Origin of the sequence: Sodalis sp. dw_96 (genome assembly GCF_018449575.1) — a bacterium.
Lineage (GTDB): Bacteria > Pseudomonadota > Gammaproteobacteria > Enterobacterales > Enterobacteriaceae > Acerihabitans.
The window spans coordinates 1-115,343 of the sequence record NZ_JAAVUT010000009.1; the positions used below are offsets into that span (position 1 = coordinate 1).

The window sequence follows — 115,343 nt, forward strand, 5'->3', positions numbered from 1 at the left end:
ACGTTCATAAAGCGGGCCGGAACGCTGGCGGATAAAATTAAAACCAGCATGGGCGGAGTATTTTCATGATAAACCCCTCCTCTATTTTCACCGGCAGCACACTGCTGTCAAATTCTTTCTCCACTGCTCCAGCTTATTCCGCCGGACATACGCGGGCTCCTGATTTTCGACTGACAATAGACGAAAAGGACATTAGCCATAATGTGCGGCCCCGGTTGTTATCAATGATGCTCACCGATAATCGAGGGCTAGAGGCGGATCAACTGGATATTGAGCTGGACGACGCCGACGGTCAAATTCAGCTTCCGGGACGCGGCGCGATTATAAAGGTGTTTTTAGGCTGGCAGGGTGAAGCGCTGATCGGCAAAGGCAGTTTTACCGTGGATGAAATAGAGCACCGCGGGGCACCGGATATTTTGACTATCCGCGGTCGCAGCGCGGATTTTCGCGGCTCGCTGAATTCCCGCCGAGAGGCCTCTTATCATGAAACTACCCTCGGGGAGATTATCAACCAAATCGCCGCCAGAAATAATTTGGACCCCGTGGTGTCCGACGCACTGGCGGCGATCCCTATCCCACACATCGACCAGACGCAGGAAAGCGACGCGGCGTTTATCACCCGCTTGGCCGAAAGAAATGGCGCTGTGGCGGCAATCAAAATGGGGCGTTTAATGCTGCTTAAGCCCGGCGGCGGAAGGACCGTATCCGGTCGCTCTATCCCGCCAATGCTGATAATGCGCCGGGATGGTGACCGTCATTGCTTCAGTATTGCCGACCGAGAGGCCTATACCGGTGTGGCGGCGAAATGGCTGCACATCGGTAGCGCAAAACTCCATGAGGTGAAGGTGGAGAGAAAAACCAAACCAAAACATTTACGCGCGCTGCAACATCCTAAGCAAAAAAAAGTGAAATCAAAAAAAGAAGCTGAGGCGCGGGAAGGCGAATATTTAACCGGAGGTACGGAGAATATTTACGTGATGAATCAAACGTATGCTAATCAAAGCGCGGCTAAGCGTGCGGCACTCAGTAAGTGGGAACAGTTACAAAGAGGAGTAGCGGAATTCTCGCTTTGTCTGGCGCTGGGTCGTCCGGATCTCTATCCCGAAACGCCGGTTCAGGTCACCGGTTTTAAAAGTATTATCGACCGACAAGGCTGGCTCATCAGAAAAGTGGAACATAACCTCAATAATAACGGATACACAACGAATATTAGCATGGAAGTTCTAATCACTGATTTGAAATATAAAATAGACTAAACTTTTTCATATGACAATATAGAATGGCGAGAAAAATTGCATTTGAATCATTGTCTTATTTTAACCAGCTCAAACCAGTGAGAAGTCCCAACATGATGAAATGCCCCCTTTGCGGCCAGTCCGCACATGCCCGCTCAAGTCGTGAGCTATCCATAGAGACCAAGGAAAGATATAACCAGTGTACTAATTTGCATTGTGGTCATACTTTCATCACCATGGAGACCTATATTCGCTCCATTATGACGCCGGGCAAAGTTGAAAAAGCTCAACCCCATAGATCAAATAATTCTCAACCCACATTGAATTTCTAATACATTATTTCATCTAAAGGTAAAAATCGCTCACAATATAAGCGGCAGTATAGATGATTAAAAAATACGCATAGGGTAAAATATGTGCTACTTCATATATGCAGACATACTGTCGCCATTACGTTTTATTAGTAGTTATTTTAACAGGAAGGAGTATTACAGAATAAGGCATGGAAAGGGATTGTTGGTGGGTCGTGCAGGGTTCGAACCTGCGACCAATTGATTAAGAGTCAACTGCTCTACCAACTGAGCTAACGACCCAACGCCGTGAATTATTCTCTACTTGACCCCTTCTGTCAAATACTTCCTGATCTTTTTACCAAAAAAATAAGTTCATACCCTGTAGATTTTATATTTGATTGAATATTAACCAGCTTTAACTTCTCGTTAACATTCATGATTACAGCTTAGGCTAGGTTAAGGCAAAGGTCTTTTTTAGCTACGTTTTGCAGCAGCGCGGAATAGCGACGGGCAAATCTGAAATCGGCGGCGAAATAAGGCGGTGAAATGCGCATGGTTACTAAAACCACATTCAAGGGCAATATCTGCGACCCGCATTGTGGTGGTTAACAGCAACTCGCCACCCTTTTTAAGACGCTTCTCCATGAGCCATTGTTTAACCGGCATACCGTATTTTTGATAGAAGATCACATTCAGCTTGTGAGTGGATATCCCAAGCTCCTTGGCATAACGAGATACCGCCCACTGATTGGTGTAATTTTGCTCAAAAAACTCAAGCAGTGTATTGTTTATATTAACACCAACAAACTGGCACAATAGGCTAGCGAAGTAATATTTGTCTATGCCTAAGCAATAAAGATATAAAAAACAGATGGGTAAGCTTTTTTCCATGGTCATCAGTTTTTCAGTGCTTTCAATGACCGAATTATCAACAGGCACTGTTTTGTAAATATCTTTTTTAAAAGGCTTGCAACATGACAATATAGCAGCTTGGGAAATAAGATCTTGATGCAATGGTAAAAGATTAACGGGGTAACAGGTTATAAAGACAAAGTCATCATTATTTTTTTTGACGGGTATCGCATTTTCATCTGCAACAACAATATGATTTTGTGGTATAGCATGGATTTTACCATCAAGGCTCAATGTGCCATTTTTTTTAAAGAGGATAAATTGTAAGATATTCATTATTATTCCCATATCCCTAAATTTTTATCACATGATATTTTACTCATTAATACCTTAGATCAATTCAACCGCAGCATAATCAAACCGACTTGTAATTAAGATTCCTAAACATAAGCTATAAATTAATCCGCCATGACCATTTTTTATCCGAACCCGGTTTCATGCGGATATGTTATGTCACTTCACCCAAAAGCAAATCAAGCCATGGGCATGAAAATTTCTGATACGTGTCCAGACATACTGATTGCCATACGCACCCAACTGGTATTGTACTTTGCTGGCGTTTGACCAGAAGTCCAACAGGAATTCCCGCCGACTCGCCGATAAATTACAGAAGGATAACGGCGGTCTTTACCTGCCTGGTGGATACTGTGAGGGAGCCTTAGCAGCCAATCGCGAAAGAAACCTGGAAGATATAGTTATTTCAGATGGTTACAGGAGCTTTACACAAGACAGAAAGCAAGAGATATGTTGAGATGTTCAACTATTTTTTTTAAACTCAATAAAATTTGATTAAAGTCATAAATCTATACGCCCCTCAATGATTGTATAGCAGTAGACATTCTTTCGAACTGTCAGTGATGTGCTTCACGTTCATGCTGTCATTCTAAAGAAAATTCATCATCGATATTGGGGAGTTAGTACCATGTCCGTTATTCGCACCCGACTGAAGTTGTTCGGCGGTGACACCGTTGTCGTCCATTGTTCGGAAAAATGCAATATACACTTGCTGTCTGAAAATCAGCAACAAGATAACCAGCCATCGTTGGGATTTGGCGATGTGATGGGTGTCAGTGGACGGGCGACCGCTTACCTGGGCGTTCCGTACAGTGGATTATGGAGCGTGGTGATCGATGCTAAAAGTGAGAGCCCGGAACATTCCGTAAGCTACTTACCCGCATAATTGAAGTCCGTTGTTTGGAGCGAAATAAAAGCAATAAACGATTACCGCTATGATGAGGCCGCCGGATTTCACGCCGGCGGCCAGGTGGTAAAGATGTGACAAGATGATTATTCAAACGCTAGGCGAAATCGCTAACTGTTGATATCCGTTAACAATCGCCAGAGAGCCACAATTAAATCGCCTCTCAAACGCGAATAATCATTAGTCTGAACGATTAGTCTGAACGCAAAAACAAATAATTGGTGCAGAAGTTATATAAACTATTCGCCTGGCCAGACCCTTCCAGTCACATCACTTTCCAGCGTTAAGAAAAGCTTCTTCGCCCGCTATTGCTGCTGCGGCCTCCTTTCTCCCCCGCTTTGGACGCACGTTGGGGATCATTTTTGAAGTTACCCCCGCTGTGCTGCCCACCTTTTCTACCTGCTTCTGATGCTCTTTCACGATCTTCCGCAAAGTTACCTGAACCGCCACGATGTTCGGCCATTGTTAACCTCCGAGTAAGGTTTAAGAGATCATCACTTTAACATCCTGCTGAAACTAGCCAGGATTACACAATGACGTCAGCATTAAAAATCATCGGCAAACGCCGTTACCAACGTCATGTTTACAATTATAACGTACTGGCCGGAAACCGGGGAAAATATTAATATTATGATACAAATTCAAAGCATAAAAATAGGATTATATCATTCACATTCATAAAACATATTGTTTTATATTAGAAAATATAAATCCTACATTCGTCGATAAATATTCATTTAGAAATATTTTTAATCATTTTGCCCTTAGCGTTTACAGCAGTCTGCGACGAAGTGCCCTACTTCAGCTTAAAATTTTTGATTACAATAATTTTGCATAGCCATTATTACATATTATGGTTAATACATCCCGACTTCGAATTACGGTAATTCATTCCGCTCTGTTTAGATTACTCACAATGAGGAACACCATTATGGCAAAGGTTCTTATCCTGTATTATTCAATGTATGGTCATATCGCCACCATGGCTAAAGCGGTAGCAGAGGGGGCACGCAAAGTCAGCGGTGCCGAAGTGACCGTCAAACGCGTGCCTGAAACAATGTCGCCGGCGCTATTTGCGCAGGCCGGCGGCAAAACCGACCCGTCTGTTCCGGAAGCGAAACCCCAGGAATTGGCAGATTATGACGCTATTATTCTGGGAACCCCAACCCGTTTCGGTAACATGAGCGGACAGATGAGAACCTTTCTGGATCAAACCGGAGCCTTATGGGCTTCAGGGGCATTATACGGTAAAATCGGCAGCGTATTTACATCCACCGGAACAGGCGGTGGGCAGGAACATACCATTACCTCAACCTGGACGACTCTGGCTCATCATGGCTTGATCCTTGTCCCCATAGGTTATGGGAACAAGCAGTTATTTGATATCTCACAGGTACGGGGAGGTACACCTTATGGCGCCTCTACGTTAGCCGGGGGAGATGGATCACGCCAACCTTCGGAGCAGGAATTGGATATCGCACGCTATCAAGGCGAATATGTCGCCGGTGTAACGTTAAAAATGCACCGTTAACCATGATAAAGGGCGACGGTGGTGGCTTACCGCCGACGCCTTTATACCCAGGGGTGACGTTTGGCAGATCACATTTCTCAAAGATGGTCTAAAATAACATTCAGATTATTGAATAAACCTATGACAAGGTTTATTCGAAAGCTATTGGCTAGGAGATATTTATGTCAAAAGACATACAGTCTTGGGCCGAGATTCGCGAAACATCTTTAGAAATTGTCGAAGCCATTTTGAAATTGCCAACAATGATGAAGCCATGGCACAAAAAATTTGGGAGGAAGGTAGCGATGAAGCACTGAAGATCGCATTTGCCAAGACAGATCAAAATAAATTTTTTTGGGGCGAGGAGATGGTGGAACGGAAAAATGTCTAGTATCACACGCATCCCATAAATCATGCATTGATCATAAATACCCGGTCGCGGGTCCAACCGGCATTATGAAGACACCTTGAGGTTATAGATTTCATACTTTATTTGATAGAGGGTGTAATGAGCGTCTTCATGGATAAATCAGACTTTCAAAAAAAATCTATCGCTATAAGCCAAGTAATTCTGTAAGTTTAGTGAAGAAAATTCAGCTATATCATAAACGTTAACTATGTTAGTAAATCAAATTATACCTTTCTTTCAAACTAAGCCTGCTAATCAAATTATGTCAGTACATCAGCCCATATCCATAAATCAAATTACGTCAGTGAATCAAGTTATGTACCTAAATCAAACTAACACCTAAACCAAACCATGTCCGAAAATCAAAAACATTTTAGCAAATCAAGCGCTGTCAGTGAATCAAACTAAGTCCCTAACCAAAGTGAGTCCCGAAACCAAACTGTGCCTCTAAACCTAACTATGTCCCGAAACCAAACTGTGACGCTAAACCAAACTGTGTCCTAAACCAAATTATGCCCCTAAATCAATTTATGCCGGCAAATCAAATGATGTCAGTAAATCACACTTTTTCAATCACACAATGTTAAACAATCATGGCAAATCACTCCTTACAAATCAAACATTTAATTATCTATTAACAATAATTATAACCGTACTATCTTCGTTTATGATTTTTTATGGTATATGGCTTTTATACAAACAACTAAGGGAATTAATACAACTTCCCTACCGGCCTCGCAAAATTGAAATTATGGCATTAAGCATTTTCATATGTGTCGCCTAAATGATATGATATCTACCTCTGGTATCGGTGTGTCAAGTCATTGAACATACGCATAAGATCATTTGTAATGGCGTGTAATTGATATTTGTTTGTACTGAACGTTGGAAACCCATACTTTGCCCGGGTGTTAGAAAAAACGTGAACTGATTCTTTAATACAATCGGTTTAGTTGAGTGACTCTGTTTTCTTATTTCGCCTAACATCGTAAATATTTCAAAAGATGAGTTTCCCCCGATATTGAGGCAATTATAACCAATTGATAATGGTTTTTATTACTTTAAAGCGGATGAATGTGAGTGTATGGGTAAAGTAGATTTCCTAATGAGATTAAGACGATGCAGTACAATCGAAACTCTGGAGAAGGTGATTGAGCATATGAGAGATAGATTGCCGGCTGCGGAGTTAGTTGACTTTTATGGTGCGGCAGACCACCGACTGGCAGAACTCACCATGGGTAAGCTTTATGACAAAGTGCCTTCCACAGTGTGGCAATTTGTCAAATAGAAATAGCATACCGACGCAAAGGTAGCCAAGAAAAAAACATGGGTTGATAGCGAGGAAACAATGGTACGGCTGATTTTTTATTCATGACCGTATACGCTCAGTGCGCCTCTACCCCAAGAGTCGGCGGCTATAATTATTCGTGGAGATGACTTTTTCTAACCCACTTTTTGCTGGTGGTCAGAAAATCGCAGTCGTAAAAACTCATGACCCTTTTCTGTCACACCTCCGGTCACTAAAACGCGAGAAAAAGTCAGTCTCTCTGTAAAATCCGCAATACCGAATTGGCAGTGTTCCAACAGCCCTTCGCTGTCAGCATAGCTGATAGCCTTTGCTACCTTTTGAAATTTTTCCATTGCTTCTTGAGTGCCTGCTTCAGGAGTAAACAGTTTTTTCCCCGTGCAGATCTCTTCCAAAATACTTTCAAGGATTAACCCTAGTGTTTTCATGATGGTTAGCCTACTAATGAAAAACCACAGCTGTCATTTGGCCTAAAAATAATTATGCTCAAAATCAGTATATTCATTAGAGCCAGGAATGCTCGCCTAACCAAGCAATTAATGACATCTCTCTAAAAAAAATCCGATCTTTAGTCATAAATATTTAATACTGCACTTAGCCCAATGCATTATAGTCTTAGCACCATAGCTATAAGCGGAAACAAACGGGAGCCCTTTTATCGTTACTTTATAAAATTTATTGCATTAAATATCGCTTAAAAATTATTCATTCAACTAGGACAGGCTCCTAAATATGAATCAACAATGCTTTGATTAATTAACTAAGCTTAACAGTTGAAGACACTTAGAAAAGTTAAAAAATACATGTTAAAAAAGTCAATTTAAAATCAACGGATTACAGCTAAAGTAAAAATTTTCTCAACACGAAAGTGGATAAATCAGCGTCTTTTTGCCACGGCGGTAATACGTGCGATGTTACTGCTCAGCAAATCTATATCAGATTTAAACTCAATTTCGTTCCGGTCGCGCATTTCCATTAAAGCACGTTCAATGCTTTTGATAAGCTCATCGGATTTTTTATGGCCTAAGGACGCAATTAACGCAGCCACGAGAAGTTCCAACGACTCAACCGTTGCATGAAGCTCCTTTTCCGCAGCCTCTTTTTGCGCCAGATTGATTAATAATTGTGAGAGTAAGCTGTTCATTATGGCTCCATAGGTCAAAAATTCGATACCCAACGATCTAGCGATGCCAGAATCCAGTCTGTTCAACCTGCATCATAATTGATAAGTATAATTAATATCAAGATAAAAACATTTCTAACTCAATGGAAATAAATAGTTTCAGATCCATGATTTGTATCAAAAAAAACGGCCCCCTGGTTATCTGGGTGCCGTATTATTGATAATGATCAGATGCGGAGAGCTTAGCTTGCCAACAACAACGCCTGTTTTTCCTGCGCCGGTCTTGCAGACGTTGCCAGTGTCGTCAACACATTTTTGACCGCTGTCGCGGAGGGAGACAAAGGCAGCCGAGAGGACATATTCAGCGTTAAGGGCAGAGGAAGACCGGGACTGATAATGCGGGACATCCAGGCATTGGCGGAACTCACCACGGCAGAAGCGGTGGATTCCGGTAATACCGCTGCTCCCATACCGCTGGCGACCGCGGCTGTCAATGTAGCAAGGGAGTCGATTTCTCCAATGATTTTTGCGCTAAGACGACGTAAGGAAAAAGCTTCATCCACTCTCTTGCGGATAGCGGAAAAATCACAGGGCAAAAACAGTTGTCTGGAAGCGACATCGTTTAATTCTATATTTTTACCGGGATTATTCTCGGTCCCGACGAGATACAAATCCTCTTTCAACAGCGGCAGGCTATTGATACCCGCATAGATGGTCGGATCATAATGTATAGCCATATCCAGATGACCGCTGCTCACTTTTTCGTTCAGTACGACGGAACTGTTTTCATGAAGATAGACCGTTAATTGAGGATACTGATCCCGCACGGATTGTAATAACGGCATAATCAACGGACAGGAAGAGGTTCCCGGTGCCAGGCCAATCGAAACTTGCCCTTCCAGGGTTTGATCTACATTGCAGACGGCTTTTTGCGCAAGTTCGCATTGTTGCAGGATTGCACGGGCATGAGAATATAGAATCTTGCCTGCTTCAGTAGGCGTCACGCCGCGTTTGGTTCTAACCAGTAATTTTTGGTCGAGTTCACTTTCCAGAGTAGCAACCTGCTGACTTAGCGCGGGTTGCGCAATATGCAGAACTTCCGCCGCCTGTGTCAGGCTACCGATATCGACGATTTTTACAAAGTATTTGAGACGTCTTAAATTCATTTCTGCCTCCGTCGCAGCTTCACCATTATCATTGCTGGGAATAATGCAAAAAGCAGACCAAAAACATAACGACGTTGCCTAATGATGACAATTTATGGATTTTATAGTTAAATAAGAATAAGTTATGACTTATTTCCTCGTCTCGCTCATATGGTATATACAAAAGGTATGCAATACCATGAGCCACAACTGCACCATAAAGACGCATGCTGATGAGCATAGTGCCGAAACGATCCCAACGAATCAAAAAGAAGCGGCCGAAACCGGCCTATGCCTGGATCTTGGGTGTTTCTCCTTAGACGATCATTCAAAACATCTCTAGACGTTAAATTATAAGTAGATGTTATCACCTGCCGCCTGGTTTTTTATGAGGCCATGTATTCTTCCTGGCAGCGGGCAAAACGGTTGCACTATGAGAGTGCCAAGCCTGTTGGCTTTCGAACTGAACATCGCTCCGGCGCCGGGCGACACTCCCCTTCACGTCACTCTATTCATTGCTAACGGGCTAAAAAATCAGTTTTCTGACAGCGGTACGTTACTAACAGCCGGTGCGCCAATTTAGACTCGCTCTTTCGCCTGGCCCGTAATTGCCTGCGGGCTATATCCGATAGAATATTTCCTATTTTTAATTGGGAAATCTGATGACGAAAGAACTTCTCGGGACAAGCAGCGTTTTAGCTGTATACAAACTGAGGGGCAAGTCATTGCCTATGATCGGAAAACCAAGATTAGCCCAATGCCGGATACGTGAAAAATCAGTCATTGAGTGACTTGAAGAGCTCCAACCCGATACTCAAAGTCACGGATCAAACCGCATTTGCTACATGGGATTGTGTGAGTAACTTATTGAAATAAGTGGCGGAGGAGGTGAGATTCGAACTCACGAACGCTTTCGCGTCGCCGGTTTTCAAGACCGGTGCCTTCAACCGCTCGGCCACTCCTCCGCAACGAGGCGAACTATAAACAGAGTCGTTTCTCTTGTAAAGGGAGAAATGTTCTAATCGCTTGAATTTTCACCGCTAGTCCAGAGGATGGATGATCACTGTACATAGCAGGCCTATAAATAGGCCATTTTATGCGTAAAGAAGGGTAAAACGATTAGGAGGGGCGTAACCAAACCATTAATCTGACAGCCAAATACCGATGAATATTTTTCACCAGGAGATTGACCCATGGATCGTTTGGCTACGACATCATCCACCCGCGAGCGCTCATTGCTAAGTACCCATAAGGTGCTGCGCAACACTTATTTCCTGCTGTCGCTGACCCTGGGGTTTTCCGCTCTGACGGCCACCGCCAGCACCCTGCTGCAGTTGCCCGCGCCAGGGCTGATCCTCATGATGGTCGGTTTTTACGGTTTGATGTTCCTGACATACCGTTTGGCCGATAAGCCGGCGGGCATTCTGGCGGCCTTCGCGTTTACCGGCTTTCTGGGATACTGCCTGGGGCCGCTACTGAGCATGTTGCTCGCCTCAGGGGCCGGTGACATCATTATGCTGGCGCTGGGCGGTACCGCGCTGGTGTTTTTCTGCTGTTCCGCCTATGTTCTCACCACCCGTAAAGACATGTCATTCCTGTCGGGCATGATGATGGCGGGATTTGTGGTTTTACTGGTGGCGGTCATCGCCAATCTGTTCCTGCATATACCGGCTCTGTCAATGGCGATAAGCGTCCTGTTTATTCTGTTTTCATCGGGCGCCATTTTATGGGAAACCAGCAATATCATCCATGGCGGGGAAACCAATTATATCCGCGCTACCGTAGGTCTTTACGTCTCCCTCTATAATATATTCGTCAGCCTGCTGAGCATACTGGGCTTTATGCGCAACAATTAATTGCCGACCTTTCAGACTGCTGACAAACGTACTCGACGCCAATAAGGCGGTACAGGCACTTTATCAACGCACACAAAAAGGGCCTTCAGATTTGAAGGCCCTTTTTGTAGGATGCCGTTTATCGGTACATTTGCTAACATACCCCGCCAGGTTGATGGGTCATGGGGAGCAGGATGGAATTTAACGGCAAAGACATCGAAACCGATGCGCAGGGTTATCTGAAAAACAGCGGGGATTGGCATGAAGCGCTGGCGGAAGCCATTGCCAAACAAGAACAGATTGCATTGACGGAGGCACATTGGCAGGTGATTCATTTTGTCCGTGATTTCTACCTGCAGTTTAATACCTCCCCCGCTATCCGCATGCTGGTAAAAGCCATGAAACAAAAATACGGCGAGGAGAAAGGCAACAGTCGTTACCTCTACCGGTTGTTTCCCCAGGGGCCGGCAAAACAGGCCACTAAAATCGCTGGTTTACCAAAACCTGTCAAATGCATTTAGTGTGAAGAGCTAATGGTTAATAGCGAACCTGGAAGCCGTTAAATTCGAATTCGTCAACCGATTTCGGTTCGCTCAGGATCTTCTCGATACGAGCGCTGCGGGGTCCGCCTTGCTTCAGCCAGTCTTGGAACTTGTCTAGCTGTTTCCCGTCGCCGCAGGCCACCACCTCAACGCCGCCATCCTCAAGATTACGCACATAGCCCACTAACCCCAGCTCTTGAGCCCGATGCTGAGCGTGGTAACGAAACCCCACCCCTTGCACCACGCCGTAGATATAGATTGAGGTGCATACTTTGCTCATGATTCCCCCTGGAAAACGGCTAATGTTTGCAATTGTCCGCGCTTATTCGCAGAATGGCGCTCTTTATCTCACTCAGTATAATTCAAGATGACAAAACGTTTATTTCTTGCCAAGGGCCGGGAAAAATCCTTGCTTCGTCGCCATCCGTGGATCTTTTCCGGCGCCGTGCAGCGGGTGGAAGGCAAAACGCAATCCGGTGAGACTATCGACATTTGCGACGATAAGGGCAATTGGTTAGCCCGCGGCGCCTATTCTCCCCAATCGCAAATCCGTGCCCGCGTCTGGACTTTTCAAGCCGATGAATCCATTGACGTGGACTTTTTTATTCGTCGGCTGACCACCGCACAACGTTTACGGGATCTGTTGGCAACACGCGATAATCTGGACGCCTACCGATTAATTGCCGGCGAATCAGACGGCTTGCCGGGCATCACCATCGATCGCTACGGCGCTTTCCTGGTATTGCAACTGCTCTCCGCAGGGGCGGAATACCATCGCGCCACGCTGATACTGGCTTTGCAGCAATGCTATCCGACTTGTTCCATTTACGATCGCTCAGACGTAGCGGTACGTAAAAAGGAAGGGTTGGAGCTGACCAGCGGGATAATAACCGGCGAAGCGCCACCCGATTTATTGGCGATACGCGAGCACGATATGTCCCTGCTGGTGGATATTACCCAGGGCCATAAGACCGGTTTTTATCTGGACCAGCGAGACAGCCGTCTGGCCGCGCGTAGATATGCCGCCGGACGCCGGGTCTTGAACTGTTTTTCCTACACCGGGGCATTTAGCGTCGCAACCTTATTGGGCGACTGCCTGCAGGTAACCAATGTGGATACCTCACAGCATGTGCTGGATATCGCGAGGCAAAACGTCGAACGCAATCATCTGGACTTAGGTAAAGCCGAATTTGTACGGGAAGACGTTTTTCAATTGTTGCGGCAATATCGGGAACAGGGCCGGATGTTCGACATGGTAGTCATGGATCCGCCGAAATTCGTGGAAAACAAAAACCAGCTGGCCAGTGCCTGTCGCGGTTATAAAGATATTAATATGCTGGCACTTCAACTGCTGGCGCCCGAAGGTATTTTGTTGACTTTCTCGTGCTCCGGGCTGATGACCACCGATCTTTTTCAAAAGATCGTCGCCGATGCCGCCCTGGATGCTCATAGGGATATACAATTTATCGAACAATTCCGTCAGGCAGCGGATCATCCTGTGCTGTCCCCTTACCCGGAAGGCCTCTATCTTAAAGGTTTCGCTTGCCGGGTAATTTAAAAAAGACCGCCCTCACTTGATATTGTCCGCTTATCCCCCATATTTAGGATAAGGCACTATTACGCGGGAGCTCTTTATGATTGCCAGCAAATTTGGAATCGGGCAGCAGGTCCGTCACAAGCTACTGGGTTATTTGGGTGTGGTTATTGATGTTGATCCTGAATACTCCCTGGAAAAACCCTCACTGGACGAAATTGCAGCCGACGACAAGCTGCGCGCCGCTCCTTGGTATCATGTTGTGATGGAAGACGATGATGGCAAGCCGGTGCATACCTATCTGGCCGAGGTCCAGCTTAATTATGAAATGGCGCCGGTTCATCCTGAGCAACCGACTCTGGACGATTTGGCTGAGTCGATTCGCCAGCAGCTGCAAGCACCTCGCTTGAGAAACTGATTGAAAATTACGCGGACAGAACGTCCGCGTAATTGTTTCATTTTGCCAGACCCAAGCGTCTGATCTCGATTTTCGGACAGCGATCCATTACGACCTTCATACCGACATTTTTCGCCAACACCGCCGCCTGTTCATTTACCACGCCCAGCTGCGTCCATAATACCTTGGCATCTATCGCAATGGCTTCCTGGGTCAGGTCATACACCGCTTCTGAACGCCGGAAGATATCCACCATATCCACCTTGACCGGAATACCCGCCAGGTCGGCGTAAACGCGTTGACCCAAAATCTCACGCCCCGCCAGAATTGGGTTAACAGGGAAGACCTGATAGCCCTGTTCAAGTAAATACGCCATGACATCGTGGCTGGCGCGTGAAGGTTTTTCACTGGCCCCCACCAGGGCAATGGTTTTCACGGACGTCAAAATGTCGCTAATGTCGGTATCGGTCATGACGTATCTCCGGTTTGATACTTGAATGTTAAGTGTATACCAGCGTGTAAGAAAACAAGGTAATTAGTACAAATCAAATAATTTCAAAATAAAAATATTTGTGAATAAATGCTACAAAAACATTATTATGCGCTCAATAACGATGGTAAAAAGCCGATAATGTCCGGCAAGGGGAACATAATGAATTTTTTGCGCGTCTCTATTATCTGGGTAAGTCTGTTTATTGCGTTGCCCGCGTCAGCGATTAGCCTGCAATTGCCCCCGTCCATGGAATTACTGATAGTCGACGGTACGCCCGTGAATAGCATACTATTACGAGGTGCCGACAGCCTTGAACTCACTCAGGGGCAACACCAACTGGTATTGACCTTGAGCAAAAAAACTTACGACAGCCATGATAGGCTGGGGAGCTTTCGTCCGTTCTACCTGATTGTGCTGTTCGATACCTGGAACGCACGACGTTTGCGCTTTCAGCTGCCGACGCTCACCACCCGGGATGAGATTGACCATTTTATCAGCCTGCCGGTACTGGCACTTGTGGATGAACATGACGCGCCGATGAATGCGGCTTTTAGCCGTTTACCGGTGGGGAGCGAAGGGGTAATGGCGGCTCTGCGTTACCATGATGGCGAGTATGGCGCAACGCTGCCGGTACCGACGGAGTAATCGAGCGCGTTAATGGTAGGCCCGCGATCACCGATCGTGCAACGAATCTGTTAAAGGGAGAGCGTGCCAATGAGGTCGAAGCGGGCATGTTTTTTCTGCCCGACCGAGTGCCTCATGGCACGGTAGGGCGCGGCGTCATTATCAAGCTAAGCATTTTATGGTTTGCAGTGAAATGGGGTTTCAGTAGTCTATAGACAGCTTATATTTCATTAAAGGAAAGTATATGGAGTCAATCACCCGTACCATCGCCATACGCAAACATATTGCCCTGGTCGCTCACGATCATTGCAAGCAATCGTTGCTGAACTGGGTCGAGATCAATAAGGCTGTACTGGCGGAGCATACCCTTTATGCCACCGGGACTACCGGGAATCTGGTGCAAAGAAGCACCGGGCTGCCGGTGCACAGTATGTTAAGCGGACCGATGGGCGGCGATCAGCAGGTAGGAGCGCTGATTTCGGAAGGTAAAATCGATGTGTTGATTTTCTTCTGGGACCCATTGAACGCCGTGCCGCACGATCCCGATGTTAAAGCGTTGCTACGGCTGGCAACCGTCTGGAATATCCCTGTGGCAACAAATCGTTCAACCGCGGATTTATTGATAAGCTCTGCATTGTTCAGCGGCGAGATTGAAATCGAAATCCCCGATTACCAGCGCTACCTCACCGAACGTTTGCAATAAACGACCTCGGGTGGTGAAAAACACCGCCCGAATCTAAATCGCATTTAGGGTTTGCGCGCCTCCGGTACGCCAAGTTGCGCCAATGCCTCGATAAATACCGAAGGCCGCTCAGGATCGTGCAGCAGCCAGACCTGCTGTTTGGCCCTGGTAAGCGCGACATACAATAGACGCCGCTCCTCGGCATCAGGGAAATCCTCCGGCTGCGGCAGCAAAACCTGTTCAAACACCGTTTCACGCGCCGCTGCCGGGAACCCGTCCTTACCCTCGTTCATGCCGACAATGATGACATAATCCGCCTGTTGCCCTTTGCTGCCGTGCATGGTCATAAAATCGATATTCAAGGTCGGCCAGCGGGTGGCCGCTTTATCCAGCGGGGACGGACGCAGATAATGGTAACGGGCCAATATCAGAATCCGTTCTTCGGGCAGGGCGAACCCGCTGAGTTTATTCAGCAGCGCCTCCAACTGGTGGTCGGGCAGGATCAAAACGGATTTTTTGCTGCCCTTGACCAGGCTGTTGAGGTTTTTTTTGAGCTGATAGGGATTTTGCAGCACAAACGCCGTGGCGATTTCACCGATGCGCTGATTGAATCGATAAGTGGTGTCCAGGGCACACTGTGCTCCGGCATCGAAACGTTCGGTAAAGCCGGTGGTCAGGGAAAGCTCGGCGCCGCTGAAACGATAAATCGCCTGCCAGTCGTCACCGACGGCAAACAGCGAGGTCCGTCGATTTTGTTGAATCAGCGCTTCCAATAACCTCATGCGCTGGGGGGAGATATCCTGATATTCGTCCACCAGGATATGTTTCCACGGGCTGATAAATCGCCCTTTTTGCAGAATATCCACCGCCTGGTGCATCAGTCCGGCAAAATCTACCGCACCTTCCTCTTTCAGGGCCTGCTTCCAGACTTTTAACAGCGGCGACAGCAGACGGATACGTTTTTGGAACACGTCGTGTAAATCATCGGGGGCCTGGTGGATCATTTCCGCCTGGGTGCCGCCATGCATGCGCATCAAGCCGATCCAGCGCTCGATACGCGGCGCCAGGCGTTGCGCCAGCCCCTCATCCTGCCAGTAATCCCCTTCGGGGACTTCCCATCCCAACTCCTCGACCATCAATTGCCGCCAGCCTTTTGCCTGGGGCTTTTTCTCCGCGCATTGCTGACGCCATTGCGTTATCAATAATTCGCGCCGCGCCGGACCGTCACTCTCAAGAGCGCTTATGGCGGGGGCCTTTTTACTGCCTTGCCGGATAATAAACAGGGCCAGGGCATGAAAAGTCCAGGATCGAATCCCCTCTACCTGCAACCGCAGCCGGATGCGTTCGTCCATTTCCGCCGCCGCCTGCCGACCGAAGGCCAACATCAGGATTTGCTCCGGTTCGGCCTCCCTGCGTCTTATCAGCCAGCCGGCACGGGCCACCAGTACCGAGGTCTTACCGCTGCCGGCACCCGCCAGCACCAACAGGGCGTTTTCGCCGTTCACCACCGCACGGCTTTGGGAAGGATTAAGGGGCGAACTCTCGACGGTGCTGAAATAGTCTTGATGCTGTTCCAGCATTTTATCCGTCCATAGCCGATTGCATTGCTCCGTCATTGCCGCGCCCTGCTCCAGCCACCGCAGGCAAAAGCGATAATTATCGCGGCAGTGATCAAACTCGGGCAGGCGCGCCAGCGGCAGCGGCAGCGCCGCAAACGCCTCGCGGATACTCCCCTGCAGCGCCGCCAGCCGGCTCGCCTGGAACCATTGATCCCGGGCCGCGGCCTGTTCAATAGCGGTCACCTGTTGGCCGAGCACATCGGCGCACACATCGCTCATATCCCGGCTCCAATCCTGCCAGATTTTTTCCAGATGATGATAAAACCGCTGTGTTTCCTGCCACTCCGTACCGTGGAGGCGGACCACCCGCGCCCCCGGCAATTCAAACTCCAGTTCGCCCCAGACAATCCCCCGCTTGCAACGAATGGCCAGGATTTCATTGAAGGGGATAATATAGTGATGTTTGTCGCCGCTGACCTCGACGCCGGCATGTAACAATTGCACCCGATTATACGGATGTTGTGCCAGATGCTTGCCGAGGGAAGTCGATTTCAGTTCCATAGGGTTGCCGCGATTCCTGATGGTTAAGGCGCAAGGGGGTCTGCTACAGAGTAACTTGTTCTGCTCCAGCCTGGAAATCAGGGTAGAATAGCCCTCATTCTACTGAGGTAACCTATCAAATCAACCTCAACACCTGCAAAATCAGACCATGGGAACAATGCGTACATTACTTAATTTTCTCAATTTTATTTTAGGTGGCTTTTTTACCACCCTTGCCTGGCTGCTGGCGACTCTCGTGAGCGTGATATTGATCATCACCTGGCCTTTCACCCGTTCGTGCTGGGAAATAACCAAATACTCCCTGGTACCGTTCGGCAATACCACCGTCCATGTGGATATACTCTATCCCGAGGACCACAATGCGGTATTGTCATCCGGCGGCACGTTGCTGAATCTGTTATGGCTGGTGCTCTTCGGCTGGTGGCTGTGTTTATCGCATATTCTCACCGGCATCGGCCAATGTCTGACCCTTATCGGTATTCCCCCGGGCATCGCCCATTTCAAACTGGCGGCCATCGCCCTTTGGCCGGTGGGCCAGCGTGTGGTGCCTGTGGAGCTGGCGGAAGAGTTGCACATCAATCCGGACAGACGCCGTTATCGGTAAAGCCAAAATAAGGACATTCTGTGGTAAGTATGGCACCCGGATTTCGTCGCCTGGCTTTTGACAGCCGCTGGCGCTATAACGTACGGATTTTTATCGCCTTGGCGGGCGCGGCGGCCCTGCCCTGGTGGTTCAACATGGCAACCCTCACCATTCCGCTGACGCTGGGAGTCGTTGCCGCGGCGTTAACGGATTTGGACGATCGGCTGAGCGGCAGATTGCGCAATTTGCTGATCACCCTGGTGAGCTTTTTCATTGCTGCGGTATCTATCGAGTTGTTGTTTCCCTACCCATGGCTGTTCGGTATCGGCCTGGCGGCATCCACATGCGGTTTTATCTTGCTTGGGGCTCTGGGCCAGCGATACGCCACCATCGCTTTCGGCGCATTGCTGATAGCGGTGTACACCATGCTGGGCGCCGCCATGTACCAAACCTGGTATTTGCAACCGGCGTTGTTGTTGGCGGGAGCTATCTGGTACAACATACTTACCCTGCTGGGGCATATGCTGTTTCCCATCCGCCCGCTGCAGGATAACCTCGCCCATGGTTTCCACACGCTGGCCCGATATCTTGATGCCAAGGCCAATCTGTTCGATCCGGATTTGGAGGATGCCGACGACCGCGCCCTGATAGACGTCGCCATGGCAAACAGCGCGTTGGTGGAGGCGCTGAACCAGACCAAAGCGTCGTTATTGACCCGTTTGCGCGGCGATCGCGGGCAACGCGGCACCCGCCGCGCGCTGCATTATTATTTTGTCGCGCAGGATATTCACGAACGCGCCAGCTCATCCCATGTGCAATATCAACAGTTGAGGGAACATCTGCGCTATAGCGACGTTTTGTTTCGTTTCCAACGGCTGCTGGTTATGCAGGCCCACGCCTGCGATGTCCTTTCGCAATCTATATTGCTGCATCAGAAATATGAGCATGACCAGCGTTTCGAACGCGCCTTCAGCCATCTGGACGCGGCAATCAATCGCGTGGCCGGACCAGGGCAGGTCAAGGGACTTAAAAGCCTGTTGAATAATCTGCGCGCCATTGACGCTCAATTGTCCACCATCGAATCTGAACAGGCCATCGCCCGCAACAGTCCGGAGGAAAATAATCTCGCAGATGACAAGCTGACCGGATTAAGTGATATCCGGTCGCGCATCGGCAGTCATCTCAGTCCGGAATCGGCGCTGTTCCGCCATGCGGTGCGAATGTCCGTGGTGTTATGTATCGGTTATGCCTTTATTCAGCTGAGCGGGTTACATTATGGGTATTGGATCATGTTGACCAGCCTGTTTGTCTGCCAGCCCAATTACCAGGCCACCAGGCGACGATTGGCGCTGAGAATTATCGGCACTCTGGGCGGCATTCTGCTCAGCCTGCCCATTCTCTATTTTGTCCCTTCAACCGAAGGAGAAATGGTGCTCATTGTGGTCAGCGGCACACTGTTCTTTGCTTTCCGCAATAGGCAATATGCCCAGGCAACCATGTTCATTACCCTGCTGGTCATGTTATGTTTCAATTTGCTGGGAGAAGGGTTCGATGTGGCGTTGCCCAGGGTATTTGATACCTTTGTCGGCTGCGCCATCGCCTGGGCGGCGGTGAGTTTTATCTGGCCGGACTGGCGTTTTCGCCGCCTGCCCGCGGTGATGAATAACAGCCTTTGCGCCAATTGCCGTTATCTGGATGCCATCCTGGTACAGTATCATCAGGGCAAGGATAATCGCCTGGACTACCGTATCGCACGACGTGACGCCCATAACAAGGACGCTGAACTGGCTTCGGTGGTGTCAAATATGGCGGCGGAATCCAGGACCCATGGCGAAGTAATGGATTTGGCGTTCCGGCTGCTTTGCCTGAATCACACCTTCCTCAGTTATATTTCCACCCTTGGCGCCCATCGAGAAAAGATGTCATCGGAGGCGCTGCTGAAGGTGCTGGACGATGCCGCCTGTTATGTGGACGATGCCTTGCAATATCAGGATAAACTGACCTTGCGAGTGAACCAGGAACGAGATCAATTGATCGAGCGTATCCAGCATATCGCACCGGAACCGGAAGCCAGGGAACAGCTGGTGTTGCAACAAATCGGCCTGTTGCTTGAGCTGTTGCCTGAACTTATCGCGCGCAAACAGGAGATCGAAACCCGGTTTACATCGGCTCAGCTACCGTCGCGGCCCCCGGACGTCGTTAGCTGAGCGCGGTGGCGCTAGCGGCAGGACTGCCGCTCGAACCACTCAAGCAATTCACTGCGCTGCATCTGGGGCAGCGCGGCGGAATGGTGGCCGGACAGGGCCCCCTCCAGGGCGAACAGCACTTTGACGCTCAGATTTTGTTTAATCTCCCGCAGTTTCAGGTAGCTGCTCTTCGCACCGTAATAGCGCAAGGACTCGATATCCTGTATGCCGGCTTTCCATAACAATCGCTCGATACCCTGACCGATATTGGGTAAATCCTTCAACCTTGGGCTGGACGTCCTTTCGCACCGATCGTGTTTTGACTCATCAAGGGCCTGAGCCGCCAGGGCCAGCAAACGATCGCCCTTCAGCCACAATTTTTCGTTCACATGATAATAATTCAACGTTACCGGAACACCCCGCTTGGTATAGATAAGTTTTTGCATACCCTCGGAGCGATAGACATGTTCGCTTTGCCGGGTACCGCGAAGATAAAGCTCGCCATCAAGTATCAGCCCGAACATCACCTGGTCGGCGCAGATACTGTAGCCGCCGAATTGCGACCGGGTGGTAATAATCCCCAGCGGCGCGAAGAAAGGTACTGTCTGTGAAATCCGCTGCTTATATGCCGTTTCCATCAATTTCTCCATGTTATTGTGTTGAGAGTCCCTACTCTTTTTCCATCCAACCTATTAAAAATACTGTATTTTCCATGTGGTTTTCAACTTAATCCGCACTGAGCGCCGGATCAACAGGATTTTTGCGAAGCCGCTTAAATTTCTGGTTGATTTTCACCCTGAACCCATATACTGTATTTATATACAGTTAACCAGGGGCGTACAGACTATGCACACTCAACTTCAAGCCGCACCTCATTTCGGCCAAACGATCCATGAGGAAAACCCATCGGAGAATACTTCCGGTTCCATGGCCCGCGGGATTATCAGCGAAGTGGTTTATTTTGAAGATCAACCCATGGTGGGACACATTCTCCTGCCGTTGTTGCGGCAATTGGGTACCCAATCGCGCTGGCTGCTGTGGTTGACGTCGTCACGCAAATTGAGTCGCCCCTGGCTGATGCAGTCGGGCCTGCCGTTGGAAAAGATGGTCCAATTACGTCAACCTACTGCTTTCGATACCGTTGCAGCGATGGAGAAAGCGTTATTGACGGGAAATTACAGCGTTATACTGGGCTGGTTTCCTGAAGAATTGACGGAAAATGAGAAGCGCCGACTGCGCGATGCCGCGCAACTAGGGGGGTCTTACGGGTTCATTATGTATCCTCAAAACGAGACTAGCCGGTCCTCTGGACAGTTTTCAGGCCTAAAAATTCATTCTTCCCGCTATCATTGAGGAATTTTAAGATTTATCTCAATCGGGGCGTCGGCACCGAAGACTAAACACCTTAAAATTTGCCTCAATCCAGTAGATATGCGGGTCGCCAGCCTTTTCACCGTTGTGAGCGGCTATCACTTTGTCACGCTTTCGGTCAATGAAACATACACGAAACGCTGTTTTTTATTAGCGGCTTACTACATCTTACTTGTAAGTTTCCCACTTCGTTGTAGACTTTAATTCGCCAGGGTTGCTCTATAACGCCTGTTGAATGGCGGTGTACAAACGCGGAGCACTGACTCTGGCAATGGAATTTTTAAATTAGCTTTAAGAGCTCATTGCCTATTTGGATGATAACGAGGCGCAAAGAATGAAAAAGACAGCTATCGCACTTGCAGTGGCATTGGCGGGTTTCGCAACCGTAGCGCAAGCCGCTCCTCAAGATAACACCTGGTACACAGGTGGTAAATTGGGTTGGTCCCAGTACCATGACACCGGTTTTTACGGCAACGGTTATAACAGCAGTATCGGCAACGGTCCTACCCACAACAGCCAATTGGGCGCTGGTGCTTTTCTCGGTTATCAGGCAAATCCGTATTTAGGGTTTGAACTGGGCTATGACTGGCTGGGCCGCATGCCTTATAAGGGCAGCGTCAACAACGGTGCGTTCAAAGCACAGGGTGTTTCCCTGGCTGCTAAATTGAGCTATCCGCTGACCGATGATTTGGATATCTACACCCGTTTGGGTGGCATGGTTTGGCGTGCTGATGCCAAAGCCAACTACAACAACGGCTCTAACGGTCGTCTGAGCGATAACGACACCGGTGTTTCGCCGATGGCCGCCATCGGTTTCGAATACGCTATAACCCAGGACTGGGCAACCCGTCTTGATTATCAGTGGGTCAACAATATCGGTGACGCCAGCACTGTTGGCGCGCGTCCTGATAACGGCATGCTGAGCGTGGGCGTTTCTTACCGCTTCGGCCAGGGTACCCCGGCTCCAGTCGTGACTCCGGCTGCTCCGGCACCGGCTCCGGTTGTGCAGACCAAGCACTTCACCCTGCGTTCAGACGTACTGTTCAACTTCAACAAGTCCACTCTGAAGCCGGAAGGTCAACAGGCCCTGGATCAACTGTATTCCCAGTTGAGCTCCTTGGATCCTAAAGACGGTTCCGTTGTTGTCCTGGGCTATACCGACCGTATCGGTTCAGAACAGTATAACTTGAAACTGTCTCAGGCTCGTGCGCAAAGCGTCGTGACTTACCTGATTTCCAAGGGTATCCCGTCCGACAAGATTTCCGCACGTGGTATGGGTAAATCCAACCCTGTCACCGGCAATACTTGCGATAACGTGAAGGGCCGTGCTGCTTTGATTACTTGCCTGGCACCGGATCGTCGCGTAGAGATCGAAGTGAAGGGCTACAAAGAAGTCGTTACACAGCCGCAGTCTTAAGTTTTTAACCATTCTTAACCGATTGCAAAAACCCCGCCATGCGGGGTTTTTTTATGCCTGGATGAACATACGGACTCTGACTTACCGCCCGACTTAAAGGCGATAGAACACGTTTCGGGAGCTTAACGATCCTCACCAAGGATAGCTTTCAGATCCTGCTTCAGGGAGGACATCTGGCTGGCGTATTTCTCTTTGCGCTCGGCATCTTCCAACAGATTCACGATGGTTTCCGATAAGGTATTACCCCGCCGTTGCGCCAAAGCAGCCAGACGTTGCCAAACCAGATATTCAAGGTCGATGGATTTTTTGCGGGTATGCTGATGTTCAGCATTGAAATGCCGCTTACGGCGTGCTCGGATGGTTTGCTTCATCCGGTTTTCAAGCGCTGGATTCATATTATCCCGAATCCACAGGAGAATGTTCTCGGGCTGATGCTCGAATTGCATCAGCGAGTCCACCGCTTCCTCGGCGGCGCTGTTTTCTTCGTGACGGGTAATGCGCTCGCCCTCACGGTGTTTTTTGATGAGATACGTCCACTTCCATCCGCTTTCCAGATTTTCGAGTTGCTGATATTTCATGGTACATGCACCCGTGACCGTGTAACGTTACCTGGATAATAACAGTTTTTCCGCATAATTCCCCTACGGACGTCATATTTTGACTGATTTTCAGACATGTCAAATTGGGATCCCTTCAGAATATTCGTTCAATGAAAGATGCATGAAGCCCAGAGACTGAAATTCTTGTATAATCTACGTTTCCCTGAATAGCGACGTTACCGAATACCTTGACCATTAAACAATTAGAATGGAAATATTTAGTTCCAGATCTTTCGCCTTTTACGGCGGTATTTGCCCAGCCCTACCAGCCCCTTTCTGCACCCCTGGAATCGTTGCAGATGCGTTTGATGGACGGCCTGATTCAATTTTGCCATCCCAAGACCCCCAGCCGTTTTATGCTGATCACCGCGCAGGAGGACGAAGAGTATTTGCAGCTCATTTCGGGGATGGTGGACGACGCGTTGCCTGAAGATAAGCCGCTGGTGGGCAGCCGCTATACCATCGCCGGCCATGAAGTGAAGATGCAGGCGGCCGCCACGCCTGACGATAATTTTGCCGGCCGTGGCAAGTGCGTTTACCAGCCATGGATTGAGAACGAGCAGCTGTTCGGCTGTGTCAGGAATTATCGCGACATCATCGATTTGCAACCGGGTAAAATCCACGAAGCCAATGGCGGAGTGCTGATGTTGGGCGCCAGTGCCCTGGTGAGTCAGCCGCTTATGTGGCTGCGTCTTAAACAGATGATTTTGCAGCAGCGTTTTGACTGGCTGGCGCTGGATGAAACCCGTCCGTTGCCGGTTTCGATCCCGTCGATGCCGTTGGATCTCCGTTTAATCGTCATCGGCGATCGTGAATCGCTGGCGGATTTGAACGACCTCGAACCCGGTCTGACCAAGCTGGCGTTGTACGGTGAGTTCGAGTCCGAGCTGAAGGTCACCCAAACGGAAGATATGCAAAACTGGTGTGACTACGTAAATGGTTTAGTGCAAGCGCAATCGATGCCGCCGCTGGCCGTGGAGGCCTGGCCGGAGTTGATCCGCCAGGCGGTCCGCTATAGCGGCGATCAGTACCAGTTGCCCCTGTGTCCGCAATGGTTAACCCGACGCATAAAAGAAGCGGCGCAGTATGCCGAGCAGGATGCGATTAACGATCAGGCGCTGTATAACAGCAACCGCACCCGCATCTGGCGTGAAAGCTACCTGACGGAGCGCATGCAGGATGAGATTGCCGAAGGGCAAATCATGGTGGAAACCGACGGCGCAATGATAGGTCAGGTGAATGCATTGTCGGTAATGGATTTCCCCGGCCACCCGCTGCCGTTCGGCGAGCCTTCGCGTATCAGCTGCGTGGTGCATCTGGGTGATGGGGAAGTAAACGATGTGGAACGTAAAGCCGAATTGGGCGGAAATCTTCATGCCAAAGGCATGATGATCATGCAGGCGTTTCTTATGGCGTCGCTGGAGCTGGATCAGCAACTGCCCTTCTCCGCGTCGCTGGTGTTTGAGCAGTCTTATGGTGAAGTGGATGGCGACAGCGCCTCGCTGGCTGAGCTCAGCGCGCTTATCAGCGCATTGTCCGGCAAGCCGATTGTTCAGCGGATCGCGGTTACCGGTTCGGTGGATCAATTCGGCCGGGTGCAACCTATCGGCGGTGTAAACGAAAAAATAGAGGGCTTTTTTGCCCTGTGCCGAAACCGTGGGCTCGAAGGAACCCACGGCGTGATTATGCCCGCCGCCAATGTGCGCCATTTATGCCTGCATGAAGAGTTGGTCGAAGCGGTAAGGGATGAACAATTCCATATCTGGCCGGTGGAGACTATTGATGAGGCGTTGGAATTGCTGACCGGGATACCTTACGATCACGAGCAGAAACCCAATTTGATTGCTTCAATACGCGAGCGTATCGCTTATATCAATCAGCACGAACGTCTACGCTTACCCTGGGGATTTCGTTGGCTGAACTGGTTTAACCAGAGTTAGCCGGGGTTGTGCCGGGTACGGGTGGTGAGTTAACGTGCGTGATTCATTTATAAAGGTTTGAATAAATATGCTAGATAAACGCGAATCCTATACAAGAGAAGACCTGCTTGCCTCAAGTCGCGGAGAACTTTTCGGTAAAGAGGGCCCGCAGCTGCCCGCGCCGAATATGCTGATGATGGACCGGGTGGTTAAAATGACCGAAGACGGCGGTAGCCATAATAAAGGCTATGTGGAAGCCGAATTGGATATTCATCCGGATATGTGGTTCTTCGGCTGCCATTTTATTGGCGACCCGGTGATGCCGGGCTGCCTGGGATTGGACGCCATGTGGCAATTGGTGGGCTTCTATCTCGGCTGGCTGGGCGGCGAGGGTAAGGGTCGCGCGTTGGGTGTGGGTGAAGTGAAGTTTACCGGCCAGATCCTGCCTACCGCAAAAAAAGTCACCTATCGTATTCACTTCCGCCGTGTGGTGAACCGTCGTTTAGTGATGGGCCTGGCGGATGGTGAAGTGCTGTGCGACGGACAGGTTATTTATACCGCCAGCGATTTGAAAGTCGGACTGTTTAAAGACACCACGTCATTTTAATGCCGCTTGAAATCAAACCTCCGCTGAATGCGGAGGTCAATCCCTTTACTGACAAACCGATCATACGGTAACCGACCTGTCCTCCATGGCCTTTCGCCAACCTCCCAACCAGTGAGACCGTGCATCCAAGGATTGATATGGACATATTTCGCTGGATCGTCCGGATAATCCTGCCTGATAGCCACGCGAATGTGCACGTTCGAGGCGATCTCGTTTTTGTCTCTTCATGCCATGTTTTCCTCATCTTGTCTGGTGGAAAGAAAATGGTAAGAAAACGATAACCACTGGGAGGTGGTTACACTTTATCTTTAGCGATAAATGGGCTGGAGATCAATGCAACAATTCACATAAACGTCATGACAATTAGGCATAATGACGATATTTTTAGCCTGTCAGGCCGGGCTACCGGTAGGGTAACCCTATGATAAAAAAAAGAAGCATGCCCTTTTTCAGATGTCTTCGTCCGGGTGGGGCATAAGGGCCGATGCTTTAGAACAATTCGTTATTACCCCATGGCGGTTATTTGCTTTGCGATATGTTGACACACCTGTTGCCATCCTTGCGCCAGCGTCCTGACCAAGGCGTCGTAGCCGTCCTTATCCTGTGTCAGTATCATATTAATGGGGAACCGGCTCACAGTGCCGTTATGGGTGAGCCGCCATTCGCCGCGGATAACCACCTTGCCGTCATAACGACCGTGAAAGCCGGTCACATCCACTTCCAATTGGTCCTGTTCCCCGGGAGCCTGACTGGCGGATACCAGCGTGCCGGGCAGCGCGTTATTTAAATTGGCCAACATGGCTTGCTGCAATTGCTGTTCCAGCGGGCTGGCCCATAAATTATTGCCGGCGGTGACATACTGTACATCACTGGTTTGATAAACCACGCCATTACCCGCCAGGTAATCCGAAAGGTTGATACGGGAAAGCCACAGATGGCTTGTAGCAGCCCGTGGTGACGCCAGTAAGGGGGCGGCATCCGTCCCTATCGGCAATTGGTAGTAACGTTTATCGCCGGTGCTGCTGCAGGCCACCAATAAAAGCAGCGCCGCCATTAGAATCCCTTTTCTCATTTCTTAGCCCTCTTAGGCGTTGGATCGTTGCCCTTATCGGCCTCGAAGACCAATGCGTTACTCTTATTGTTCAGCGTACGCAACACCGGCTGAAGCTCACGCAGCACTTGATCCAGGCGCTGCAGATTATCCACCATCTTGTTATACGCCGCAGAGCCGGGCTGGAAGCCCTTCATGCTGGTATTCAGCTCACGCAACGTCTGTTGCATATTCTGTGGAAGCTGCTGCATAGCCGGGCTTTGAGTCAGGGTGTTGACCGATTTTAACGTCTGCTGCAGTTCACGCAGTGTTGACTGGCTTTGCGCCAAAGTCCGGGTCGCCTCGTTAATCATGGGGTCGAGAGGCAGATTATTTATTTTATCCAAGGTGGTCATCAGCTTTTGCTGGATTTGCGCCAATCCGGCGCTGGTGGTGGGTAACACCTGATAGCCGTTGATCTGTTTCACTCCGGTCCAGGGTTTTGCCTGCGGATAAAAATCCAAATCAACATACAGCGAACCGGTGAGCAAATTGGCGCTTTTCAACGCCGCGCGCAGGCCGTGGCCTTCCGCCTGCTGCAAACGCGCGTTTATATCAAAATTCCCCCCCAGCTTGCTGACAAACCGATCCGGTTCGATACGGATCAACACCGGAACCTGATAATTATCATTGATGGTTTGATCGGTGGCGGTAGTAAAGAACGGCACCTCGGCCACGGTACCTAAACGTATGCCGCGGAATTCCACCGGTGCGCCCGGTTGCAGGCCGCGGATGGTATCGTTGAACAGCAGCAGGTAGTCCTTATGTACGGTGTAAAGGGAATCCGCAATGGTATTTTTGTTATCAAATAGCTGGAACGCCTGATATTCATGGGCTTTATCACCAAGATCCCAGCCGGTGGGGACATCAAAGCTGACGCCGCCGCTGAATAGGGTCGTCAGAGAGCCCATTTCAACCCGCATGCCCTGCGCCGACATATCGAAGGTCACGCCGCTGTCTTTCCAGAAACGGACATTGTTCGTCACCAGGCTATCGTAGGGCGCATCGATAAATAACTGATAGCGCATTTTACGGCTTTGGGGATCGAAATTACTGGTTTGAACCGTGCCGACACGAAAGCCCCGGAACAGCACCGGGTCGCCGGCAGTCAACTGTCCGGATTGCTGGCTGTCTAATTCCACGCGAATGCCCTTGGCATCCGGCGAGGCCAAGGGCGGTGTATCCAACAGGGTAAATTTAGTGGCATTCTGCTCGCCGGTTCCGGGCTGCAGCTGGATATAGGCGCCTGATAACAACGTGCCCAGCCCCGAAACGCCCTCCCGCCCGATTTGTGGTTTAACCACCCAGAAAGCGGAGTCGCGGCGCAGGAGCTTTTCCATGCCGTTGTTGATGCGCGCTTTGATTTCAACCTGTTGCAAATTATCGCTTAGCATCACGCTTTCCACGGTGCCCACGTCCACGCTGCGGCTTTTAATCGCGGTTTTACCGGCTTCAATGCCTTCGGCGCTGGTGGTGACAAGCGTAATGACCTTACCTTGATGACTGAAATGATAATATAGGATCCAGGCACCGATAAGGATCGTCACGATGGGGATAATCCACACCGGCGACCAGCGTTTGATTTTCTCGATATCGGCGACGTTATAGTTATTTTCAGTCAACGGTAGACTCCTTTTGCATGCTTTTCTCCACTCGGTCCCAAAGCAGGCGCGGATCGAAGGTATGGGCGGCCACCATGGTTATCATTACCACCATGGCAAATAGCACCACCCCGATACCCGGCCTGATACTCATCAATTGGCCCATTCTCACCAGGCCCGACAGTACCGCGATAACAAAGACGTCAATCATCGACCAGCGTCCGACGAACTCAACCATTTCGTAAATCTTATGCATCCGCTCGCTGTCGGTTTTGCCATGTCCCCGGGCATCCCAACACAGCCAGCAAAGCGCAATCATTTTCAGGATCGGCACCATGATACTGGCGATGAAAATGACCAGCGCCACCGGATAGGAGCCGTCGTCCCACAGCAAAATGACCCCGGCGATGATCGTCGAATTCAGCCTGCTGCCCAGGCCTTCGGTTATCATGATCGGCAGGATATTAGCCGGAATATATAACAGTATCGACGTGATCAGCAGTGCCAGGGTCCATTGCAGGCTGTTCAGCCGCCGCGGGTGGCCGCGGGTGCGGCAACGCGGACAGATCGGTCGCTCGGCGGGAACGATCAGTGTGCAACAAGGGCAGGCGCGGATGTTTTGCGACAGGCCGCTGGTGCCGACTTTGTAGGTGGTGACCGGCGAGGCCATCGGCATGATATTGTCCCATAACCATCGCCGGTCGATACATTGAAAGGCCCGCTGCTGCAGCATGCAAAATAAACAGAACGGCAAAAAGCTGAGGCCAACCCCGATATCGCCGTAGGCCATCAATTTAACGAAGCTGACCAGTACCCCCGCCAGGAAGATTTCCGCCATTCCCCATGTGCGCATGGCGAAAAGCATTTTCGCCAAAAAAGCCCGCGTCCTGAAGGATAAATGGACCTGCAAACATAATAAAATAATGCTTACCATGCATAGAGCGGGAATCACCTGCACAAACAGCATGAACAAAAATGCCAGGATGGAGAAGTGATCCACCACCATGACCTGGGGAATGACCGGCAAGGAGATTTGATTGCCAAGGCCGGACACTTTCATATTCACAAACGGGAACAGATTAGCCAACACCAGCATAATCAAGGCGCTGATGGCAAATACCACCGGCTGCAGTCGGGGATTGTCCCAACGGCTCATCAGTGTATTTTTACAGCGCGGACAGACGCTCTTTTGTCCATCCTTCAGTTCAGGCAGCGTAATCAATAAATCACAATGCGGGCAAAGAACGTATCGCGTTTCATGAACAGCAGAACACATGCAATCCCCCTTGGATGGCGTTGTTCGAATTCTCCCTTGGCCCTAACCCTTGCTGTTTTTCAGCGCCTCAAGCTCTTCCCAACGGGCAAACGCTTGCTCTTGCGCCTGTTCCGCGGCGGCCATGGCGGCTAATACCGCCTGGGTGGTCTCATGGGATTGGCTGAAAAAATCCGGTGAGGCGATTTGCGCCTGTAAATCTCCTACTTCCTGTTCCAAACGCTCGATATGCTGCGGTAATGCCTCAAGCTCGCGCTGCAGGTTGTAACTCAATTTATTGATCTGTTTCGGCCCCTGATTCTTCGGAGCTATAGCCGCGGCCTTCTCGATCGCCGCTGCGGGGGCGATACGCAGCGCGCGCCGGTTGCGACGCTGTTCCTGAGCATCGAAATAGCCGCCGACATAGCTGCTTATCACGCCGTCGCCTTCGAATATCCAGCATTCGGTAACCGAATTATCCACGAACTGCCGGTCATGGCTCACCAGCAAAACGGTGCCCTGATAGCCGTCAATCATCTCTTCGAGCAGCTCCAGCGTTTCCACATCCAGGTCATTGGTGGGTTCATCGAGAATCAACAGATTGCTGGGATTCAAAAAGAGTTTAGCCAGTAATAACCGATTGCGCTCGCCGCCCGACAAGGCTTTCACCGGGGTCATCGCGCGTTTAGGATGAAACAAAAAGTCTTGCAGGTAGCCCAGCACATGGCGGGAACGGCCGTTAACCATGACTTCCTGTTTACCTTCAGCCAGGTTGTCCATGACCGTACGTTCGGGATCCAGTTCGGCGCGATGCTGGTCGAAATAGGCCACTTCCAGCTTGGTGCCCTGCTGGATACGGCCGCTGTCCGCTTCCAACTGACCGAGCATCAGTTTGAGCAAGGTGGTTTTACCGCAGCCGTTCGGACCAATCAGGGCAATCTTGTCCCCGCGCAATACCTGGGTACTGAAATGACTGACCAAGACTTTTTCCGGCAGCCGGTAGCTGACATCCTCCAGCTCGAAGATAATCTTGCCGGAGCGGTTGGCTTCTTCCACCTGCATTTTGGCGGTGCCCTGCACTTCCCGCCGCTCGTTTCTTTCCTGACGCAAGGCTTTCAATGCCCGAACGCGCCCTTCGTTACGGGTGCGGCGAGCTTTGATGCCCTGGCGGATCCAGACTTCCTCCTGCGCCAGTTTACGATCGAATTCAGCGTTCTGCTGTTCCTGCACCCGCAGCTCGTCCTCTTTTCCCGCCAGATATTTATCGTAGTTACCCGGCCATGAAACCAGCTTGCCGCGGTCCAGATCGACAATCCGCGTCGCCATACTGCGAATAAACGAACGGTCATGGGAAATAAAGATGATGCTGCCGGAGAAACTTTTCAGGAACGTTTCCAGCCAGTCGATGGTTTCGATATCCAAATGGTTGGTGGGTTCATCCAGCAGCAGGACGTGCGGATCGCAGACCAGGGCCCTTCCCAGCGCCGCTTTACGCAGCCAGCCCCCGGAGAGCGCCGATAATTCGGTATCGGCAACCAGGCCCAGCTGTTCGAGCACCTCGCTGATGCGTTTATCCAGATGCCACAAATTTTGATGATCCAGCATTTCCTGCAGCCTGCCCATCTCCATCAGGTTTTTATCGCTGGGATCCCGCTCCACCAGATGGGATATGGTGTGATAGGCTTTGAGAATTTCCGCCTGTGCCTGCACCCCTTCGGCCACAAAATCGTAAACGGTGCCGGTGACATTGCGCGGCGGATCCTGCTGCAAGCGGGCAACTACCGTATCCTGTTCAAAAATAAGCTGCCCGTCATCCAGCGGCACTTCGCGGCTGAGAATTTTTAATAGGGTGGATTTGCCGGCGCCGTTGCGCCCCACCAGGCAGACGCGTTCGTTGCGTTCAACGTGTAGCTCGGTATTATCCAGCAGCGGAGCGTCGCTAAAGGACAACCAGGCGCCGGAAAGACTGATTAATGACATGGTGTTTATTGATCCCGATCGGCATGGCTTATCAGCCAGCAATTATGTATATGGCGATTCCGGGCAAAGTCCGGCGAACGCGTACGCTCGGTAATGGACTCCGCGACCAGACCCAAAGCCTGTAAACCCTCGGCATCCAATTGGAAACCGCGTTTGTTGTTGGAAAACATTATCGTACCGCCCGGCCTGAGCAATCTTTTCAGATCTTGCATTAACAGCAGGTGGTCACGTTGCACGTCGAAGCTCTCCGACATGCGTTTGGAATTGGAAAATGTCGGCGGATCGATAAAAATCACATCGAAGGTTTCCTGGGAGAGTTGCAGCCAGGAAAGGCAATCCGCCTGGATCAGGCGATGCTGCTTGCCCGTCAGACCATTGCCGCGCAGATTTTTCTCCGCCCACTCGAGATAGGTGCGGGACATATCCACCGAGGTGGTGCTGCGGGCGCCGCCGATACCGGCATGAACGCTGGCGGTGCCGGTGTAGGCGAACAGGTTGAGGAAATCTTTGCCGCGGCTCATTTCCCCCAGCATTTTACGGGCGATGCGATGGTCGAGGAACACGCCGGTATCCAGATAGTCGGTAAGATTCACCCATAGCCTGGCGTCATATTCATCCACCAGCAGAAACTCGCCTTTTTGCGCCAGCTTCTCATACTGGTTTTTGCCCTTCTGCCGCTCGCGCGCTTTAACAACAAGCTGTCCGGCGGGGATCCCGGTTACCGCAAGGGTAGCGGAAATGGCGTCGTACAACCGCTGGCGCGCCCGTTCCGGGTCGATGGTTTTCGGCGCCACGTACTCCTGAATCACTACCCAGGAACTGTAGCGATCGATAGCCACGTTGTATTCCGGCAGATCGGCATCGTAGAGCCGGTAGCAATCGAGATGCTCCCGGGCGGCCCATTTTTCAAGGCCGCGGATATTTTTACGCAGCCGATTGGCAAAATCCTCCGCGATACCGCGGGAAGCCATAACGCTCGGCGCCTCGGCCAGCAAATAATTTTTCTGCTCGCACTCCAGCGGTCCGTTCCTGGCTTTGAAAGTCCGCTCCGCGCGAAGCTGCAGCGCGCTTAACAAGGCCGGCGAGGCGCTGAACAGCGAGAGGCGCCAGCCGCCGAAGTGGCTTTTCGCTACCCGGCCGAGCTGATTATACAGGGCGATAAGCGCCGGTTCACTCTCCAGACGCTCGCCATAAGGCGGATTGCTCACCAGGGTACCCACCGGACCTTCCGGCAGGGGATTCACCAGGTTGGCGACATCATTCACCGAAAACGAGATCAACTCGGCGATGCCGGCGTGGCGGGCATTGGCACGGGCTTTTTCCAGCACCCTGGCATCATTGTCCGATCCAAAAAAGACCGGTGCCGCCTGCGCCAGGCCGAGACGCGCGCGCTCCCGTGCCTGCGCCAGCACCTCCCGCCATAACGTTTCGTCATGGGCGAGCCACGCATCGAACCCCCACTGCCGACGCAGCAGCCCGGGCGCGTGATCCGCCGCCATCAGGGCCGCCTCAATCAGCAACGTACCGGAACCGCACATGGGATCCGCCATCGGCGTGCCCACTTGCCAGCCTGAACGCAGGACGATGGCGGCGGCCAGGTTTTCTTTCAGCGGCGCCTGCCCGGCGCCGTCGCGATAACCGCGCTGGTGCAGCCCGCCGCCGCTGAGATCCAGCGACACAATGGCGCGATCCCGGTGCAGGAAAACCTGCACCCGGATATCCGGCTGTTGTTTGGCCACATCCGGCCGGCGCTGCATCGCCTCGGTAAACTGATCGACAATGGCGTCTTTGACTTTTAAGGTGCCGTACTGACTGTTGCGGATAGCGTCGTTGGTACCGCTAAAGTGCACCGCAAAGCTTTTCTCCACCGGAAAAATCGCCGTCCAGTCAATATCCCGCACGCCCTCATAGAGGGAGACATCGCTTTTCACCTCAAATTCGTTAAGCGGCAATAAAATGCGTGAAGCCAGACGGCTCCAAAGAAGGCTCTGATACAGCAGCCGGAGGTCCCCGCGAAAATGCACGCCCCCCAGGGCGATTTTACATTCCAGGGCACCCAGTGCTTCCAGCTCGCTTTTTAACAGTTCTTCCAAACCTTGTGCCGTACTGGCAAAGAGTGCATTCATCATGTCGCTTATCATCAGAAAAGAATTTCGTTGCGCATTATAGCTAATCCCGACCCATTGTCATAAAGTTGGCCCAACAGAGTCGTCCGGCAGGGAGGCAAAGTATGGTAAGTGTATCGCGATTATATATTCATCCGGTTAAATCGATGCGTGGTTTGCAGCTCTCGCACGCACTGGTGCGCGCTGAGGGACTGGCGGGGGACCGGACATTCATGCTGACCGAAACGGACGGCACCTTTATTACCGCCCGGCAATATCCGCAAATGGTCCTGTTCACACCGGTGATGGTACAAAACGGGTTGCATATTAACGCACCGGACGGGCAAAGCGCCATGGCCTGTTATGAGGATTTTACCGCCGACCCGCACCCAACCGAGGTCTGGGGCAATCATTTTACCGCCTATATCGCCCCGGAGGCCATCAATAACTGGCTGAGCGGATATATAGGTCATCCGATCCAGTTACGCTGGACCGGCGCCAGTAGCCACCGCCGGGTAAAAACCCACCCACAGGTATCATTGTCGTTTGCCGACGGTTATCCTTACCTGTTGATAAGCGAAGCCTCTTTCGGTGATTTACAGCGGCGCTGCCCCGCCGGCATCAAGCTTTCGCAATTCCGGCCGAACCTGGTGGTGACCGGCGCCGAGCCCTATGCCGAAGATCGCTGGCGCACCCTGAAGGTCGGCGACGTGCAGTTTGAGGTGGCGAAACCCTGCGGCCGTTGCATATTGACCACCGTCAGCGTTGAGCAGGGCCGCAAGCATCCCGCCGCCGAACCGTTGCGCACATTACAAAGTTACCGGACCGCCGATAACGGCGACGTGGATTTCGGTCAAAATCTATTGGCCCGCGGCAGCGGCATTATCCGGGTGGGCGACAAGGTGGAGATACTGTCGGAACAGCCGCCCCGACCCTACAAGGGCAGCCAGGCCATGGAAACCTACCCAGCCCCGGCGGAGGGAGAACACAGCATCACCATTGACTACCGGGGACAATCGTTCACCGGTAACAATCGGCAGGTGTTGCTGGAGCAATTGGAACAGCAGAACATACGCATACCCTATTCCTGCAGGGCCGGTCTGTGTGGAACCTGCAAAGTCCAACTGCTGGCGGGAGAAGTGACCCCGTTGACCGCCAGCGCGGTGAGCGAGCCGGGCAAGATATTGACCTGCAGCTGCATGCCCAAGACCGATATCCGCCTGGCTTAAAGACCTGAAGAGAATCAAACCGCGGCGGCGTAGTGGATTTCATCCTGCTGCGGATAAGGCATCAGCCGGTCATGCATGATTTTAATGACGTCGCCCAATACCATTTGCCGCGACGCCACATTCAATTGCGGCTGGGCCAACACGCACAAACTGGCGTTATCCCCCGCTTCAGCCACCAGCATTCGGGCATATTCGCCGTTTTCCTGCAGCCGCACCAGGACATCCTCACCGGTGACCGGCTGCCAGTCCGATGGCGTTGACTGCGGCAGAAAATGCCAGCTCTTCGGCATCAGGGGTTTCAAGAAGCGCAGCGCCACCAACGCGTTGAGAACAAGCTCGGCGCGCTGATCTTCTTTTAACGGCAGCCCGCGGCATTTTTCGGCGAAGGTATAATACAAGGCGGCGTCATCCACGCAAAATACCGACTCGCTGAAAGCATCGGGAATCAGCATTTTAGCGCAGAAGCGAGAACGGAATAACATACCGTCGGCGAGATCCAGCATCATCCGATCGTGCTCGGCATCGAAGAACCAACGCCAATTATCGCCGGGTGTGAATTTCATATTCAATCCTTTCATCACGTCGCAATCGCTTAAGCAATATCTGGTCATCCTTTGGGGTTTGGAAATTAAATCCACCAAACCATGAACAGCAACTAGATAAAAGATAAACGAGCCTAAGGAATAAATAAACCCCAAAGGCCATTAAATCGCTAAAAAGTGTCAAATATGAGTAAGAATATCTTTAATCAGCTGCGGACCGTGAAAAATGAAGCCAGAATATATTTGAATCAGGGAGGCGCCGGCTGCTATTTTTTCCCGTGCCGCCACCAAAGAGTCAATGCCGCCCACACCGATAATCGGTAATTTGCCATTTAATTCCAGAGCCAGGCGCCGTATCACTTCCGTGCTGCGTGATTGCAGTGGCCGGCCGCTCAATCCGCCGGTTTGGTTGCAATGTTCCAAACCCTGGACCAAATCCCGACCGACGGTGGTATTGGTGGCAATCACACCGTCGATATTATGGCGAACCAAGCTATCGGCCACTTGTGCCAGTTCTTCATCCGTCAGGTCGGGAGCTATTTTCACCGCCACCGGTACATATTTATGATGATACTGGTGTAATTCAGTCTGTTTATTTTTTATGGCCAGCAATAGCGAGTCCAGCGCCTCGCCGAATTGTAACGTCCGCAGCCCAGGGGTGTTAGGGGAAGAGATATTAATCGCGATGTATCCCGCGTAGGGATATATTCTCTCCATACAATAAAGATAATCATCTTTACCCTGCTCTACCGGCGTGACTTTATTTTTGCCGATATTAATGCCCAGCACACCGTCATAATGTGATTTTTTAACGTTTTCAACCAGATAGTCAACGCCCTTATTGTTAAACCCCATCCGATTAATCAGACCTTCGGCCGCCACCAGGCGAAACAGGCGCGGTTTATCGTTGCCGGGCTGCGGACGCGGCGTCACCGTGCCGACCTCGATAAAACCAAACCCCATGGCGCCGAGCGCATCGATGCAGTCGCCGTCTTTATCCAGTCCGGCTGCCAGACCCAGCGGATTTTTAAACGCGATGCCCATGCAATTAACCGTTTTAGTCGGTACCGATTGGCGCACCAAATGAACCAAAGGTGTGCCGGTAATGCGGCGCAGCTGCTGAAATGTGAATTCGTGAGCGCGTTCCGGATCGAGCTGAAACAGCGCCTGTTTAATGAGGGGGTAAAACATAACGTCTCCTGATATCCCGGTTGCAACCGGGGCGGTATTATCGGGCATCTCCGGGGGAAATGAAATTGAACGGGGCAAAAAAAAGCACATTATCCACGAGAGATCAATAAAGGGGCTTGTTGACAAAGTGCCCGGTCGGGGCGGAATGCGCGATCGCAGGGGTCTGCGGGGCTATAATTTACCAGCGCGAGCTCCCCGGCGGGACCTTGCAACCTTTCGGCCGGCCTGACGGCGACAGCAATAATCCGTGGCCTGAATTTAAGTGAAAGAAAACGTTCCCGGTATAAATAATAGGCTGCATCACACACCCGGGTAGTGAAATAGACGTTGTAACCGCCGCCCACTGCCGCCCCGACAATCGGCAATGTTTGCGCCAGTTTGGCCTTGGTTAAACGGATACCCAGCGTTTTGGCTATTTCCTGGATAATTTTCACCAGGGCATGCTTTTCCAATTGGTGCCAGGTTCTTTTTTTGGCGACGTCCCCGGCTATTGCCATCAGCTGCGCCATGGCGATATTTTTTGCGGCGTCGGTGGGTGAAGAAACCAGGCCTATAATCTGTAAGGCAAATAACTTCTCTTCCTGCTGATGAATATCGAAGCCGTAATAAGTGGCATATTCGCCGACAGCCCGCAGATTGAGCGTAATCAGCGACGGAATATCCAGCGCCAGCCCCGCGATCCCGGCAAGCCCTGCCCCCATGCCTTCCGCCAAGGCCAGTCCCTTATATTTGGCCGCCAGGCAGCCCACCGTTTTATCAATGCTTGCCAGCGGCAAGGCGCCAATATCCCCAAGGCATTCAACGCCGTGCCATCCGTCGTGGCGAAATTCTTCAAGAATGGCCTGCGGCCTGACGCTTAATTGCGCGATATCGTTGCAAACGCCGCTAAGGGCGCAGATAACGCCCTGCAATACACGACCGATGCCAGGCGTGTGTAAAATAGCATCCCCAAGCAAGTCCAGCGGCTTGTTAATAATGTTCAGCATTATACTAAAATTTCCTGCCGGAGGATTTTTCCAATGCTGTATTTCAAGCATGGCCTGTTGCTCGTAATGACCCGGAATCATCATGCTTCCCCCCATTTTGCGATATGTGAGACCACCCGTCATATTCACGAAATCTGTGTAATAAACGGGATGCATACCGGGCCGGCCCCGTTTTCGTATCATGGGGGAAAAGAGCGTCGCGAGGCAAAAAGGGCTGCGAAATATTGGAGAGGCTGCGCAAAAAAAGATCAACACCTGCCATGGATGGCCGATTCGGCCACATTGGCACGGTTTCCCTTAACACGCCGGATTCTTGCCTCGGTGATAGCGGGATTTACCGCGCCATGTGGCGCTTGCTTCTTTAACTTTGCGTAACCAAAGCCTTGGTGATTTTCTCGTAGAGATCGCCGGACAAATTCGGCAACGCCTGCAATGTGGCCAGCGCCTGGCGCATTAACGTCTGGCGCGACGCGTCGTAACGCTGCAAACGAATCAGCGGTTCGATAAGCCGGGAAGCCACCTGCGGGTTACGGGTATTCAGTTCAATCAGGATCTCCGCCAGGAACCGATAGCCGCTGCCGTCGGCGGCATGGAACGCCGACGGGTTTCCGGCGCTAAAGGCGCCTACCAATGCGCGTATGCGGTTGGGATTGTTCAGGCTGAAAGAACGGTGCGTCAACAGGATTTTGACCTGGCTCAGGGCATCGCCGGCCGGGCTGGTGGCCTGCAGGGTAAACCACTTGTCCATCACCAGGCCGTCATGATGCCAATGCTCGTCAAAATCCGCCAGCAGCGTTGCCTGACAAGGCAGTTGCGCCGCCACGGCGGCGGCGAGGGCTGCCAGCATGTCGGTCATATTATCGGCCTGGTGATACTGTTGGGTGGTCAGCACCACCGCCTGATCGTGTTCACCGAACGCCAGATAGAACAGGCAAATATTACGCAGCGCACGCTTGCCGATATCCTGCTGCTCCACCCGGTATATCGGCGTTTTGTTGGCGTGATAAACCGCCAGTAATTCGTCAGAAAGCTCCGTAGCCAGACAGCGAATCAAGGCTTCATGCACCGCGTGGATGGCGGTGGGATCGATGATATCAAACAGCTCCGCCATCTCATTTTCACCGGGCAGAGTCAGAATTTGAGCGGCCAGGGCCGGATCGAGTCCGGGATCGAGCAATATGCCCCGGAAGGCGTCGGCGACATGCAGGGGCAATGTCAGCGGCTGCCCCTGGCTAAAGCGCGCCACGTTAAGGCGAATATAAATGGAAAGCAGGCTTTGCGCCGCATCCCAACGGGAGAATTCGTCGGTGGCAAAACGCATCAATGACGCCAGTTGCTGATCCCCATAGGGGTAATCCAGCTTCACCGGCGCGGAAAAACCCCGCAGCAGCGAGGGAATCGGCAATGACGGCACGTCGTCGAAAATAAAGGTCTGCACCGCTTCGGTCACATTCAACACGTTATTGACCGGACTGCCCTCGCGCTGAAGCGGAATGACCCGGCCCTCCACATCGTAGAGTTCAATATTCAGCGGAATATGTAACGGCAGCTTTTCCTTTTGTTCGGCGGTGGGCGGCGTTATCTGGCTCACATGCAGTTGATATTGGCGCAGCTCGGGATTGTAATCGTCGCGCACCGTGAGCACCGGGGTGCCGGATTGACCATACCAGCGGCGGAACAAGGTCAGATCGACACCGGACGCCTGTTCCATGGAATCGACGAAATCATCGCAGGTGGCGGCGCTGCCGTCATGACGCTTAACATAAAGCCGCATACCCGCCTGGAATTTCTCCTCTCCCAGCAGCGTATGCATCATACGAATCACTTCCGCCCCTTTCTCATACACGGTCAGGGTATAGAAGTTATTCATCTCTATAACCTTGTCCGGACGAATCGGATGGGCCATGGGGCTTGCATCCTCGGCGAACTGCGAGCCGCGCATTACCCGGACATTGCCGATACGATTCACCGCGCGCGAACCGAGATCGGCGCTGAACTCCTGATCGCGGAAAACCGTCAGCCCCTCTTTAAGGCTGAGCTGGAACCAGTCGCGACAGGTAATGCGGTTGCCGGTCCAGTTATGGAAATACTCGTGGCCGATAACCCGCTCAATATTGAGATAATCGTTATCGGTGGCGGTCTGCGCCCTGGCCAGGACATATTTGGAATTGAAAACGTTCAGGCCTTTATTTTCCATCGCCCCCATGTTGAAGAAATCGACGGCGACCACCATATAGATGTCAAGGTCATATTCCAGGCCGAAGCGGGTCTCGTCCCAGCGCATAGCGTTTTTCAACGAGGTCATGGCCCAGCCGGCGCGATCCAGGTTGCCGCGATCCACGAACAGCTCCAGCGCCACTTCCCGCCCCGACCGGGTGGTAAAGGCGTCGCGCAGTACGTCGAAATCGCCGGCCACCAGGGCAAACAGATAACAAGGTTTAGGGAAAGGGTCTTGCCAGACCACCCAATGGCGGCCATCGGCGTTATCGCCTTTATCAATCAAATTGCCGTTGGACAATAAAAAGGGGTAACGGGTTTTGTCCGCCGTGATTCGCGTGGTGAAACGCGCCAATACATCGGGGCGGTCGAGATAATAGGTAATATGGCGAAAACCTTCCGCTTCGCACTGGGTACACAGGGCGTCGCCCGAGAGATAGAGTCCTTCCAGGGCGGAATTTTCCGCCGGATGGATGACATTGACAATGGTCAATGTAAACGCCTCCGGCAACTGTTCAATGATAAGCCCCGGGTATTCCTGGCGGTAATGCGACCACTCGCGACCGTCGACGCGGATGACAAGCAGTTGAAGATCTTCGCCGTTCAACAACAGGGGCGCACCCGGTTGACCGTGACGGACCACTTTACTGACCGCCGTCACCGTGGTGGTTTCGGCATTGAGTTCAAATTCCAGGCTGATATCGGTAATGGTATAATCCGGCGCACGATAATCATGGCGGTATTTTGCTTGCGGCTGCTGAGTCATAATTAACCTTTTGGCATCGTCATAGATTTCTCCGAATAAGTCTATTCCTGTTAAGGCTATGTTGCCATTGTAAACGAACGCATTTATCAAAATGCCTTAGAACGGGTAAAAAGGAAGCAATACCATGGACTTTGCCGATTTCCAAACTGGCCTTTTCCGCCGGAACGGCACGTTTAAGCCTCGACGTTATTACGCAATCTATGATTTGATGTGCCTACACTTATAAGAAACCCCGGGTACACTTCAGTCGTTTCGCCATTTTGCCGACTGTGATTATGCGTCGTAAGAGGATGCTGTAACGCACCATGAATTTAGCCACTAAGCCGATTTTATCGTCGATACTCGATACCGATGCCTATAAGCTGCATATGCAGCAGGCGGTATATCACCGATACCATGATGTCATCGTCGCCGCTGAATTCCGTTGCCGCGGGGACGATTTATTGGGTGAGTATGCCGGCGATATCAGCGCGCAGATTGAAATGATGCGCGACCTGGCCCTCACCGACCAGGAGTTGAACTATCTGGCCGGACTGCCGTTTTTCCAGCAGGATTATCTGACCTGGTTGCAATCGTTTCGTTTTGATCCCCGGCAGGTCAGGATACGAAATCATCACGGTAAACTGGACATCCGCATCACCGGCCCCTGGCGGGAAGTGATCTTGTGGGAAGTGCCGTTACTGGCGGTGATAAGCGAAGTGGTGCACCACCATCGTTCTCCCTGTAATCTCCGTGACATGGCGCTGGTGCAACTGCGGCAAAAACTGCAGCATTTTCGTGAAGCCAGCCGGGATGTGGATATCTCCCATTTCAAGCTGATGGATTTCGGCACCCGCCGGCGCTTTTCACGCCAGGTGCAGTATGATGTGATCGGCGAATTGAAACAGGATTTTCCCTATCTGATCGGCACCAGTAATTACGATATGGCCAGACGCTTATCCTTGACGCCGGTGGGGACGCAGGCCCATGAATGGTTCCAGGCCCACCAGCAAATCAGCCCGGAGCTGGCCACCAGCCAACGCGCCGCATTGCAAGCCTGGCTGGATGAATACCCGGATCAATTGGGCATCGCGTTGACCGATTGCATTACCATGGATGCCTTTTTGCGCGATTTCGGCGCGGAATTCGCCAAGCGTTACCAGGGACTTCGCCACGACTCGGGCGATCCCGTGGAATGGGGCGAAAAAGCCATCGTCCATTACCAGAAGCTGGGCATCGATCCGCTGACCAAAACCCTTGTTTTCTCCGACAGCCTCGACTTTGATCAGGCGCTGAAGTTATATCGCCATTTCTGGCAGCGGGTAAATCTGGTCTTCGGTATCGGTACCCGTCTTACCTGCGACATCCCCGGCGTCAAGCCCCTTAATATCGTGATCAAACTGGTGGAGTGCAACGGCAAACCCGTCGCCAAATTGTCCGATAGCCCCGGCAAAACCATGTGCCACGATAAAGCCTTTGTCAGGGCGCTGCGTAAGGCATTCGATATACCACAGGTTAAAAAAGCCAGTTGAATGATTGCGCCGGGGTTATTTCCGGCGCGAGCCACAGGCCGGAATTCAAATTCTATGGCTAAAAGGTGTATTTCGCTTGTGTCCTTCCGTCCGCCAAGTAACATATTAACCCTTCGCATCGGCGATGATGACCTATTTCAAATCACCTAAGTTAAGGGAGTATTTTATGAGCGTAGTGCCTGTAGTCGACGTACTGCATGGGCGCATGCCAGCTGACAGTGAAGTCACTGTACAGGGTTGGGTGCGTACCCGGAGAGATTCAAAAGCCGGTATCTCCTTTCTTGCCGTTTACGACGGTTCCTGCTTTGATCCATTACAGGCGGTCATAAATAATACTTTGCCGAATTATAAAACCGATGTTTTACGTCTGACCACCGGCTGCTCGGTGGCGGTAACCGGCCGGGTGGTTGAATCTTTGGGCGGCGGACAGCGTTTTGAAATCCAGGCGGAAAAAGTCGAGGTGCTGGGCTGGGTGGACGACCCGGATACCTATCCGATGGCGGCGAAACGGCACAGTGTCGAATATCTGCGCGAGGTGGCGCATCTGCGTCCCCGCACCAATATGATTGGGGCGGTGGCCCGAGTGCGTAATACCCTGGCACAGGCCATTCACCGTTTCATGCACGAACGGGGATTTTTTTGGGTGTCCACTCCCCTGATTACCGCTTCGGATGCCGAAGGCGCGGGTGAAATGTTCCGGGTTTCCACGCTGGATGTTGAAAACTTGCCACGCGATGCCCAGGGCAAAGTCAATTTTGACGAGGATTTTTTCGGTAAAGAGGCCTTTCTGACGGTTTCCGGCCAATTGAATGCCGAAACCTATGCCTGCGCGTTGTCCAAAGTTTATACCTTCGGCCCCACTTTCCGGGCGGAGAATTCCAATACCACCCGCCACCTGGCGGAATTTTGGATGATGGAACCGGAAGTGGCTTTCGCTAATCTGAATGATATCGCCGCGCTGGCCGAAGATCTGCTGAAATATGTCTTCAAGGCGGTACTGACCGAACGTGCCGACGATATGCAATTTTTCGCCGACCGCGTGGACAAAGAGGCCATTACCCGTCTGCAACAGTTTATCGCCTCTGATTTTGCCCAGGTGGATTATACCGAGGCGGTTAGCATTCTTCAGGCATCCGGGCAGAGTTTTGAAAATCCAGTTTCCTGGGGCATCGATCTTTCGTCGGAACATGAACGTTATCTGGCGGAAAAACATTTCCATGCGCCGGTGGTGGTCAAAAATTACCCGAAAGATATCAAAGCCTTTTATATGCGCATGAACGACGATGGCAAAACGGTGGCCGCCATGGATGTCCTGGCGCCGGGCATCGGCGAAATCATCGGCGGTTCGCAGCGTGAAGAACGTCTCGATCGATTGGACCAGCGTTTGGCTGAAATGAATTTGAACAAAGAAGATTATTGGTGGTATCGTGATCTGCGCCGATACGGCACCGTGCCACATTCAGGTTTCGGGTTAGGTTTCGAACGATTGGTTGTTTATGTCACAGGAATGCAAAATATTCGTGATGTGATTCCGTTCCCCCGCAGCCCGCGTAATGCGAATTTCTAAATTTCTTCATTAAATATAAGAAAAACATATATATAAAGTCATCGAGGCCAGCATTGCTGGCCTTTTTAATTTAAAGTTAGAGTTCTCTCACAAAGTTCCCTCATATTTACATTTTGCAATACTCTGTTGCCCACTGAAACATTATTGCGACCTTTGTAGCATATTCGGTGTGGATTAACATGTCTGTGAATGGAACACTGCGTGCAGACACAGAAAGACACCAAACTCTCATTAATGTTTCACCAGAATTTATAGTTCATGTCGAAACTATTAGTTCTGTAAGAAAATATTAGCGGCAGTGGCAGGTGTCCAAATAAAACCATGAGGGTAATAATGATGAAGCGCACTATTCTTGCATTTGTAATTCCGGCTTTGTTGGCCGCGGGCGCAGTAAATGCGGCCGAGATCTATAACAAAGATGGCAACAAACTGGACCTGTACGGACGTTTGGACGGCCTGCACTACTTCTCCAGTGATAACGATGGCGGTTTCGCTGGTGACGGCGACGAATCTTATGCCCGTCTTGGCTTCAAGGGCGAAACCCAAATCAATGACCAATTGACCGGTTACGGCCAATGGGAATACCAGATCGCTGCAAACGACAGTGAAGGTGGCGCAGACCATCTTAACGGTACCAAGACTCGTTTGGGCTTTGCCGGTTTGAAATTTGCCGACGCGGGTTCAATCGATTATGGCCGTAACTACGGTGTGGTTTACGACGCCCTGGGCTGGACCGATATGTTGCCGGAATTCGGTGGGGATACCGCATACACCGATAACTTCATGGTTGGCCGTACCGGCGGCGTAGCTACCTATCGTAATACCAATTTCTTTGGTCTGGCCAACGGCCTGGATTTCGCCCTGCAATACCAGGGTAAAAACGATCGTTCCGATGACCCGCATCGTTCCAACGGCGACGGCTACGGCGGTTCAATTTCTTACGTTTCCCCCATCGGCGTGGGTATCGTAGGTGCTTATGCCTCTTCCGACCGTACCAATTCTCAGACTTCCACTTTTTATGGCGGCGGCGACCGTGCCGAACAGTGGGCGACCTCTCTGAAATATGACGCCAACAATATCTACCTGGCTGCCACCTACGGCGAAACCCGTAACTCAACCTGGATATCTAATAACCTTCAGACCGATGCCGCCGGCGATAACCTGACCGGTTTTGCCAACAAGACCCAGGACATCCTGATCGTGGCCCAGTACCAGTTCGATTTCGGTCTGCGTCCGTCCATTGCTTACGGCCAGTCCAAAGCGAAAGATGTTGAAGGTATTGGCGACGTTGATGTGCTCAAATACTACGAACTTGGCGCGACTTACTACTTCAATAAAAACATGTCCACCTACGTTGACTACATCATCAACGCCCTTGATGACAACAACAAACTGGGCATTTCCACAGGCGACACCGTTGCTCTGGGTATAGTGTACCAGTTCTAAGTTAACGCCAACTTCTCATGGGCATATGATGTCCTGAGCTGAGATATCGAAGGCAGGGTTTCCCCCTGCCTTCTTTTTTATCAGATTACCGATATACCGGGGATAAACAGAGGGATTTTTCATGCAAACTGTTGGCAAAGGGATTTTCTGGCGGTAACCTGATAGCACGTTGTGCTCACTGTTCGTTACCCCGTGGAACCCTTCAAAATGTTTGATAATATTCCTTTAGCTCCTGCCGATCCGATTCTCGGCTTGCTTGATCTTTTCCGTGCCGACCCGCGTCCGAACAAAATCAATTTAGGTATCGGCGTCTATAAAGACGAAACCGGCCAAACGCCGGTGCTCACCAGCGTAAAAAAAGCCGAACAAATATTGCTGGACAGCGAAACCACCAAAAATTATCTCGGTATCGACGGCTTGGCGGCCTTCGGACAATGTACCCAGGTTCTGTTATTCGGCGCCGACAGCCCGATAATTAGCGCTAAACGCGCCCGCACCGCGCAAACGCCGGGAGGCACCGGCGGGCTGAGGGTGGCCGCCGATTTCCTGGCAAAAAACACCGCCGTGAAACGTATCTGGATCAGCACCCCCACCTGGCCGAACCATAAAGGCGTTTTCGCCTCCGCCGGTCTGGGCGTGGCTGAATATGCTTATTATGACGCGACTCATCATACCCTGGATTTTGACGGCATGCTGAAGGGCCTGCAAAATGCCCAGGCCGGCGATGTGGTGCTTTTTCACGGCTGCTGCCATAATCCTACCGGCATCGATCCCACCGAGGCCCAGTGGCGCATTCTGGCGGATTTATCCCGGGAAAAGGGCTGGCTGCCGCTGTTCGATTTTGCCTATCAGGGTTTCGCCCGCGGTCTGGAAGAAGATGCGCAGGGCCTGCGCATTTTTACCGAAAACCACAGCGAAATGATTATCGCCAGCTCCTATTCCAAAAACTTCGGCCTCTATAACGAACGGGTGGGGGCATGTACCCTGGTGGCGGCGGATGCCGAAGCCGCGGACCGCGTATTAAGCCAGTTGAAGTCCTGTATTCGTGCCAACTACTCCAACCCGCCGTCCCACGGCGCCGCCATTGTGGCGACCATTTTAAGCAATGACGCGCTGCGGGCGTTGTGGGAGCAGGAATTGACCGGAATGCGCGAACGCATCAAGCGTATGCGCCAGCTGTTCGTCAGCACGCTGCGGGAAAAAGGCGCGCAGCAGGATTTCGACTTTATCAATCAGCAAAACGGCATGTTCTCGTTCAGCGGTCTGACCAAGGAACAGGTACTGCGGCTGCGGGATGAGTTCGGTGTTTACGCGGTGAATTCCGGCCGGGTGAACGTGGCGGGCATGACCACGGACAATATGGCGCAATTGTGCGAAGCCATTGTTGCCGTATTATAAGCTTGTCTTAAACCTTGATAAGAAAACCGTCTTGTGCAAGACGGTTTTTTTGCTCGAATTCAGCTGATCTGAGCCGACATTACAAAAAGGGATTGGTTAAACGTTCATGACCCAGTGTGGACATGGCGCCATGGCCGGGAATAAACGCAATGTCGTCGCCCAGCGGCAGGAGTTTGGTGCGGATTGAATTGATTAACGCCTGATGGCTGCCGCGGGGGAAATCGCTGCGGCCCACGCCGCCTTTGAACAGCACGTCACCCATCATGATGATATGTGCATCGAGATTATAAAATACAATATGGCCGGGCGTGTGGCCTGGGCAGTGCAATATATCGAAACGCTCTTCCCCTACCCGTACTTCTTCCCCTTCCTCAAGCCATTGATCCGGCGTAAGGGGCTGGCACTCTTCCAAGCCGAACATCTGGCTTTGCTCCGGCAGCGCATCCAGCAAAAAGCGGTCCTCACTCTGCGGGCCGATAATGGGTACGCCATAGTGCGCGGCCAGCTCCGCCGCGGCGCCCACATGATCCAGATGGCCGTGGGTCAGTAGAATCTGTTTTACCGCCACCCCCCTGGCGGAAACTTCAGCGACAATCTTTGCCGCCTCACCGCCGGGATCCACCAATGCCGCTTCCCCGGTTTTTTCACACCAGATCAGCGAGCAGTTTTGGCTAAACGCCGTCACCGGTACAATATGGTATTTCATAACTCTCCGAAAATGCGATTAAACGCCTACCCTTAACTTGGTTACGGCCCGGACAACGGACCGGGGCGAATAACAGCATTGTCATCCTACCAGGTTCTTACCGGACCGGTATCTATATGCACAAAGTTACTGCTTGGGTAATAACCTACTCCGCCCATGCGCATTTTCATAGCCGCTTTACGGACGTTGCTGAGCTGGATACCCTCAATATGGAAATCCATCGCTTTACCCAGGGTATGATAGCTGTGTTTTGCCACACCCGAACTATGTTCCCGCAGCTCGTTGTTGGTTTCTCGGGAACGATACCCCGAAATCAATTGTACCGGCTTGCTGGTATCAAGCATCATTTGCAGCCGGTAGATATGGTCAAACAAACGCGGGTCGATGCTGGTGATTTTATTGGCACGATAATCACGGAAAAAATGATTCAGCCGGGACAACTCTTCCGGATTATACCCTTTACCATTAAAAAATTCGGTTTTTAACGATTCGCCGGTATTGAGATTATTGAGATGCAGAATGCGTGGACGTGGGGTGGATAGCATGGCGAACGAGGTTGTGGGAAGGAGGGCGATACCCATCGTTGCGCAGCTTAGCGCCAATAATTTTCGGCGATGTTGATTTATAGGATCCATGGGCAAAATAACCAGTTGGCATAGGTAAACAGACGAATTGCACATTAGCGCACCGTCCGGAACCATAACCGCAGAAAATGAAGCAGTCAACCCACGGTTTGTCAAGGTTTGCAAAGGCTCACATTTTAACCGGTCGGGGCAGAGGTTGCCCCCCCCGGAATAATTCTTACTCCTTCAGCCGCTTATTGCAGTAGCCGTTCCGCATTGGGCAGGCTTTTCACGCCGATTTTAACGGCATTATCATAATTGTAAATATCTGTTCGGAACTGTGGTTTACCATCCTCCGCCACCCAGGCGGTCATGTAGAAAAGGTTGACCGGTATCTGATGGCGGATGGAGACGTAGGTGGTATTACCCTGCTTAAGCGTGGCGCTGACCCGCGCATCGCCCCAGCCTGCATCCTGAAGCAGCATATTGGCCAGATCCGAGGCCTTGTTCACCCTGACACAGCCTGAACTGAGGGCGCGCATATCGCTCAGGAACAGGTTATGGTTCGGCGTATCATGCAAATAAATGGCGTCGGAACTGGGCATGTTGAATTTATAGCGCCCCAGGGCATTATTTGCCCCCGGCACCTGACGCAGGCGATAAGGGAAATGGGTCGGCGATATCATGTTCCAGTCAAGTGAGGCGGGATCAACCACCTCCGCATCGCTGCTCCAGCCCGATAGCAGGGTAAAGCCGTTGCGTTGCAGATAACCGGGGTCGCGCATGGCCTTCGGCACGATATCCTTTTGTACCAGAGAGGTGGGGACATTCCACGGCGGATTAAGCACCACGCTGCTGAGCGCGCTGCGCATCAGCGGCGTTTTTCGGCTTGGCCGGCCGACGATGACCCGGGACGACAGCACCTCGGTACCTTGATGGTAATAGACCAGTGAATAGTTAGGTATATTCACCTGAATAAAGGTGTTAAACCGATTGTTCAGCAGCCTCAGACGCTGGATATTCAGCGCCAACAGGGTGACCCGAACCTGTGGGGATACATTGAGCCAGTCGCGGGTCTGGCGGCCGATAACACCGTCGGGATTTAATCCTTGCCAGCTTTGAAAGCGTTTGACGCCATCCACCAGTTCCGGCGCAAAAACCTTATCCTGAGGATCGACGGTGGCGATGACCGAGGGATCCGACGTGGACGCGGAGGGTTTAGGTGAATCGGCGGCCGGGCTGACCACCACTGTTTGCTGCGCGTCGGTTACCGGCGGCGGCGTACGGGGATCGGCGGGGGCATTATCCGCGGTGGGGGCCGGCGGCGGTTGTACCGCGGTCAACATGCCGCTGCGCCGCAATATTTCCCGCAGGGCCGGGATATCATCGCTGAGTTGCCCCGGCCGCAGGCTTTCATTGCCGTTCAGCCGCGGCCAGGGGTGGTTATCCGACAGCATGGTTTTTAATGCCTGGTGCATTTTCAGATATTGAGGATTCTGCGGCTCCAGACCGGCGACAAACCGACCGATGCTGCCGTCATGCACCGCATGCATCCAACGTTGAACCGCCAGCTCCGGCGGTGGGGTAAGCACATACGGGCCATCATTGAACAGCCACTTTTCGCCGTTTTGATCGACGCCGGAGACATATTGCAAATATCCCAGCATCGCATCGGAAAGAATGACATCCCGTGCCATGGCGTTGATGCGGGGATTGGTTAACCATTGCGTCCAAACAATAAACTGAGGCTGAACGCCGGATAACGCCAGCTCCGCCAATTGCTGTTGAAACTGCTGAACCGCGTCGCGGTCCTGCCACAAGGGCTGGTTGTGGTGGGCGGTGTAAATCGACGCCAGCTGGCTGGCGTAGAAAGGTTTGATGCCGGCAGGCAGGATCGCCGCCAGCGCCGCGCCGCTGTGACCCAGCGTATGGGTTTCAGGCAGTATGGGGGCGGTTGCCACCTGCGCACGGGGGGCAAAAAGAGGAATCAGGCTCGAGACCAGCAGGCAGCCGGTCACCGTACGTCGCCATACCACAGTACTTGTCAGTAACATCCTTTGTCCCCTGTATGCTGAATTGTTAATTATTATCGTCCTATTTTCGCATGGGACTTTTCCTTAGTATATAAGCAGAAAGCCAAATATGCGTTACGGATATTGCGAAGAAATTAACAAAGTTTTCAGCGGAGCGAAACCGGAGGAGAAAAGCCGCCTCGCGGCGGCTTCGGACTGTTGACAAACGTGCTCACAGTTAACAAGGAGGGACAGTCTAGGATGCTTCCCTTGTCGGAACCGGGGCCGGCACCGGAAGTTCGTTGGCGAATCCGCGCAGGCCCACCACATGAACGTGCTCCTGGTTATTAAAGACCTTTCTCACCAGCTTGTAGGTGGTGCCTTTTTCCGGACTGATATTTTCCGGCGCGGCGATAATCAGCTGCATTTGCAACCGGTCGCACAGCTCAAACAGCGTGGCGATGGATTTGGCGTCCAGACGCGCCGCTTCATCAAGGAACAGCAGGCGGCACGGCGAAATATCCTTGCCCCGCAGCCGGCTTGACTCCTCTTCCCAGCTTTGCACCACCATCACCAATATCGACATGCCGGTACCGATGGCCTCGCCGGTGGAAAGCGCCCCGCTCTCCGCTCTCAGCCAGCCGTCGGCGCCGCGGTTGACCTCCACCTCCATCTCCAGGTAGTTGCGGTAATCCAGCAGCTCTTCGCCAATGGTTTGCGGCGTCCGTTGTCCCATGTCGATTTGCGGATTGAGCCGTTGGTATAATTTCGCCAGGGCTTCGGAGAAGGTCAGCCGATTACTGCTGAACAGGTCCTGATGCTGCTCTTGCTGCTCGCTCAGCACGCTCAGCAGTGTGGCATGGGCCTCGCGCACGTTGACATTAAGCCGTACGCTTTTCACCTGGCCGAAGCTGACCGCCTGCAAACCCTGATTCAGCATTCGGATACGGTTTTGCTCGCGCTGGATGGTTTTACGAATGATATTGGCCACGCTGCGGGAACTGATGGCGAGCTTTTGCTCACGGGCGGTGAGCTCTTCGGTCAGCCGGCTGAGTTCGATCTCCATTTGCTCGATGGCATCCACCGGATCATCCGTACGGATGATATCCTGCCGGATACGTTCGCGCAGATGCTGATATACCGCGATAAAGAACTGGATCTTCCGCTCCGGCCGTTTTGGATCTTCCGACAAACGCAGCACATCCCGCAGATGCTCATTGTCGGCCACCGCCAGACGCAGGGCGCCCAGAGCCTTGTCCGACATGGAACGCAAATCGTCCGCCTCCATATAAGCCAATTCGCGCCGGTGCAGCCGCCGTTCGACGCCGTTGTCTTTCACCAGCCGCATCACGGCGCACCAGCCGGTTTTGGCCGTCACCACCTGCTCGCGCATCTGGTGATAATCCCGCTCCAGTTTGTTCAGTTTTTTCTGCAGGCCGTCCATTTCCGCCTCGCAGAACGTGATTTGTTTTTCCAGTTGACTGCGGCGGCTGCGGTTCTGACCGAGAGAGGCGTGCAGCCGATCGCGGCGCTCGCGGGCACGCACTTCCGCCTCGGCATCGGCCTGTACGCCGATATCCCGCAATTCCTGCGTCAGTTCCTGATACATGTCCCGTTTGGCGTCGAATGCGCTTTTCAGCGAGGCCAGTACCTGATTCAACTGGGTCAGTTGAGCCTGATGCTGGCGCAGCCCGTCCCGGGCCCGGCTGCGTTCGGCTTCCGCCTGTTCCAGCCGTTGACGCAGCTTATCGTTGAGATCCGAATTTTCCGTCAGCATGCCGGCTGAATCGGAATAACCGAAATGCGCGCGGCGCTGCACTACTTCCGTCAGCGCGAACGCCTGCTGCTTGGCCTGGCGCTGCGTTTGCTGCGCCTGGAGATAATCCGCCTGCAACTGCTCATGCTGCTCGGGGTCGTTTTGCAGTACCGCAGCCAGCGGTTCCAACTGTTCCAGGGCGGTGCGGTGGGTTTGCAGATAACGCACCGCATCCTGCGCCTCTTCCCACTCTGCCTGAATGGTTTCCAGGCGATCCGCCAGGGTATCGTCCAGCAGGACATTCATACGGGGGATCAGCCGGTTGAGCAGGCTTAATCCTTCCCGCGCCAATTCGTACTGCTGGCGCTGCTGCTGATGCTGGCTTTCATGATCGCTCAACAGCCGTTCGAGCTCGCCGCGACGGCTGGTCAATCCACGGATTTCCGCTTCCGGATCGCTTTCAAACGCCACCGCCAGGTGGCTGCCGACAAACCGGCCGAAAGACTGATGAAGCCGTTGCAGCTTTTGCACGTCAAACGACAGGGTGGCATAGCGCTCCGCCAGGGCGTCGCGCTCGGCGTTCAGGCTTTCAAGGCGATTCTCGCGGGCGGCGCGGCCAAACAGCGGTACCGCCGGGAAACGTGAGTATCGCCATTGGCGATCCGCTACCTTCACCAGTACCGCTTTTTCAAGTTCTTCAATACCGAATACGCTGTCATCAAACGACTGTGGATCGCCTTCAATCAAATAGAGATCGTCAGGGCAGTCGTCCAGACCATCGAGCTGGTCGCGGATGCGGGATAAATCCGTCACGACGATGGCATGGCGCGAGGGCCCGTACAGGGCGGAAAAGTACGGCGCGTCGTCGAACGTGACATCGTCATAAATTTCCGAAAGCAGTACGCCGCCGAAACGTTCCGCCAGGGTAGCCAGGCGTAAATCCTCGCTGCCCCCCGGATGGCTCAGGCGCTCGATTTGCTCTTCGATGCTCCGCTTCACGCCGGCCGCTTCATCCCGCTCAACCGTCGTCTCGCGCTCGCGTTCCAGCAGTTGCTGCATATACTCGGTGACCTGGGCGCCGCTTTCAAGCCGTTCGCCGCTTTGATCCTCCAGCAGGGTCAGCGCATCCTGTGCCGCCAGCCAAGCCGGGGCACGCTGGGTCAGCAACTGCAGCCGCTGCGCAATCTGATCGAATTCCTGCCGCAGTCCCATGCGGCGCTCACCCGCTTCGGACACCGAAACCGACAGCGTTTCCACCTGTGCTTCCAGCTCTTGCTGTGCCGAGTCCAGCTCCTCCGGCGGGTAATCCGTGCCCATACGTTTGCTGAAATCCGTCAGGAGACGCTGTGCGTCCTGCTGTTCCCGCAGGCGCTGTTCCAACTCGTTCAACTGACCGCGCAGCGGCTGTAACCGATCGGCCTGATGTTGCAATGAGGCCGCGTCGCGCAATAATTCCCGCGCAACCTGCCAGGCTTCGTCCCGGGGAGTCTGGCCGGCAATCTGCACCACCAGCCCGTAGGCTTGTTCAAATTGGCTGTGAGCCGCCTGGGCGACGCTCAGCTTTTGTTCCAACTGCAGCAAGGTCTCGGTGGCTTCCTGCTCTTTACCCTGGAACAGCGCCAGTTCGCGCTCGGCGTTATCGGCGGACAGGTCCGGCGACTGGCAAAGTTCGCGAGCGCGCTCCAGCGCCTGCAAGGCCTGCTGATATTGAATGGCGCGGGTTTGCTGCACATCCAGGGCCTGCTGGTAGTCGGCAAGCTGGCTCTTGAGTTCGTCCACTTCAAGCTCGGCAGCCTCCAGACGGGCCTCGTTATCCTGGTGTATCCCGTTGGCTTCCGCCACCACTTCGGTTTGCTCTTCCAGGCGGAAAGTCAGTTCATCGATGTCGTCGCGATAACGGTTAACCTTCTCCTGCTGGCGCATAGCCGTTTGCACCAGATTCAAATGATCGCTGGCGGCCTGATAATCGGTTTCCAGATCCGATTCGCTGCCCGCCGCTTCCGCCAGTTCGCGCGCCATGTCCACATGACGGTACTGCTCGGCCGCCAGCTGTTTACGGCTGCTGAAGAGATCGCGCCGCAGGGCCAGCGCCTGATCAAGATGCACCCGCCGTTCATTGGCGTGGCGCATGTAATCCGCCGCCACATAAGAGGTGGCCTCGGAAATCAGGTGTTTAAAGAGATCGCGATCCGATTGGGTGACCCTGATGGCTTCCAGGGTCATGCGGTTTTCCCGCAGCGCGGCTTCCATATCCTGGAACGCCTTGCGCACACCGCTGTTTTCCGGCAACAGATAATCACGCAGGGATCGGGTAATGGCGCTGGAGATGCCGCCATAGAGCGATGCTTCAATCAGCCGGTAATATTTGCTGCGATCGGCGGCGGATCGCAGGCGGCGGGGAATCACTCCCAGATCGAACATCAGGGAATGGTAATCGGTGATGGAATTGAAAATCTTGAATTGCACCTCTTCGTGCTCTTCCACCCGCTCTTTGACTTCCTGCAGGCTCAGCACCCGCGCCTGACGGTCACCGACGATTTGCGTCAGGATCTCCGTGGGCTGCACCGCGATGGGCAAACCCTGGATCATGAAGGGCTTGATATCCACCTTGCGATCCCGTCCGGCGATTTGCTGCAACCGGACGCCCACCAGCACCCGCTGATGGCGGGAATTGACCACGTCAAGGGCGGCGTAACAGACGCCGGCGCGCAGTTTCCCATGCAGGCCTTTATCGCGCGATCCGCTGGTGGCCCCGGCTTCCGTGGTGTTACGGAAATGCAGCAAGGTCAAATCCGGGATAAGCGCGGTAATAAAGGCGGCCATGGTGGTGGATTTTCCCGCGCCGTTACCGCCGGACAGGGTGGTGACCAACCCATCCAGATCGAAAGTTCGGGCGAAGAACCCGTTCCAGTTAACCAGAGTCAGTGAGCGAAATTTACCACGTTCAATCATGCCTGTTCATCCTCGGCGCTATCCGACATACCGTCCTTCATCATGCCGTTTACGTCATTGTCGTCCTGCTCGTCATTCAGGGATAATGCCTGCTCGATGGGCATCGCTTCACCATCGCGGATCATCCGCAACTGAGCCTCGCGCGGGTCGTCGCCGCTGCGCACATCAGCACCGAAACGAAATACCGCTTCCGTGATACGGAATTTGGCGGCATCGTTGCCCATAAACCACACCATGCCCAATCGCCTCAGGCGATTAAGGGAGGTGCGGACCTTTTCCTGCAGCTTTTGCCGGTCAAAATCAGAGCCGGTGGAACGCTGGTTAACCAGCTTGAGCAACTTATTTTCATCCGCCAGACTGAGCAGTTCGTCATACAGCTCCTGCTGGGTAAAAATCCCCTCATGAGCCAGACGTTCGGGACTGAGATAAAGGTAGCAGAGTATCTTGCCCACCATCATATCCAATTCGGACAATACCGAACGCGGGATAAGCGTCGTGGAGCGTGGACGAAGGTAGAAAAAACCCTCCGGCGCTCGAACCAATTCCACATTATAGCGACGGTAAAATCCCTCAAGCTCTTCTTGGAAATCCATCAGGAAAGCATGATTGTCCAGCTCTTCGACGCCGATATGGCGGCCGGAACGCAGTTGACTGTCGAGTGCCGGGAACAGCGCGTTGCTTAGCGCTTTCACCAGCTTAACCGGCATGTTTTCTTCAGTACTTATCGATGACATGGGCCTGTACCTTAGCACCGTAATCGTTGATTGCCTGCCATTGTGGCGGTAATCCGGAAAAATCTGATTCGGCCACACCCAGACGTACGGCCTGATCAACTAAAATACGCGCGACGTCGAACTGGCGCGCGCGGGGAAAGCGTATCAGGTAATCGCGCATTACCTGACCGAGATCAAGAGGCAGCCGCTGCTGCTTATATACCGCCAGGGCGGTTTCCACCATTGCGGCCAGCTGCTCGCGGATTTCGTTGAATTCTTCGTACTCCATATCCGGCGGCAATTCTCCGGTGACCTCTTCGGTACGCAGCATCAATTCCTCATCGCGCATATCCAGCAGGCGCTCGGCGTTGGCAAAGGTCAGTGTCCAGGGCTGCTCGAAATAGTGTTGTACCGATTGCCTCAGCCGCTGGGCGAATACCCGATTTTTATCCATATCGATGGCGGTGCGTATAAACCGGTGCACATGGCGGTCATAACCAATCCACAGATCGATGGCCTGCTGACCCCAGTTGGTAATGCGGTCCAGCTTGTTCTGCAGGTCCAGCACCAGCTTATCGATAAAGGTGAGATGCTGATGTCCCAGGGTCGCGTCCTGAATGCGCAGCAGATTGGCCTGCAATTTGTCCCCCGCCGCTTCCAGGGTATCCTGCAATTCCCGCAGGGTGCCGGAGGTTTCCGACAGAAGTGATTCGCAGCTGGCGATGGCGGCGCGCCAATCCTGGTTCAGGAGCTCGGCGATATCGTCCTTCACCGATTGCTGCTGTTCATCCATGATGCGTTGCGTCATATCGATACTGTCGAATATTTCCGCCACCGAATACTTCAAGGGAGCGAACACATTGCGGTGCCAGTGGAATTCATCGCCGTCTTCTTCGGCCGCTTCCGCCGCCCGCTGCAGTTCCTGGGCGACGATGGATAATTGCACCGACAGGCGCAGCGTGGAAAATTCGCGCTGGCGAATATAATAGTCGCTGATGCCGATGCCCAGCGGCGTCAGCCGATAGATGGCGTTGCCTTCCACCTGTTCGCTGATAAAGCGGTTGAGCAATCGCTGGCGCACCAGGTCATTAATGGCGTTATTGGCGCGAAGCGTTACCGTTTCATGGGTTTGTTCAAAGCCTTTGCTGACATGGCGGAACGCGTCCACCAGCTCCCCTTCGGTCATTTCGCCGTCCATGCGCTCGCTGTTGAGGGTAGCGATGGCCAGCACAAAAGCCAGTCGCTCAATGGGCAGCGACAGCGAGAAATCATTTTTGCGCGCCCAGGCGACCAGTTCGGGTACAGTCTGGGAAAATTCACTCATAATTCATCCTTCAGAGGGTGTTTATGCGCCATGACGTGGATGTAGCGCCCCATGCTGATAAAGGGTTCCTGCCGGCAATAATGTTGTTCCATCGCCAATAATGCCGGAAAATCATCCTGTTGCTGCTGCTTATTTTGCAGGTAGTCATGAAACACCCGAACCCCGCTTTTGCCGCTGAACGTCATCCCCATGTCGGCCAGCCAGCCGTACACCTGTTCGGGATCGCAGGGATGGTCCGGCATTAACGAGCGTTTTTTTCGTTTCGGCATCCCTGATTTCACAAATTCAATATTCCCCAGGATCATATTCCGCATAACCAGACCGTGCTTATTGTAAAACATTAATGACAGGGCGCCAGCCGGGGCCAGATATTCATAGAGTTTATGCAATAAATCCCTGGGCTCGGCCACCCATTCCAGAACCGCATGCAACAATATCAGATCAACCGGCCTTTCCAAATGGGGCGCGACGGTCTGAATGGCGCTTTGTACAAATTGCATGTTATCGATCACACCTTGTTGCTCCGCCTGTTGCCGCGCCCGTTCTATCATGTCGGCGGACAAATCGCACAGCAGTACCCGGTGGCCGAGAGCCGCCAATTGGCAGGACAGGCGCCCCTCTCCGCCGCCGGCGTCGAGAATAAAGAGCGGACGCTGAGGCAAACGCGTCAACAGTCCCTGCAAATCCTGCCATAGCACCGCCTGGCGGATCAGGCCCTTGGTGGTGCCGTAAATATTACCCACGAATTTTTCGGCAATATCGTCAAAATTGCGGTCCTGCATCATCGCTGCTCCGGACATGGCGTTCGGGATAGGCGTTTTTACCATAAACCCGTCGTGAAACGACTATTTTGTCACAGGCTGACTTAGAATGAATCTTTATGGCGCCGGATCGCGCCTGCTTGATTACATTTCACCCAATCGGAGCGTTTTTTGATGCTTTTCACGCTAAAAAAAATAATCGGCGGCTTGCTGGCGCCATTACCACTGCTGATCCTGCTGATGGCGGCGGGCCTTATTCTACTCTGGTTCAGCCGCCGGCAGAAAACCGGCCGAATCCTGGTATCCCTGAGCTGGCTATGCCTACTGCTTTTGAGCCTGCAACCCATTGCGGACAAATTGCTCGCTCCCCTGGAGGCCGCCTATCCCACCTACAACGATACGCGGACCAGCATCTCTTATGTGGTGGTGCTGGGAGGCGGATATACTTTTAACCCCCATTGGGCGCCGAGCTCAAATCTGGTTAATAATAGCCTGCCGCGGGTGGTTGAAGGCATCAGACAGTACCGAAACCATCCCGGCGCAAAAATGGTCTTCACCGGCGGTGCGGCGATGGGTAATCCGGTCAGCAGCGCTGAAACCGCCGCGCGGGTCGCGGAAAGCCTGGGGGTACCGACCGGGGATATTGTCAAACTTGATAAACCCCGGGATACCGGGCAGGAAGCGACCAGCGTCGCCGCGCTGGTGGGCAGGTCACCCTTTCTTTTGGTGACTTCAGCCAATCATTTGCCGCGGGCGATGCGTTTTTTCCAGGCCCAAGGTCTGTCGCCGATACCGGTGCCGGCCAACCAGCTGGCGGTGACCAGCCCGTTGAACCTCTGGGAGCGGGTGTTTCCTTCGGCGCTTTGGCTGGGGCACACCGAACGCGCCTGGTATGAAACCCTCGGCCTTATCTGGCAGAGAATAACCGGGACGGGGTCAATCTAGCCAGGGCCGCAGTTCGGGGCCGGCCTGGTCAAATACGCCGCGATCCAGATAACCGGTGTGGATATAGCGGGCCGCCGCTTCCCAAATCGCATAAATCCAGCGGCGATATAGAAAGGCCTCCGATACCGGGGCCTTGCTGAGATAATGGTACAATAAATCTTTAGTCATGCCGTCTTCGCTCAGCCGGAACAAATCATATTCCCTCGGCGCCCATAGCATGGTGCCCGGGTTGAGCATCGCCAACAGCTGGTCGGTGCGGGGATCTTTCAGCATGCTGCGCAAAGTGAGATTGCCATGCACCAGCACGCAATTCTCCGGATCCTCGGCGAACAGTTTTTCCCGGCTTTGACGGGTGCGAAACAATAAACTGCGATCTTCATGGGTCAACAACGGGGCCGAGACTTTCAGCAGGGTTGACCAAATCACCTCAATACGCTGCGCGTACCATTTCGACCAGGTATTATCCTGGGTACTGTCCACTGTGCCCACCAGGCCGTGGCTGTCAATGCGATGCCATGCCAGCAGGCATTCGACGATATGATCTTTCAGCAACTCCCAACGCTGCGGTGTGCGGGTAGGCGCTTCCACTGAAACCCCGCGCAAGCGTTCCATCAGCAGCAGTTCTTTATAAGGCGCCTGCTGGGTAACCACCAGTCCGTAGACGGTAGGCAACCGCACCTCTCCTTCCCGGGCCAGCATGGAGAGTTTATAGGCTTCCTGTTGGGCGATGCCCTGGCACACATAACTTTTAGCCAGCAAAGACAGCGGATTCCCTTCTTTATCGTACATGGCGTAAAGGTGTGCGTAGGGCTGTTCGCTAATTCGTTCCAGGCGGCTCAGGGGCTCGCCCAAGACAGCGCTTAACTCCGCTTTCAACTGTTCCATGACCGATAAAACCTTAACCAGATAAGAAGGAAGGACGCATAATATACATTCGCCATGATGCTGCCATCGCCGGGAAAATTCTTCGTTTCAGATCAAGGTTTAGCGGAAAAAGGCCGGCGATAGCGGCATACAAGACTTAACAGTACCGCTTATCGTCGGCATTGGGCAACACTTGCGGCGACATTAAGCGCCGCTTGCCATCGGCATTAAGCGAGATGTGCGGCGACATTGAGCGCCGCTTATCGTTGACAATATTTCGAGAATCAAATCCCCGTTAGCCGCGGGTGGCCTGTTGCATCAGCTGGCGCACCAGGTTCAACTCTTCCTGTGTATCCACGCCCAAACCCGGCACCTCTCTGGCCACCGCCACGTGAATTTTTTCACCGTACCAGAGTACCCGCAGCTGCTCGAGCATTTCTATTTGCTCCAGCCGGCTGGGTTGCCAGTCGACGTAGCGGCGGATAAAACCGGCGCGATACGCATAGATGCCGATATGGCGCAGGAAGGTATCGCCAATCTGCTCACGAGAATGCGTAAACCGTTCACGATCCCAGGGGATCGGCGCCCGGGAAAAATAGAGCGCGTACCCTTTGGCATCCATCACCACTTTAACCGCATTTGGGTTAAAAGCCTCTTCCGCCGTGCGAATAGGCACCGCCAGGGTTGCCATACCCGCCTCGCAGTTCGCCAGATTGTCCGCCACCTGACGGATAATGACCGGCGGGATCAGGGGCTCGTCACCCTGCACATTCACCACGATTTGGGAATCTTTGAATTGATAGCGTTCAATCACTTCCGCCAGACGTTCAGTACCGGAGTGATGATCGGCCCGCGTGAGGCAGACTTCCCCACCCGCCTGACGGACCGCGTCAAACACACCGGCATGATCGGTCGCCACGATAACCCGTTCCGCTCCGGACTCCTGGGCACGCTCCATGACATGCACTACCATCGGCTTACCGTTGATATCCGCCAGCGGTTTACCCGGCAAACGGCTGGATGCAAACCGTGCGGGGATAATAGCAACAAAACTCATTGATTTGTCTCGTCCAGGGTCATTGCGCGGGCCTCGCTTTCCAGCAGGACCGGTATACCGTCGCGAACCGGGTAAGCCAGGGCATCCGACTTGCAAATAAGTTCTTGTTTTTCTTTATTAAAATAGAGCTTTCCATTACATACCGGGCACGCCACGATTTCCAGTAAACGGTGATCCATATTTCCTCCAGCTTACATAACCCGCTATGGGTTGATGGGGCTGAGAATAGCATAATGCGCCGCCGGGCGGGAATGGCTAGTGCCGGAATAGCAACGGAATAGTGCCGCAGTAGCGGTCGAGTGGCGTCGGGAGAGTGTCTAAAACAGCCCCGGTCGACGCCGGTATGGTGATGGCAAAGCGCTGGAATAATGCTGAACAGTGTCGGCACATCACAAGCTTTAACATTTTACTGACAACTATCACAACAGGAGGCCATATCTATCATATTTTGCAAAAAGGATATTGATCTCTCATGGTGAAGAGCGTACTATTTTTTGTGAGCCACATCACAGTTTAAGAATTTAAGAGACAACCTGCCATGAAAACAGTAAATAAAATCATTGCTTTGTTCGCTAATTTCAGCCGCTAAGCAAATAATACATCGCCTCTCGGCCCGATCATCTGATGATTGGGCCGATTGTTTTTCAGAGCCAGTCAATTGTTAGACACGACCCCTCGGCGATACTGCCTGATAAGCTGTTCAATGGGTGCCAGCAACCGTTCTTTATCCCCGTCCGGCAACCGGGCATTCACCGGAATATACCACCAGTTCTCCTGAGCAAAATCCCGGCATTTCACCGCGTCTTTTTCCGTCATCACCAGCACCTGTCCCGGCGAAGTCAGGACAGATAATTGTTCGTGCCGATAGGACTGATGATCGGCAAAAGACACCTCCCTCACCGGCGCGACGCCCTTGGCACGCAGAGTGGCGAAAAAGCGCGGCGGATGGCCGATGCCCGCCATCGCCACCACCTGGGAAAGACTTTCGACGCTGCAGGTCTGTCCGCTCAAAAGATTGATAGCCTCCCCGGTCTGCAATTGCATCGGCACCTCACCCGGCAACGCCTGCCCGCCATTGGTGATTACCGCGCTAACGCTGTCTAGTCTATGAGCACGCTCGCGCATCGGGCCGGCGGGAAGCCACCAGCCGTTACCGAATCGCCGCACGCCGTCAATGACTACCCATTCGATATCGCGGGCCAGCGCGTAATGCTGCAATCCGTCGTCGGTGATCACCACATCCAGGGTCTGCTGTTTCAGCAGGGCCGCCACTGCGTCCACACGGCGGGGTGATACCGCCACGGGTGCGCCGGTTCGCTGGAAAATCAGTACCGGTTCATCCCCCGCCTCCCCGGGAAGTGTTTTGTCATTCAACAGCAGCGGATACCGTGCGGCCCGGCCGCCATAGCCGCGGGACACGACGCCGACCCGCCATCCCCGTTGCTGTAAATGCGTCACCAGCCACAATACCACCGGTGTTTTGCCATTTCCGCCCGCCGTCAGGTTACCCACCACCACCACCGGCAACGGAAAACGCGAGGTCTTGCGCCAACCCAGGCGGTAGCTGGTTTTAACCACGGCGCTCACCAGCCCGTATAACCAGGAAAAGGGCAACAAAAGCCAGTACCAGTGCTCCCCGCCGAACCAGATGCGTTCAATCATTGCGGAATTGCAGCCGGTAGAGTTGGGCATAGGCGCCTTTTTTAGCCAATAAATCCTCGTGCGACCCGCGTTCCACTATTCTGCCGTCTTCCACCACCAGAATTTCATCCGCTTTTTCAATGGTTGACAGCCGATGGGCAATCACCAGCGAGGTGCGGTTTTTCTGCAGCTCGTCCAGCGCTTTCTGTATGGCGCGTTCCGACTCGGTATCCAGCGCCGAGGTGGCTTCATCAAGGATCAGCACCGGGCAGTCCCGCAGCAATGCGCGGGCAATGGCGATACGCTGTCGTTGCCCTCCCGAGAGCAATACGCCGTTTTCACCAATTACCGTATTCAGCCCATTCTCCATTTTTTCAATAAAATCCATAGCATAGGCCATACGGGCGGCATCTTCGATTTCCGCCGCCGTGAACCGGTCTTTGCGGGCGTAGGCAATATTATTGGCGATGGTGTCATTAAATAAGTGTACATTCTGCGACACCAGCGCCACCTGATCCCGTAACGACGGCAGGGTATATTCCCGCAAATCGTAGCCGTCCAGCAGCACCTGCCCTTCCTGCACGTCATAAAAACGGGTCATCAAATTGGCGATTGTGGATTTGCCGGAACCGGAACGTCCTACCAGCGCCACGGTTTTACCCGCCGGGATGGTCAGATTGATATCCCGCAGCGAGGGTACATCGGTACCCGGATAAGAGAACGTCACATGGCGGAATTCAATATTTCCTTCGGCGCGTTCGACAACCCGGGTGCCTTCGTCCTTTTCCTTTTCCATATCCAGAATGGCGAACAGGGTCTGGCAGGCCGCCATGCCGCGCTGGAACTGCGCGTTAACGTTGGTGAGGGATTTCAGCGGGCGCATCAGGGCAATCATGGATGAAAACACCACCGTGATGGTCCCGGCGGTGAGGTTTTGCATCACGCTGGGGAAACTGGCGGCATACAGCACGAAGGCCAGCGCCAGGGAAGCGATGAACTGGATCACCGGGTCCGATACCGACGCGGCGGACACCATTTTCATGCCCTGCTGCCGCATGCGGTTGCTGACATGGTCAAAGCGTTCGCTTTCCACTTTCTGGCCGCCGAAAATCAATACTTCTTTATGCCCCTTGAGCATCTGTTCGGCGCTGGTGGTGACCTGGCCCATGGTATTCTGCATGGTTTTGCTGATGTTGCGAAAACGCTTGGACACCTGGCGAATGGACATCGATACAATGGGCGCGATAACCACCAGGATCAAGGAGAGCTGCCAGCTGTAATAGAACATCATGATAAACAGGCCGATAATCGAGGCGCTTTCACGGATGACGGTTATCAGCGCGCCGGATGAGGACGAAGCCACCTGTTCCGAATCATAGGTAATGCGCGACAAGAGCGTACCGGTGGATTGCTGATCAAAAAAGGACACCGGCATGCCCATCATATGGCTGAACAGCCGCCGGCGCATCTGCATCACCACCTTGCCGGATACCCATGCCACGCAGTAGCTGGAAACAAAGCCCGTCACCCCGCGTACTATCATCAGACCGATGACCACCAGGGGCATCCACACCAGGATTCTCGCGTTGGTCTTACCAAAACCTTCATCCAAAAGAGGCTTAAGCAGCGATAACATTAACGTATCACTGGCAGCATTAAGAATCAGCGCAATTGACGCGGCGATCAAGCCGGTCTTGAAAGGGGAGATCATCGGCCAGAGGCGACGGAACGTCTGCCACGTGGAGAGATCTTTATCATTTAGCATTTAATTAACCAGCGCTTAGACTAAATAGCCGACCATTCTACCCATTATCCGCCTGGACGCCAAACCACTGGTGATACCATCGAGGCATAATTTGTTCCCGATAACCTTTTATCACCCATTTATCCTGGTAAAACTGAACGCTAATCTGTCCGGACCGCGCGGTATCGTGCCAGGGGATGCCCTCTTGGCCGTAGCGATGGCGGATCTTTTCCGCCGGCAGACGCCACGGATTGAAGCGAGCCGCCGATACCAGCGCGGCCCGGGGGCGGACCGCCCTTAAAAACGGCTTGGTTGACGAGGTTTTGCTGCCATGGTGCGGCACCTGCAAAATATCCGCCCGCAGCAAATCGCGGCCGGCCCGAAGAAGCGCCCGTTCCGCCGGCGCTTCGATATCGCCGGTTAACAGCACCCGGAACTTGCCGTCATCAATTCGAATCACGCAAGAGTCATTATTATTGGCTTTCGCCACCTGTTTCGGCGGCCACAGCACCTGGAACCGTAGCCCCTGCCAGACCCAGCTCTGCCCCTTGATGCAAGGTTGATGATCGTCGGCGCGATAGGAACTGGCCACCGGGACAAGAGGATAAACCTTCTTGAGGGTATCCAAACCGCCGATATGATCCTGATGGCTGTGGCTCAGCCAGATGGCCTCCGGCGTCAGGCCGCGCCAGACGAGATAAGGCACGATTTCGGCTTTGCCGATGTCGCCGCCGCGCCAGCTGACGCCGGTATCGTATAAAAATACCCGGCCGTTGCGCTCTACGGCCACCGCCAGGCCGTGTCCCACGTCCAGCATATCCAGCCGCCAGCGGGGCCGCTGGTTATCCTTCGGCAGCAATAGCAGGGCGCTTATCACCACCATATTCAACCGGTAGGTCTTCCACCAGCCGAAGCGCCAGATAACTACCGCCAGCCAGCCGCCGATACTGACTGCCATACCGGTTTCCGCCAGTTCAAACCAGCCTCGCCGCAGACTGGATAAAGGCATGAATACCCAATCCAGGGAGCGGTTGGCCAAGCCCCATAACAGAGCGCTGATGCCCGGCAACAGGGCTAAACACAGGGCCGACAGAATCAATGGGGTAGTGATAAATGAAACCAGCGGTACGGCCCAGAGATTCGCGGGTAAAGACCAGGGATTGGCGCCGTGGAACAGACCCCATTGCAGCGGCAGCAGCAATAAGGTCATACCGGTTTGCAGGTGCAGCCAGCGCAAGGCAACCCATCGCCTGCCGGACTGGCAGCAAACCGGCAGCGGCGCCCATTGAAACCAGAAAATCAGCGCCGACACCGCCAGGCAGGATAACCACAGGCTGGTGGACAGCACGCTGAGGGGATCGGTAACCAGTATCAGGGCAACGCACCACAGCCAGACTTGCCAGGCACCGCAATGCGCCCCGCGTAAACGCAGCAGGATCCATAAGGATAAGGCAATCAAGGCCCTGACCGCGGGGAAATTGACGCCGGAAATCCAGACATAACCCGCCGCGGTCCCCCAACTCACCATCAGGGGCATAGCCGGGGTTATCCAGCGCATCGGCAGGAAAAACTGCCCGCCCCGCCCCACCAGCCAGCCGAACAGGGCCGCAAGGGAGATGTGCAGGCCGGAAATGGCCATTAAATGAGCGGTGCCGGTTTGCTGCAGTTCCAGTCGAATATCCTCCGGCATGCTTTTACCTTCGCCGAAGGCCAATGCCAGCAAAATTGACGACCATTTAAGACGACTGATATGCCGGGATGCATCGTCTATCAGCTGCTGGCGCAGGTTGCAGCGGTCATCGATAAGCTTGGCCTTGATGACCCGACCCACCAGCGGTTGATGGTTGGCCACTCCCCAGCGCTGGCTGTCGAAACCGCCCTCATTAAGCCGGCTGTGCTGGGGGCGCAGTTTTAGGGTCATCCGCCACTGCTGGCCTGCGCACCAGTGAGACGGCAACGCCGACCAGCCTACCGAGGCATAAATCGGCGGAAAAACCCGCCGTCCGCCGGAATGGGTAATTTTGACCACCGCCCGCGAGCGCGGACTATCTGCATAAGAAATGCTGGCAATAGTTGCCCGCACGGTGATTTTGGGCCGGGAGAGCTCCGTCGTTTGTTGTAATAGGTGTCCGGCGCTCCAGCACCCCCAGACAAAACTTGCCAGGGCAACGGCCGCCATCAGCGGATAATAACCCCGGACCAGGACCAACAGCCAGGCGACGGCCATCACGCCGTAAAGTGTGGTTGGCCCCGGTAAATGCGGCAATAAGGTTAGCGGCAGCACGCCGAGAATGGCGGAGAAGGCCAGGTGATTAAGTGATAACGGCATCCGTGATCCGGTCAGGGAAATGAATCAGTCGGCCCCGAGAGGGGAACATGAACCGATTGTGAAACAGCCTGATGCGCGGTGCCACCGCCCTATTTTCAGTTATCGAAGCCTGTTCGGCAACGAATGTTGTGCTTGCAGCGATACAGTTAATGATGCGCGCTTGCATGCAAATTTTGCCGCCGTGGGGCATTGTCTTGCGGCCAAAAAAAAGACACCCTAGGGTGTCTTATATGCGAGATTGGTTTTTTAACGTGGCTACAACATGACCATTTCGTTATGAACCATAAATATTGGCGCGGTCGCGAAGTTCCTTGCCGGGTTTGAAATGGGGGACATATTTACCCTCCAATTCCACTTTATCGCCGGTTTTTGGATTACGTCCGACACGCGGTGCACGGTAGTGAAGCGAAAAACTGCCGAAACCACGGATTTCGATGCGCTCACCGCTGGCGAGAGTGGTCGCCATATGTTCAAGCATCTCTTTCACCGCATCCTCAACAACTTTAGCCGGTATATGAGCGTGCTGGCCAGCAAGTCTTTCAATAAGTTCAGACTTGGTCATAGTTCCTCCAAGTTCGCGCACCCACTATCATCAAAGCGGCGCGCGACTCACTTAGCTACCGTCCAGGAGCGGCGATAAAACCGCTCCCCCTTATTATTCGCCTTTAGCTGCTTTGAACGCTTCGGCCATTGCGCTGGAGAAGTTGCCGGTATCTTCCTGTTTAGTGTTCACAGTAGCGATAGCTTCTTTCTCGTCAGCTTCATCCTTGGCACGTACCGACAGGCTCACAACGCGGTTTTTACGATCGACGCCGGTGAATTTTGCTTCAACGTCGTCACCCACATTCAGAACCAATGTAGCGTCTTCAATGCGGTCACGCGAGGCTTCAGAGGCACGCAGATATCCTTCCACGCCGCCTGCTAATTCAACTGTAGCACCTTTTGCGTCAACTGCAGTGACTTTACCGGTAACAATGGTACCTTTCTTGTTCAAAGACAAATAGTTATTGAACGGGTCTTCAGCCAGTTGCTTCACGCCGAGGGAAATGCGTTCGCGTTCTGCGTCAACCTGCAGCACAACGGCGGCGATTTCGTCGCCTTTCTTGTATTCGCGCACGGCTTCTTCACCGGCCACGTTCCAGGAAATATCGGACAGATGAACCAGGCCGTCGATACCGCCGTCCAGGCCGATAAAGATACCGAAATCGGTAATGGACTTGATCTTGCCCTCAACGCGGTCGCCCTTGTTGTGGGTTTCGGCGAACTGCTGCCACGGGTTGGCTTTACACTGTTTCAGGCCCAGGGAAATACGTCGACGTTCTTCGTCGATATCCAGCACCATCACTTCAACCACGTCGCCTACGTTAACAACCTTGGACGGATGGATATTTTTGTTGGTCCAATCCATTTCCGAAACGTGCACCAAACCTTCAACGCCTTCTTCGATTTCAACGAAGCAGCCGTAGTCGGTAAGATTGGTCACGCGACCGGTCAGGCGAGTGCCTTCAGGGTAACGTTTGGCAATTGCAACCCAAGGATCTTCGCCGAGCTGTTTCAGGCCCAGGGAAACACGGGTACGTTCGCGATCGAACTTCAGCACCTTGACGGTGATTTCATCGCCGACATTGACGATTTCGCTCGGATGCTTAACGCGTTTCCAGGCCATATCGGTAATGTGCAGCAAGCCGTCCACGCCGCCCAAGTCAACGAAGGCGCCGTAATCGGTAAGGTTCTTGACGATACCTTTTACTTCCATGCCTTCCTGCAGGTTTTCCAGCAGTTGGTCACGTTCCGCGCTGTTTTCGGATTCGATGACCGCACGACGGGAAACCACGACATTGTTACGTTTCTGGTCCAGCTTGATCACTTTAAACTCAAGCTCTTTGCCTTCCAAATGCAGGGTATCGCGTACCGGACGCACGTCCACCAACGAACCCGGCAAAAACGCACGGATGCCGTTCAGTTCGACGGTGAAGCCGCCTTTGACCTTGCCGTTGATGATGCCGGTAACGGTCGCGGCTTCTTCATAGGCTTTTTCCAGCATCAGCCAGGCTTCGTGACGCTTGGCCTTTTCACGGGACAGCAATGTCTCGCCAAAACCGTCTTCCACCGCGTCGAGGGCAACATCAACCTGATCGCCGACCTTGATTTCCAGTTCGCCCTGGGCATTTTTGAACTGTTCAATGGGAATGGCGGATTCGGATTTCAGTCCGGCGTCAACCAGAACGACATCTTTATCGATGGAGACCACGGTACCGCGTACGATCGAACCGGGACGGGTTTCGATTTCTTTCAGGGATTCTTCAAAGAGTTGAGCAAAAGATTCTGTCATATTGGATAATCTTCAGGTGTTTATGATTAACGTCCATCCGGCATCCTGCTTGATGGGGTTGTTTTACACGCCCCATTGCTGTTCCTTGCAACGGGGTATTTGATTCTTATACAGCTATGCTAACGCCAGGATCCGCCGGGAATGGGCCAACGCCTGGACTATCACTTCTTCGATAGTCATACTGGTGGAATCCAGTACCAGCGCGTCTGGCGCCGGTATCAACGGCGCCACCGGACGATTTCTGTCGCGGCTGTCCCTTTCTTTTATCTCGGATAAAAGGCGTTCAAAGTTAACACTAAAGCCCTTTTCCTGCAACTGCCGCATGCGTCGGTGCGCTCTTTCTTCCGGCGACGCGTCAAGAAAAATCTTCACCGGCGCGTCGGCGAACACCACCGTGCCCATATCGCGACCGTCGGCGATAAGACCCGGCGCCTCGCGGAAAGCGCGCTGGCGGCGCAGCAACGCCTCGCGGACCCGGGGGAAAGCAGCGATTTTCGAGGCGGTATTTCCGACGGTTTCAGTACGGATTTCCTGGCCGACGTCTTCCCCTTCGAGCACGATTTCCAACTGTCCGTCCACGACCTTGAAATGCACATCCAGGTGCGCCGCCAAGGGGACAAGGGCGTCTTCGGCGCTGATATCCACTTGATGATGCAGGGCCGCCAGCGCCAATACCCGGTAAATGGCCCCGGAATCGAGCAGATGCCATTGCAATGCTTCCGCCAATGCTTGACACAATGTGCCTTTACCCGCACCACTCGGTCCGTCGATGGTGATCACCGGGATGACTGCTGCCATTGTTGTTTTCTCCTCTCAGCGGGAAACTTCATTCCATAATAACGAAACCTCTTGTGAGGCATTATACGCATCATTACGGAATAAAGGTTACCCCTGCGTGGCGCTAATCTAAAATGGAAATATCTTTTGTGTATTGGCTCGATTGTAGTTCGCCCGGGCCATTTTTGCGCGGCCCGGCGGCAAGGAATATCCGGCATCGGCGAAAATCGTCGGCGGGATACCGCCAGCGGGCAATATGACGATTTCCCAACCCGCTTCCATTATGTTCCACGTCCGGCGGCCCGTGGCGCCCGTAAAGGCGCCCGGAGAGGCTCCGAAAAAGCCATCGGGCGTAAGGAGACGGCGCATTTATCCGCCGATTATTTCAGCGTGCTGACGGCGGCCAATTGCTGGAAATAGTCCGGGAAGGTCTTATGGGTGCATTTAGGATCCAGTATGGTGACCGGCGTATCGGACAAGGCCACCAGTGAAAAACACATCGCCATCCGGTGATCGTTATAGGTGCCGATTTCGGCGAATTTCAGCGACTTGGGCGGCGTTATCTCGATAAAATCCTCACCCTCCACCACGTCGGCACCCACCTTGCGCAGCTCGACGGCCATTGCCGACAGCCGGTCCGTCTCCTTCACACGCCAATTGTAGATATTGCGCAGCCGGGTGGTGCCGTCGGCGAACAGCGCGGTGGTGGCGATGGTCATGGCGGCGTCGGGGATATGATTCATGTCCATATCCACCGCGTGCAGCTCGCCCCGGGTGCACTCGATAAAATCGTCGCCCCAGCGGATAACCGCGCCCATGCGCTCCAGCACGTCGGCGAAGCGGATATCGCCCTGTACGCTGTTTTTGCCGATGCCGGTCACCCGGACGGTGCCGCCCCGGATAGCCGCCGCCGCCAGGAAGTAGGATGCCGATGAGGCATCACCTTCCACCAGGTAATGTCCCGGCGAACGATAGCGATCGTTGCCCTTGAGGTAAAAAACCCGGTAATTTTCGTGGTGAACGGTGATACCGAAGGTTTTCATCAGCGTCAGGGTGATGTCGATATAGGGACGGGAAACCAGTTCCCCTTTAATGCGGATCACCGTATCTTCGGCCGCCAGGGGCGCCGCCATCAGCAGGGCGGTGAGAAATTGGCTGGAAACCGTGCCGTCCACCTCAATTTCGCCGCCGCGAAAACCGCCCCGAAGGCGCAGCGGCGGGTAATTCTCTTGCTCCAGGTATTCCACAACGGCGCCGCCCTGGCGCAGGGCATCCACCAAATGACCGATGGGGCGCTCTTTCATCCGCGGTTCACCGGTGAGGGTGATGTCATGCCGGCCCAGGCATAATATGGCCGCCAACGGCCGCATGGCGGTACCGGCGTTACCCAGGAACAGCTCCAGGGGCGCGGCGGCGGTCAGGGCGTGCCCCTGCCCGTCTATTTCGCACTGCCGACGGTCGGCGCTCAGGCGGCAGGTCACGCCCAACGCCGCCAGGGCCGCCAGCATATGGCGCACATCGTCACTGTCCAACAGATTGGTCAGCCGGGTGGTGCCGTGGGCCAGGGCCGCCAGCAGCAAAGCGCGGTTCGATACGCTTTTGGAGCCGGGCAGGTTAACGGTGCCGTTGACGTGCGCTACCGGTTGTAGGGTCAGGGATTCCTGCATGTGAAACGCGTTCTCCAACAATGATAAAATCAGCGACCCCGGCGGTTAGGTCGGGGTCGCAGGTTAATTCATCCTATTCGCACAGCGAAAACAGCGAATATTCCGGCAAAAATCAGCTTGCCGGCTCGGTCTAAATCAGCCGTGCCGCCGGGCGAATTCGGTCATAAAGTGCACCAAAGCTTCAACGCCCGCCAGCGGCATGGCATTATAAAGCGATGCGCGCATCCCGCCCACCGCGCGGTGACCTTTCAGGGCGTGCAATCCGGCGGCAACCGACTCTTCCAGGAACAGCTTGTCCAATGCGGCATCCGCCAACAGGAAGGGAACGTTCATGCGTGAACGGTTAGCCGGCGCCACATCGTTACGATAAAATTCGCTGCGGTCAATATACCCATACAGCAGCTCGGCTTTGGCCTGGTTGCGCCGATCCATTGCCGTCAGGCCGCCCTGCGCCTTCAGCCACTTGAATACCAGGCCGGAGAGATACCAGGCAAAAGTGGGCGGGGTATTGAACATGGAATCGTTTTCCGCCAGCACCTTGTAATCCAGGACCGAAGGGAGTTCGCGCCGGGCTTTGCCCAACAGATCTTCACGCACGATAACCAGCGTCAGCCCGGCCGGGCCGATATTTTTCTGTGCGCCGGCGTAAATCACGCCAAAACGGCTGACATCCAGCGGGCGGGAAAGAATAGTGGACGAATAGTCCGCCACCACCACTTTGTCGCCAAAATCGGGCAGCTCGTCTATGGCCAGGCCGTCGATGGTTTCATTGGGGCAGTAATGCACATACGCGCTGTCGGCGGACAGTGCCCATTCGTTCATGGGCTTGATGGCCCGTTGACCGTCAAGGCGGGTTTTAACGTCAATGACCCGGGGATCGCAGTACTTGCGGGCTTCGGCCACGGCGCTGTGGGCCCAATAGCCGCCGTCGATGTAGTCGGCGCTCACCCCTTCCCCCAGAAGATTCAGCGGTACCGCGGCGAATTGCGCCCGAGCGCCGCCGTGGCTGAACAGCACTTTGTAGTTATCGGGGATACTCAGCAATTCGCGCAAATCCTGTTCGGATTCTTTTGCCACCTCGATGAATTCCTTGCTGCGATGGCTGATTTCCATGACCGACGTACCCAATCCATGCCAATTGCATAATTCCTGCTGCGCGCGCTGCAGTACTTCCACCGGAATCATTGCCGGGCCGGCGCTAAAATTAAAGACCTGATTCATTTCCCCTCACCACATTGACCAAAAACCGTTTGAACATCCGATGCCATACCCTAAATAATTCGAGTTGCAGGCAGGGGTCGAGTAGTGCCAACACACCTGCAACTTGAATTATGACGGGTATATCGTTTTTATCACTCACCTCCGGAGGTCGCAACGTTTATTGACTATCTTCCGCATTTTAGCCACTCACACATTCGCGGCCGGAATATCAACCACACCGACCATAAGGCTGTTACGTCCGGCCACGGCCTTTACAGAGAATACATGGAGCCGTGAGGCAAAACACCGTATTATGCCGGTTTAGCGACGAGATTAAAGTGAGCCTTATGACCCAGACATTTATTCCCGGTAAAGACGCCGCCCTCGAAGATTCCATCCAGCGGTTTTATCAACAATTGTCGGCGCTGGGTTTCAATATCGAAGAGGCCTCCTGGCTCAACCCGGTTCCCCATGTCTGGTCGGTGCATATCCGCGATCGCGACTGTCCCCTGTGTTTCACCAATGGCAAGGGCGCCAGTAAAAAAGCCGCGCTGGCCTCCGCTTTGGGGGAATATTTCGAACGGCTTTCCACCAATTATTTCTTTGCCGATTTTTATCTCGGCCACAGCATCGCCCAGGGCGATTTCGTGCATTATCCCAACGAAAAGTGGTTTCCCCTGCCCGCGGACGATACGCTGCCGAACGGCATATTGGACGACAGGCTGCGGGATTTTTACGATCCCGATCGGGCGTTAACCGCCGGCGCGCTGGTGGATTTGCAGTCCGGCAATACCGAGCGAGGTATCTGCGCCCTGCCGTTTATCCGCCAATCGGATCAGGCCGTTATTCATATCCCGATGAATATCATCGGCAATCTGTATGTTTCCAACGGCATGTCGGCGGGGAATACCGCCAATGAAGCCCGGGTGCAGGCATTGTCGGAAGTTTTTGAGCGCCATATCAAAAACCGCATTATCGCCGAATCCATCAGTCTGCCGCCCATACCCCAGACGGTGCTGGACCGCTATCCCGGCGTAGTGGCGGCCATTAGCCGCCTGGAAGAGGAAGGCTTTCCCATCTTCGCCTACGACGCCTCCCTGGGCGGGGAGTATCCGGTTATTTGCGTGGTGCTGTTTAATCCCGCCAACGGCACCTGCTTTGCCTCTTTCGGCGCCCATCCGGATTTCGGCGTGGCGCTGGAGCGTACCGTGACCGAGCTGTTACAAGGCCGCAGCCTGAAAGACCTGGATGTCTTTACCCCACCCACATTTGACGATGAGGAAGTGGCGGAGCAGACCAATCTGGAGACCCATTTCATCGATTCCAGCGGCCTGATTTCCTGGGATCTGTTTAGACAAGACGCCGACTATCCCTTTGTGGACTGGAGTTTCAGCGGCACCACCGGCGCCGAATTTACCGCCATGATGGACATTTTCCGGCAAAAGCAGGCAGAGGTCTATATCGCGGATTACGAACATCTCGGCGTGTATGCCTGCCGGATATTGGTGCCGGGCATGTCCGATATCTATCCTGCGGAGGATTTATTGTTCGCCAATAACACCATGGCCGCCCACTTGCGCGGCAGGTTGATCAACCTGCCGGACAGCCAATGGCCGCAGGAAGACTATTTGGCCCTCATTGAGCGGCTGGATGAAGAGGGGTTGGACGATTTTACCCGGGTACGCGAATTGCTGGGGCTGGCAACCGGTCGGGACAACGGCTGGTTCACTCTGCGGGTGGGAGAGTTAAAAGCCATGCTGGCTCTGGCGGGGGGCGATCACGGGCAAGCTCTGCTCTGGACAGAATGGACATTGGATTTCAATAGCTCGGTATTTTCACCGCAGCGGGAAAATTACTACCGCTGTCTGCAAACGCTGCTGCTCGCCCGCGAATCCGGCCGGGATCCGGCACATTACCAAATCGCGTTTGAGCGCATGTACGGCGCCGCCACCCTCGAAAGCATCACCACCGCGCTACAGGGCAAGCAGTGCTTTGCCGGGTTAATGACTATTGATGACGATCTCCATGCGCTGCCGGCTCATCGCGCCCTACTGGCGGCTTATGAAAAATTGCAGTTGGCAAAACGCCGCTACTGGCGGTAGGATCCCGGAGCCGAACGGGCAGGCTACTCCCCCGCCGCTGCGGTCAGGCGGGGGGATGTACCCTAAATAATTCGCGTTTCAGCAAGGCGGCAACGCAGCGACAAATCTGTCTGGAACAGATTTGAACTGTGCTTGCGCTGGCCCAAAGGGGCGAGGCCCATGGCGGGGCCGAGTATCGCCAACGCATCTGTAACTTGAAGCATGACGAGTATCAGTAAAATTAATTTAACAATCATGATGGGACATCGGGTCCAATAACCCTCCTAAAATCATGCCTTTATTTTGCCCCGGAAGATTTTGCCGATTATTTCAGCACCAGGGTAGAAATATAATGCTCGCCAAGGTTCCAATAAATGGTTTATTGTTACTGTGAAGTAAAAATATAATATGCTTGACGGCGCCACTGAAACAATATGGCTTTATTCGGCGTTATTCATTAACGTACGGAATAGTGCAAAAAATGCCGTTTTCAAATCTTTATGTAATTATTAAAATTTATTTTTAACTTCTTTATCAATGAGTTAGAACTATTTTAGCCTATATCCCCTACCTAAAAGGCCGTTAAGTTTGGCCCATTATGATCCAAGTCAATTTTTGCTCTATACTGCTTTGTTAGAATTACAACGTTTATTTATTCACCGAGAGAGTTAGTGTGAAAGCTGACAACCCATTTGATTTACTCTTACCTGCCGCCATGGCAAAAGTCGCTGAAGAAGCCGGCGTTTATAAAGCAACCAAACAACCGGCAAAAACGTTTTTCCTGGCGATAACCGCAGGTGTATTCATCTCCATAGCTTTCGCTTTTTATATAACTGCTACCACCGGTACCTCCGCCATGCCTTACGGCATTGCCAAATTGGTTGGCGGGGTGTGTTTCTCTTTAGGCTTAATGCTGGTGGTGGTTTGCGGCGCCGACCTGTTTACTTCAACGGTGCTGATTATGGTGGCGAAGGCCAGCGGACGCATCACCTGGGGACAATTGGCGCGTAATTGGGTCAACGTTTATATCGGCAACTTTGTCGGCGCGTTGATCTTCGTGGCCCTTATCTGGTTCTCCGGGGAGCATATGGTCGCCAACGGCGGCTGGGGCTTGAACGTTTTACAAACTGCCGACCATAAAGTGCACCATACGTTTCTCGAGGCGGTTTGTCTTGGGATTCTGGCGAATCTGCTGGTCTGTCTGGCGGTGTGGATGAGTTATTCCGGCCGTAGCCTGATGGATAAAATGTTTGCCATGATATTCCCTGTCGCGATGTTTGTTTCAAGTGGTTTTGAGCATAGCATCGCCAATATGTTTATGATCCCCATGGGTATTGTCATCAAGAATTTTGCTGGTCCGGAATTCTGGCAAGCCATCGGGATGGCGCCCGATCAGTTTTCACACCTTACCGTAAGCAACTTTATTATCGACAACCTGATTCCGGTCACGATTGGCAACATCATCGGTGGGGGGTTACTGGTAGGGTTAACATATTGGGTAATTTATCTGCGCGGTGGAAATAACCATTAATTTGGTCCGCCGTGAAGCCGGGTTTTAAGAAATCCACATTAGAAGGTAGGTATAAAATGACCGATCTGAACACAAAACTAGCCACTGCTTGGGAAGGTTTCAGCAAGGGCGACTGGCAGAATGAAGTCAATGTTCGTGACTTTATCCAAAAAAACTATACTCCTTATGAAGGCAACGAAGCCTTCCTGGCGGGTGCTACTCCCGCCACTACCGCCCTTTGGGCCAAAGTAATGGAAGGTATCAAAACCGAAAACCGCACCCATGCGCCGGTGGATTTTGATACTGACGTTGCTGCTACCATTACTTCTCATGACGCCGGCTATATCAATAAAAGCCAGGAAAAAATCGTCGGCCTGCAAACTGATGCACCGTTGAAACGCGCCATTATCCCGTTCGGCGGCATCAAGATGGTTGAAAGCTCCTGCAAAGCATACGATCGCGAGTTGGACCCGCAACTGAAGAAAATCTTCACCGAATACCGTAAAACCCATAACCAGGGTGTATTCGATGTTTATACTCCCGATATCCTGAAATGCCGTAAGACCGGTGCCTTGACCGGCCTGCCGGATGCCTATGGCCGTGGCCGCATCATCGGCGATTACCGTCGTATCGCGCTGTACGGTATCGACTACCTGATGAAAGACAAATTCGCCCAGTTCACCTCTTTGCAAAGCAAACTGGAAAACGGCGAAGATCTGGAAGCCACCATCCGTCTGCGTGAAGAAATCGCCGACCAGCATCGCGCTTTGGCGCAAATCAAAGAAATGGCCGCCAAATACGGCTGCGATATTTCCGTCCCGGCAACCAGCGCGCAAGAAGCAGTTCAATGGACTTATTTCGGCTACCTGGCCGCGGTTAAATCCCAGAACGGCGCCGCCATGTCCTTCGGTCGTACTTCCACGTTCCTGGATATCTTCATCGAACGTGATTTGAAAGCCGGCAAAATCAACGAAGAACAGGCTCAGGAATTGATTGACCATCTGGTCATGAAACTGCGTATGGTCCGTTTCCTGCGTACCCCTGAATATGACGAACTGTTCTCCGGCGACCCGATTTGGGCGACTGAATCACTGGGCGGTATGGGCGTAGACGGCCGTACCCTGGTGACCAAAAACAGCTTCCGTTTCCTGAACACCCTTTACACCATGGGGCCAGCTCCGGAACCGAACATGACTATCCTGTGGTCGGAAAGATTGCCGATCAGCTGGAAGAAATTCACCGCCAAGGTTTCCATCGATACCTCTTCCGTACAGTATGAAAACGATGACCTGATGCGTCCCGATTTCAACAATGACGATTATGCCATTGCCTGTTGCGTAAGCCCGATGGTTGTCGGCAAACAAATGCAGTTCTTCGGCGCCCGCGCCAACCTGGCTAAGATGGTCCTGTACGCAATCAACGGCGGCATGGATGAAAAAGCCAAAATCCAGGTCGGTCCTAAAACCACACCGATTTCCGATGCGGTTCTGGACTACGATACCGTGCTCAAGAGCATGGATCACTTCATGGATTGGCTGGCCAAACAGTATGTCACTGCGCTGAACATCATCCATTATATGCATGATAAATACAGCTACGAAGCATCGCTGATGGCGCTGCATGACCGTGATGTATATCGCACCATGGCTTGCGGCATCGCCGGTTTGTCCGTCGCCGCCGACTCCCTGTCCGCCATCAAGTATGCCAAGGTTAAACCGATACGTGATGCTGAAGGCATGGCTGTCGATTTCGACATTGAAGGCGAATACCCGCAGTTCGGTAACAACGACTCACGCGTCGATGATATCGCTTGCGACCTGGTTGAACGTTTCATGAAGAAAATTCAGAAGCTGCCGACCTACCGTGGCGCGGTACCGACCCAGTCTATCCTTACCATCACCTCTAACGTGGTTTACGGTAAGAAGACCGGTAACACCCCTGACGGACGTCGTTCAGGCGCACCGTTCGGACCTGGTGCCAACCCGATGCACGGTCGTGACCAGAAAGGCGCTGTCGCTTCTCTGACCTCCGTTGCCAAACTGCCGTTTGCCTATGCAAAAGACGGTATTTCTTACACCTTCTCCATCGTGCCTAAAGCACTGGGCAAGGATGACGATGTACGTAGAGCCAACCTGGCAGGTTTGATGGACGGTTACTTCCATCATGAAGCCGGTGTGGAAGGCGGTCAGCATCTGAACGTCAACGTGATGAACCGTGAAATGCTGCTGGCAGCCATGGAACATCCGGAAGATTACCCGAACCTGACCATCCGTGTGTCTGGTTATGCGGTACGCTTCAATTCATTGACCAAAGAACAGCAGAAGGACGTCATCACCCGTACTTTCACGGCGTCGATGTAATTTCCCTCACCGTCTGAAAAGGCGTAAAATAAAGGCTCCACGGAAGTGGGGCCTTTTTATCACCTGCACCGGCTGATTGTCAGCACGTTCAGGTCAGTATGTTTTGTCTGAAAGCGTTATTTTAAGCCTATAGGCAGATTATAAGCATAGAAGCCTTTAAGCATAGAGGCTCAGCCAAAACACACTTCCCGCAAAGATGGAGAAAACCCCGCAATGTCAGTACTTGGTCGCATCCATTCGTTTGAATCCTGTGGTACCGTCGATGGCCCGGGCATTCGTTTTATCATTTTCTTCCAGGGCTGCCTGCTGCGTTGCCTTTACTGCCACAATCGCGATACTTGGGATTTGCACGCCGGACGCGAAATTTCCGTTGAAGAGATCATGAAAGAGGTAGTGACCTACCGGCATTTTATGAATGCCTCCGGCGGCGGCGTCACCGCGTCCGGCGGTGAGGCGATTTTACAGGCCGAATTCGTTCGCGACTGGTTTCGTGCCTGCCATGCCGAGGGCATCAATACCTGCCTTGACACCAACGGCTACGTGCGGCGTTATGACGAGGTGATTGATCAACTGCTGGATGTGACCGACCTGGTGATGCTCGATATCAAGGAAATGAACGATGATATCCATCAGAACCTGGTGGGTGTATCCAACCACCGCGTACTGGATTTCGCCCGCTATCTGCAAAAAATCAACAAGCGCACCTGGCTGCGGTATGTAGTGGTGCCGGGTTGGTCCGATGACGATAAATCGGTACATATGCTGGGTGAATTCACCAAGGATATGGCCAATATCGAAAAAATCGAATTGCTTCCCTACCATGAGCTGGGTAAACATAAATGGATAGCCATGGGTGAAGAATACAAGCTCGAAGGGGTAAACCCCCCGACCACGGAAAACATGGAGCACGTAAAAGCTATTTTGGCCGGTTACGGCCATAAAGTGATGTATTAATTTATGCCCCCCTGTCCGTTATAATAACTTATTTCCCAAACCATTCCTCCGTTCACCCTGCCGGGACCTGTTTCGGCGGGGCTGGTGTCCCGCCTGGGACGGTCCCTTTCCCCCTCGCCTATTGTCAACCCTATTGTCAGCAAACATCCCCTTTATTACATGTTTACTTACCAAACTGACCTATTTTTTCCAGAGAACTTTTTAGTGATGACGTATTATGATGGCTTTGGCAAATGATATGATCGCTAACTTATGAAAGCAGCAGAAATTAAAACCGCGCACTGGCGGGAAGTGTGGCAGTTGATAAAGCCCTTTTGGCGTTCCGAGGAAAAGTGGCGGGCCTGGGGAATGCTGGCGGTGATCGTTTTCCTCTCATTAACCACGGTGTATATCAGCGTTCTCTTTAACCAATGGAATCGGGTATTTTACGATGCGTTGCAGAATAAAAATTTCCCGGTGTTTAAAAGCCAGCTGGTCTATTTTACCTGGCTGGCGCTGATATTCATCGTTATCTCCATCTATAAAATCTACCTGACCCAGGGCCTGCAAATGTACTGGCGGCGCTGGATGACCCGGCAATATATGGATAAGTGGTTACAACACCACGTTTATTATCATACCGAGCAGCAACAGACCGTAGATAACCCCGATCAGCGTATTGCTGAAGATCTTAACGCGCTCACCAGCGGCACGCTGTCGCTGTCGCTGGGTTTGCTCTCAAGCGTCGTGACGTTTGTCTCGTTCATTTCCATTCTCTGGTCGGTGAGCGGTCCCATATCCGTTACCCTGAGCGGGCATCTTTTTACCATACCCGGTTATATGGTGTGGTTTGCCATATTATATGCCGGACTGGGATCGTTATTGATTTGGAAGGTGGGCAGGCCGCTGGTGCGTTTGGGTTTTGAACAGGAAAGATATGAGGCGAATTTTCGTTTTGGCCTGATCCGTATCCGTGAAAATAATGACGCCATTGCGCTTTACCAGGGTGAGCCGCGGGAAGCCAAGCAATTGGATGGCCGGTTTGAATCCATTCGGGCCAATTGGTGGTCCATTATGCGGGTTAGCCGGCGACTGAATGTGGCCAGTAATTTTTACGGCCAGTTTGCCATTATCTTCCCAATTCTGGTGGCGGCACCTCGTTATTTTTCGGGCGCCATCCAGCTCGGCACCCTGATGCAAATCTCTTCGGCGTTCGGCGAGATTCAAGGGGCGTTGTCCTGGTTTATCGATGCCTTTAATCAGTTGGCCAGTTGGAAAGCCTGCATTAACCGGCTGGCGGGATTTAATGCCGCGGTGGAACGTCACAGCAGCCAGAATACCGACATCGTGCGTCAGCCCACTGACGGCGATGCGTTGGTATTGTCGGATTTGACGCTCACCATCCCCACCGGTCGGGCGCTGTTCCATGGGGCGACCCAGTCCATTGCGCCGGGTGAGAAGGTGTTGATAGTCGGTCCGTCCGGCTGCGGTAAATCCACGCTGCTGCGCGCCATTGCCGGTATTTGGCCCTATGGCTCGGGGGGTATCGGGTTGCAAACCGGCATGAAAGTACTGTTTTTACCCCAGCGCAGTTATATCCCTATCGGCAGTTTGCAGGGGGCGTTGTGTTATCCGGAAGCGCCGGATCATTTCACCCGGGAGCAGATGCTCCTGATGCTGGATGAGTGCCATCTGACCCATTTGCAGCCCATGTTGGACAAAGAACTTAACTGGAGTCATTGGTTATCCCCCGGCGAGCAGCAGAGGCTGGCATTTGCCCGGGCGCTGTTGATTAAGCCGGATATTCTGTTTCTGGATGAGGCCACCAGCGCGCTGGACGATGAGAACGAGCAGTTGATGTATCGGCTGCTGACGGAGACCCTGCCGGACGTGACGTTGGTAAGCGTGGCCCATCGCAACAGCGTTGCCCGCTATCATACCCGCTGCTGGCGTTTCGAACGTCAGAGTGAAGAGGACTGTGCGGTGCTCAATCTCAGTCAGTTGCCGGCTGCATAGCGCCAGCGCTTAACCGTGCCATGTGGCGACTCGGGCAGACATAAAAACACGCCCGCTTTGACCACACTGGCGCGCTCTATCTTTAACACGTTCGTTGCATAATCGGTGATCGCGGGCCTAGCGTGCCATGTGGCGCTCCGGCGGGGCGGAAAAACCACGCCCGCTTCGACCACATTGGCGCGCTCTCCCTTTAACACGCCTGGTTTAAGCTTCAGTGATAGCGGGCCTAGCGTGCCATGTGGTTCTCCGGCGGGTGGACAAACCACGCCCGCTTAGACCACATTGGCACGCTCTCCCCTAACAGGCCCGATTCACGCCAGGGTGATAGCGGCCGAGGCCGTGGGGTGTTTTTGTGGATGTCAGGCGGTGGTGACCGGGGTATGATGCCTATTCGCTTTGCGCAGCAGCATCACCAGATATAACAGGGCCACCGCCGCGATGATCACAAACAGCCATTGGTCCGAGTAGCGTTGCATCAGCATGGCGGTCATGCTTGGGCCCACCAGGCTGCCGATGGTGTAGCTTAGCAGCAGGGCCTGGTTCATCGCCACCAGTTCATGGTTGGGCACCTTCTCGCAGGCCCAGGACATGGCCACCGGATAAAGGGTGAACCCCGAACAACCCAGCAGGAACAGCGCCGGAACCATGGCGGCGTCGTTCAGCATCCATAGGCTGCCGATAATCACCATGAAGACCTGTACCCGCAGTATCATTAAACGCCCGAAGCGGTCCGCCAACCGGCCCACCGGCCATTGCCCCACGATACCCGCGCTCACCAGCAGCGCCATCCAGTAACCGACCTTGCCGTCGCTGAATCCCTGGTGCGACAGGTAGAGCGGCATCAGGCCGTAAAGCGATCCCAGCACCACGCCCGAGATGATGCAGCCGTTGATACCCAGTCGGGCATTGCGACGCAGCAACATCGGCCAGACGGGAACTCTGGGGGCATCGGTGCCCTGGCCGTCAATGCGATTGAACAGCAGCGGCAGCACCGCCACAATCATCAGCGTGGTCACCCAGGGCAGTACCGCCATTAACGCGGTGGATACGCCGCTCAGTAACAGCTGGCCGATAACCGTGCCCATGTAATAAACCATCATATAGGCGGCCAGCAGCTGTCCGCGGGTGTGTATCGTACCGCGCCGCATCAGGGCGCTTTCCACCACCACCCACACCAGGGCGCAGGCGATGCCGGCCACAAACCGGCATAACAGCCAACTGCCGAAATCTATGGTTAAACCCAGCCCAAGGGTAGCGACGGCAAACAGCACGCAGGAGAAATGATAGCTGCGATTGAAGCCAACCCGTTTGATCAGCGCCCCGGCCAGCAGGGTTCCCACCAGGTTACCGGTGAAATAGGACGACCCCACCAGCCCGATTTGCCAGGTAGGCAGCGACTCATGGGACAGCCACAGAGGAACCAACGTATTGAGCACCGCAATGGAAACGGTCAACGACAACAGCCCGGTAAGCAGCATCACCACCGGGCGGGAATAGACGGACATAGGATAAAAACCGGACTCAAAATGCAGAAATTACGCGCATCATGCCACCAGGGCGTTAAAAGTCAATCGGGCTGAATTTACGTCAGCATTTTTTGCAATCTTTCAGCTTAGAGGTTCGCTGTGCTTAAGAACATAAGAAATGAGATTGCGATGATATGCCCGTCATACTTCGAGTTGCAGGTGCGTTGGCTTTCCTGCAACTCGAATTAGTTTAGGTATACGTTTCGCGGATGGAGGAAGGCGCGCGGAAGAATAGGGGAAACGCCTGGTAAAGACTTAACGCAGCCTATAAGCCGGAAAACGGCCATCATCCTTGATGACCGATGACCGATGGCTGCTGACCGATAGCTGGCGTTCAGACTTCAACCGATATGAGTCAGGCCTTTCATATAGGGCACCAGCACCGCCGGAATTTCGATACGGCCGTCCGCAAGCTGATAGTTCTCCATGACCGCCACCAGGGTACGCCCCACAGCCAGGCCGGAGCCATTGAGGGTGTGGACCAGGCGCGGTTTTTTATCCTCTTTGCCGCGATAGCGGGCCTGCATGCGGCGGGCCTGAAAATCACCGATATTGGAGCAGGAGGAAATTTCCCGGTAGGTATTCTGCGCCGGCAGCCACACCTCCAGATCGTAGGTCTTGCAGGACGCGAAACCCATATCGCCGGTACACAGCAGAATTTTACGGTACGGCAGGTTCAGCAGTTGCAGGACTTTCTCCGCATGGCCGGTCAGTTCTTCCAGCGCCTGCATGGAATTTTCAGGTTTCACCACCTGCACCATCTCAACTTTATCGAATTGGTGCATGCGTATGAGACCGCGAGTGTCACGACCGTAGGAACCCGCCTCTGAGCGAAAACACGGGGTATGGGCGGTCATCTTGAGCGGCAGGACGTCTTCGTCGAGAATTTCATCCCGCACCAGATTGGTCAGAGGCACTTCCGCCGTGGGAATCAATGCGTAGGCACTGGTGTCGGCTTCTTCGCTAAGGGGCTGGGTATGGAATAAATCTCCGGCGAATTTCGGTAACTGGCTGGTGCCGTACAGGGAGGCGTGGTTCACCAGATAAGGCACGTAGGTTTCCAGATAGCCGTGCTGCTCGGTATGCAGATCGAGCATGAACTGCGACAGCGCCCGGTGCAGATGGGCAATTTGTCCTTTCATGACCACAAAACGCGTGCCGGTCAATTTCACCGCGGCGGCAAAATCCAGCCCGTCGGACATTTCCCCCAGCGCCACATGATCGCGCACCGGGAAATCATACTGCCTGGGTTCACCCCAGCGGCTGATTTCCAGGTTATCATTTTCGTCTTTGCCAAAGGGCACAACATCGTCGGGGATGTTGGGTATGGACAGCGCCATGTCGCGGATATTGTTTTGCAACGTATCCAGTTCGGCTTTAGCGGCATCCAGGCGTTCGCCCAGCAGGTTGACTTCCTGACGCAAGGGCTCGATATCTTCTCCACGGGCTTTCGCCGCGCCGATCGATTTGGATCGGGAGTTGCGTTCGGCCTGCAGCGTTTCGGTTTCTACCTGCAACACCTTACGGCGTTCTTCATATTTACGCAGAGTATCGACATCCAGCTTGAAACTTCTGCGAGCCAGTTTCTCGGCAACCGCGTCCAGCTCATTACGCAGTAGATTAGGATCGAGCATGCTAGTCCTGTGCTTGTTGTTGTTAAATTGACAGCAGTCAAAGTGATAGTTGTCAAATTCATATCAGATTGATGTTTAACACTTCCGGCAGCCGTTTTGGGCTGTCGCGGTAACCCATTTATTCCCGCTCACCTTACCGCAACAGGCTGTTTATCGGTAGCGTTTTGTTGGGCTATTTTGATCCTGCGCGTCAAGCCAGGCAAGCTTTTCAGCAATTTTCGCCTCCAGTCCGCGAGTGCTGGGATGATAATAGCGCGTGGCGGCCATTTCCGGCGGAAAGTAGTTCTCTCCGGCGGCATAAGCGTTGGGTTCGTCATGGGCGTATCGGTATTCAGCGCCCAGCCCCATCTCTTTCATCAGTTTGGTGGGCGCGTTGCGCAAATGCGCCGGCACGTCGAAATCGGTATTCTCCCGCGCATCCTGCATGGCGGCCTTAAAGGCGGTATATACCGCATTGCTCTTCGGCGCGCAGGCCAGATAAACGATGGCCTGGGCTATGGCCCGTTCGCCTTCCGCCGGGCCGACCCGGGTGAAGCAATCCCAGGCGGCAAGGGCTACCTGCATACCGCGGGGATCGGCGTTACCCACGTCTTCGGACGCGATGGCCAGCAGACGGCGCGCCACGTACAAAGGATCGCCACCGGCGGTAATGATGCGCGCATACCAATAGAGCGCCGCATCCGGAGCCGAGCCGCGCACGGATTTATGCAGCGCGGAGATCAAATCGTAATAGCGATCGCCTTTGTTATCAAAGCGAGCGCTTCGTTCGCCGGAAACTTCCTTTAGCAACGCCGGCGTTAATACCCGATTGCCCTGGGCATCGATTTCGGCCATATCGGCCATCATTTCCAGGCTGTTCAATGCCCTCCGGGCATCGCCATTAACCCACTCAGCCAGCAAATGCCGGGTCTCATCCGGTAAAACGATATCCTGGCCGCCATAACCCCGCGCGGGATCCGTCATGGCCTGGTTCAGCACAAGTTCGATATCGTCGGCGGTGAGGGCCTTGAGCAGATAGACCTTGGCACGGGACAACAACGCGGAATTCAATTCGAACGAAGGATTTTCGGTGGTGGCGCCGATAAAAGTGATGGTGCCCTCTTCCACATGGGGCAGGAAGGCATCCTGCTGGCTTTTATTAAAACGGTGCACTTCGTCCACAAACAGGATGGTACGCCGTCCGGCATCGCGGTTCAGGCGGGCTCGCTCAATGGCCTCGCGAATTTCCTTGATGCCGGACGTGACCGCCGAAACGCGCTCCACATCGGCGTTGCCGTAACGGCCGATGAGTTCCGCCAGCGTGGTTTTACCGGTGCCCGGCGGCCCCCAGAGGATCATGGAATGCAATTGCCCGTTCTTGATGGCTCTCGGCAACGGCTTGCCCGGCGCCAGCAGGTGCTGCTGACCGACATACTCCTCCAGGGTGGCGGGACGCATCCGCGCGGCCAGTGGCTGGAATTCGTTGCGAGAAAAATCAAGAGACAGATTGCTCATGCTCACCTCACTGACGCTGATCGTCCACCGTCACGCCTTTGGGGGGTGTGAATCGAAATTTAGCGGTGTCTATCTGGCCGTTTATCTGGCTTTTAAGCTGATAGGCGCTGCGCTGCCCGTCCTGTTCGACGGCGGTAAAGCTGTTAATGGTGCCGCCGGGATTCACATTGATGGTGAACTGCTTCAAATTGCCGGCAGCGGATTTCGGCGTAAGCTCAAACTGATCGCCACGCTGTTTAACATTGTATTGGCGCCAGTCGTCCGGGCTGTTGCGCGTTATCAGCATAAACGGGGTATTGCCGGTGCTGTTTTTAAGCCAGGTGGCGGTCACCTGCTCGACAAACGGGTTATAGAACCATAAGGTTTTGCCGTCGGAAATCAGTACGCTCTCATCCGGCGAGGTCATATGCCAGTTAAACAAATTAGGGCGTTTAACCCAAAGTTCGCCTTCTCCTTGCTGTACCGCCCCGCCTTCGGCGCTGGTGACGGTTTGGGTAAAGCTGGCATGGAAGCTGTTGACCTGATTCAGGCGACTTTGCAATGACTGGGCATCGTCGGCCAATGCCGGCAGGGAAACAATGGCGCTCAACAGACAGGCGGCAAACAACCGTATTTTCATTATAAATATCCCTTAAAAAAAGAAAGGCGTGACAGGGGCTTCTCAACCCCTCCCGCCTGATACCCTTAACTCTATCGGAGAAACGATGGGAGGACATAGGATAATCCTCTGAAAGTGTCCCCGTTTACGCATCTTTGCTTTGGGGCCGGCAAATACCGTTATTCCCCTGACGGCGGCGCCAGGACTTCGCGGTTGCCGTTATGGCCCGGTGAGCTGACGATACCCTGTAATTCCATTTGTTCAATAATCCGGGCGGCGCGGTTATAGCCGATACGGAACTGGCGCTGCACGCCGGAAATCGAGGCCCGGCGTTTATCCACCACGAACTCCACCGCCTGATCGAACAGCGGATCCAGCTCTTCGTCACCGTCCAGACCACCGGGGCCGGCTTCACCCTCTTCCCCGGCGCTGGTGATACTGTCGATATACTGCGGACGACCGCGCGCTTTCCAGTCGCTGACCACCGCATGCACTTCCTGGTCGCGCACAAATGCGCCATGGACACGCACCGGAATGGATGAATTAGGCGCCATATACAACATATCCCCCATGCCCAGCAACGACTCCGCCCCTGACTGATCGAGAATGGTGCGCGAATCGATTTTACTGGAAACGGTAAACGCAATGCGGGTGGGGATATTGGCTTTTATCAATCCGGTAATCACATCCACAGAGGGGCGCTGGGTGGCCAATACCAAATGAATACCGGCAGCCCGGGCCTTTTGCGCCAGACGGGCAATCAGCTCTTCCACTTTTTTGCCCACCGCCATCATCAGATCGGCGAACTCATCCACCAGCACCACGATATAAGGCAGTTTTTCCAACATCGGCGGCGACATCGCCATACCGTCGCCGGGTTTCCAGAACGGATCCGGTACCGGCCTGCCCATCGCCACCGCCTGCTCGATGCGCTCGTTATAGCCGGCCAGGTTACGTACCCCTAGCGCCGACATGAGTTTGTAGCGGCGCTCCATCTCGCCGACACACCACCGCAACGCATTGGCGGCGTCTTTCATGTCGGTGACCACTTCGGTCAGCAGGTGCGGTATACCTTCATAAACCGACAGCTCCAGCATTTTCGGGTCAATCATGATAAAGCGCACCTCTTCCGGCGTCGCTTTGTACAGCATGCTGAGGATCATGGCGTTGATCCCCACCGATTTACCCGAGCCGGTGGTGCCGGCTACCAGCAAATGCGGCATTTTCGCCAAATCGGCAATCACCGGCTGACCGGCGATATCCTTGCCCAGCACGATGGCCAGTGGGGACGCCGTTTCGCGGAACTTGTCACAGTCCAGCACTTCACGCAAATACACCGTCTGACGGCGTTTATTCGGTAATTCCAAGCCGACATACGGCTTGCCGGGAATGACTTCCACCACCCGCACCGCCACCGCGGACAGCGAGCGCGCCAAATCCCGCGACAAATTGGATATCCGCGCCGCTTTCACCCCGGGGGCCAGATCCAGCTCAAAACGGGTAATTACCGGCCCGGGTGATATGCCCACCACATCGGCTTTCACTCGATAATCCGCCAGCCTCGCCTCTACCAGCCGCGCGGTCTGCTCCAGCGCGAACATGTCCACCGGTTCATCCTCCAGCGGCGGCGAGGTCAGTAAATCCAGCGTCGGCAGCGGCGTGGTGGGTTTTTGCACCGGCTGCTCATTGCGCATCAGGAACGGATGGATCAGGCTATCCATTGCCGTGGAAGGGGTCGAGGCGGACGGCGCGCCCGATATCTGCGACGCGGGAATTACCGCCATACCGTGAATTCCGTGCCCCTCCCGATGCTCCGCCGCCAATCCCGGGCCCTCTTCATCCGCGTGATGGGTATCCGGGACCTGGCCTTCGTGAAGATTTCCCGACGAGGCGGGTTGATCGGCATAGCGGGAAGGCAGCGTGAACAACGGCGCCGCGGGGGTATCGTCCGTCAAATCCGCTACGGGTGAAAAATTAAAGTCCTCGTGTCGATGGATATCGATGTCAGCCCGTGGGGACAACGGCGAGGCGGCCACCGGTTGGTCCGGCGGTCGCGAACCGGTTTGATCGACATAGCGCTGATCTTGCTGGCGCTGAAATTCGGCGGCTAGGCGCTGCTGCTCCCATTCGGCCTCTTCATCCGCATCGGTACCGGGATTGCCGTAGCGCTGGACCTGTTGCTCCCTAAATTCCTGATGCAATTCCACCTGCTGATGGGCCTGTTCACCTTCGGACAGTACCGGCTGGGAATCGGCGACATCGCCGTGGGTCTGATCATGGGCGTGATTAGCGACCCGGTGCGACGGCAATTTGATGCCGTATGACGCCAGTTCGCGACGCGTCGGGATCCGTACGCGATTAGGACGCGGCAGCTCAGGGCCAATACCTTGCTTGACCTGCGGATTATCGTCGCCGATAGCGCTGAAGGCGGGCATAAAGGTCAGCGCAGCACTGTGATCCACCGACGAGGCGCCCTCGCCGCTCAATTGCCCGCTGCTTTGCTGTCCGACGCTGAAATCATAGGGGGTATGATGAGTGCCGTCCTGGCTGGCGGCCAGCCAGTTGCCCATCCGCGGACCGTCATCCTCTTCCTCCGGGGCATTGTCGGACGACGTGGCGGACTGCCCGCCGGGGAGCTCGAAGCGGTATTGCGGCACGGCTTCCGACACAGCCGTCACCGGTGCCGGAACGGCGGCGGCATTAACATCCGGCGTAAGACGCGCGGCGTTCATCGGGTCAGCTTGCGCCATAGCCGCCTGTGCCGCCACGGGAGCGGCATGGGCGTCCGGTATCCGAAGCGCGGCATCCGCCGAATCAGCCTGCGCGCCAGCCGCCGGTATTCCGGCGAGACCCGCGTCTGAAACTGGTCCGGCCACCCGATCGGCCACCGCCGCGGTCGCGGCATCGTCCGTCAGGCCGGGCGCGGAGAAAAGCGGATCGATGGCGTTTTCTTTATTAGCCGTGAGATCGTCGGCCACCGTGACGGAATTTTCGCCCGCCTCATCCTCTTCCTCGTAGTCGTCGTCATAATACTCTTCATCGCGACGGGAACGATTAGACATAAAGGTCAGGCAACCCAACATGACGCCGCCGATTTTTTCAGCGATGGTCAGCCAGGACCAGCCGGTGAACAAGGTCAGGCCCGCGGCCCAGACGCACAACAGCGTCAGCGTGGCGCCGATGCCGTTGAACCAGGGGGACATGGCATTGTCCAGCAGGCTGCCGATCACCCCGCCCGAGGCGAAGTAGTAGAGATCGTCCACATTGAGGGCCGCCAGGCCGCAGGAGGTCAATATCAGCGCCAGGGTGCCGATGAGGCGCAGCGCCAGGGCAAAATAATCCACATAGTCCTCAACCTCACGTTGACGGAAAGAGTTCCAGCAGAAAATCAGCATAATCGGCGGCAGCGCGTACCCCAGGACGCCGAAGGTGAAAAACAGCGTATCGGCAAACCATGCGCCGACGCCGCCCCCCAGGTTATGGATGGGTCCGTGCCAAGCCGTTTGCGACCAACTGGGATCGGAAGGATCGAAGCTGACCAGGGAAATCATCAAATAGAGGGCAAAAATAGCCATGACGATGAGAACGGCCTCGAGTAACCGGCGGCCGCTGCTCATTTTTTTTAACGTAACATCTTTATCTTCTGTATATTCCTGGCTCAAGAAAGGCTCTCCAGGTTTCTTTCAACCGACATAACGACAGCGCCGACATGTCGCCCGGCGCTGAGACTGTATGAATCCACAGGAGTGTAACCTTAAAAGACGGATTTTGCACCTGTGATGTTCCTTAACGCGTTTTAATGACCAATCTGTTGCTTTGTTTCACTTCTTCCATGACCACGTAGGTTCGGGTGTCGTTCACCCCCGGCAAACGCAGCAACGTTTCACCCAACAGCTTACGGTACGCCGACATATCGGGTACCCGGGTTTTCAGTAAATAGTCGAAATCCCCGGATACCAGATGGCATTCCTGAATTTCTTCCAGCTTTTGCACAGCGGTATTGAATTGCTCAAACACATCGGGCGCGCCCCGGTTAAGGGTTATCTCGACGAAAACCAGTAAAGACGCATCCAGATAATGCGGATTAAGCAACGCGGTGTAACCCTGAATGAAACCTTGGCGCTCAAGACGACGCACCCGTTCCAGACAAGGAGTCGGTGATAGTCCTACCCGTTTCGAAAGTTCGACGTTCGAGATCCGCCCATCCTTTTGCAATTCGTTAAGGATGTTGCGATCGATACGGTCGAGATCTTTTCCCGGACGTTTTTTATTGTCTACCATTATTATTGTCTCTCTTCATTCCTTCCCTGCACTTGCCATACCCCTGCCGACTTCAATGTTTCAGGGTTTGCTTTAAGACCTGCTGTCTGTTTTATTCTAAGGTCTGCCATTTCAGCTGCCGCCTACGCTGCATGTCCACACCGCGACAGCGGCAGAAGAGAATTCTGCCTGGAAGAAATTTACCGGTTGAACCTGCGGGCTTTTGACGGCTCCGCAGACCATCCCAATGACGATTAACCCAATCGACACCAATCGAATAATTTCTTCTTACCCTGATGTTTTCGCAAAAGCACAGCGGATTGTCAAAGTAAAACAACAAAAATCAGAACAACATGCCGATAAAATCGGGTGTAGGACCCTTGGCAGGGGATAAAAAAGCTTAATTTACCCGATCATGCCCTGATGGAGCATTAAAACGCCGTATTCATAGAGCATAACAATGATAATAATCGTTAATGGCTTTTTGCATTCTTTTCTTATTCTGGTAATTTTCTTACAATCGGATAGCTAAAATCAGTGCGGCTAAAATGAGGAAACCATGTCAACGGTGAAACACAGTAAATTACTTATCCTGGGATCGGGTCCTGCGGGTTATACCGCTGCGGTTTACGCCGCGCGGGCCAACCTTAATCCTGTTCTTATCACCGGTATGGAGCAAGGCGGTCAATTGACCACTACCACCGAGGTGGAAAACTGGCCGGGGGATCCGGAAGGACTGACCGGCCCCTTGTTGATGGAACGCATGTACGCCCACGCAGCCAAGTTTAATACCGAAATCGTCTTCGACCATATCAGCCAGGTGGAGCTGAACGATCGGCCGTTTCGCCTGACCGGCGACAATGGCGTTTATACCTGTGATGCCTTGATTATCGCCACCGGCGCCTCCGCGCGCTATCTGGGTCTGCCGTCGGAAGAGGCGTTCAAGGGTAAAGGCGTGTCGGCCTGCGCCACGTGCGACGGTTTTTTCTACCGCAACCAGAAAGTGGCGGTGGTGGGTGGCGGCAACACCGCGGTGGAGGAAGCGCTTTATTTGTCCAATATCGCCGCCGAAGTCCATTTAATCCATCGTCGCGATACGTTCCGTTCAGAAAAAATCCTGATCGATCGGCTCATGGAGAAGGTTAAAAACGGCAATATTATTTTGCACACCGACCGGACGCTGGATGAAGTGGTGGGAGATGAGAGCGGGGTGACCGGCGTGCGCCTGAAGAATGTCCTTCGCGGCGATATCGACACTCTCGAGGTGGCAGGGGTATTTATCGCCATCGGCCATAGCCCCAATACCGCGATTTTGGGCAACCAGCTGGCTTTGGAGAACGGTTATATCCGCGTGCAATCGGGTATTCACGGCAATGCGACCCAGACCAGCATCCCCGGCGTGTTTGCCGCCGGCGATGTGATGGATCATATTTACCGTCAGGCCATCACCTCCGCCGGTACCGGCTGTATGGCGGCCCTGGACGCCGAGCGCTACCTGGACGGCCTGGCGGCGGTCAACGATCGTTAACAACAGCTCCCGCCAACGTTTCGGCGGGAGTGCACACCGGCACTGCCCATCTTAATTATCGCTTCTTATTTTCTCCTTCCCGCCAACCGGGTAATATGTCGTCTCGCCGGGATAGACTAGGGTTATCCCGGCCTTTCGTATCCCTCAGCGGGATTGTTGCCTTGAACGCATACCACAGCGGCTGAAATCGTTTTCCAATGAATAAAACCCGACAATATGTGCTGGTCCGTTGGCTCAAATCACAAAGTGCGCTGGTGAAGCGCTGGCTCCGTCTCTCGCTGCTGCTGGGTCTGTTCAGTGGAGTGGTTATCGTCGCCCAGGCCTGGGTGCTGGCTCATCTGTTGCAGGCGCTGATTATCGACCATCAGCCGCGCGGCGAGCTGCTAAACGAATTTATCGCATTAGCCGGGCTATTTCTGTTACGGGCGGCCATCGGCCTGCTGCGTGAACGCGCCGGTTTCATCGCCGGCCGGATCCTGCGCCGGGAAATACGCCGCCAGGTGCTGGATCGCCTGGAACAATTGGGGCCGGCCTGGATACAGGGCAAGCCCGCCGGCAGTTGGAGCAGTCTGCTGCTGGAGCAAATCGAGGATATGCAGGACTATTATGCCCGCTATCTGCCGCAGATGTACCTGGCCGGACTGGTGCCGCTGCTGATATTGGCCGTGCTGTTCCCCATTAACTGGACGGCTGCGCTGATCCTGTTTTGCACCGCGCCGTTGATCCCGCTGTTTATGGCCCTGGTGGGCATGGGCGCCGCCGACGCCAATCGCCGCAATTTCCTGGCGCTGACGCGGCTGAGCGGTTATTTCCTCGACCGCCTGCGGGGATTGGACACACTGAGGCTGTTCGACCGGGCGCAGGCGGAAACGGCGCATATCAGCCGTGCCAGCGACGATTTCCGCCTGCGAACCATGGAAGTGCTGCGTCTGGCTTTCCTCTCCTCCGGCGTGCTGGAGTTTTTCGCCTCTATCTCCATCGCGGTGGTGGCGGTTTATTTCGGTTTCTCCTACCTGGGTGAATTGCACTTCGGCAGCTATGGCGCGGGCGTTACGCTGTTCGCCGGTTTCCTGGTGCTGATCCTGGCGCCGGAATTTTTCCAGCCGCTGCGCGACCTGGGCACGTTTTATCATGCCAAGGCGCAGGCGGTGGGCGCGGCGGAATCCCTGGTGAGCTTTTTGGAGGCCGACACCCGTTTCTTGGGCGGCGGCGAACTGGAGCCGGATCCCGGCCCGGTCGCCCTGATCGCGCAGCAGCTGATTATCCTGGCGCCGGACGGAACCCGGTTGGCCGGTCCGTTGGATTTTACCCTTGAAGCCGGCCGGCGGGTCGCCATTGTCGGGGAAAGCGGCGCCGGTAAAAGCTCCTTGCTGAACGTCTTGCTGGGATTCCTCCCCTATGAGGGCTCTCTATGCCTTAACGGCCATGAATTACGGGATATTTCCCCCCAGTATTGGCGCCGGCAAATCGGCTGGATAAGTCAAAGTCCCTTTTTGCCCGCCGACAGCGTGCGGGATAACATTTTGCTCGGCAAACCCGATGCGAGCGGCGAAGAGCTGGATCGGGCGGTGGACAGCGCTTATGTGCGGGAATTTCTGGCGCTGCTGCCCCGGGGAATTGACAGCCCGGTGGGGGAAAACGCCGGGCAGTTGTCCGTCGGACAGGCGCAGCGGGTTGCCCTGGCGCGGGCTTTGCTGCGCACGCCTGCGCTGTTGCTGCTGGACGAACCCACCGCCAGCCTGGATGCCCACAGCGAAGGATTGGTGATGCAGGCGCTGGATCACGCGTCCCGCCGGCAAACCACGGTACTGGTAACCCATCAACTGTCGGATATCCGCGAGTTCGATGCCATCTGGGTCATGGGCAACGGCCAAATCCTTCAGCAGGGGCACTACAGCGGGTTAGCGACCCAACCCGGTCCGTTTGCCAGCCTGCTGTCCCATCGCCTCGGAGAGTGCTGATTATGCGCGTATTACTGCCCTTTTTAGCCCTCTACCGTCGTCACGGCGGCCGCATCGCCCTGGGGATGCTGCTGGCGATTGTGACCCTGTTGGCCAGTATCGGCCTGCTGAGCCTCTCGGGCTGGTTCCTGGCCGGTTCGGCCCTGGCCGGGGTGGCGGGATTATATACCTTTAATTATATGCTGCCGGCGGCGGGCGTTCGCGGCGCGGCAATCACCCGCACCGCGGGACGCTGGGCGGAGCGGGTGGTGAGCCATGACGCCACCTTCCGCGTGCTGCAGCAGTTGCGAATCGACATATTCATAAAAATCCTGCCGCTTTCACCCGGCGTGATTGCCGGTTTCCGCCAGGCCGAATTGCTCAACCGGCTGGTGGCGGACGTGGATACCCTCGATCACCTGTATCTGCGGGTATTATCGCCGCTGCTGAGCGCGCTGGTGGTAATCCTGGCGGTCACCTTCGGTTTATGCTGGCTGGACGTCAGGCTGGCGCTGACGCTGGGCGCCATGATGCTGGCGTTATTGGTTTTGTTCCCTCCGCTGTTCTATCATGCCGGTAAAACCATCGGCCGGGATTTAACCCGCCTGCGCGCCGCTTACCGGCTGCATCTGGTTGCCTGGCTGCAAGGCAACGCCGAGCTCATCGTCTATGGGGCCGCCGGGGAATATCGGCGGCAATTGGATGAGACGGAGCGGCTTTGGCAGCGGCAGCAGCAGCGGCAGGCCTTACTGGCCGCCCTGTCCCAGGCTCTGCTCATCCTGATTACCGGACTGGCGGTCACCTTGCTGCTGTGGCTGGCGGCGGCCGGCATCGACGGTGCATGGATTGCACTGGTGGTTTTTACCACCCTGGCGGCCTTTGAAGCCCTCGGGCCGGTCGCCGGCGCGTTCCAGCACCTTGGTCAGGTGATGGCGTCCGCCGTCCGCGTTACCGATATCATCCGTCGCGAGCCGGCGGTGACTTTCCCCACCTCCGGACCGCAGCCCGCGGACAGCGCCGCCCTGACGGCGGACAATATTCTCTTTACCTATCCCGGACAAAAGCAACCGGCCCTTGCCGGCCTGTCGCTGCGCATCAATCCGGGTGAGCATGTGGCCATCCTCGGCCATACCGGCAGCGGCAAATCCACCCTGGTGCAAATGCTGACCCGCGCCTGGGATCCGGATGCCGGCGAGATCCGGCTGAACGGGCAAGGGCTCCGGCAGTGGAGCGAACCGGCCCTGCGGTCCATGATGGCGGTGGTCCCGCAGCGGGTGCATGTGTTCAGCGCCACCCTGCGTGATAATCTGCTGCTGGGCGCCCCGGCGGCGGACGATACCCGATTGCGGAACATGCTGACACACATGGGCCTGGAAAAATTACTGGCGCAAGAGGGTTTGGATGCCTGGCTGGGGGAAGGCGGACGCCAATTGTCCGGTGGAGAGCAACGCCGTCTCGGCATTGCCCGCGCGTTGCTCCATGATGCGCCGCTGCTGCTGCTGGATGAACCCACGGAAGGACTTGACGCCGCCACCGAGCGGCATATTCTGGCATTGTTGCAGCAGCTGGGACGGCAAAAAACGCTGATTCTCATCACTCACCGCCTGCAGGGCCTGGAGCTGATGGACAGGATTTATGTTATGAACCAGGGCAACTTCAGTGAACGAGGCACTCATACGGCATTAATGGAAAAGAGAGGCCGCTACTTCCATTATCATCACCCCGAGAAGGTCGATACCCAATAGCTTTCGAGTTGCAGCAAGGCGGCAAGCCCACTAACCCCAGGAGCTTAGATAACCAAGTGACTGGGGTGAGAGGGCGCGGCCAACACAGCTGCAACTTGAAAGATGAAGGGTATAATCGTATCAATGGCGCTGCAAACAGTTGCCCGGTTAGCCCGCGCTATCCGGCATAGGCGAATATGACGGGAAGTATTATGCGATTATACCGGCTGTCTCCCAATTCTTTACAGTTCCCCGCCCCGACATCGGCGCTGCATGAACCCAACGGGCTGCTGGCGTTTGGCGGCGACTTATCCCCGGAACGGTTGCTCATCGCCTATCAACAGGGGATTTTTCCCTGGTATTCCCCGGGGGACGTCATTTTATGGTGGTCGCCGGACCCGCGCGCCGTGCTGTTTCCCGAAGAGTTCCATGCCAGCCGGAGTCTCAAGCGCGTCATGCAACGCTGCCCCTATCGTATCACCCTGAATCACGCCTTTGGCGAGGTGATGGCGGCCTGTGCCGAGCGGGGCCTGGAAGGCACCTGGATCGGTCCGGAAGTCGAAATCGCCTATCAGCGTCTGCACGATCTCGGCCAGGCGCATTCCATCGAGATCTGGGAAGGCGATACCCTGGTGGGCGGCATGTACGGCGTCGCCCAGGGCGCGTTATTTTGCGGCGAATCCATGTTCAGCCGGCGGGATAATGCCTCGAAGATTGCCCTGCTGACTTTTTGCCGTTTCTTTAGGCAACAGGGCGGAAAACTGATAGACTGTCAGGTATTGAACTCACATACGGCCTCGTTAGGCGCCAGGGATATTCCCCGCCGCGACTATCTTGCCCTGCTGAGTCAGTTACAACCTTTAACGCTGGCACCCCATTGCTGGCAACCACAAACCCTCTCTGTCGTCACCTTAAACAGTGAACCGGATTCCGGTGAATGACGCGTTGTTCTTCATCACTTCTTTACATAATGAGGGTTTTTCGGCATTATCTTGCCGGTTAAAAACTATGGTATTCAAACCTAGAGGATTCGATGGCCAAAGAAGACAATATTGAAATGCAAGGCACGGTACTGGATACATTGCCTAACACCATGTTCCGCGTGGAATTGGAAAACGGGCACGTGGTAACCGCACATATCTCCGGTAAAATGCGTAAAAATTACATCCGCATCCTGACGGGCGACAAAGTCACAGTTGAGCTGACCCCGTACGACCTGAGCAAAGGCCGCATTGTCTTCCGTAGCCGCTGATAGGCTTCCTTATCGCTGATATCCGCCATTAACGCGCGGGTATCCCGCCCAAGCAATTGCAACAAAATATAACACTCATACCGGCGCCCGCAAGCGGCCCGGTATGATGCTGTCTGCCCGCAAATCGATAAAGGCGGCCCAAACCCGCTCTCACGGAGGTTCAACCGAGCATGTTAAAGGGAGAGCGCGCCGATGTGGTCGAAGCGGGCGTGGTTTTTTCGCCCGCCGGAGTAGCCGTCGTTCAAGTCAACAACTTTGACGGGGTTTCGCCCGATATCTTTATTCTATGGCGGCCATTTATTCAGCGCTTCAAGCCCAAACGATGCCCGGTCAGGACAGGATGCCGGATCGTAAACACGCCGTGAATACGTCCATGTAGGCTCGATCCGCGCGATTATGACCCTCATCCCTGAGGGTCACCCTTCGGGCCAACGCCTGCCGGCATTGTTCCAATACGCTCCCGGCATATTGGTCCCTGGCGCGGACGGTTTACTCTTCCAGCACCCTGTCCCTCCCCATGAATTCCATGCACATTGGCCAAATCGAACCCGTGGCCGGCATGGCTTAATAGCGGGAGAGCCACATGGCACGCTAGGCCCGCTATATGCAATGCCTGATGATATTGGTTTTATGAAAAAAAAGGCGATGCCGACCGGCATCGCCTTTTTATCTTTCCCGCCAAATGGCGGCAGCTTAGTGAACCACGCCTTCCGTCTTGTGTTTTTGCGCACTCAGGAAATCGTATTTAAGCTCTTTTTTGTCTTTATCCAGCTCGACTTTCACCGACCCGCCGTCCACCAGGGTACCGAACAGCAGCTCGTTAGCCAGCGGTTTTTTCAGGTTTTCCTGCATCACCCTGGCCATCGGACGTGCGCCCATGGATTTGTCGTAGCCCTTGGCGGCCAGCCAGTCACGCGCTTCGTCGCTGACTTCCAGCGAAACGCCCTTGGCATCCAGTTGAGCCTGCAATTCAACGATGAATTTATCCACCACCAGTTGAATTATTTCAGGCGACAAATGGTTGAACCATATAACGTTATCCAAGCGGTTACGGAACTCCGGTGTAAAGATTTTTTTGATTTCGCCCATGGCGTCGGTACTGTTATCCTGCTGAATCATACCGATACTCTGGCGCTGGGTTTCCTGCACGCCGGCATTGGTGGTCATCACCAGGATCACATTGCGAAAGTCCGCCTTGCGCCCGTTGTTATCGGTTAACGTACCGTTGTCCATCACCTGCAGCAGCAGATTAAAGACATCCGGATGCGCCTTCTCGATTTCGTCCAGCAACAGCACCGCATGAGGATGCTTCAGCACCGCATCGGTTAACAGGCCGCCCTGATCGTAACCCACATATCCCGGAGGCGCGCCAATCAGCCGGCTGACCGTATGCCGCTCCATGTATTCCGACATATCGAAGCGCAGCAATTCGATGTCCAGCGCTTTCGCCAACTGCACCGTAACTTCGGTTTTACCCACCCCGGTAGGCCCGGCGAACAGGAACGAGCCCACCGGTTTATGATCCTGGCCCAACCCGGCCCGGCTCATTTTGATAGCTTCGGTCAAGGCATCGATGGCTTTATCCTGTCCGAATACCAGCATCTTGAGGCGATCCCCCAGGTTTCTCAGGACATCCCGATCGCTGGCGGAGACGGTCTTCTCAGGAATACGGGCAATCCGCGCCACCACCGACTCGATATCCGAAACATTGACGGTTTTTTTGCGTTTGCTTACCGGCATCAAACGGCTGCGTGCCCCCGCCTCATCAATCACGTCAATGGCCTTATCGGGCAAATGGCGATCGTTGATATATTTCACCGCCAGTTCCACCGCCGCTCGCACCGCTTTCGCGGTATAACGCACATCGTGGTGGGCTTCGTATTTGGTTTTCAGGCCGAACAGGATCTGAACCGTTTCTTCCACTGACGGCTCGGTAATATCAATTTTCTGGAAACGACGCGCCAGGGCGCGATCTTTTTCAAAAATATTGCTGAATTCCTGATAAGTGGTGGAACCCATCACCCTGATTTTGCCGCTGGAGAGCAGCGGCTTGATCAGGTTGGCCGCATCCACCTGTCCGCCGGACGCCGCGCCGGCACCGATGATGGTATGAATTTCATCGATGAACAAAATGCTGTTCTGATCCGATTCCAGCTGTTTGAGCAGGCCTTTAAAGCGTTTTTCAAAATCGCCGCGGTATTTGGTGCCGGCCAGCAGTGAACCGATATCCAGTGAATAGATGGTGCAATCGGCAATGACTTCAGGCACGTCACCTTGCACGATACGCCATGCCAAGCCTTCGGCAATGGCGGTTTTGCCCACACCTGACTCTCCCACCAACAGAGGATTATTTTTACGGCGGCGGCACAGTACCTGAATGGCGCGTTCCAGTTCGCGCTCCCGCCCAATCAGGGGATCGATACCGCCCACCCGGGCGAGTTGGTTGAGATTGGTAGTGAAGTTTTCCATACGATCCTCCCCGCCTGCCTGTTCTTCATTAACCGGATTTTCAGGACCGGGTGCCTGTGTCTCATCTTTGCGCGTACCGTGGGAAATGAAATTCACCACGTCAAGGCGGCTGACGTCGTGCTTACGCAGCAAATAGGCCGCTTGGGATTCCTGTTCGCTGAAGATGGCGACCAGGACATTGGCCCCTGACACCTCGCTGCGTCCGGAGGACTGCACATGGAATACCGCGCGCTGCAAGACACGCTGAAAACTCAGCGTGGGCTGCGTGTCACGCTCTTCATCACTGGTCGGTAAGGTCGGCGTGGTTTGTTCGATGAAAGCTTCGAGTTCCTGGCGTAGCGCCACCAGATCGACCGTGCAGGCCTCGAGCGCTTCTCGCGCTGAAGGGTTACTGAGCAACGCCAGCAATAAATGTTCCACGGTCATAAACTCATGCCGGTGCTCACGCGCTCTGGCGAAAGCCATATTTAAACTGAGTTCCAGTTCTTGATTGAGCATTGGCACCTCCCAAAATAGATTGCCTGTTCAGGCCTTTTCCAGCGTACAAAGCAACGGATGCTCGTTTTCCTTGGCATAACGGTTAACATGAGCGGCCTTGGTTTCAGCGACTTCGGCGGTATAAACCCCGCAGACAGCCTTGCCCTGATAATGCACCGTAAGCATCAGTTGCGTTGCACGTTCAACATCATAAGAAAAGAACTTTTGCAGTACGTCAATAACAAATTCCATCGGTGTGTAATCGTCATTGATAAGTATGACTTTATACATTGACGGGGGTACTACCGTCTCTTTCACCAGCTCTTCGGCTAGGTGTTGTTCACCCGGTCTATCACTTGTCTTACCCATCGTCTTTCCATCAAAACGTCTTTTCAGCCTAGAAAGTTAGCTGTGGCCGGCGTAGTGTCTTTTCGCCACAACCCCGTCATCTTAACAAGTTTAACATCGGATGTTGGTTAATGCCGCTTGCTGTTACCTATATCTATAATAGGATTTCGATCGCAGCAATCGTATTGCGATTTTGTCAAAAAACCATCAATAGCGTTACCTGCTTCAAAGTTTGGTAATGTCATCCACCAACTCCCTCCGCATCCCCTTGACCTATTGTTCCTATCCTCTAGAGTGTACTTGCGTAAGCTGTTGTGGTTTTGACTGATAAGGCTTACGACGTCAACAATCCTCATCACATATAAGATTCTGTTGCGAGGGATGTAGAAACATGGAGACGGGTAAAGTTAAATGGTTCAATAACGCCAAAGGTTTTGGGTTTATCTGTCCTGAAAGCGGCGGCGAGGATATCTTTGCGCATTACTCAACAATCCAGATGGACGGTTATCGAACACTCAAAGCAGGTCAAGTGGTCAGATTCGATGTTCATCAGGGCCCCAAAGGGAACCACGCGAGTCTGATTGTGCCTGTCGAAACCGAGACTGTCGCCTGATAACACGCCTCGCGATTAATGCATAATGATATTAACGAAATGCCAGTGCGTATCGCTGGCATTTTTTCTGGTGTGCCGCTTATCCCCGCTTACTCAAGGTATAACATTTTTATTTTAAGACGCAAGCATAATTATGCCCGCCACAATCACTATGTTGCTTATGATTTTCCACCGCCTGGTAAACCGCGTTTAAACACACCTTTTACCCATACCGCCGGACAACCTTCATTATGTCGCGGTTTAACCCGCTTTTGTTGAAATAGGTATTTTCTTGCTTCCAGGGCAGACTACCCATGTCACAACTCGTATCCAGCGGGGAAAATTCCCGTGACGGATTATCCGGCTGGCAACTCGCGCTGTCCTTGTTTAGCGGCAGGCTGATGCCGGGCAATGCCTGGCGGCGCCGTTTCTATCGCTATAAGTTTATGTTGCGCTATCTCACCACCCACACCTACTCCGGCCCCTGGCTTGAACAATTGGCCAAATGCCCCCTGCTGACGCAAATGCTGGCGTCCCAGCCCGGATTGCCCTGCAAGCTGCATCGCCCCTACCTGGCCGCCAACATGAGCGCGAAAAAACAGCTGGCCGCCCTGGGGCATCATTATGATTATATCCAGTCGCACCTGCCCCGCCCCTTGCTTGAGGGGCACCTGAGCCGAGACGGTTTTACACTGGCGTCGCTCCTGACCAAAAACGAGCGGATTTTCCATCTGCGGCTTTGTTCACTGGACCAGTTGAACCGCGAAGGCGAGGCAACACTGCTGTTTTGCGACGACCAGAATGTCATGCTGGCGGAGATGACGTTTGTCATTACTCCCGAACGGGGGGCCACGCTTTTTATCGGCGGTTTGCAGGGCGGCCACCGCCAGCTGTCCCATGACACGATCCATTCGGCCACCAAGGCCTGCCACGGGCTGTTCCCCAAACGGCTGGTGTTGGAGGCGGTGACCCTGCTGGGGAAACAAATGGGCGTGAGCCAGATTTTAGCGGTGGGCAACCGTACCCATATGTATCAGGAGTGGCGATATTTTTATAAAAATAAGCGATTCCTGCATGCTGATTATGACAATTTTTGGCTATCGATGCACGGGCAGCCGCAAGAGCAGGGCTATTTCAGGCTGCCGCTGAGTATACCGCGCAAATCCCTCACCGCCGTACCCAGTAAAAAACGCGCCGAATACCGCCGCCGTTATGGACTGCTGGATCAATTGGCGGAACAGGTCACCGGGCATTTTCAGCGGGCGTGAGGGCCGGCGTGCCACGATCCCGCGGGTTGGATGGCCATGTGCGCGATGCGGAGAACAATAAATCGTGCCGTCCTGCGTTCACGCGGGGAGAATTTTCCCCTGGATATTCGGAATCTGTCCCGCATTGGCTTTACACCCTGAGCCATATTGGTTAGTTTAGGGCGGAATTTTCCCCCGCCGTTCAAAAGGATGTGGCGTCCCCCATGTATTCCGGCCTGTTAATTATTCTCATCCCGCTGGTGGCGGGCTACCTGTTGCCCCGGCTATCCCGCGACTGGGCACACCGGGTAGACCGCATCCTTAGTGCCATGGTGTATATCATCCTGTTTTTCATGGGCATAAGTTTGGCATTTCTGGATAACCTTGCCGCCAACCTGCGTCTGATAGCCTGGTATGCGGGGGTAAGCGCGATATGCATTCTGGCGTGCAACAGTGCCGCCCTGTGGTGGCTGGAAAAACGCCAGCCCTGGCCGGGTGCGCATCGCCAGGGCGTTCCCGCGCCGTCACGGCTGCGTATGGCCATGGACTCGTTGAAACTTTGCCTGGTGGTGGTGGGGGGATTTGTTATCGGCCTGACGCAGTGGCAATGGTTGAATGCGGCATCCAAAGCCAGTGAGTTCGCCTTGATTTTGCTGCTGCTGCTGGTGGGTATTCAGTTACGCAACGGCGGCATGACCCTGCGACAGATATTGCTCAACCGGCGCGGCGCCACGGTTGCTCTGGTGGTGGCGGTCAGCGCTCTGGCCGGCGGCGCGCTGGCGGCCATGATATTGGGTTTGCCACTGCGTACCGGACTGGCAATGGCTTCGGCTTACGGCTGGTATTCTTTATCGGGGATCCTGATGACCGACGCTTTCGGCCCGGTGGTGGGCAGCGCCGCTTTTTTCAACGACCTGGTGCGTGAATTGCTGGCGATTATGTTAATCCCGGGATTGATCGGCCGCAGCCGCAGCATGGCGCTGGGTTTATGCGGCGCCACGTCGATGGATTTCACCTTGCCGGTGCTCCAGCGCAGCGGCGGACTGGACGTGGTGCCGGCCGCTATCGTCCACGGTTTTTTACTGAGCCTGCTGGCGCCGATTCTTATCGCCCTGTTCTCCTCCTGAGGACTCCCTTATACTGATTCCCGGCAGCGGCGGTGTTGCCGGCCGTCGTTTTGCGCCCCGACTTCTCCAGCCATGACCCGCCGACCGCTGCCAATCCGCGTCCAAAAGGTCTAAGCTTTAGCGGCACGAAAATGTTCACTCCAAATGAGTTTTATCATTTACCAAGGGGAACGCTATGAAACAAACCGTGGCATCATTGGTTGCCAAAACCCTCGAGCAGGCCGGCGTCAAACGTATCTGGGGCGTGACCGGCGACTCGTTGAACGGCTTAAGCGACAGTCTGAACCGCATGGGCACCATCAAATGGATGGGTACCCGTCATGAAGAAGTGGCGGCCTTCGCCGCCGGCGCCGAAGCCCATGTCACCGGTCAACTGGCGGTATGCGCCGGCTCCTGCGGTCCGGGCAACCTGCATTTGATCAACGGATTGTACGATTGTCACCGCAACCGGGTACCGGTGCTGGCTATCGCCGCGCACATACCTTCCAGCGAAATCGGCAGCGGTTACTTTCAGGAAACCCATCCGGAAGAGTTATTTCGTGAGTGCAGTCATTATTGCGAACTGGTGTCCAATCCCGAGCAACTCACCCAGGTACTGGGTATCGCCATCCGTAAAGCGGTGCTTGATCGCGGGGTATCGGTTATCGTTCTGCCTGGCGATGTAGCCCTGAAAGCCGCCCCGGTCGAGGGCACCCCATTATGGTATACCCCGCAGCAACCGCTGGCGGTTCCGCAGGCGGGCGAATTGGAAAAGCTGGCCGCCCTGCTGAATCAATCGGAAAATATTACCCTGCTGTGCGGCAGCGGCTGCGCTCATGCCCACGATGAAGTGGTGCAGTTGGCCGGGCTGTTGAAGGCACCGGTGGTGCATGCCCTGCGCGGCAAGGAATATCTCGAGTACGACAATCCCTACGATGTGGGCATGACCGGTCTGATAGGCTTCTCTTCCGGTTACCACGCCATGATGAACGCCGACACACTGATCCTGTTGGGCACGCGGTTTCCTTATCGCGCGTTTTACCCCACGGATGCAAAAATCATTCAAATCGATATCGAATCCGGCAGCCTCGGCGCGCACTGCCCGCTGAACATGGCCCTGGTGGGGGATATAAAATCCACGCTGGCGGCGTTGCTGCCGCGGCTGAAGGAAAAAACCAACCGCAATCATCTTGATGCGGCGCTGCAGCATTACCACGAGACCCGCCAGGACCTCGACACGCTTGCCAAGCCAAGCGGCAACAAGGCGATTCATCCCCAATACGTGGCGCAGGAAATCAGCCGCCTGGCGGCACCGGATGCCATCTTCACCTGTGATGTGGGCACGCCGACGGTGTGGGCGGCTCGTTACCTGACCATGAACGGCCAACGCCGCTTGTTGGGCTCGTTTAATCACGGTTCCATGGCCAACGCCATGCCACAGGCATTGGGAGCCCAGTCGGCCTTTCCCGGCCGGCAGGTGGTGGCCTTGTGCGGCGACGGCGGATTTGCCATGCTGATGGGCGATTTTTTGTCCTTGATTCAGCTGAAATTGCCGGTGAAAATCGTTATTTTTAATAACAGCGTGCTGGGATTCGTCGCCATGGAAATGAAAGCCGGCGGCTATCTCACCGACGGCACGGATTTGCAGAACCCGAATTTTGCCGCTATTGCACAGGCGGCGGGTATCAAGGGCATCCGGGTGGAAAAATCCGCCGATCTTGACGCCGCGCTGGAAGAAGCCTTTGCGACCGACGGACCGGTGGTGGTGGATGTCATTACCGCGAAAGAAGAGCTGGCGATGCCGCCGCAAATCAAGTTTGAACAGGCAAAAGGCTTCAGTCTTTATATGCTGCGGGCCATTATCAACGGACGCGGCGACGAAATAGTGGAATTGGCAAAAACCAACTGGCTGCGTTAAGGCTGACGGCTTCCGTCCGGGTCAAGGTTGGTCCGTACCCGGGCGGTAATGTCATGCGTGTGGTAGCCTTAAAATCTAACGGAGTAAGCATGATTGATTTACGCAGTGATACCGTCACCTTGCCGAGCGATGCAATGCGCAGGCAGATGGCCGAGGCCGAGGTTGGCGACGATGTCTATGGAGATGACCCCACGGTAGCGGCCCTGGAAGCTGACGGCGCCCGCCTGAGCGGCAAAGCGGCGGCGCTGTTTTTCCCCAGCGGCACCCAGGCAAACCTGGTGGCGCTGATGACCCACTGCCAGCGCGGCGAAGAGTATATCGTCGGGCAGCAGGCGCATAATTACCGTTTTGAAGCCGGTGGCGCCGCGGTACTGGGCAGCATTCAGCCCCAGCCGCTGGACGTGGACGCCGACGGCACGCTGCCGCTGGATAAAGTGGCCGCCGCCATCAAGCCGGACGATTTTCATTTTGCCCGTACACGCCTGTTATGCCTGGAAAACACCCATAACGGTAAAGTTCTTCCCCTGGCTTATTTACAGCAGGCCTGGCAATTCAGCCGCGACCACAATCTGGCGCTGCACATTGACGGCGCGCGTATTTTTAACGCGGCGGTGGCGTTGAATGTTCCACTGACCGACATTACCCAATATTGCGATACGCTGACCATCTGTTTATCCAAGGGACTGGGGACGCCGGTAGGATCGCTGCTATGCGGCGATGAAGCCTATATCCAGCAGGCGAAACGCTGGCGGAAAATGGTGGGCGGCGGCATGCGCCAGTCCGGCATTCTGGCGGCGGCCGGCCGATATGCCCTGGAACATAACGTACAGCGCCTGCGGGACGATCACGACAACGCCCAGTGGCTCGGGCAACAGCTCAGCGCGCTGGGCGTGGAAGTGATGGCCCCCGGCGCCCAAACCAATATGCTGTTTATCCGGCAGTCGCCGGAGCTGGCCGCTAAACTGGGTCCTTGGATGCTCGGCCATGATATCAACATCGCCTCGGGTACCGTAACCCGTCTGGTGACACATTTAAATATCAGCCGCCAGGATTTGGAGAAAGTCGTCCAAATCTGGCGTGAATTCCTGCATCATCACGGTGAACTAACCGGCGCTCCCCTCACGGGCGTCTACTTCCAGTAACGCATCAAGAATCGCCTCGGTTTCCGCGTCCGGCAGGCCGCGGAAGTCACCGGGGCGAAAATGCATCTGGAAAGCCGCCACCGCTTTTTGCTGTAATACCGCGGGCATCCCCGGCGTCACGTCATAACCATAGCGGGCCATGCGCTGCAAAATAGCCGCCATCGCCACCCGGTCATGGGGATCCCTATTCCTCAGGTAGTAGTCCACCCGATTTTGATCCGGCCAGATACCCACTCCCGCCGCCGCCAGTTGGCGCCAGGGGAATAACGGGCCGGGATCCTGTTTGCGGCGCCAGGCGATATCGCTGTGTCCCACCACATTTGACGGCAAAATATGATAGCGGTTGATGATATCCCGGCTCAGGGCGATGACCAGCGCTATCTGGTGGGGAGGATAAGGCGCCGCATCATATCCCGTCGGCGTACGGTGGTAGCCGCCGTTTTCGATTTCAATGCCAATGGAAGTATCGTTAAGATTGCTGCGCCCGCGCCAGTAACTTTCCCCGGCATGCCAGGCACGGCGCGATTCATCCACCAGTTGCAAAGCGGTGGGGATGCCGGCGGCGTTATCGGGATGAAGCGGAATCAAATAGTGGGCGCTCACCTGACCGGTGGTAAGCGTTTTCATGGAACCGGTAAAATCTTCCGCGGTATAATGCAGCACCAGAAACTGAACGCGTTCATCCGCTCCCAGCGCCTTTTGCTCGCTGCTGATATGGTAATAAAGCGGCGCCGCCTTCTCTTTTTCCACCAGAAAATAGCCGATATAACACAAGCATAGCACGACAATGAGCCGAAACGCCCAGGTGATTCTTGTTGCCCGCGGTCTGCCGCGGCGTTTTCCCCTATCCAAGCACGTTCTACCTCGTCTAGAAAATCTCAATTAAACCGCGGGTATTCTCACCAGGTTATGCCTTGTCCGCAACCGGTTTAAAAGCCGCGTCACGGATAATCTTGAGGTTATGCGGGCCGCGGGGATGAACAAAAGTGGCCGTTACGTCACAACTGACTGTTTTTTCATTATACTCAAAGGTAATTTCCCCTCTTTCCTTTGCCATTAACAAGGTCAAAAATGAAAAAAAGTTTGCTTGTACTCTTCCCCTTGGCGCTGCTGTTAGGCGCCTGTACCCAGGTTGACCCGGCATATAAAGATATCGGCACCCGCAGCGGACCTTGCGCCGAAGGCGGGCCGGACGACGTGGCGCAGCAATTTTATGACCTTCGCATGAAGCAGGACGTTCAGGGCCGGCCCGACAGTTCTCGGTTGGCGCAATACCGGCCTTACCTGAGCGACGGGTTGTACCAACTGCTCAGCAATAGCCAGCGGGACAACTACAAGGCGGCCAAATTACCCGCCGGGGATATTTTCAGCAGCAACGCCGCCGGCCCCACCTCGGCCAGCGTACATAGCGCTTCGCGCATATTGAATACCGATGCAAAGAACATTCCGTTACGGGTGGATATGTCGCGTCAGCAGGGCGCCAACGGCCAATCGGTCCAATGGCAGGATGAAGTGCTGATGATCCGCGAAGGCCACTGCTGGGCGATGGATGACGTGCGTTATCTTGGTATGCTGTCGCCGGCGCCGGCCGGTACCCTGCGGGAGACCTTGGAAAAGCGATAAAATGCGGACCTATAAACCTGCGGTCTCCCTTTAACAGGCTCGTTGCACGCTCGGTGTAAGCGGGCCTACCCTGCTGTGGGGCGCTCGGTCGGGCAGAAAAACCATGCCCGCTTCGACCCCATCAGCATGGTTTCCCTTTAACACGCGCTCTTTTTAACACGCGCCCACTTTGACAGGCTCGTTGCACGCTCGGTGTAAGCGGGCCTACCCTGCTATGGGGCGCTCGATCGGGCAGAAAAACCATGCCCGCTTCGACCCCATCAGCACGGTCTCCCTTTAACACGCGCTCTTTTTGACAGGCTCAGTTTCACCATTGGTGATTGCGGGCCTAGCGTGCCGCTGGCAAATTATTACTGCCCGCGCCTCGTTGTGGTGCAGGGGTAAGCGGTCCATAGCGGGATAATGAGCTAACAAAGCACATAACCGGCAAAACGCCCCGGACAAAGACGTTTTGTGCTGTCCATGATATTATTACCCCCCTAAATGTAAATTTTGATCATGGCGGATTGCATCAATCGCCCGTCAACGTTAACATCTGCCGCCTCAATGGCTATTCAGTTTCAACGCATGAGTATTCAACTAAACCGTATCGACTGTTTTTATGGCGCCTATCAGGCGCTGTTTGATATCACCCTTGAATGCCCGGCCGGGGAAACGCTGGTGCTTCTCGGTCCCAGCGGGGCGGGCAAAAGTTCGTTGCTGCGGGTACTTAATCTGCTGGAGATGCCGCGCGCCGGCGAGTTGGCCATTGCCGGGAATCATTACGATTTCCGGCATCAGCCGGGGGAGAAAGACATACGCGAGTTGCGGCAAAATGTCGGTATGATCTTCCAGCAGTACAATCTCTGGCCCCATCTCACGGTGCGACAGAATTTAATCGAGGCCCCCTGCCGGGTGCTCGGCTTGTCGCGGGCGAAAGCCAATGAACGGGCCGATAAGCTGCTGGATCGCCTGCGTCTGACGGACTTCAGCGATCGCTTTCCGTTGCATTTATCCGGCGGCCAGCAGCAGCGGGTGGCCATCGCCCGCGCCCTGATGATGGAACCGCAGGTATTGCTGTTCGACGAACCCACCGCGGCGCTGGACCCGGAAATCACCGCGCAAATTGTCAGTATTATCCGTGAGCTGGCGCAAACCGGCATCACGCAGGTCATTGTAACCCATGAAGTCGAGGTAGCACGTAAGACTGCCAGTCGCATTGTCTATATGGAAAACGGCCGTATTGTGGAACAAGGGGATGCGACGCATTTTGCCAAGCCACAAACCGAAGCCTTTGCTCATTACTTATCGCATTAAATTTTGGACAAAAAATGAAAAAATTAATTATCGCCGCCGTATTGGCCGGCATGACCGCTTCAGCGGGCGCGGCGCAAACCATTCGTTTCGCCACTGAAGCCTCTTACTCTCCGTTTGAATTTGTCGATGCCAATAATACCATTCAAGGTTTTGATATCGATCTGGCCAATGCCCTGTGCAAGGAGATGCAGGCGCAATGCACCTTTACCAATCAGGCTTTTGACAGTTTGATTCCCAGCCTGAAATTCCGCCGTTTCGACGCGGTGATTTCCGGGATGGATATCACGCCGGAACGTTTGCAGCAGGTCTCTTTTTCCCAGCCCTATTATGAAAATTCCGCGATTTTCATCGCGCAAAAAGGCAAGTTTACCGATTTGGCTTCGCTTAAGGGTAAACGCGTAGGTATGCAAAACGGATCCACCCATCAAAAATTCCTGCTGGATAAACATCCGGAAATTACCGCGGTACCTTATGACAGCTACCAGAACGCCGTGCTTGATCTGAAGAATGGTCGTTTGGACGCGGTATTCGGCGACAGCGCGGTGGTCAACGAGTGGCTGACGAAAGATGCCGACCTGGCTACCGTGGGGGATAAGATTACCGACAAAGCCTATTTCGGCACCGGGCTGGGTATCGCGGTGCGTCAGAACAACACCGCCTTGGTGGATCAATTCAACACCGCGCTGAACAAAGTCAGGCAGAACGGAACTTACCAGACCATCTACCAGAAATGGTTCAAAAAGTAATCCGCCTTCATGAATGAACTTCATCCTATCGCCAGCGCCGCCGGGACAACCCTCGGGCTGGCTTTATGCGCGCTGGTTGTCGGCCTGGTGCTGGCGATGTGTTTTGCCGCCTGGGAATCCGCGCGCTGGAAATGGCTTGGACTGCTGGGCACCGGCGTGGTCACGGTGCTGCGCGGCCTGCCGGAAATATTGGTGGTGCTGTTTATCTATTTCGGCGCCTCGCAATTGCTGTTGACGCTGTCGGACGGTTTCACCCTGACTATGGTTGGCTATCATCTGCCCCTGAGCCTGCCGGCGGACCTGAACATCAGTCCCTTTATCTGCGGTGTGCTGGCCCTGGCGCTGCTTTATGCCTCTTACGCTTCGCAAACCCTGCGCGGCGCGATTAAAGCTATTCCCCAGGGACAATGGGAATCCGGGCAGGCATTGGGTATGAAAACCAGCGCCGTTTTTTTCCGGCTGATTCTGCCGCAAATGTGGCGTCATGCGTTACCGGGCTTAGGCAATCAGTGGCTGGTGCTGCTGAAGGATACCGCCCTGGTCTCGCTGATAAGCGTCAATGATCTTATGCTGCAAACCAAAAGCATCGTTAATTTTACCCAGCAACCGTTTACCTGGTATTTGATTGCCGCGTCGGTGTACCTGGCGATTACCCTGTTGAGCCAGGTTATTCTCCGTGCCATTGAGCGCCGGTCGACGCGTTTTGAAACGAGGGCTTCGTGATGATGGCTTACCTGCCGGAGTTGATGAAAGGATTGCCCGTCAGTCTTACGCTGACCCTGTGCGCCATCCTGATCGCCCTGTTTCTGGCGCTGCTGTTTACGGTGATTGTGAACTTGAAACTCCCGGTGCTGACGCCGCTGGTGAAAATCTACATCACCTTGTTTACCGGCACCCCGCTGCTGGTACAGATATTCTTGATTTATTACGGTCCGGGGCAATTTGCCGCATTGCGCGCCATACCCTGGTTATGGGCGCTGGTGTCCCAACCCTGGCTGTGCGCCATGACCGCGTTGGCATTGAACAGCGCGGCCTACAGCACCCAGCTGTTTTGCGGGGCCATGCGCGCCATTCCGTCCGGCCAGTGGCAATCCTGCTCGGCGCTGGGGATGAGCCGCGCCCAGTCACTGCGGCTGTTGATGCCGTACGCCATTAAACGCGCCCTCTCCTCCTACTCCAATGAAGTGGTGCTGGTGTTTAAAAGCACATCGCTGGCCTATACCATCACGCTAATGGATGTGATGGGACACGGGCAGCTGATGTACGGCAGGACTTATGACGTCATGGTTTTCGGCGCCGCCGGAATTATTTATCTGTGCGTCAATGGCGTGTTGACGCTGCTGATGCGCCTGGTGGAGTATCGTGCGCTGCGGTTCGAACGGCGCAACTAATTCCGCCGTTTGAGCAATACCAGCGTCTCGTAATGGGCGGTGTGCGGGAACATATCGAATAACTGCGCGGTGACAAGCCGGTATGACGGCAGCGCCTGCAAATCTTTCACCAGACTCTCCGCCTGGCAGCTGGAATACAAGATCCAGGGGGTTGCCATGCGGTCCAGATATTCGCACAATTCGGCGCCGATGCCGCGCCGCGGCGGATTCACCAGCACCAGGTCCGGCGTCTCATGCCCCAAGGCGAAGCGGGTGGAGTCCAGCGCCTGGAAATCAACCAGGCGCAACCCCAGCGCTTCGGCGGACTGCCGGGCGCTGGCGATGGCCTCGGCGCTGATTTCAATGCCGGTCAGGCGCATTTCCGCCGTCGTGCAATGCAAGCCAAACCCCCCCACCCCGCAAAACAGATCCCACAGGCTGGTGATATTCAGCGCCGCCACCCACTCCCGGGCCGTCGCATACAAACGGGCGGCAATAGCCGGATTGGTCTGGAAAAAGCTGCGGGGACGGATAAACAGCGGGATGTCATTGAGACGCTCCTCCAGAGCGGCTTGCCGGGTGAGCACGATTTCAGTGTCGCCCTCCAGAATCGCCATATGCACCGGCTGGATGTTCACGGAAATGACTTTGAGCCGGGGCAGTTGCGCCTGCAGCCAGGGCAACGCCGCTTTTAGCGCCGCCAGCTTGGTCTCGGAACGCAGCACGAAACGCAGCATCAAATCGCCGCTGTGGCTGCTGGCGGTAAGCAGCAAAAACTTCAGCTCACCCCGCCTGCGGGCCACACTGTAGGGCGTCAGGCCGGCGCGGCCGATAAAGACTTTCAGTGCTGAGAACACCGGGGCAAAATCGGCGGGGTACAGCGGGCAATCGCACAGATCAACCGGATCGCCACCTTGGGGCAATATGCCCAGCAGCGGCCGTTCAACGCTGCCTCCCACCACCATTTTGGCTTTATAACGAAAGGCCGATTGCGGCGAAGCCACCGGCGCCATCCATTGCTCTACCTTCAAGGGAGACAGGAGTTCGGTGAGACGCGTCTGCTTCTCCGCCAATTGCTGCGGATAAGGCATCCCCAGCCACTGGCAGGAATGACAACGGTCGGCGTTAAATAATTCGCAGTGCATGGGCAGACAGGAAAGCGAAATGGGCGCGCATTGTATCACCGCCGGGGCAAAAAAATCATCGTTTGCCGGTAAAAAAACCTCGGCTGGTTAACGGCACGAACAATAATCCCACCACTAGCACATCGGGTAATTTATGCATTGACAGCTGATAGAGGATTTCTGCGGCACTGTCCCCCGCCAGCGCGAACATCTCGGGATAAAAACCCCGCCAGGTGGCGATGAACAGATAACCGGCACTGGTGAGCTGACAGCCCAGAAAGCACCAGCGTGCCCAGGAGCGCCCCCTCAGCAGTGCGAATCCGCAGCGCAACTCCAGAGACAATATCGCCAGGGCGGCCAGAAACAACAGCGTCAAATCCCAGGAACCGCTGCTGGTGCTGATAAAACTCCGCATCCCCTCCAAGCCCAGATTACCCGCCAGCATCACCATCCCCACACAGCGGGTGGCGATAATGGCCGTAGCGGCGGATACCACCGCCACCGGGGCATGGCCGGACCCGCGCGGCTGGTCCGTAAAACGGTTTCTAAAGATCTCCGACATGGTCTTTCTCCGTGCAGATGAGGCCATACAGGTGCGGCGCACGAACCAAGGCTAGCAGTTTTAACCACATTCAGCTAGAGGCCGCCCGCTGCTGGGCCAGCCTTACCCGTCCTACTTCAAGTTGCAGGTGCGTTGGCCTTCCTGACGCGAATTATGTAGGGTATATATCCTAATCAACCGCGGACCGCCCGCTGCCGGTCCAACCGGCGCTGTTTGTCCGAGCGCGCCATCAGCCACCAGGCAATCAGACCGATAATGCCCACCACGCCCAGAATAATGGTGGCCAGGGCGTTGATCTCCGGATTGACGCCCATCCGCACGCTGGAAAACACCAGCATCGGCAAGGTGGTGGAGCCCGGACCGGCGACAAAACTGGCAATGACCAAATCATCCAGCGACAGGGTAAACGCCAGCAGCCAACCGGAAATAATCGCTGGGGCAATCATCGGCAGCGTAATGATAAAAAATACTTTTATCGGCGTGGCGCCTAAATCCAGCGCGGCTTCCTCGATGGATTGGTCCAGTTCCCGCAGCCGGGAGTTAACCACCACCGCGACATAGGCGGTGCAAAAGGTCACATGGGCCAGCCAGATGGTAAACATGCCCCGCTCCGCCGGCCAGCCGATGGCATGGCCCATTGCCACAAACAGCAATAACAGCGAAAGCCCGGTTATCACGTCCGGCATCACCAGAGGCGCGGTAAGCATAAAGGCAAAGGTATCGGAACCGCGAAACCGGCCGAAGCGGACAATCACCACCGCCGCCAGCGTGCCGAGAATAACCGCCATGGTAGCGGTGGCCGCCGCCAGGGTCAGGCTGAGGGTGACCGCGCTTATCATGGCGTCGTCGCGCATCAACACCCCGTACCATTGAGTCGACCAGCCGGCCCAGACGGTCACCAGCTTTGAACTGTTGAACGAATAAATCACCAGCATCAGCATCGGGGCGTACAAAAACGTAAAGCCCAAGATGAGGATTACAATACGCCAGGGGGAACGCACTACCGGCAGAGTATTCACGCGTGTTCCCCCAGGGCCTTGTTCTGATGTTTATGGAACCACATAATCGGCACGATGAGCAGCACCAGCATGACCACCGCCACCGCGGACGCCACAGGCCAGTCGCGGTTATTGAAGAACTCCTGCCACAAGATCCGACCGATCATGATACTGTCCGGCCCGCCGAGCAATTCGGGGATGACATACTCACCCACCGCCGGAATAAATACCAGCATCGAACCGGCGATGATTCCGCCCTTGGTCAAGGGGACAATCACCTGAAAGAAGGTCTTCAGCGGCCGCGCACCCAGATCCAGCGAGGCCTCCACCAGGGAATAATCCAGGCGGGTCAAGGCGGTGTAAATCGGCAATATCATGAACGGCAGGTAGGCGTAAACCACGCCAATATACACCGCCAGATTGGTATGGAGGATCACCAGCGGCTGATCGATAACCCCGAGCCACATCAGAAAATTATTCAGCACGCCATTGTTTTTCAATATCCCCATCCAGGCATAGACTCGAATCAAAAATGAGGTCCATGACGGCAGGATGACCAGCAGCAGCAAAATATTGCGGGTGGAAGGCTTGCTGTGCGCCACCGCCCAGGCCATGGGATAACCTATCAGCAGGCAGAAAAACGTGGAGATGGCCGCCACCTGCAATGACTGCAAATACGCTTCGATATAGAGCGGGTCGTCCAGCAGCTGCATGAAATTCGCCAGGTTCAGCGAGATATCCAGCTTGCCTTCCACCCAGGTGACCAGACTGGTATAGGGGGGAATCGCCCGGGCCATATCCGCCAGGCTGATTTTAAAGACAATGAGAAACGGCAGCATAAACAGCAGCAGCAGCCAGAGGTAGGGCAAAAATATCACCCCCTTGCGGCCGTGTCTCATCTGCAGCCGCGTTAAGTAGCCGGGGGTATCCATCGGTCCCGGCTTAGAACGGGGCGGTGTTTTTTCAACCGGAACAGACATGTTTTCCCCCTTGGACTATACCGTCAGCACGACGCAACTGTCCGCATCCCAGCAGAGACGGACCTCGTCGCCCCAGGTGGGCGCCCCTTTACGGAAACGATGGGCATTTTGCAATTGGGCGCTGATTATCTGGCCGCTCTGCAACCGCACATGGTAAATGGACAAATCACCAAGATAGGCGATATTCACCACCTCCCCCACGGCAAAATTGAACCCATCCGC

General features: G+C 54.1%; 97 protein-coding genes, 2 tRNA genes and 2 pseudogenes (1 of these 101 running past the window's edge). 47 read left to right on the top strand and 54 right to left on the bottom strand.

The features are described from left to right. The first annotated feature begins 224 nt into the window (after positions 1-224). On the top strand, positions 225-1,256 hold the full coding sequence (locus HB631_RS14525; protein ID WP_255557015.1) for a phage late control D family protein: 1,032 nt from the start codon (positions 225-227) through the stop codon (positions 1,254-1,256). A gap of 92 nt (positions 1,257-1,348) precedes the next feature. Beyond that, a complete protein-coding gene (locus HB631_RS14530; RefSeq protein ID WP_213992083.1) occupies positions 1,349-1,567 on the top strand; it encodes an ogr/Delta-like zinc finger family protein in 219 nt (72 codons plus the stop codon). Positions 1,568-1,752: 185 nt separating this feature from the next. On the opposite strand, the gene HB631_RS14535 is transcribed toward HB631_RS14530, so the two are convergent. Together HB631_RS14535 and HB631_RS14540 are read right to left on the bottom strand one after the other, a co-directional pair. Then, positions 1,753-1,828: transfer RNA gene (locus HB631_RS14535), tRNA-Lys, on the bottom strand. A 174-nt stretch (positions 1,829-2,002) separates the two neighbouring features. Then, a complete protein-coding gene (locus HB631_RS14540; RefSeq protein WP_213991896.1) occupies positions 2,003-2,716 on the bottom strand; it encodes a helix-turn-helix domain-containing protein in 714 nt (237 codons plus the stop codon). A 646-nt stretch (positions 2,717-3,362) separates the two neighbouring features. Here HB631_RS14540 and HB631_RS14545 point away from each other — a divergent pair. Beyond that, positions 3,363-3,620: a DUF1883 domain-containing protein gene (locus HB631_RS14545; protein WP_213991897.1), complete on the top strand. Its 258-nt coding sequence runs from the start codon at positions 3,363-3,365 to the stop codon at positions 3,618-3,620. Positions 3,621-3,924: 304 nt separating this feature from the next. Here the strand turns inward: HB631_RS14545 and HB631_RS14550 are convergent, their stop codons facing one another. Then, entirely contained in the window at positions 3,925-4,104 is a 180-nt protein-coding gene (locus tag HB631_RS14550; protein ID WP_213991898.1) for a general stress protein, read from the bottom strand. A 468-nt stretch (positions 4,105-4,572) separates the two neighbouring features. Here HB631_RS14550 and wrbA point away from each other — a divergent pair, with 468 nt between their 5' ends. The 3 genes and pseudogenes from wrbA (at position 4,573) to HB631_RS14565 (ending at position 6,848) form a co-directional block, all read left to right on the top strand. Beyond that, a complete protein-coding gene (gene wrbA / locus HB631_RS14555; RefSeq protein ID WP_213991899.1) occupies positions 4,573-5,172 on the top strand; it encodes an NAD(P)H:quinone oxidoreductase in 600 nt (199 codons plus the stop codon). A 161-nt stretch (positions 5,173-5,333) separates the two neighbouring features. Next, positions 5,334-5,542: pseudogene (locus HB631_RS14560) on the top strand (YccJ family protein). Positions 5,543-6,644: 1,102 nt separating this feature from the next. Then, the gene (locus tag HB631_RS14565) at positions 6,645-6,848 is read left to right on the top strand and encodes an HHA domain-containing protein (protein ID WP_213991900.1); all 204 of its coding nucleotides are present in this window, start codon (positions 6,645-6,647) and stop codon (positions 6,846-6,848) included. Positions 6,849-7,003: 155 nt separating this feature from the next. Here the strand turns inward: HB631_RS14565 and HB631_RS14570 are convergent, their stop codons facing one another. The 3 genes from HB631_RS14570 to nac all read right to left on the bottom strand — a co-directional run bounded on the left by HB631_RS14570 (position 7,004) and on the right by nac (position 9,155). Beyond that, positions 7,004-7,294 (bottom strand): hypothetical protein, encoded by a 291-nt coding sequence (locus HB631_RS14570; protein ID WP_213991901.1) that lies wholly within the window; start codon positions 7,292-7,294, stop codon positions 7,004-7,006. A 449-nt stretch (positions 7,295-7,743) separates the two neighbouring features. Continuing rightward, positions 7,744-8,010 (bottom strand): sigma-S stabilization anti-adapter protein IraP, encoded by a 267-nt coding sequence (locus HB631_RS14575; RefSeq protein WP_213991902.1) that lies wholly within the window; start codon positions 8,008-8,010, stop codon positions 7,744-7,746. Between the two features lie 221 nt (positions 8,011-8,231). Next, positions 8,232-9,155 (bottom strand): nitrogen assimilation transcriptional regulator NAC, encoded by a 924-nt coding sequence (gene nac / locus HB631_RS14580; RefSeq protein ID WP_213991903.1) that lies wholly within the window; start codon positions 9,153-9,155, stop codon positions 8,232-8,234. 631 nt (positions 9,156-9,786) lie between these two features. On the opposite strand from nac, the pseudogene HB631_RS27065 reads away from it, so the two are divergent. After that, a pseudogene (locus HB631_RS27065) lies at positions 9,787-9,906 on the top strand (integrase); the annotation flags it as partial. Between the two features lie 105 nt (positions 9,907-10,011). Here the strand turns inward: HB631_RS27065 and HB631_RS14585 are convergent. Continuing rightward, a tRNA-Ser gene (locus HB631_RS14585) sits at positions 10,012-10,099 on the bottom strand. 228 nt (positions 10,100-10,327) lie between these two features. On the opposite strand from HB631_RS14585, the gene yccA reads away from it, so the two are divergent. Beyond that, positions 10,328-10,990: an FtsH protease modulator YccA gene (yccA, locus tag HB631_RS14590; protein ID WP_213991904.1), complete on the top strand. Its 663-nt coding sequence runs from the start codon at positions 10,328-10,330 to the stop codon at positions 10,988-10,990. Positions 10,991-11,163: 173 nt separating this feature from the next. After that, positions 11,164-11,490, top strand: coding sequence for a sulfurtransferase TusE (gene tusE, locus HB631_RS14595; protein WP_213991905.1), 327 nt, complete (start codon positions 11,164-11,166; stop codon positions 11,488-11,490). 16 nt (positions 11,491-11,506) lie between these two features. On the opposite strand, the gene yccX is transcribed toward tusE, so the two are convergent. Then, on the bottom strand, positions 11,507-11,791 hold the full coding sequence (gene yccX, locus HB631_RS14600) for an acylphosphatase (protein ID WP_213991906.1): 285 nt from the start codon (positions 11,789-11,791) through the stop codon (positions 11,507-11,509). 87 nt (positions 11,792-11,878) lie between these two features. Between yccX and rlmI the strand changes: the two genes are divergently transcribed. Together rlmI and hspQ are read left to right on the top strand one after the other, a co-directional pair. Next, positions 11,879-13,069 (top strand): 23S rRNA (cytosine(1962)-C(5))-methyltransferase RlmI, encoded by a 1,191-nt coding sequence (rlmI, locus tag HB631_RS14605; RefSeq protein WP_213991907.1) that lies wholly within the window; start codon positions 11,879-11,881, stop codon positions 13,067-13,069. A gap of 76 nt (positions 13,070-13,145) precedes the next feature. Continuing rightward, positions 13,146-13,463, top strand: a complete 318-nt coding sequence (gene hspQ, locus HB631_RS14610) for a heat shock protein HspQ (RefSeq protein ID WP_213991908.1) — start codon at positions 13,146-13,148, stop codon at positions 13,461-13,463. A gap of 37 nt (positions 13,464-13,500) precedes the next feature. Here hspQ and HB631_RS14615 read toward each other — a convergent pair whose 3' ends face one another. Further along, positions 13,501-13,914 (bottom strand): CoA-binding protein, encoded by a 414-nt coding sequence (locus tag HB631_RS14615; protein WP_213991909.1) that lies wholly within the window; start codon positions 13,912-13,914, stop codon positions 13,501-13,503. A gap of 180 nt (positions 13,915-14,094) precedes the next feature. Between HB631_RS14615 and HB631_RS14620 the strand changes: the two genes are divergently transcribed. Further along, the gene (locus HB631_RS14620) at positions 14,095-14,580 is read left to right on the top strand and encodes a DUF2057 family protein (RefSeq protein ID WP_213991910.1); all 486 of its coding nucleotides are present in this window, start codon (positions 14,095-14,097) and stop codon (positions 14,578-14,580) included. Between the two features lie 223 nt (positions 14,581-14,803). Beyond that, complete coding sequence (locus HB631_RS14625) at positions 14,804-15,262, top strand: methylglyoxal synthase (RefSeq protein WP_213991911.1); 459 nt, start codon at positions 14,804-14,806, stop codon at positions 15,260-15,262. 44 nt (positions 15,263-15,306) lie between these two features. Here HB631_RS14625 and helD read toward each other — a convergent pair whose 3' ends face one another. Beyond that, positions 15,307-17,361 (bottom strand): DNA helicase IV, encoded by a 2,055-nt coding sequence (gene helD / locus HB631_RS14630; RefSeq protein ID WP_213991912.1) that lies wholly within the window; start codon positions 17,359-17,361, stop codon positions 15,307-15,309. A 157-nt stretch (positions 17,362-17,518) separates the two neighbouring features. Here helD and HB631_RS14635 point away from each other — a divergent pair, with 157 nt between their 5' ends. Together HB631_RS14635 and yccS are read left to right on the top strand one after the other, a co-directional pair. Further along, positions 17,519-17,965 carry a YccF domain-containing protein gene (locus tag HB631_RS14635; RefSeq protein ID WP_213991913.1) on the top strand — a complete coding sequence of 149 codons (447 nt, stop codon included), beginning with the start codon at positions 17,519-17,521 and terminating at the stop codon, positions 17,963-17,965. 20 nt (positions 17,966-17,985) lie between these two features. After that, positions 17,986-20,151, top strand: coding sequence for a YccS family putative transporter (gene yccS / locus HB631_RS14640; protein ID WP_213991914.1), 2,166 nt, complete (start codon positions 17,986-17,988; stop codon positions 20,149-20,151). 11 nt (positions 20,152-20,162) lie between these two features. Here the strand turns inward: yccS and HB631_RS14645 are convergent, their stop codons facing one another. Then, the gene (locus HB631_RS14645; protein ID WP_213991915.1) at positions 20,163-20,768 is read right to left on the bottom strand and encodes a TfoX/Sxy family DNA transformation protein; all 606 of its coding nucleotides are present in this window, start codon (positions 20,766-20,768) and stop codon (positions 20,163-20,165) included. A 208-nt stretch (positions 20,769-20,976) separates the two neighbouring features. Here HB631_RS14645 and sulA point away from each other — a divergent pair, with 208 nt between their 5' ends. Beyond that, positions 20,977-21,483: an SOS-induced cell division inhibitor SulA gene (sulA, locus tag HB631_RS14650; RefSeq protein WP_213991916.1), complete on the top strand. Its 507-nt coding sequence runs from the start codon at positions 20,977-20,979 to the stop codon at positions 21,481-21,483. A 352-nt stretch (positions 21,484-21,835) separates the two neighbouring features. Next, complete coding sequence (gene ompA / locus HB631_RS14655) at positions 21,836-22,918, top strand: porin OmpA (protein WP_213991917.1); 1,083 nt, start codon at positions 21,836-21,838, stop codon at positions 22,916-22,918. Between the two features lie 122 nt (positions 22,919-23,040). On the opposite strand, the gene matP is transcribed toward ompA, so the two are convergent. Then, positions 23,041-23,496 (bottom strand): macrodomain Ter protein MatP, encoded by a 456-nt coding sequence (matP, locus tag HB631_RS14660; protein WP_213991918.1) that lies wholly within the window; start codon positions 23,494-23,496, stop codon positions 23,041-23,043. 209 nt (positions 23,497-23,705) lie between these two features. On the opposite strand from matP, the gene HB631_RS14665 reads away from it, so the two are divergent. After that, a complete protein-coding gene (locus HB631_RS14665; protein WP_213991919.1) occupies positions 23,706-25,457 on the top strand; it encodes a Lon protease family protein in 1,752 nt (583 codons plus the stop codon). Between the two features lie 67 nt (positions 25,458-25,524). Further along, positions 25,525-26,043, top strand: a complete 519-nt coding sequence (gene fabA, locus HB631_RS14670) for a bifunctional 3-hydroxydecanoyl-ACP dehydratase/trans-2-decenoyl-ACP isomerase (protein ID WP_213991920.1) — start codon at positions 25,525-25,527, stop codon at positions 26,041-26,043. Positions 26,044-26,103: 60 nt separating this feature from the next. On the opposite strand, the gene rmf is transcribed toward fabA, so the two are convergent. The 6 genes from rmf to rlmKL all read right to left on the bottom strand — a co-directional run bounded on the left by rmf (position 26,104) and on the right by rlmKL (position 34,092). Further along, positions 26,104-26,271, bottom strand: coding sequence for a ribosome modulation factor (gene rmf, locus HB631_RS14675; RefSeq protein ID WP_213991921.1), 168 nt, complete (start codon positions 26,269-26,271; stop codon positions 26,104-26,106). Positions 26,272-26,548: 277 nt separating this feature from the next. Next, positions 26,549-27,115, bottom strand: a complete 567-nt coding sequence (gene pqiC / locus HB631_RS14680) for a membrane integrity-associated transporter subunit PqiC (RefSeq protein WP_213991922.1) — start codon at positions 27,113-27,115, stop codon at positions 26,549-26,551. Further along, a complete protein-coding gene (pqiB, locus tag HB631_RS14685; protein WP_213991923.1) occupies positions 27,112-28,755 on the bottom strand; it encodes an intermembrane transport protein PqiB in 1,644 nt (547 codons plus the stop codon). The genes pqiC and pqiB overlap by 4 nt, the downstream gene beginning before the upstream one ends. Further along, a complete protein-coding gene (gene pqiA, locus HB631_RS14690; protein ID WP_213991924.1) occupies positions 28,748-30,010 on the bottom strand; it encodes a membrane integrity-associated transporter subunit PqiA in 1,263 nt (420 codons plus the stop codon). Before pqiA ends, pqiB begins: the two co-directional genes overlap by 8 nt. A gap of 42 nt (positions 30,011-30,052) precedes the next feature. Then, complete coding sequence (locus tag HB631_RS14695; RefSeq protein ID WP_213991925.1) at positions 30,053-31,966, bottom strand: ABC transporter ATP-binding protein; 1,914 nt, start codon at positions 31,964-31,966, stop codon at positions 30,053-30,055. 5 nt (positions 31,967-31,971) lie between these two features. Next, on the bottom strand, positions 31,972-34,092 hold the full coding sequence (gene rlmKL / locus HB631_RS14700) for a bifunctional 23S rRNA (guanine(2069)-N(7))-methyltransferase RlmK/23S rRNA (guanine(2445)-N(2))-methyltransferase RlmL (protein ID WP_213992084.1): 2,121 nt from the start codon (positions 34,090-34,092) through the stop codon (positions 31,972-31,974). Positions 34,093-34,196: 104 nt separating this feature from the next. Here rlmKL and HB631_RS14705 point away from each other — a divergent pair, with 104 nt between their 5' ends. Further along, positions 34,197-35,300: a YcbX family protein gene (locus HB631_RS14705; RefSeq protein ID WP_213991926.1), complete on the top strand. Its 1,104-nt coding sequence runs from the start codon at positions 34,197-34,199 to the stop codon at positions 35,298-35,300. Positions 35,301-35,314: 14 nt separating this feature from the next. Here the strand turns inward: HB631_RS14705 and HB631_RS14710 are convergent, their stop codons facing one another. The 4 genes from HB631_RS14710 to pepN form a co-directional block, all read right to left on the bottom strand. Then, complete coding sequence (locus tag HB631_RS14710; protein ID WP_213991927.1) at positions 35,315-35,863, bottom strand: cell division protein ZapC; 549 nt, start codon at positions 35,861-35,863, stop codon at positions 35,315-35,317. Positions 35,864-36,022: 159 nt separating this feature from the next. Beyond that, positions 36,023-37,033: a quinone-dependent dihydroorotate dehydrogenase gene (pyrD, locus tag HB631_RS14715; RefSeq protein WP_213991928.1), complete on the bottom strand. Its 1,011-nt coding sequence runs from the start codon at positions 37,031-37,033 to the stop codon at positions 36,023-36,025. Positions 37,034-37,122: 89 nt separating this feature from the next. Then, positions 37,123-38,019, bottom strand: a complete 897-nt coding sequence (locus tag HB631_RS14720) for an EcsC family protein (RefSeq protein WP_255557016.1) — start codon at positions 38,017-38,019, stop codon at positions 37,123-37,125. A gap of 361 nt (positions 38,020-38,380) precedes the next feature. After that, positions 38,381-41,002: an aminopeptidase N gene (pepN, locus tag HB631_RS14725; protein ID WP_213991929.1), complete on the bottom strand. Its 2,622-nt coding sequence runs from the start codon at positions 41,000-41,002 to the stop codon at positions 38,381-38,383. Between the two features lie 305 nt (positions 41,003-41,307). On the opposite strand from pepN, the gene pncB reads away from it, so the two are divergent. From pncB to HB631_RS14745, 4 genes are all read left to right on the top strand, one after another. After that, positions 41,308-42,513 (top strand): nicotinate phosphoribosyltransferase, encoded by a 1,206-nt coding sequence (pncB, locus tag HB631_RS14730; protein WP_213991930.1) that lies wholly within the window; start codon positions 41,308-41,310, stop codon positions 42,511-42,513. Between the two features lie 166 nt (positions 42,514-42,679). Continuing rightward, complete coding sequence (gene asnS, locus HB631_RS14735; RefSeq protein WP_213991931.1) at positions 42,680-44,080, top strand: asparagine--tRNA ligase; 1,401 nt, start codon at positions 42,680-42,682, stop codon at positions 44,078-44,080. Between the two features lie 333 nt (positions 44,081-44,413). Next, on the top strand, positions 44,414-45,526 hold the full coding sequence (gene ompF / locus HB631_RS14740) for a porin OmpF (RefSeq protein WP_275955692.1): 1,113 nt from the start codon (positions 44,414-44,416) through the stop codon (positions 45,524-45,526). Positions 45,527-45,733: 207 nt separating this feature from the next. After that, entirely contained in the window at positions 45,734-46,924 is a 1,191-nt protein-coding gene (locus tag HB631_RS14745) for an amino acid aminotransferase (RefSeq protein WP_213991932.1), read from the top strand. Between the two features lie 79 nt (positions 46,925-47,003). On the opposite strand, the gene HB631_RS14750 is transcribed toward HB631_RS14745, so the two are convergent. From HB631_RS14750 to cmoM, 7 genes are all read right to left on the bottom strand, one after another. Continuing rightward, complete coding sequence (locus HB631_RS14750) at positions 47,004-47,630, bottom strand: MBL fold metallo-hydrolase (protein WP_213991933.1); 627 nt, start codon at positions 47,628-47,630, stop codon at positions 47,004-47,006. 86 nt (positions 47,631-47,716) lie between these two features. Beyond that, positions 47,717-48,265, bottom strand: a complete 549-nt coding sequence (locus HB631_RS14755; RefSeq protein ID WP_213991934.1) for a YcbK family protein — start codon at positions 48,263-48,265, stop codon at positions 47,717-47,719. Positions 48,266-48,447: 182 nt separating this feature from the next. Next, the gene (gene ldtD, locus HB631_RS14760) at positions 48,448-50,247 is read right to left on the bottom strand and encodes a L,D-transpeptidase (protein ID WP_213991935.1); all 1,800 of its coding nucleotides are present in this window, start codon (positions 50,245-50,247) and stop codon (positions 48,448-48,450) included. A gap of 214 nt (positions 50,248-50,461) precedes the next feature. Then, on the bottom strand, positions 50,462-54,913 hold the full coding sequence (mukB, locus tag HB631_RS14765) for a chromosome partition protein MukB (protein ID WP_213991936.1): 4,452 nt from the start codon (positions 54,911-54,913) through the stop codon (positions 50,462-50,464). Then, on the bottom strand, positions 54,910-55,647 hold the full coding sequence (gene mukE, locus HB631_RS14770) for a chromosome partition protein MukE (protein WP_213991937.1): 738 nt from the start codon (positions 55,645-55,647) through the stop codon (positions 54,910-54,912). Before mukE ends, mukB begins: the two co-directional genes overlap by 4 nt. Then, entirely contained in the window at positions 55,628-56,950 is a 1,323-nt protein-coding gene (gene mukF / locus HB631_RS14775) for a chromosome partition protein MukF (RefSeq protein WP_213991938.1), read from the bottom strand. The genes mukE and mukF overlap by 20 nt, the downstream gene beginning before the upstream one ends. Continuing rightward, on the bottom strand, positions 56,947-57,732 hold the full coding sequence (gene cmoM, locus HB631_RS14780; protein WP_213992087.1) for a tRNA uridine 5-oxyacetic acid(34) methyltransferase CmoM: 786 nt from the start codon (positions 57,730-57,732) through the stop codon (positions 56,947-56,949). Before cmoM ends, mukF begins: the two co-directional genes overlap by 4 nt. A gap of 153 nt (positions 57,733-57,885) precedes the next feature. Here cmoM and elyC point away from each other — a divergent pair, with 153 nt between their 5' ends. Further along, positions 57,886-58,656: an envelope biogenesis factor ElyC gene (elyC, locus tag HB631_RS14785; RefSeq protein ID WP_213991939.1), complete on the top strand. Its 771-nt coding sequence runs from the start codon at positions 57,886-57,888 to the stop codon at positions 58,654-58,656. Here elyC and HB631_RS14790 read toward each other — a convergent pair. From HB631_RS14790 to cmk, 9 genes are all read right to left on the bottom strand, one after another. Beyond that, complete coding sequence (locus tag HB631_RS14790) at positions 58,648-59,541, bottom strand: YcbJ family phosphotransferase (protein WP_213991940.1); 894 nt, start codon at positions 59,539-59,541, stop codon at positions 58,648-58,650. The genes elyC and HB631_RS14790 overlap by 9 nt on opposite strands. A 274-nt stretch (positions 59,542-59,815) precedes the next feature. Next, positions 59,816-60,577 (bottom strand): 3-deoxy-manno-octulosonate cytidylyltransferase, encoded by a 762-nt coding sequence (kdsB, locus tag HB631_RS14795; protein WP_213991941.1) that lies wholly within the window; start codon positions 60,575-60,577, stop codon positions 59,816-59,818. Continuing rightward, positions 60,574-60,756, bottom strand: coding sequence for a Trm112 family protein (locus HB631_RS14800; RefSeq protein ID WP_132922640.1), 183 nt, complete (start codon positions 60,754-60,756; stop codon positions 60,574-60,576). Before HB631_RS14800 ends, kdsB begins: the two co-directional genes overlap by 4 nt. 475 nt (positions 60,757-61,231) lie before the next feature. Then, on the bottom strand, positions 61,232-62,239 hold the full coding sequence (lpxK, locus tag HB631_RS14805; RefSeq protein ID WP_213992088.1) for a tetraacyldisaccharide 4'-kinase: 1,008 nt from the start codon (positions 62,237-62,239) through the stop codon (positions 61,232-61,234). Next, entirely contained in the window at positions 62,232-63,983 is a 1,752-nt protein-coding gene (gene msbA, locus HB631_RS14810; protein WP_213991942.1) for a lipid A ABC transporter ATP-binding protein/permease MsbA, read from the bottom strand. The genes lpxK and msbA overlap by 8 nt, the downstream gene beginning before the upstream one ends. Positions 63,984-64,020: 37 nt before the next feature. Continuing rightward, on the bottom strand, positions 64,021-66,291 hold the full coding sequence (locus tag HB631_RS14815) for a ComEC family protein (protein WP_213991943.1): 2,271 nt from the start codon (positions 66,289-66,291) through the stop codon (positions 64,021-64,023). 274 nt (positions 66,292-66,565) lie between these two features. Continuing rightward, positions 66,566-66,853: an integration host factor subunit beta gene (gene ihfB / locus HB631_RS14820; protein WP_132922646.1), complete on the bottom strand. Its 288-nt coding sequence runs from the start codon at positions 66,851-66,853 to the stop codon at positions 66,566-66,568. A 93-nt stretch (positions 66,854-66,946) separates the two neighbouring features. Further along, entirely contained in the window at positions 66,947-68,623 is a 1,677-nt protein-coding gene (gene rpsA, locus HB631_RS14825; protein ID WP_132922647.1) for a 30S ribosomal protein S1, read from the bottom strand. 114 nt (positions 68,624-68,737) lie between these two features. Then, complete coding sequence (cmk, locus tag HB631_RS14830) at positions 68,738-69,421, bottom strand: (d)CMP kinase (RefSeq protein WP_213991944.1); 684 nt, start codon at positions 69,419-69,421, stop codon at positions 68,738-68,740. A 126-nt stretch (positions 69,422-69,547) separates the two neighbouring features. Between cmk and HB631_RS14835 the strand changes: the two genes are divergently transcribed. Beyond that, entirely contained in the window at positions 69,548-69,820 is a 273-nt protein-coding gene (locus HB631_RS14835; RefSeq protein ID WP_213991945.1) for a hypothetical protein, read from the top strand. Here the strand turns inward: HB631_RS14835 and aroA are convergent. Both aroA and serC read right to left on the bottom strand, forming a co-directional pair. Then, positions 69,781-71,067, bottom strand: coding sequence for a 3-phosphoshikimate 1-carboxyvinyltransferase (gene aroA / locus HB631_RS14840; protein WP_213991946.1), 1,287 nt, complete (start codon positions 71,065-71,067; stop codon positions 69,781-69,783). The genes HB631_RS14835 and aroA overlap by 40 nt on opposite strands. Before the next feature lie 135 nt (positions 71,068-71,202). Continuing rightward, the gene (gene serC, locus HB631_RS14845; RefSeq protein ID WP_213991947.1) at positions 71,203-72,288 is read right to left on the bottom strand and encodes a 3-phosphoserine/phosphohydroxythreonine transaminase; all 1,086 of its coding nucleotides are present in this window, start codon (positions 72,286-72,288) and stop codon (positions 71,203-71,205) included. A gap of 326 nt (positions 72,289-72,614) precedes the next feature. Between serC and ycaO the strand changes: the two genes are divergently transcribed. The 5 genes from ycaO to HB631_RS14870 all read left to right on the top strand — a co-directional run bounded on the left by ycaO (position 72,615) and on the right by HB631_RS14870 (position 81,167). Next, a complete protein-coding gene (ycaO, locus tag HB631_RS14850) occupies positions 72,615-74,369 on the top strand; it encodes a 30S ribosomal protein S12 methylthiotransferase accessory factor YcaO (protein WP_213991948.1) in 1,755 nt (584 codons plus the stop codon). 652 nt (positions 74,370-75,021) lie between these two features. Further along, positions 75,022-75,879 (top strand): formate transporter FocA, encoded by an 858-nt coding sequence (gene focA, locus HB631_RS14855; RefSeq protein WP_213991949.1) that lies wholly within the window; start codon positions 75,022-75,024, stop codon positions 75,877-75,879. Positions 75,880-75,935: 56 nt separating this feature from the next. Then, the gene (gene pflB / locus HB631_RS14860; RefSeq protein ID WP_213991950.1) at positions 75,936-78,218 is read left to right on the top strand and encodes a formate C-acetyltransferase; all 2,283 of its coding nucleotides are present in this window, start codon (positions 75,936-75,938) and stop codon (positions 78,216-78,218) included. A 213-nt stretch (positions 78,219-78,431) separates the two neighbouring features. Then, positions 78,432-79,172, top strand: coding sequence for a pyruvate formate lyase 1-activating protein (gene pflA, locus HB631_RS14865; RefSeq protein WP_213991951.1), 741 nt, complete (start codon positions 78,432-78,434; stop codon positions 79,170-79,172). A gap of 252 nt (positions 79,173-79,424) precedes the next feature. Further along, positions 79,425-81,167, top strand: coding sequence for an ABC transporter ATP-binding protein/permease (locus HB631_RS14870; RefSeq protein ID WP_213991952.1), 1,743 nt, complete (start codon positions 79,425-79,427; stop codon positions 81,165-81,167). Positions 81,168-81,526: 359 nt separating this feature from the next. Here the strand turns inward: HB631_RS14870 and HB631_RS14875 are convergent, their stop codons facing one another. The 6 genes from HB631_RS14875 to lrp form a co-directional block, all read right to left on the bottom strand. Beyond that, positions 81,527-82,672: an MFS transporter gene (locus tag HB631_RS14875; RefSeq protein ID WP_213991953.1), complete on the bottom strand. Its 1,146-nt coding sequence runs from the start codon at positions 82,670-82,672 to the stop codon at positions 81,527-81,529. A 362-nt stretch (positions 82,673-83,034) separates the two neighbouring features. Further along, positions 83,035-84,327, bottom strand: coding sequence for a serine--tRNA ligase (gene serS, locus HB631_RS14880; protein WP_213991954.1), 1,293 nt, complete (start codon positions 84,325-84,327; stop codon positions 83,035-83,037). 150 nt (positions 84,328-84,477) lie between these two features. After that, a complete protein-coding gene (locus HB631_RS14885; RefSeq protein ID WP_213991955.1) occupies positions 84,478-85,821 on the bottom strand; it encodes a replication-associated recombination protein A in 1,344 nt (447 codons plus the stop codon). A 7-nt stretch (positions 85,822-85,828) separates the two neighbouring features. Next, positions 85,829-86,440: an outer membrane lipoprotein chaperone LolA gene (lolA, locus tag HB631_RS14890; RefSeq protein WP_213991956.1), complete on the bottom strand. Its 612-nt coding sequence runs from the start codon at positions 86,438-86,440 to the stop codon at positions 85,829-85,831. Positions 86,441-86,598: 158 nt separating this feature from the next. Then, the gene (locus tag HB631_RS14895) at positions 86,599-90,081 is read right to left on the bottom strand and encodes a DNA translocase FtsK 4TM domain-containing protein (RefSeq protein ID WP_255557019.1); all 3,483 of its coding nucleotides are present in this window, start codon (positions 90,079-90,081) and stop codon (positions 86,599-86,601) included. 124 nt (positions 90,082-90,205) lie between these two features. Then, a complete protein-coding gene (lrp, locus tag HB631_RS14900; protein WP_005287608.1) occupies positions 90,206-90,700 on the bottom strand; it encodes a leucine-responsive transcriptional regulator Lrp in 495 nt (164 codons plus the stop codon). A gap of 538 nt (positions 90,701-91,238) precedes the next feature. Here lrp and trxB point away from each other — a divergent pair. From trxB to HB631_RS14930, 6 genes are all read left to right on the top strand, one after another. Continuing rightward, positions 91,239-92,207, top strand: a complete 969-nt coding sequence (gene trxB / locus HB631_RS14905) for a thioredoxin-disulfide reductase (RefSeq protein ID WP_213991957.1) — start codon at positions 91,239-91,241, stop codon at positions 92,205-92,207. A gap of 197 nt (positions 92,208-92,404) precedes the next feature. After that, positions 92,405-94,168, top strand: a complete 1,764-nt coding sequence (cydD, locus tag HB631_RS14910; RefSeq protein ID WP_213991958.1) for a cysteine/glutathione ABC transporter permease/ATP-binding protein CydD — start codon at positions 92,405-92,407, stop codon at positions 94,166-94,168. A 2-nt stretch (positions 94,169-94,170) separates the two neighbouring features. After that, entirely contained in the window at positions 94,171-95,892 is a 1,722-nt protein-coding gene (gene cydC / locus HB631_RS14915; protein WP_213991959.1) for a cysteine/glutathione ABC transporter ATP-binding protein/permease CydC, read from the top strand. A 191-nt stretch (positions 95,893-96,083) separates the two neighbouring features. Next, the gene (aat, locus tag HB631_RS14920; RefSeq protein ID WP_213991960.1) at positions 96,084-96,812 is read left to right on the top strand and encodes a leucyl/phenylalanyl-tRNA--protein transferase; all 729 of its coding nucleotides are present in this window, start codon (positions 96,084-96,086) and stop codon (positions 96,810-96,812) included. A gap of 92 nt (positions 96,813-96,904) precedes the next feature. Beyond that, complete coding sequence (gene infA, locus HB631_RS14925; protein ID WP_002211347.1) at positions 96,905-97,123, top strand: translation initiation factor IF-1; 219 nt, start codon at positions 96,905-96,907, stop codon at positions 97,121-97,123. Positions 97,124-97,293: 170 nt separating this feature from the next. After that, positions 97,294-97,488 carry a hypothetical protein gene (locus tag HB631_RS14930; RefSeq protein ID WP_213991961.1) on the top strand — a complete coding sequence of 65 codons (195 nt, stop codon included), beginning with the start codon at positions 97,294-97,296 and terminating at the stop codon, positions 97,486-97,488. Between the two features lie 328 nt (positions 97,489-97,816). Here HB631_RS14930 and clpA read toward each other — a convergent pair whose 3' ends face one another. Both clpA and clpS read right to left on the bottom strand, forming a co-directional pair. Next, positions 97,817-100,090: an ATP-dependent Clp protease ATP-binding subunit ClpA gene (gene clpA, locus HB631_RS14935; protein WP_213991962.1), complete on the bottom strand. Its 2,274-nt coding sequence runs from the start codon at positions 100,088-100,090 to the stop codon at positions 97,817-97,819. Positions 100,091-100,117: 27 nt separating this feature from the next. Next, positions 100,118-100,438 (bottom strand): ATP-dependent Clp protease adapter ClpS, encoded by a 321-nt coding sequence (gene clpS, locus HB631_RS14940; protein WP_213991963.1) that lies wholly within the window; start codon positions 100,436-100,438, stop codon positions 100,118-100,120. Positions 100,439-100,808: 370 nt separating this feature from the next. Between clpS and cspD the strand changes: the two genes are divergently transcribed. The 5 genes from cspD (at position 100,809) to ltaE (ending at position 106,422) form a co-directional block, all read left to right on the top strand. Beyond that, entirely contained in the window at positions 100,809-101,030 is a 222-nt protein-coding gene (gene cspD, locus HB631_RS14945; RefSeq protein WP_132922666.1) for a cold shock-like protein CspD, read from the top strand. A gap of 293 nt (positions 101,031-101,323) precedes the next feature. Beyond that, a complete protein-coding gene (locus HB631_RS14950) occupies positions 101,324-102,277 on the top strand; it encodes a VirK/YbjX family protein (protein ID WP_213991964.1) in 954 nt (317 codons plus the stop codon). A 203-nt stretch (positions 102,278-102,480) separates the two neighbouring features. Beyond that, positions 102,481-103,383 (top strand): lysine exporter LysO family protein, encoded by a 903-nt coding sequence (locus tag HB631_RS14955; RefSeq protein ID WP_213991965.1) that lies wholly within the window; start codon positions 102,481-102,483, stop codon positions 103,381-103,383. Positions 103,384-103,558: 175 nt separating this feature from the next. Beyond that, entirely contained in the window at positions 103,559-105,280 is a 1,722-nt protein-coding gene (gene poxB, locus HB631_RS14960; protein ID WP_213991966.1) for a ubiquinone-dependent pyruvate dehydrogenase, read from the top strand. A gap of 89 nt (positions 105,281-105,369) precedes the next feature. Beyond that, positions 105,370-106,422, top strand: a complete 1,053-nt coding sequence (gene ltaE / locus HB631_RS14965) for a low-specificity L-threonine aldolase (protein WP_213991967.1) — start codon at positions 105,370-105,372, stop codon at positions 106,420-106,422. Here the strand turns inward: ltaE and HB631_RS14970 are convergent. Further along, complete coding sequence (locus tag HB631_RS14970; RefSeq protein WP_345945715.1) at positions 106,384-107,175, bottom strand: N-acetylmuramoyl-L-alanine amidase; 792 nt, start codon at positions 107,173-107,175, stop codon at positions 106,384-106,386. The genes ltaE and HB631_RS14970 overlap by 39 nt on opposite strands. Before the next feature lie 318 nt (positions 107,176-107,493). Here HB631_RS14970 and HB631_RS14975 point away from each other — a divergent pair, with 318 nt between their 5' ends. From HB631_RS14975 to artM, 5 genes are all read left to right on the top strand, one after another. After that, entirely contained in the window at positions 107,494-108,045 is a 552-nt protein-coding gene (locus tag HB631_RS14975) for a lipoprotein (protein ID WP_213991968.1), read from the top strand. A gap of 567 nt (positions 108,046-108,612) precedes the next feature. Continuing rightward, the gene (gene artP, locus HB631_RS14980; protein ID WP_213991969.1) at positions 108,613-109,341 is read left to right on the top strand and encodes an arginine ABC transporter ATP-binding protein ArtP; all 729 of its coding nucleotides are present in this window, start codon (positions 108,613-108,615) and stop codon (positions 109,339-109,341) included. Positions 109,342-109,355: 14 nt separating this feature from the next. Next, entirely contained in the window at positions 109,356-110,087 is a 732-nt protein-coding gene (artJ, locus tag HB631_RS14985; RefSeq protein ID WP_213991970.1) for an arginine ABC transporter substrate-binding protein, read from the top strand. A gap of 9 nt (positions 110,088-110,096) precedes the next feature. Continuing rightward, positions 110,097-110,810: an arginine ABC transporter permease ArtQ gene (gene artQ / locus HB631_RS14990; protein WP_213991971.1), complete on the top strand. Its 714-nt coding sequence runs from the start codon at positions 110,097-110,099 to the stop codon at positions 110,808-110,810. After that, positions 110,810-111,478, top strand: coding sequence for an arginine ABC transporter permease ArtM (artM, locus tag HB631_RS14995; protein WP_213991972.1), 669 nt, complete (start codon positions 110,810-110,812; stop codon positions 111,476-111,478). Before artQ ends, artM begins: the two co-directional genes overlap by 1 nt. On the opposite strand, the gene rlmC is transcribed toward artM, so the two are convergent. From rlmC to potG, 5 genes are all read right to left on the bottom strand, one after another. After that, complete coding sequence (gene rlmC / locus HB631_RS15000; RefSeq protein ID WP_213991973.1) at positions 111,475-112,602, bottom strand: 23S rRNA (uracil(747)-C(5))-methyltransferase RlmC; 1,128 nt, start codon at positions 112,600-112,602, stop codon at positions 111,475-111,477. The genes artM and rlmC overlap by 4 nt on opposite strands. Before the next feature lie 55 nt (positions 112,603-112,657). After that, positions 112,658-113,143 carry a YbjO family protein gene (locus HB631_RS15005; RefSeq protein WP_213991974.1) on the bottom strand — a complete coding sequence of 162 codons (486 nt, stop codon included), beginning with the start codon at positions 113,141-113,143 and terminating at the stop codon, positions 112,658-112,660. 173 nt (positions 113,144-113,316) lie between these two features. Then, the gene (gene potI / locus HB631_RS15010; protein ID WP_213991975.1) at positions 113,317-114,162 is read right to left on the bottom strand and encodes a putrescine ABC transporter permease PotI; all 846 of its coding nucleotides are present in this window, start codon (positions 114,160-114,162) and stop codon (positions 113,317-113,319) included. Further along, positions 114,159-115,073 carry a putrescine ABC transporter permease PotH gene (gene potH, locus HB631_RS15015; protein WP_213992091.1) on the bottom strand — a complete coding sequence of 305 codons (915 nt, stop codon included), beginning with the start codon at positions 115,071-115,073 and terminating at the stop codon, positions 114,159-114,161. Before potH ends, potI begins: the two co-directional genes overlap by 4 nt. A 63-nt stretch (positions 115,074-115,136) precedes the next feature. Then, positions 115,137-115,343, bottom strand: the final stretch of a protein-coding gene (gene potG, locus HB631_RS15020; protein ID WP_213991976.1) for a putrescine ABC transporter ATP-binding subunit PotG. It continues 933 nt past the right edge of the window; 207 of the gene's 1,140 nt are visible here — the last part of the coding sequence; its start codon lies beyond the right edge, outside the window; the stop codon is at positions 115,137-115,139.

What these genes read in the sequence shown, in the direction of transcription:
- lpxK (WP_213992088.1), bottom strand. Translation starts at nt 62,239, where the DNA reads ATGATTGAACGCATCTGGTTCGGCGGGGAGCACTGGTACTGGCTTTTG.
- kdsB (WP_213991941.1), bottom strand. Translation starts at nt 60,577, where the DNA reads ATGAGTTTTGTTGCTATTATCCCCGCACGGTTTGCATCCAGCCGTTTG.
- poxB (WP_213991966.1), top strand. Translation starts at nt 103,559, where the DNA reads ATGAAACAAACCGTGGCATCATTGGTTGCCAAAACCCTCGAGCAGGCC.
- HB631_RS14695 (WP_213991925.1), bottom strand. Translation starts at nt 31,966, where the DNA reads ATGTCATTAATCAGTCTTTCCGGCGCCTGGTTGTCCTTTAGCGACGCT.
- pflB (WP_213991950.1), top strand. Translation starts at nt 75,936, where the DNA reads ATGACCGATCTGAACACAAAACTAGCCACTGCTTGGGAAGGTTTCAGC.
- artQ (WP_213991971.1), top strand. Translation starts at nt 110,097, where the DNA reads ATGAATGAACTTCATCCTATCGCCAGCGCCGCCGGGACAACCCTCGGG.
- HB631_RS14790 (WP_213991940.1), bottom strand. Translation starts at nt 59,541, where the DNA reads ATGGAACAGTTGAAAGCGGAGTTAAGCGCTGTCTTGGGCGAGCCCCTG.
- lrp (WP_005287608.1), bottom strand. Translation starts at nt 90,700, where the DNA reads ATGGTAGACAATAAAAAACGTCCGGGAAAAGATCTCGACCGTATCGAT.
- nac (WP_213991903.1), bottom strand. Translation starts at nt 9,155, where the DNA reads ATGAATTTAAGACGTCTCAAATACTTTGTAAAAATCGTCGATATCGGT.
- aroA (WP_213991946.1), bottom strand. Translation starts at nt 71,067, where the DNA reads ATGCAGGAATCCCTGACCCTACAACCGGTAGCGCACGTCAACGGCACC.
- yccX (WP_213991906.1), bottom strand. Translation starts at nt 11,791, where the DNA reads ATGAGCAAAGTATGCACCTCAATCTATATCTACGGCGTGGTGCAAGGG.
- HB631_RS14550 (WP_213991898.1), bottom strand. Translation starts at nt 4,104, where the DNA reads ATGGCCGAACATCGTGGCGGTTCAGGTAACTTTGCGGAAGATCGTGAA.
- artM (WP_213991972.1), top strand. Translation starts at nt 110,810, where the DNA reads ATGATGGCTTACCTGCCGGAGTTGATGAAAGGATTGCCCGTCAGTCTT.
- cydD (WP_213991958.1), top strand. Translation starts at nt 92,405, where the DNA reads ATGAATAAAACCCGACAATATGTGCTGGTCCGTTGGCTCAAATCACAA.
- cmoM (WP_213992087.1), bottom strand. Translation starts at nt 57,732, where the DNA reads ATGCAGGACCGCAATTTTGACGATATTGCCGAAAAATTCGTGGGTAAT.
- artJ (WP_213991970.1), top strand. Translation starts at nt 109,356, where the DNA reads ATGAAAAAATTAATTATCGCCGCCGTATTGGCCGGCATGACCGCTTCA.
- ompF (WP_275955692.1), top strand. Translation starts at nt 44,414, where the DNA reads ATGATGAAGCGCACTATTCTTGCATTTGTAATTCCGGCTTTGTTGGCC.
- ldtD (WP_213991935.1), bottom strand. Translation starts at nt 50,247, where the DNA reads ATGTTACTGACAAGTACTGTGGTATGGCGACGTACGGTGACCGGCTGC.
- clpA (WP_213991962.1), bottom strand. Translation starts at nt 100,090, where the DNA reads ATGCTCAATCAAGAACTGGAACTCAGTTTAAATATGGCTTTCGCCAGA.
- mukB (WP_213991936.1), bottom strand. Translation starts at nt 54,913, where the DNA reads ATGATTGAACGTGGTAAATTTCGCTCACTGACTCTGGTTAACTGGAAC.
- serC (WP_213991947.1), bottom strand. Translation starts at nt 72,288, where the DNA reads ATGAATCAGGTCTTTAATTTTAGCGCCGGCCCGGCAATGATTCCGGTG.
- HB631_RS14815 (WP_213991943.1), bottom strand. Translation starts at nt 66,291, where the DNA reads ATGCCGTTATCACTTAATCACCTGGCCTTCTCCGCCATTCTCGGCGTG.
- helD (WP_213991912.1), bottom strand. Translation starts at nt 17,361, where the DNA reads ATGGAACTGAAATCGACTTCCCTCGGCAAGCATCTGGCACAACATCCG.
- rlmKL (WP_213992084.1), bottom strand. Translation starts at nt 34,092, where the DNA reads ATGAATGCACTCTTTGCCAGTACGGCACAAGGTTTGGAAGAACTGTTA.
- HB631_RS14930 (WP_213991961.1), top strand. Translation starts at nt 97,294, where the DNA reads ATGTTAAAGGGAGAGCGCGCCGATGTGGTCGAAGCGGGCGTGGTTTTT.
- matP (WP_213991918.1), bottom strand. Translation starts at nt 23,496, where the DNA reads ATGAAATATCAGCAACTCGAAAATCTGGAAAGCGGATGGAAGTGGACG.
- HB631_RS14575 (WP_213991902.1), bottom strand. Translation starts at nt 8,010, where the DNA reads ATGAACAGCTTACTCTCACAATTATTAATCAATCTGGCGCAAAAAGAG.
- HB631_RS14745 (WP_213991932.1), top strand. Translation starts at nt 45,734, where the DNA reads ATGTTTGATAATATTCCTTTAGCTCCTGCCGATCCGATTCTCGGCTTG.
- HB631_RS14800 (WP_132922640.1), bottom strand. Translation starts at nt 60,756, where the DNA reads ATGGATCACCGTTTACTGGAAATCGTGGCGTGCCCGGTATGTAATGGA.
- rmf (WP_213991921.1), bottom strand. Translation starts at nt 26,271, where the DNA reads ATGAAGAGACAAAAACGAGATCGCCTCGAACGTGCACATTCGCGTGGC.
- HB631_RS14955 (WP_213991965.1), top strand. Translation starts at nt 102,481, where the DNA reads ATGTATTCCGGCCTGTTAATTATTCTCATCCCGCTGGTGGCGGGCTAC.
- sulA (WP_213991916.1), top strand. Translation starts at nt 20,977, where the DNA reads ATGCACACTCAACTTCAAGCCGCACCTCATTTCGGCCAAACGATCCAT.
- HB631_RS14705 (WP_213991926.1), top strand. Translation starts at nt 34,197, where the DNA reads ATGGTAAGTGTATCGCGATTATATATTCATCCGGTTAAATCGATGCGT.
- HB631_RS14570 (WP_213991901.1), bottom strand. Translation starts at nt 7,294, where the DNA reads ATGAAAACACTAGGGTTAATCCTTGAAAGTATTTTGGAAGAGATCTGC.
- HB631_RS14885 (WP_213991955.1), bottom strand. Translation starts at nt 85,821, where the DNA reads ATGAGCAATCTGTCTCTTGATTTTTCTCGCAACGAATTCCAGCCACTG.
- clpS (WP_213991963.1), bottom strand. Translation starts at nt 100,438, where the DNA reads ATGGGTAAGACAAGTGATAGACCGGGTGAACAACACCTAGCCGAAGAG.
- msbA (WP_213991942.1), bottom strand. Translation starts at nt 63,983, where the DNA reads ATGCTAAATGATAAAGATCTCTCCACGTGGCAGACGTTCCGTCGCCTC.
- ompA (WP_213991917.1), top strand. Translation starts at nt 21,836, where the DNA reads ATGAAAAAGACAGCTATCGCACTTGCAGTGGCATTGGCGGGTTTCGCA.
- hspQ (WP_213991908.1), top strand. Translation starts at nt 13,146, where the DNA reads ATGATTGCCAGCAAATTTGGAATCGGGCAGCAGGTCCGTCACAAGCTA.
- yccA (WP_213991904.1), top strand. Translation starts at nt 10,328, where the DNA reads ATGGATCGTTTGGCTACGACATCATCCACCCGCGAGCGCTCATTGCTA.
- HB631_RS14870 (WP_213991952.1), top strand. Translation starts at nt 79,425, where the DNA reads ATGAAAGCAGCAGAAATTAAAACCGCGCACTGGCGGGAAGTGTGGCAG.
- pqiC (WP_213991922.1), bottom strand. Translation starts at nt 27,115, where the DNA reads ATGAGAAAAGGGATTCTAATGGCGGCGCTGCTTTTATTGGTGGCCTGC.
- ycaO (WP_213991948.1), top strand. Translation starts at nt 72,615, where the DNA reads ATGACCCAGACATTTATTCCCGGTAAAGACGCCGCCCTCGAAGATTCC.
- cmk (WP_213991944.1), bottom strand. Translation starts at nt 69,421, where the DNA reads ATGGCAGCAGTCATCCCGGTGATCACCATCGACGGACCGAGTGGTGCG.
- HB631_RS14525 (WP_255557015.1), top strand. Translation starts at nt 225, where the DNA reads ATGATGCTCACCGATAATCGAGGGCTAGAGGCGGATCAACTGGATATT.
- HB631_RS14750 (WP_213991933.1), bottom strand. Translation starts at nt 47,630, where the DNA reads ATGAAATACCATATTGTACCGGTGACGGCGTTTAGCCAAAACTGCTCG.
- rlmC (WP_213991973.1), bottom strand. Translation starts at nt 112,602, where the DNA reads ATGCACTGCGAATTATTTAACGCCGACCGTTGTCATTCCTGCCAGTGG.
- HB631_RS14975 (WP_213991968.1), top strand. Translation starts at nt 107,494, where the DNA reads ATGAAAAAAAGTTTGCTTGTACTCTTCCCCTTGGCGCTGCTGTTAGGC.
- serS (WP_213991954.1), bottom strand. Translation starts at nt 84,327, where the DNA reads ATGCTCGATCCTAATCTACTGCGTAATGAGCTGGACGCGGTTGCCGAG.
- cydC (WP_213991959.1), top strand. Translation starts at nt 94,171, where the DNA reads ATGCGCGTATTACTGCCCTTTTTAGCCCTCTACCGTCGTCACGGCGGC.
- tusE (WP_213991905.1), top strand. Translation starts at nt 11,164, where the DNA reads ATGGAATTTAACGGCAAAGACATCGAAACCGATGCGCAGGGTTATCTG.
- pncB (WP_213991930.1), top strand. Translation starts at nt 41,308, where the DNA reads ATGAATTTAGCCACTAAGCCGATTTTATCGTCGATACTCGATACCGAT.
- trxB (WP_213991957.1), top strand. Translation starts at nt 91,239, where the DNA reads ATGTCAACGGTGAAACACAGTAAATTACTTATCCTGGGATCGGGTCCT.
- HB631_RS14635 (WP_213991913.1), top strand. Translation starts at nt 17,519, where the DNA reads ATGCGTACATTACTTAATTTTCTCAATTTTATTTTAGGTGGCTTTTTT.
- pflA (WP_213991951.1), top strand. Translation starts at nt 78,432, where the DNA reads ATGTCAGTACTTGGTCGCATCCATTCGTTTGAATCCTGTGGTACCGTC.
- artP (WP_213991969.1), top strand. Translation starts at nt 108,613, where the DNA reads ATGAGTATTCAACTAAACCGTATCGACTGTTTTTATGGCGCCTATCAG.
- HB631_RS14645 (WP_213991915.1), bottom strand. Translation starts at nt 20,768, where the DNA reads ATGGAAACGGCATATAAGCAGCGGATTTCACAGACAGTACCTTTCTTC.
- cspD (WP_132922666.1), top strand. Translation starts at nt 100,809, where the DNA reads ATGGAGACGGGTAAAGTTAAATGGTTCAATAACGCCAAAGGTTTTGGG.
- HB631_RS14875 (WP_213991953.1), bottom strand. Translation starts at nt 82,672, where the DNA reads ATGTCCGTCTATTCCCGCCCGGTGGTGATGCTGCTTACCGGGCTGTTG.
- rpsA (WP_132922647.1), bottom strand. Translation starts at nt 68,623, where the DNA reads ATGACAGAATCTTTTGCTCAACTCTTTGAAGAATCCCTGAAAGAAATC.
- pqiA (WP_213991924.1), bottom strand. Translation starts at nt 30,010, where the DNA reads ATGTGTTCTGCTGTTCATGAAACGCGATACGTTCTTTGCCCGCATTGT.
- ihfB (WP_132922646.1), bottom strand. Translation starts at nt 66,853, where the DNA reads ATGACCAAGTCTGAACTTATTGAAAGACTTGCTGGCCAGCACGCTCAT.
- mukF (WP_213991938.1), bottom strand. Translation starts at nt 56,950, where the DNA reads ATGAGTGAATTTTCCCAGACTGTACCCGAACTGGTCGCCTGGGCGCGC.
- wrbA (WP_213991899.1), top strand. Translation starts at nt 4,573, where the DNA reads ATGGCAAAGGTTCTTATCCTGTATTATTCAATGTATGGTCATATCGCC.
- HB631_RS14720 (WP_255557016.1), bottom strand. Translation starts at nt 38,019, where the DNA reads ATGCTGAACATTATTAACAAGCCGCTGGACTTGCTTGGGGATGCTATT.
- mukE (WP_213991937.1), bottom strand. Translation starts at nt 55,647, where the DNA reads ATGTCATCGATAAGTACTGAAGAAAACATGCCGGTTAAGCTGGTGAAA.
- pepN (WP_213991929.1), bottom strand. Translation starts at nt 41,002, where the DNA reads ATGACTCAGCAGCCGCAAGCAAAATACCGCCATGATTATCGTGCGCCG.
- HB631_RS14755 (WP_213991934.1), bottom strand. Translation starts at nt 48,265, where the DNA reads ATGGATCCTATAAATCAACATCGCCGAAAATTATTGGCGCTAAGCTGC.
- HB631_RS15005 (WP_213991974.1), bottom strand. Translation starts at nt 113,143, where the DNA reads ATGTCGGAGATCTTTAGAAACCGTTTTACGGACCAGCCGCGCGGGTCC.
- potH (WP_213992091.1), bottom strand. Translation starts at nt 115,073, where the DNA reads ATGGATACCCCCGGCTACTTAACGCGGCTGCAGATGAGACACGGCCGC.
- HB631_RS14620 (WP_213991910.1), top strand. Translation starts at nt 14,095, where the DNA reads ATGAATTTTTTGCGCGTCTCTATTATCTGGGTAAGTCTGTTTATTGCG.
- infA (WP_002211347.1), top strand. Translation starts at nt 96,905, where the DNA reads ATGGCCAAAGAAGACAATATTGAAATGCAAGGCACGGTACTGGATACA.
- fabA (WP_213991920.1), top strand. Translation starts at nt 25,525, where the DNA reads ATGCTAGATAAACGCGAATCCTATACAAGAGAAGACCTGCTTGCCTCA.
- elyC (WP_213991939.1), top strand. Translation starts at nt 57,886, where the DNA reads ATGCTTTTCACGCTAAAAAAAATAATCGGCGGCTTGCTGGCGCCATTA.
- HB631_RS14540 (WP_213991896.1), bottom strand. Translation starts at nt 2,716, where the DNA reads ATGAATATCTTACAATTTATCCTCTTTAAAAAAAATGGCACATTGAGC.
- HB631_RS14530 (WP_213992083.1), top strand. Translation starts at nt 1,349, where the DNA reads ATGATGAAATGCCCCCTTTGCGGCCAGTCCGCACATGCCCGCTCAAGT.
- pyrD (WP_213991928.1), bottom strand. Translation starts at nt 37,033, where the DNA reads ATGTTTTACCCCCTCATTAAACAGGCGCTGTTTCAGCTCGATCCGGAA.
- ltaE (WP_213991967.1), top strand. Translation starts at nt 105,370, where the DNA reads ATGATTGATTTACGCAGTGATACCGTCACCTTGCCGAGCGATGCAATG.
- HB631_RS14545 (WP_213991897.1), top strand. Translation starts at nt 3,363, where the DNA reads ATGTCCGTTATTCGCACCCGACTGAAGTTGTTCGGCGGTGACACCGTT.
- HB631_RS14565 (WP_213991900.1), top strand. Translation starts at nt 6,645, where the DNA reads ATGGGTAAAGTAGATTTCCTAATGAGATTAAGACGATGCAGTACAATC.
- lolA (WP_213991956.1), bottom strand. Translation starts at nt 86,440, where the DNA reads ATGAAAATACGGTTGTTTGCCGCCTGTCTGTTGAGCGCCATTGTTTCC.
- rlmI (WP_213991907.1), top strand. Translation starts at nt 11,879, where the DNA reads ATGACAAAACGTTTATTTCTTGCCAAGGGCCGGGAAAAATCCTTGCTT.
- HB631_RS14710 (WP_213991927.1), bottom strand. Translation starts at nt 35,863, where the DNA reads ATGAAATTCACACCCGGCGATAATTGGCGTTGGTTCTTCGATGCCGAG.
- HB631_RS14615 (WP_213991909.1), bottom strand. Translation starts at nt 13,914, where the DNA reads ATGACCGATACCGACATTAGCGACATTTTGACGTCCGTGAAAACCATT.
- aat (WP_213991960.1), top strand. Translation starts at nt 96,084, where the DNA reads ATGCGATTATACCGGCTGTCTCCCAATTCTTTACAGTTCCCCGCCCCG.
- asnS (WP_213991931.1), top strand. Translation starts at nt 42,680, where the DNA reads ATGAGCGTAGTGCCTGTAGTCGACGTACTGCATGGGCGCATGCCAGCT.
- HB631_RS14950 (WP_213991964.1), top strand. Translation starts at nt 101,324, where the DNA reads ATGTCACAACTCGTATCCAGCGGGGAAAATTCCCGTGACGGATTATCC.
- HB631_RS14625 (WP_213991911.1), top strand. Translation starts at nt 14,804, where the DNA reads ATGGAGTCAATCACCCGTACCATCGCCATACGCAAACATATTGCCCTG.